100 protein-coding genes and 2 tRNA genes (2 of these 102 cut by a window edge) are annotated in these 115,343 nt (G+C 40.1%); 39 read left to right on the top strand and 63 right to left on the bottom strand.

Features of this window, described 5'->3' with window-relative positions; genetic code table 11:
- From H5158_RS01095 to sdhC, 5 genes are all read right to left on the bottom strand, one after another.
- On the bottom strand, nucleotides 1–2,486 hold the 5' portion of the coding sequence (locus H5158_RS01095; RefSeq protein WP_182739261.1) for a 2-oxoglutarate dehydrogenase E1 component. It extends 334 nt beyond the left edge of the window; the window shows 2,486 of its 2,820 coding nt (coding positions 1–2,486); its start codon is at nucleotides 2,484–2,486; its stop codon lies off the left edge, out of view.
- Nucleotides 2,487–2,572: 86 nt separating this feature from the next.
- Entirely contained in the window at nucleotides 2,573–3,289 is a 717-nt protein-coding gene (locus H5158_RS01090) for a succinate dehydrogenase iron-sulfur subunit (RefSeq protein ID WP_064666153.1), read from the bottom strand.
- A gap of 10 nt (nucleotides 3,290–3,299) precedes the next feature.
- Nucleotides 3,300–5,072 (bottom strand): succinate dehydrogenase flavoprotein subunit, encoded by a 1,773-nt coding sequence (gene sdhA / locus H5158_RS01085; RefSeq protein ID WP_182717863.1) that lies wholly within the window; start codon nucleotides 5,070–5,072, stop codon nucleotides 3,300–3,302.
- Nucleotides 5,073–5,420, bottom strand: a complete 348-nt coding sequence (gene sdhD / locus H5158_RS01080) for a succinate dehydrogenase, hydrophobic membrane anchor protein (protein WP_169017830.1) — start codon at nucleotides 5,418–5,420, stop codon at nucleotides 5,073–5,075.
- Entirely contained in the window at nucleotides 5,411–5,788 is a 378-nt protein-coding gene (sdhC, locus tag H5158_RS01075) for a succinate dehydrogenase, cytochrome b556 subunit (RefSeq protein WP_084448108.1), read from the bottom strand. The genes sdhD and sdhC overlap by 10 nt, the downstream gene beginning before the upstream one ends.
- Nucleotides 5,789–6,199: 411 nt before the next feature.
- Between sdhC and H5158_RS01070 the strand changes: the two genes are divergently transcribed.
- The 3 genes from H5158_RS01070 (at nucleotide 6,200) to H5158_RS01060 (ending at nucleotide 9,258) form a co-directional block, all read left to right on the top strand.
- Nucleotides 6,200–7,486: a citrate synthase gene (locus H5158_RS01070; protein ID WP_182739260.1), complete on the top strand. Its 1,287-nt coding sequence runs from the start codon at nucleotides 6,200–6,202 to the stop codon at nucleotides 7,484–7,486.
- 130 nt (nucleotides 7,487–7,616) lie between these two features.
- A complete protein-coding gene (locus H5158_RS01065; RefSeq protein WP_182739259.1) occupies nucleotides 7,617–8,831 on the top strand; it encodes an aminotransferase class V-fold PLP-dependent enzyme in 1,215 nt (404 codons plus the stop codon).
- A 13-nt stretch (nucleotides 8,832–8,844) separates the two neighbouring features.
- Nucleotides 8,845–9,258, top strand: a complete 414-nt coding sequence (locus H5158_RS01060) for a SufE family protein (protein ID WP_145233851.1) — start codon at nucleotides 8,845–8,847, stop codon at nucleotides 9,256–9,258.
- On the opposite strand, the gene tcdA is transcribed toward H5158_RS01060, so the two are convergent.
- The 7 genes from tcdA to H5158_RS01025 are packed head-to-tail and all read right to left on the bottom strand — an operon-like array spanning nucleotide 9,255 to nucleotide 16,481.
- Nucleotides 9,255–10,055 carry a tRNA cyclic N6-threonylcarbamoyladenosine(37) synthase TcdA gene (gene tcdA / locus H5158_RS01055; protein WP_182730946.1) on the bottom strand — a complete coding sequence of 267 codons (801 nt, stop codon included), beginning with the start codon at nucleotides 10,053–10,055 and terminating at the stop codon, nucleotides 9,255–9,257. The genes H5158_RS01060 and tcdA overlap by 4 nt on opposite strands.
- Nucleotides 10,056–10,730 carry a TIGR01621 family pseudouridine synthase gene (locus H5158_RS01050; protein ID WP_257325926.1) on the bottom strand — a complete coding sequence of 225 codons (675 nt, stop codon included), beginning with the start codon at nucleotides 10,728–10,730 and terminating at the stop codon, nucleotides 10,056–10,058. It abuts the gene before it with no gap.
- 3 nt (nucleotides 10,731–10,733) lie between these two features.
- Complete coding sequence (gene kdsB, locus H5158_RS01045; protein ID WP_149981069.1) at nucleotides 10,734–11,492, bottom strand: 3-deoxy-manno-octulosonate cytidylyltransferase; 759 nt, start codon at nucleotides 11,490–11,492, stop codon at nucleotides 10,734–10,736.
- On the bottom strand, nucleotides 11,480–11,677 hold the full coding sequence (locus H5158_RS01040) for a Trm112 family protein (protein ID WP_145233843.1): 198 nt from the start codon (nucleotides 11,675–11,677) through the stop codon (nucleotides 11,480–11,482). The genes kdsB and H5158_RS01040 overlap by 13 nt, the downstream gene beginning before the upstream one ends.
- Nucleotides 11,667–12,647: a tetraacyldisaccharide 4'-kinase gene (gene lpxK, locus H5158_RS01035; protein WP_182739258.1), complete on the bottom strand. Its 981-nt coding sequence runs from the start codon at nucleotides 12,645–12,647 to the stop codon at nucleotides 11,667–11,669. The genes H5158_RS01040 and lpxK overlap by 11 nt, the downstream gene beginning before the upstream one ends.
- Nucleotides 12,644–14,389, bottom strand: coding sequence for a lipid A export permease/ATP-binding protein MsbA (gene msbA / locus H5158_RS01030; RefSeq protein WP_182739257.1), 1,746 nt, complete (start codon nucleotides 14,387–14,389; stop codon nucleotides 12,644–12,646). The genes lpxK and msbA overlap by 4 nt, the downstream gene beginning before the upstream one ends.
- A gap of 58 nt (nucleotides 14,390–14,447) precedes the next feature.
- Nucleotides 14,448–16,481 carry a DNA internalization-related competence protein ComEC/Rec2 gene (locus tag H5158_RS01025; protein WP_259398754.1) on the bottom strand — a complete coding sequence of 678 codons (2,034 nt, stop codon included), beginning with the start codon at nucleotides 16,479–16,481 and terminating at the stop codon, nucleotides 14,448–14,450.
- A 225-nt stretch (nucleotides 16,482–16,706) separates the two neighbouring features.
- On the opposite strand from H5158_RS01025, the gene H5158_RS01020 reads away from it, so the two are divergent.
- On the top strand, nucleotides 16,707–17,216 hold the full coding sequence (locus H5158_RS01020; protein WP_149981065.1) for a DUF2062 domain-containing protein: 510 nt from the start codon (nucleotides 16,707–16,709) through the stop codon (nucleotides 17,214–17,216).
- Between the two features lie 111 nt (nucleotides 17,217–17,327).
- On the opposite strand, the gene H5158_RS01015 is transcribed toward H5158_RS01020, so the two are convergent.
- From H5158_RS01015 to H5158_RS00915, 21 genes are all read right to left on the bottom strand, one after another.
- The gene (locus H5158_RS01015; RefSeq protein WP_182717872.1) at nucleotides 17,328–19,061 is read right to left on the bottom strand and encodes a DUF3466 family protein; all 1,734 of its coding nucleotides are present in this window, start codon (nucleotides 19,059–19,061) and stop codon (nucleotides 17,328–17,330) included.
- Nucleotides 19,062–19,072: 11 nt separating this feature from the next.
- On the bottom strand, nucleotides 19,073–20,992 hold the full coding sequence (locus H5158_RS01010) for an ABC transporter ATP-binding protein (protein WP_182717873.1): 1,920 nt from the start codon (nucleotides 20,990–20,992) through the stop codon (nucleotides 19,073–19,075).
- A gap of 15 nt (nucleotides 20,993–21,007) precedes the next feature.
- Nucleotides 21,008–21,244 (bottom strand): glutaredoxin family protein, encoded by a 237-nt coding sequence (locus tag H5158_RS01005; RefSeq protein ID WP_149981062.1) that lies wholly within the window; start codon nucleotides 21,242–21,244, stop codon nucleotides 21,008–21,010.
- The gene (gene rlmKL / locus H5158_RS01000; protein ID WP_145233826.1) at nucleotides 21,237–23,354 is read right to left on the bottom strand and encodes a bifunctional 23S rRNA (guanine(2069)-N(7))-methyltransferase RlmK/23S rRNA (guanine(2445)-N(2))-methyltransferase RlmL; all 2,118 of its coding nucleotides are present in this window, start codon (nucleotides 23,352–23,354) and stop codon (nucleotides 21,237–21,239) included. Before rlmKL ends, H5158_RS01005 begins: the two co-directional genes overlap by 8 nt.
- Nucleotides 23,355–23,444: 90 nt before the next feature.
- Entirely contained in the window at nucleotides 23,445–23,975 is a 531-nt protein-coding gene (locus H5158_RS00995; RefSeq protein WP_145233823.1) for a cell division protein ZapC domain-containing protein, read from the bottom strand.
- A 120-nt stretch (nucleotides 23,976–24,095) separates the two neighbouring features.
- Nucleotides 24,096–25,106, bottom strand: a complete 1,011-nt coding sequence (gene pyrD / locus H5158_RS00990) for a quinone-dependent dihydroorotate dehydrogenase (RefSeq protein ID WP_182739255.1) — start codon at nucleotides 25,104–25,106, stop codon at nucleotides 24,096–24,098.
- Between the two features lie 114 nt (nucleotides 25,107–25,220).
- A complete protein-coding gene (locus tag H5158_RS00985; protein ID WP_182739254.1) occupies nucleotides 25,221–30,062 on the bottom strand; it encodes an NAD-glutamate dehydrogenase in 4,842 nt (1,613 codons plus the stop codon).
- A 210-nt stretch (nucleotides 30,063–30,272) separates the two neighbouring features.
- Nucleotides 30,273–32,597, bottom strand: a complete 2,325-nt coding sequence (locus tag H5158_RS00980; RefSeq protein ID WP_182739253.1) for an RND family transporter — start codon at nucleotides 32,595–32,597, stop codon at nucleotides 30,273–30,275.
- Nucleotides 32,597–33,598 (bottom strand): YCF48-related protein, encoded by a 1,002-nt coding sequence (locus H5158_RS00975; RefSeq protein WP_182739252.1) that lies wholly within the window; start codon nucleotides 33,596–33,598, stop codon nucleotides 32,597–32,599. The genes H5158_RS00980 and H5158_RS00975 overlap by 1 nt, the downstream gene beginning before the upstream one ends.
- Before the next feature lie 153 nt (nucleotides 33,599–33,751).
- Nucleotides 33,752–35,116 carry a DUF1329 domain-containing protein gene (locus H5158_RS00970; RefSeq protein ID WP_182739277.1) on the bottom strand — a complete coding sequence of 455 codons (1,365 nt, stop codon included), beginning with the start codon at nucleotides 35,114–35,116 and terminating at the stop codon, nucleotides 33,752–33,754.
- Nucleotides 35,117–35,126: 10 nt separating this feature from the next.
- Nucleotides 35,127–37,223 carry a DUF1302 domain-containing protein gene (locus H5158_RS00965; protein ID WP_182739251.1) on the bottom strand — a complete coding sequence of 699 codons (2,097 nt, stop codon included), beginning with the start codon at nucleotides 37,221–37,223 and terminating at the stop codon, nucleotides 35,127–35,129.
- 246 nt (nucleotides 37,224–37,469) lie between these two features.
- Nucleotides 37,470–37,691, bottom strand: coding sequence for a DUF2835 domain-containing protein (locus H5158_RS00960; RefSeq protein ID WP_149981056.1), 222 nt, complete (start codon nucleotides 37,689–37,691; stop codon nucleotides 37,470–37,472).
- Between the two features lie 3 nt (nucleotides 37,692–37,694).
- Entirely contained in the window at nucleotides 37,695–40,289 is a 2,595-nt protein-coding gene (gene pepN, locus H5158_RS00955) for an aminopeptidase N (protein WP_182739250.1), read from the bottom strand.
- A gap of 49 nt (nucleotides 40,290–40,338) precedes the next feature.
- Complete coding sequence (nhaC, locus tag H5158_RS00950; protein WP_182717879.1) at nucleotides 40,339–41,817, bottom strand: Na+/H+ antiporter NhaC; 1,479 nt, start codon at nucleotides 41,815–41,817, stop codon at nucleotides 40,339–40,341.
- A gap of 162 nt (nucleotides 41,818–41,979) precedes the next feature.
- Nucleotides 41,980–44,019: a carboxy terminal-processing peptidase gene (gene prc, locus H5158_RS00945; RefSeq protein WP_149981053.1), complete on the bottom strand. Its 2,040-nt coding sequence runs from the start codon at nucleotides 44,017–44,019 to the stop codon at nucleotides 41,980–41,982.
- 26 nt (nucleotides 44,020–44,045) lie between these two features.
- Nucleotides 44,046–44,696, bottom strand: coding sequence for an RNA chaperone ProQ (gene proQ, locus H5158_RS00940; protein ID WP_149981052.1), 651 nt, complete (start codon nucleotides 44,694–44,696; stop codon nucleotides 44,046–44,048).
- A 15-nt stretch (nucleotides 44,697–44,711) separates the two neighbouring features.
- Nucleotides 44,712–44,990 (bottom strand): hypothetical protein, encoded by a 279-nt coding sequence (locus H5158_RS00935; protein WP_064666123.1) that lies wholly within the window; start codon nucleotides 44,988–44,990, stop codon nucleotides 44,712–44,714.
- The gene (locus H5158_RS00930) at nucleotides 44,987–45,448 is read right to left on the bottom strand and encodes a GAF domain-containing protein (protein ID WP_149981051.1); all 462 of its coding nucleotides are present in this window, start codon (nucleotides 45,446–45,448) and stop codon (nucleotides 44,987–44,989) included. Before H5158_RS00930 ends, H5158_RS00935 begins: the two co-directional genes overlap by 4 nt.
- A 125-nt stretch (nucleotides 45,449–45,573) precedes the next feature.
- Entirely contained in the window at nucleotides 45,574–45,969 is a 396-nt protein-coding gene (locus tag H5158_RS00925) for a hypothetical protein (RefSeq protein ID WP_145233799.1), read from the bottom strand.
- Nucleotides 45,970–46,112: 143 nt separating this feature from the next.
- Nucleotides 46,113–46,203: transfer RNA gene (locus H5158_RS00920), tRNA-Ser, on the bottom strand.
- A 52-nt stretch (nucleotides 46,204–46,255) separates the two neighbouring features.
- A tRNA-Ser gene (locus tag H5158_RS00915) sits at nucleotides 46,256–46,346 on the bottom strand.
- Nucleotides 46,347–46,598: 252 nt separating this feature from the next.
- Here H5158_RS00915 and H5158_RS00910 point away from each other — a divergent pair.
- Genes H5158_RS00910 through H5158_RS00885 form a run of 6 tightly spaced genes read left to right on the top strand, consistent with a single transcriptional unit; the run spans nucleotide 46,599 to nucleotide 49,302 of the window.
- On the top strand, nucleotides 46,599–47,264 hold the full coding sequence (locus H5158_RS00910; protein WP_145233793.1) for a Bax inhibitor-1/YccA family protein: 666 nt from the start codon (nucleotides 46,599–46,601) through the stop codon (nucleotides 47,262–47,264).
- A 55-nt stretch (nucleotides 47,265–47,319) separates the two neighbouring features.
- A complete protein-coding gene (tusD, locus tag H5158_RS00905) occupies nucleotides 47,320–47,673 on the top strand; it encodes a sulfurtransferase complex subunit TusD (protein ID WP_149981050.1) in 354 nt (117 codons plus the stop codon).
- On the top strand, nucleotides 47,670–48,026 hold the full coding sequence (gene tusC / locus H5158_RS00900) for a sulfurtransferase complex subunit TusC (protein ID WP_145233789.1): 357 nt from the start codon (nucleotides 47,670–47,672) through the stop codon (nucleotides 48,024–48,026). Before tusD ends, tusC begins: the two co-directional genes overlap by 4 nt.
- The gene (locus H5158_RS00895) at nucleotides 48,023–48,289 is read left to right on the top strand and encodes a DsrH/TusB family sulfur metabolism protein (protein ID WP_149981049.1); all 267 of its coding nucleotides are present in this window, start codon (nucleotides 48,023–48,025) and stop codon (nucleotides 48,287–48,289) included. Before tusC ends, H5158_RS00895 begins: the two co-directional genes overlap by 4 nt.
- 3 nt (nucleotides 48,290–48,292) lie before the next feature.
- On the top strand, nucleotides 48,293–48,622 hold the full coding sequence (locus H5158_RS00890; RefSeq protein WP_145233784.1) for a TusE/DsrC/DsvC family sulfur relay protein: 330 nt from the start codon (nucleotides 48,293–48,295) through the stop codon (nucleotides 48,620–48,622).
- A 2-nt stretch (nucleotides 48,623–48,624) separates the two neighbouring features.
- The gene (locus tag H5158_RS00885; protein WP_182717880.1) at nucleotides 48,625–49,302 is read left to right on the top strand and encodes a pseudouridine synthase; all 678 of its coding nucleotides are present in this window, start codon (nucleotides 48,625–48,627) and stop codon (nucleotides 49,300–49,302) included.
- Nucleotides 49,303–49,360: 58 nt separating this feature from the next.
- Here the strand turns inward: H5158_RS00885 and H5158_RS00880 are convergent, their stop codons facing one another.
- Together H5158_RS00880 and H5158_RS00875 are read right to left on the bottom strand one after the other, a co-directional pair.
- A complete protein-coding gene (locus H5158_RS00880; protein WP_182739249.1) occupies nucleotides 49,361–49,870 on the bottom strand; it encodes a diguanylate cyclase in 510 nt (169 codons plus the stop codon).
- A 53-nt stretch (nucleotides 49,871–49,923) separates the two neighbouring features.
- Complete coding sequence (locus H5158_RS00875; RefSeq protein WP_182739248.1) at nucleotides 49,924–50,643, bottom strand: PAS domain-containing protein; 720 nt, start codon at nucleotides 50,641–50,643, stop codon at nucleotides 49,924–49,926.
- Between the two features lie 477 nt (nucleotides 50,644–51,120).
- Here H5158_RS00875 and H5158_RS00870 point away from each other — a divergent pair, with 477 nt between their 5' ends.
- The 3 genes from H5158_RS00870 to H5158_RS00860 all read left to right on the top strand — a co-directional run bounded on the left by H5158_RS00870 (nucleotide 51,121) and on the right by H5158_RS00860 (nucleotide 53,304).
- Nucleotides 51,121–51,696 carry a hypothetical protein gene (locus tag H5158_RS00870; protein ID WP_182717882.1) on the top strand — a complete coding sequence of 192 codons (576 nt, stop codon included), beginning with the start codon at nucleotides 51,121–51,123 and terminating at the stop codon, nucleotides 51,694–51,696.
- 92 nt (nucleotides 51,697–51,788) lie between these two features.
- Nucleotides 51,789–52,703 carry a M14 family metallocarboxypeptidase gene (locus tag H5158_RS00865; protein ID WP_182739247.1) on the top strand — a complete coding sequence of 305 codons (915 nt, stop codon included), beginning with the start codon at nucleotides 51,789–51,791 and terminating at the stop codon, nucleotides 52,701–52,703.
- A gap of 175 nt (nucleotides 52,704–52,878) precedes the next feature.
- Complete coding sequence (locus tag H5158_RS00860; protein ID WP_182739246.1) at nucleotides 52,879–53,304, top strand: hypothetical protein; 426 nt, start codon at nucleotides 52,879–52,881, stop codon at nucleotides 53,302–53,304.
- 1 nt (nucleotide 53,305) lies between these two features.
- Here the strand turns inward: H5158_RS00860 and ccoG are convergent, their stop codons facing one another.
- Both ccoG and H5158_RS00850 read right to left on the bottom strand, forming a co-directional pair.
- Nucleotides 53,306–54,688: a cytochrome c oxidase accessory protein CcoG gene (ccoG, locus tag H5158_RS00855; protein WP_182739245.1), complete on the bottom strand. Its 1,383-nt coding sequence runs from the start codon at nucleotides 54,686–54,688 to the stop codon at nucleotides 53,306–53,308.
- A gap of 141 nt (nucleotides 54,689–54,829) precedes the next feature.
- Complete coding sequence (locus H5158_RS00850) at nucleotides 54,830–56,248, bottom strand: sigma-54-dependent Fis family transcriptional regulator (RefSeq protein ID WP_149981042.1); 1,419 nt, start codon at nucleotides 56,246–56,248, stop codon at nucleotides 54,830–54,832.
- 389 nt (nucleotides 56,249–56,637) lie between these two features.
- Here H5158_RS00850 and H5158_RS00845 point away from each other — a divergent pair, with 389 nt between their 5' ends.
- Both H5158_RS00845 and H5158_RS00840 read left to right on the top strand, forming a co-directional pair.
- Nucleotides 56,638–57,576: an ABC transporter ATP-binding protein gene (locus H5158_RS00845; RefSeq protein ID WP_149981041.1), complete on the top strand. Its 939-nt coding sequence runs from the start codon at nucleotides 56,638–56,640 to the stop codon at nucleotides 57,574–57,576.
- Nucleotides 57,573–58,772, top strand: coding sequence for an ABC transporter permease (locus tag H5158_RS00840; protein WP_182739244.1), 1,200 nt, complete (start codon nucleotides 57,573–57,575; stop codon nucleotides 58,770–58,772). Before H5158_RS00845 ends, H5158_RS00840 begins: the two co-directional genes overlap by 4 nt.
- Before the next feature lie 38 nt (nucleotides 58,773–58,810).
- Here H5158_RS00840 and H5158_RS00835 read toward each other — a convergent pair whose 3' ends face one another.
- Nucleotides 58,811–59,359, bottom strand: coding sequence for a TIGR00645 family protein (locus H5158_RS00835; RefSeq protein ID WP_145233766.1), 549 nt, complete (start codon nucleotides 59,357–59,359; stop codon nucleotides 58,811–58,813).
- 227 nt (nucleotides 59,360–59,586) lie between these two features.
- On the opposite strand from H5158_RS00835, the gene H5158_RS00830 reads away from it, so the two are divergent.
- Nucleotides 59,587–59,829: a hypothetical protein gene (locus H5158_RS00830; protein ID WP_149981038.1), complete on the top strand. Its 243-nt coding sequence runs from the start codon at nucleotides 59,587–59,589 to the stop codon at nucleotides 59,827–59,829.
- A 99-nt stretch (nucleotides 59,830–59,928) separates the two neighbouring features.
- Here H5158_RS00830 and topA read toward each other — a convergent pair whose 3' ends face one another.
- Nucleotides 59,929–62,649: a type I DNA topoisomerase gene (gene topA, locus H5158_RS00825; protein WP_182739243.1), complete on the bottom strand. Its 2,721-nt coding sequence runs from the start codon at nucleotides 62,647–62,649 to the stop codon at nucleotides 59,929–59,931.
- A gap of 250 nt (nucleotides 62,650–62,899) precedes the next feature.
- On the bottom strand, nucleotides 62,900–66,574 hold the full coding sequence (locus tag H5158_RS00820; RefSeq protein ID WP_182739242.1) for an Ig-like domain-containing protein: 3,675 nt from the start codon (nucleotides 66,572–66,574) through the stop codon (nucleotides 62,900–62,902).
- Between the two features lie 204 nt (nucleotides 66,575–66,778).
- On the opposite strand from H5158_RS00820, the gene H5158_RS00815 reads away from it, so the two are divergent.
- On the top strand, nucleotides 66,779–68,110 hold the full coding sequence (locus H5158_RS00815) for a dicarboxylate/amino acid:cation symporter (RefSeq protein ID WP_182739241.1): 1,332 nt from the start codon (nucleotides 66,779–66,781) through the stop codon (nucleotides 68,108–68,110).
- A gap of 69 nt (nucleotides 68,111–68,179) precedes the next feature.
- Here H5158_RS00815 and sohB read toward each other — a convergent pair whose 3' ends face one another.
- Both sohB and H5158_RS00805 read right to left on the bottom strand, forming a co-directional pair.
- Nucleotides 68,180–69,196: a protease SohB gene (sohB, locus tag H5158_RS00810; protein WP_182739240.1), complete on the bottom strand. Its 1,017-nt coding sequence runs from the start codon at nucleotides 69,194–69,196 to the stop codon at nucleotides 68,180–68,182.
- Nucleotides 69,197–69,292: 96 nt separating this feature from the next.
- Nucleotides 69,293–71,698: a VolA/Pla-1 family phospholipase gene (locus tag H5158_RS00805; protein ID WP_182739239.1), complete on the bottom strand. Its 2,406-nt coding sequence runs from the start codon at nucleotides 71,696–71,698 to the stop codon at nucleotides 69,293–69,295.
- Nucleotides 71,699–71,948: 250 nt separating this feature from the next.
- Here H5158_RS00805 and H5158_RS00800 point away from each other — a divergent pair, with 250 nt between their 5' ends.
- Nucleotides 71,949–72,695, top strand: coding sequence for a YciK family oxidoreductase (locus H5158_RS00800; protein ID WP_182734863.1), 747 nt, complete (start codon nucleotides 71,949–71,951; stop codon nucleotides 72,693–72,695).
- A 220-nt stretch (nucleotides 72,696–72,915) separates the two neighbouring features.
- Here the strand turns inward: H5158_RS00800 and rluB are convergent, their stop codons facing one another.
- The 3 genes from rluB to H5158_RS00785 all read right to left on the bottom strand — a co-directional run bounded on the left by rluB (nucleotide 72,916) and on the right by H5158_RS00785 (nucleotide 74,973).
- A complete protein-coding gene (gene rluB, locus H5158_RS00795; RefSeq protein ID WP_145233749.1) occupies nucleotides 72,916–73,785 on the bottom strand; it encodes a 23S rRNA pseudouridine(2605) synthase RluB in 870 nt (289 codons plus the stop codon).
- Nucleotides 73,782–74,372, bottom strand: a complete 591-nt coding sequence (gene scpB, locus H5158_RS00790) for an SMC-Scp complex subunit ScpB (RefSeq protein WP_149981032.1) — start codon at nucleotides 74,370–74,372, stop codon at nucleotides 73,782–73,784. Before scpB ends, rluB begins: the two co-directional genes overlap by 4 nt.
- Nucleotides 74,373–74,541: 169 nt before the next feature.
- Complete coding sequence (locus tag H5158_RS00785) at nucleotides 74,542–74,973, bottom strand: exonuclease III (protein WP_145233745.1); 432 nt, start codon at nucleotides 74,971–74,973, stop codon at nucleotides 74,542–74,544.
- 247 nt (nucleotides 74,974–75,220) lie between these two features.
- On the opposite strand from H5158_RS00785, the gene xthA reads away from it, so the two are divergent.
- Genes xthA through rlmA form a run of 3 tightly spaced genes read left to right on the top strand, consistent with a single transcriptional unit; the run spans nucleotide 75,221 to nucleotide 77,513 of the window.
- Nucleotides 75,221–76,027, top strand: a complete 807-nt coding sequence (xthA, locus tag H5158_RS00780; protein ID WP_182734793.1) for an exodeoxyribonuclease III — start codon at nucleotides 75,221–75,223, stop codon at nucleotides 76,025–76,027.
- 29 nt (nucleotides 76,028–76,056) lie between these two features.
- On the top strand, nucleotides 76,057–76,704 hold the full coding sequence (locus tag H5158_RS00775; RefSeq protein ID WP_182717920.1) for an energy-coupling factor ABC transporter permease: 648 nt from the start codon (nucleotides 76,057–76,059) through the stop codon (nucleotides 76,702–76,704).
- Complete coding sequence (gene rlmA, locus H5158_RS00770; RefSeq protein ID WP_182739238.1) at nucleotides 76,701–77,513, top strand: 23S rRNA (guanine(745)-N(1))-methyltransferase; 813 nt, start codon at nucleotides 76,701–76,703, stop codon at nucleotides 77,511–77,513. The genes H5158_RS00775 and rlmA overlap by 4 nt, the downstream gene beginning before the upstream one ends.
- Here rlmA and yfbV read toward each other — a convergent pair.
- A complete protein-coding gene (yfbV, locus tag H5158_RS00765; RefSeq protein WP_145234096.1) occupies nucleotides 77,494–77,940 on the bottom strand; it encodes a terminus macrodomain insulation protein YfbV in 447 nt (148 codons plus the stop codon). The genes rlmA and yfbV overlap by 20 nt on opposite strands.
- A 318-nt stretch (nucleotides 77,941–78,258) precedes the next feature.
- On the opposite strand from yfbV, the gene H5158_RS00760 reads away from it, so the two are divergent.
- The 7 genes from H5158_RS00760 (at nucleotide 78,259) to H5158_RS00730 (ending at nucleotide 84,918) form a co-directional block, all read left to right on the top strand.
- Nucleotides 78,259–79,470: an acetate kinase gene (locus H5158_RS00760; protein ID WP_182739237.1), complete on the top strand. Its 1,212-nt coding sequence runs from the start codon at nucleotides 78,259–78,261 to the stop codon at nucleotides 79,468–79,470.
- 2 nt (nucleotides 79,471–79,472) lie between these two features.
- On the top strand, nucleotides 79,473–81,623 hold the full coding sequence (gene pta / locus H5158_RS00755) for a phosphate acetyltransferase (protein WP_182717895.1): 2,151 nt from the start codon (nucleotides 79,473–79,475) through the stop codon (nucleotides 81,621–81,623).
- A 224-nt stretch (nucleotides 81,624–81,847) separates the two neighbouring features.
- On the top strand, nucleotides 81,848–82,246 hold the full coding sequence (locus tag H5158_RS00750; RefSeq protein ID WP_145233734.1) for an ACT domain-containing protein: 399 nt from the start codon (nucleotides 81,848–81,850) through the stop codon (nucleotides 82,244–82,246).
- The gene (locus H5158_RS00745; RefSeq protein ID WP_145233732.1) at nucleotides 82,246–82,740 is read left to right on the top strand and encodes a PTS glucose transporter subunit IIA; all 495 of its coding nucleotides are present in this window, start codon (nucleotides 82,246–82,248) and stop codon (nucleotides 82,738–82,740) included. Before H5158_RS00750 ends, H5158_RS00745 begins: the two co-directional genes overlap by 1 nt.
- A 5-nt stretch (nucleotides 82,741–82,745) precedes the next feature.
- The gene (locus tag H5158_RS00740; RefSeq protein ID WP_182739236.1) at nucleotides 82,746–83,093 is read left to right on the top strand and encodes an ArsC family reductase; all 348 of its coding nucleotides are present in this window, start codon (nucleotides 82,746–82,748) and stop codon (nucleotides 83,091–83,093) included.
- Nucleotides 83,090–84,220 carry a succinyl-diaminopimelate desuccinylase gene (gene dapE / locus H5158_RS00735; protein WP_145233727.1) on the top strand — a complete coding sequence of 377 codons (1,131 nt, stop codon included), beginning with the start codon at nucleotides 83,090–83,092 and terminating at the stop codon, nucleotides 84,218–84,220. Before H5158_RS00740 ends, dapE begins: the two co-directional genes overlap by 4 nt.
- The gene (locus H5158_RS00730) at nucleotides 84,217–84,918 is read left to right on the top strand and encodes a M15 family metallopeptidase (RefSeq protein ID WP_182717898.1); all 702 of its coding nucleotides are present in this window, start codon (nucleotides 84,217–84,219) and stop codon (nucleotides 84,916–84,918) included. Before dapE ends, H5158_RS00730 begins: the two co-directional genes overlap by 4 nt.
- Here the strand turns inward: H5158_RS00730 and H5158_RS00725 are convergent.
- The gene (locus H5158_RS00725; protein ID WP_182739235.1) at nucleotides 84,899–85,780 is read right to left on the bottom strand and encodes a DMT family transporter; all 882 of its coding nucleotides are present in this window, start codon (nucleotides 85,778–85,780) and stop codon (nucleotides 84,899–84,901) included. The genes H5158_RS00730 and H5158_RS00725 overlap by 20 nt on opposite strands.
- Nucleotides 85,781–86,121: 341 nt before the next feature.
- Here H5158_RS00725 and H5158_RS00720 point away from each other — a divergent pair, with 341 nt between their 5' ends.
- The 4 genes from H5158_RS00720 to H5158_RS00705 are packed head-to-tail and all read left to right on the top strand — an operon-like array spanning nucleotide 86,122 to nucleotide 89,055.
- Nucleotides 86,122–87,486 (top strand): tetratricopeptide repeat protein, encoded by a 1,365-nt coding sequence (locus tag H5158_RS00720; protein WP_182739234.1) that lies wholly within the window; start codon nucleotides 86,122–86,124, stop codon nucleotides 87,484–87,486.
- Between the two features lie 8 nt (nucleotides 87,487–87,494).
- A complete protein-coding gene (locus H5158_RS00715) occupies nucleotides 87,495–87,920 on the top strand; it encodes a YcfL family protein (RefSeq protein ID WP_145233718.1) in 426 nt (141 codons plus the stop codon).
- Nucleotides 87,921–87,931: 11 nt separating this feature from the next.
- Entirely contained in the window at nucleotides 87,932–88,567 is a 636-nt protein-coding gene (gene lpoB, locus H5158_RS00710) for a penicillin-binding protein activator LpoB (protein ID WP_145233716.1), read from the top strand.
- 20 nt (nucleotides 88,568–88,587) lie between these two features.
- Complete coding sequence (locus tag H5158_RS00705) at nucleotides 88,588–89,055, top strand: glycine zipper 2TM domain-containing protein (RefSeq protein WP_149981188.1); 468 nt, start codon at nucleotides 88,588–88,590, stop codon at nucleotides 89,053–89,055.
- A gap of 62 nt (nucleotides 89,056–89,117) precedes the next feature.
- Here H5158_RS00705 and H5158_RS00700 read toward each other — a convergent pair whose 3' ends face one another.
- Entirely contained in the window at nucleotides 89,118–90,335 is a 1,218-nt protein-coding gene (locus H5158_RS00700; protein ID WP_145233714.1) for a pyridoxal phosphate-dependent aminotransferase, read from the bottom strand.
- Nucleotides 90,336–90,441: 106 nt separating this feature from the next.
- Nucleotides 90,442–90,786: an Hpt domain-containing protein gene (locus H5158_RS00695; RefSeq protein ID WP_145233710.1), complete on the bottom strand. Its 345-nt coding sequence runs from the start codon at nucleotides 90,784–90,786 to the stop codon at nucleotides 90,442–90,444.
- 150 nt (nucleotides 90,787–90,936) lie between these two features.
- Here H5158_RS00695 and H5158_RS00690 point away from each other — a divergent pair, with 150 nt between their 5' ends.
- A complete protein-coding gene (locus H5158_RS00690) occupies nucleotides 90,937–91,542 on the top strand; it encodes a tRNA-uridine aminocarboxypropyltransferase (RefSeq protein ID WP_182739233.1) in 606 nt (201 codons plus the stop codon).
- On the top strand, nucleotides 91,539–92,318 hold the full coding sequence (locus tag H5158_RS00685) for a CLCA_X family protein (RefSeq protein WP_182739232.1): 780 nt from the start codon (nucleotides 91,539–91,541) through the stop codon (nucleotides 92,316–92,318). Before H5158_RS00690 ends, H5158_RS00685 begins: the two co-directional genes overlap by 4 nt.
- Here the strand turns inward: H5158_RS00685 and H5158_RS23645 are convergent.
- The 3 genes from H5158_RS23645 to apbC all read right to left on the bottom strand — a co-directional run bounded on the left by H5158_RS23645 (nucleotide 92,269) and on the right by apbC (nucleotide 96,676).
- Nucleotides 92,269–94,788: a bifunctional diguanylate cyclase/phosphodiesterase gene (locus H5158_RS23645; RefSeq protein WP_182739231.1), complete on the bottom strand. Its 2,520-nt coding sequence runs from the start codon at nucleotides 94,786–94,788 to the stop codon at nucleotides 92,269–92,271. The genes H5158_RS00685 and H5158_RS23645 overlap by 50 nt on opposite strands.
- A gap of 217 nt (nucleotides 94,789–95,005) precedes the next feature.
- Nucleotides 95,006–95,593, bottom strand: coding sequence for a dCTP deaminase (dcd, locus tag H5158_RS00675; protein ID WP_145233702.1), 588 nt, complete (start codon nucleotides 95,591–95,593; stop codon nucleotides 95,006–95,008).
- A 3-nt stretch (nucleotides 95,594–95,596) separates the two neighbouring features.
- Nucleotides 95,597–96,676, bottom strand: coding sequence for an iron-sulfur cluster carrier protein ApbC (apbC, locus tag H5158_RS00670; RefSeq protein WP_182717906.1), 1,080 nt, complete (start codon nucleotides 96,674–96,676; stop codon nucleotides 95,597–95,599).
- Nucleotides 96,677–96,852: 176 nt separating this feature from the next.
- Between apbC and metG the strand changes: the two genes are divergently transcribed.
- On the top strand, nucleotides 96,853–98,877 hold the full coding sequence (metG, locus tag H5158_RS00665; protein ID WP_149981018.1) for a methionine--tRNA ligase: 2,025 nt from the start codon (nucleotides 96,853–96,855) through the stop codon (nucleotides 98,875–98,877).
- A gap of 133 nt (nucleotides 98,878–99,010) precedes the next feature.
- Here the strand turns inward: metG and H5158_RS00660 are convergent, their stop codons facing one another.
- The 3 genes from H5158_RS00660 to lepB all read right to left on the bottom strand — a co-directional run bounded on the left by H5158_RS00660 (nucleotide 99,011) and on the right by lepB (nucleotide 100,942).
- The gene (locus H5158_RS00660; protein WP_182739230.1) at nucleotides 99,011–99,400 is read right to left on the bottom strand and encodes a hypothetical protein; all 390 of its coding nucleotides are present in this window, start codon (nucleotides 99,398–99,400) and stop codon (nucleotides 99,011–99,013) included.
- Nucleotides 99,401–99,515: 115 nt separating this feature from the next.
- Nucleotides 99,516–99,944 (bottom strand): hypothetical protein, encoded by a 429-nt coding sequence (locus H5158_RS00655; RefSeq protein ID WP_182717908.1) that lies wholly within the window; start codon nucleotides 99,942–99,944, stop codon nucleotides 99,516–99,518.
- Nucleotides 99,945–100,291: 347 nt separating this feature from the next.
- The gene (gene lepB / locus H5158_RS00650; RefSeq protein WP_182739229.1) at nucleotides 100,292–100,942 is read right to left on the bottom strand and encodes a signal peptidase I; all 651 of its coding nucleotides are present in this window, start codon (nucleotides 100,940–100,942) and stop codon (nucleotides 100,292–100,294) included.
- 163 nt (nucleotides 100,943–101,105) lie between these two features.
- On the opposite strand from lepB, the gene H5158_RS00645 reads away from it, so the two are divergent.
- On the top strand, nucleotides 101,106–101,831 hold the full coding sequence (locus H5158_RS00645; protein WP_257325865.1) for a flagellar brake protein: 726 nt from the start codon (nucleotides 101,106–101,108) through the stop codon (nucleotides 101,829–101,831).
- Nucleotides 101,832–101,885: 54 nt separating this feature from the next.
- On the opposite strand, the gene H5158_RS00640 is transcribed toward H5158_RS00645, so the two are convergent.
- From H5158_RS00640 to aceK, 4 genes are all read right to left on the bottom strand, one after another.
- The gene (locus tag H5158_RS00640; protein WP_149981015.1) at nucleotides 101,886–102,140 is read right to left on the bottom strand and encodes a DUF2999 family protein; all 255 of its coding nucleotides are present in this window, start codon (nucleotides 102,138–102,140) and stop codon (nucleotides 101,886–101,888) included.
- A gap of 62 nt (nucleotides 102,141–102,202) precedes the next feature.
- Entirely contained in the window at nucleotides 102,203–103,165 is a 963-nt protein-coding gene (locus H5158_RS00635; protein ID WP_182717911.1) for a zinc-binding dehydrogenase, read from the bottom strand.
- A gap of 21 nt (nucleotides 103,166–103,186) precedes the next feature.
- Nucleotides 103,187–103,579 (bottom strand): hypothetical protein, encoded by a 393-nt coding sequence (locus H5158_RS00630; RefSeq protein WP_182717912.1) that lies wholly within the window; start codon nucleotides 103,577–103,579, stop codon nucleotides 103,187–103,189.
- A gap of 82 nt (nucleotides 103,580–103,661) precedes the next feature.
- On the bottom strand, nucleotides 103,662–105,449 hold the full coding sequence (gene aceK / locus H5158_RS00625) for a bifunctional isocitrate dehydrogenase kinase/phosphatase (protein ID WP_149981013.1): 1,788 nt from the start codon (nucleotides 105,447–105,449) through the stop codon (nucleotides 103,662–103,664).
- Between the two features lie 104 nt (nucleotides 105,450–105,553).
- Here aceK and H5158_RS00620 point away from each other — a divergent pair, with 104 nt between their 5' ends.
- Together H5158_RS00620 and H5158_RS00615 are read left to right on the top strand one after the other, a co-directional pair.
- Nucleotides 105,554–106,501, top strand: a complete 948-nt coding sequence (locus H5158_RS00620; RefSeq protein WP_145233680.1) for a LysR family transcriptional regulator — start codon at nucleotides 105,554–105,556, stop codon at nucleotides 106,499–106,501.
- A gap of 149 nt (nucleotides 106,502–106,650) precedes the next feature.
- Nucleotides 106,651–107,100: a hypothetical protein gene (locus tag H5158_RS00615; protein WP_149981184.1), complete on the top strand. Its 450-nt coding sequence runs from the start codon at nucleotides 106,651–106,653 to the stop codon at nucleotides 107,098–107,100.
- Nucleotide 107,101: 1 nt separating this feature from the next.
- Here H5158_RS00615 and icd read toward each other — a convergent pair whose 3' ends face one another.
- Nucleotides 107,102–108,361 carry an NADP-dependent isocitrate dehydrogenase gene (gene icd, locus H5158_RS00610; RefSeq protein WP_182739228.1) on the bottom strand — a complete coding sequence of 420 codons (1,260 nt, stop codon included), beginning with the start codon at nucleotides 108,359–108,361 and terminating at the stop codon, nucleotides 107,102–107,104.
- A 167-nt stretch (nucleotides 108,362–108,528) separates the two neighbouring features.
- Between icd and H5158_RS00605 the strand changes: the two genes are divergently transcribed.
- A complete protein-coding gene (locus tag H5158_RS00605; protein WP_149981011.1) occupies nucleotides 108,529–109,341 on the top strand; it encodes a hypothetical protein in 813 nt (270 codons plus the stop codon).
- Here the strand turns inward: H5158_RS00605 and H5158_RS00600 are convergent.
- From H5158_RS00600 to H5158_RS00590, 3 genes are all read right to left on the bottom strand, one after another.
- On the bottom strand, nucleotides 109,330–112,032 hold the full coding sequence (locus H5158_RS00600; protein WP_182739227.1) for a 7TM diverse intracellular signaling domain-containing protein: 2,703 nt from the start codon (nucleotides 112,030–112,032) through the stop codon (nucleotides 109,330–109,332). The two genes, H5158_RS00605 and H5158_RS00600, sit on opposite strands and share 12 nt — an antisense overlap.
- A gap of 30 nt (nucleotides 112,033–112,062) precedes the next feature.
- The gene (locus H5158_RS00595) at nucleotides 112,063–114,333 is read right to left on the bottom strand and encodes a TonB-dependent receptor (protein WP_145233672.1); all 2,271 of its coding nucleotides are present in this window, start codon (nucleotides 114,331–114,333) and stop codon (nucleotides 112,063–112,065) included.
- Nucleotides 114,334–114,439: 106 nt separating this feature from the next.
- A protein-coding gene (locus H5158_RS00590) for an NAD(P)-binding protein (RefSeq protein WP_182739226.1) crosses the window boundary here: on the bottom strand, nucleotides 114,440–115,343 show its end. It continues 1,343 nt past the right edge of the window; 904 of the gene's 2,247 nt are visible here — the last part of the coding sequence; its start codon lies off the right edge, out of view — the gene reads right to left on this strand; its stop codon occupies nucleotides 114,440–114,442.

The following is a 115,343-nucleotide window of genomic DNA, read 5'->3' as shown; positions in this document are numbered from 1 at the left end:
TAGTAAACTTTACCACTACAAAATACTACGCGTTCTACTTTCTTAGCATCAATATCATCGATTTCATCGATCATATTATGGAATACACCTTCTGCAAGCTCTTCAAGCGACGACGTTGCAAGTGGATGACGTAACAATGATTTAGGTGTCATAACAATCAGTGGGCGACGCAGTGGTCTTACTGATTGACGACGTAACATTGCATATACTTGTGCCGGTGTTGATGGCACACATACTTGCATGTTGTGATCAGCACATAGCTGTAAGAAACGCTCTAAACGTGCTGAACTGTGCTCAGGACCTTGCCCTTCATAACCATGTGGCAATAAAATGGTCAGTCCACATAAGCGGCCCCATTTTTGCTCACCTGAACTTAAGAATTGGTCAAATACAACTTGGGCGCCGTTAGCAAAATCACCAAACTGTGCTTCCCACAATACTAGTGATGTTGGCTCTGCTGTCGCATAACCATATTCAAACGCCACAACCGCTTCTTCTGAAAGCACAGAGTCAAATACTTGGAAAGTACCTTGATCTTCACTTAAGTGCTGTAAAGGCGTGTAAGTGGCCCCATCAGTTTGACTATGTACAACTGCATGGCGGTGGAAGAAAGTACCACGCCCTGAATCTTGGCCTGTTAAACGAATATCAGTGCCTTCAGTTGCGATTGTTGCATAAGCAAGTGTTTCTGCCATACCCCAATCAAGTGGTTTCTCACCGTTAGCCATTAATTTGCGATCATCGTAAATCTTTTTAACGCGAGACTGGGCTTTATATTGCTCAGGGTAACTTGCTATTTTGTTACCCAGTTCTTTTAATTTTTCAACTGGAACGCTGGCATCGTAATCAACACTCCATTCATGGCCAACATACTTAGCCCAATCAGATGAGTGTGATGTTTCTGGTTGAATTTCTTCAACAACACAATTGCCTTCGTCTAAACCATTACGGTAGTCATCAGCCAGTGCTTTAATTTCATCTTCAGTAAACGAGCCTTCAGCCATTAACTGATCTGCGTAGATCAAACGTGGCACAGGGTGTTTTTTGATTTTTTGGTACATGATCGGTTGAGTCGCATTCGGCTCATCCGCTTCATTATGGCCGTGACGACGATAACAAACTAGATCAATAACCACATCACGTTTAAATTGATTTCTGAAATCAAGTGCTATTTGCGTAACAAATGCAACCGCTTCAGGGTCATCTGAATTAACGTGGAAAATAGGCGATTGCACCATTTTTGCGATGTCTGTACAGTAATCTGTTGAACGTACATCGTATTGTTTGCTTGTAGTAAAACCAACTTGGTTGTTCACTACAATGCGAATACTACCACCACAACTAAACGCATTTGTTTGCGATAAGTTAAAGGTTTCTTGAACAACACCTTGGCCTGCAACTGCCGAATCACCATGAATGGTGATAGGTAGTGCTTTAATACCTGAACTGTCACCCAAACGGTCTAAACGTGCACGAACCGAGCCCATAACTACTGGGTTTACGATTTCAAGATGCGATGGGTTAAAGGCAAGAGCCATATGAACTTTGCCACCTTTAGTAGCAAAATCCGAAGAGTAACCCATGTGGTATTTAACATCACCTGAGCTTAATGTTTCTTTATGCTTGCCAGCAAACTCATCAAATAGTTCTGATGGATTTTTACCAAGTACATTGACAAGAACATTTAAGCGACCACGGTGAGCCATACCAATTACCGCTTCTTGTTGGCCACTTTCGCCAGCACGGTGAATAAGCTCTTTCAGCATCGGTACTAACGCATCACCACCTTCAAGTGAGAAACGTTTAGCACCGGGGAACTTAGCCCCTAAATATTTTTCAAGACCATCCGCTGCGGTTAATCCTTTTAGGATACGCAACTTTTCATCTTTACTGAATGTTGGACGTGATTGCACTGACTCTAAACGTTGCTGTAACCAACGCTTTTCTTCAGTTGATGTGATGTGCATATACTCAGCGCCAACAGAACCACAGTATGTGGTCATTAGAGCTTGATATAACTCACCTAAAGGCATGGTATCGCGGCCTACGGCAAACGATCCCACGTTAAATTCACGGTCAAAATCAGCTTTAGATAATTCATGATATTCAAGCTCTAAGTCTCGAACACGTTCACGTTGCCAAATGCCCAATGGATCTAAGTTGGCATTTTGGTGACCACGGAAACGGAAAGCATTTATAAGCTGGAGAACTTTGACTTGTTTAGGGTCACTGCTTCCACCTTCTGCTACCACTACTTCTCTATGCTTGTTTTTCGCAAGCGCCGCAAACTGTGCCCGAACTTCTGAATGCTTAACTTCAACATCCACACCATCAACTTTTGGTAATTGTTCGAACACTTCTCGCCATTCTTCTGGCACAGAAGTCGCATTGTCTAAATACGCTTCATAAAGCTCTTCTATATAAGCAACGTTTCCGCCGTTTAAATGTGAAGATTCTAGCCATGCCTTCATCACACCTTCGTGCATTTATAAGCCCTTTTCTTTAGCGCAGAAATTAATTGTTATAACAAGATGGCTAATTTACATTAGCCATCTTACATTTATCAATATTATTAAACCGAACGGTTTATTAACATTGATTTGATTTGTCCGATTGCCTTAGTTGGATTAAGACCTTTAGGACAAACGCTAACACAGTTCATGATACTGTGACAACGGAACACGCTGAATGCATCGTCTAAGTCAGCTAAACGCTCTTCTGTTGCTGTATCTCGGCTATCTGCCAAGAAACGGTAAGCATGAAGAAGACCAGCTGGACCGATGAACTTGTCTGGATTCCACCAAAACGAAGGACACGATGTTGAACAACATGCACATAGAATACACTCATACAAGCCATCTAACTTGTCACGTTCTTCAATTGATTGAAGACGCTCACCTGCAGCAGGTGTATCGTTAATTAGATAAGGCTTTACTTTTTCGTATTGAGTGTAGAACTGACTCATGTCAATAACAAGGTCACGTACCACTGGTAAACCTGGTAATGGACGAATTACGATTTTACCTTTGCCACCTTTTTGTAGCGTTGATAAAGGAGTAATACATGCTAAACCATTTTTACCATTCATGTTAACACCGTCAGAGCCACACACACCTTCACGGCATGAACGACGAAATGATAACGTTGGATCTTGCTCTTTTAATAATAAAAGTGCATCCAATACCATCATGTCGTGGCCTTCTTCCGTTTGCAAAGTATATTCTTGCATACGGGGGGCGTTATCAACATCTGGATTATAACGATAAACAGAAAATTGTACTTGTGCCATCGTCTCGCTCCTAGTAGGTACGTGCTTTAGGTGGAAATGCTTCGCGCAGTTTCGGCGCATAGTTTACATCACGCTTGCTCATTTCATCCGTTACCGGATTGAATACTGAGTGACATAACCAGTTTTCGTCATCACGATCTGGGAAGTCAAAGCGAGAGTGTGCACCACGGCTTTCTGTACGGAAGTTTGCAGCAACTGCTGTTGAGTATGCTGTTTCCATCATGTTATCTAACTCTAGACATTCGATACGTGCAGTGTTGAAGTCTGATGATTTATCATCAAGACGCGCATGCTGCAGACGTTCACGAATTTCTTTAAGCTCTTTTAGACCGGCTGCCATTGACTCACCTTCACGGAATACCGAGAAGTTAAGTTGCATACACTGCTGTAGGTCTTTCTTGATTTGTACTGGATCTTCGCCTTGACCAACTGTTGAGTTCTCCCAACGATTGAAACGAGCGAGTGCAGCGTCTAAATCTGATTCTGAGGCATCTTTTGATACTTCAACGTCATTTAGGTAAGTGCCAAGGAAGTTACCTGCAGCACGCCCAAATACAACTAAATCAAGTAATGAGTTACCACCTAGGCGGTTTGCACCGTGTACAGATACACAGGCAATTTCACCAACAGCAAATAAACCTTCAACTACTTTTTCGTTGCCGTTAGCATCGATTTGTAGCGCTTGACCATTTACATTGGTTGGCACACCACCCATCATATAGTGACAAGTAGGGATTACTGGAATTGGCTCTTTTGCAGGGTCAACGTGAGCAAATGTTTTAGCAAGATCACATACACCTGGAAGACGTAGGTTAAGCGTTTCTTCACCTAAGTGATCAAGTTTAAGCTTAATGTGTGGACCCCAAGGACCATCACAACCACGACCTTCACGAATTTCTGTCATCATTGAACGGGCAACAACATCGCGTGACGCTAAGTCTTTCGCATTCGGTGCATAACGTTCCATGAAGCGTTCGCCATCTTTATTTAAAAGATAACCACCTTCACCACGACAACCTTCCGTTACTAGCGTACCCGCACCAGCAATACCGGTTGGGTGAAACTGCCACATTTCCATGTCTTGCATAGAAATGCCAGCACGTGTCGCCATACCAACACCGTCACCAGTGTTAATGTGAGCATTAGTAGTTGAAGCGAAGATACGACCCGCACCACCTGTTGCTAGTACCACAGCTTTTGATTTGAAATAAACAACTTCGCCTGTTTCAATATCAATAGCAGTACAACCAACTACATTACCATCATCGTTTTTAACTAAATCTAATGCATACCACTCAGAGAATACATTGGTTTTGTTTTTAACGTTTTGTTGATAAAGAAGGTGCAATAACGCATGACCTGTACGGTCAGCCGCAGCCGCGGTACGTGCTGCTTGCTCGCCACCAAAGTTTTTCGATTGACCACCGAAAGGACGTTGGTAAACACGGCCATTTTCAAAACGAGAAAACGGTAGACCCATGTTTTCTAATTCAGTAATTGCTTCTGGGCCAGTTTTACACATATATTCGATAGCGTCTTGGTCACCGATGAAATCGGAACCTTTAACGGTATCGTACATGTGCCATTCCCAGTTATCTTCATGTGAGTTACCCAGCGCAACCGTAATACCACCTTGTGCAGACACAGTGTGTGAACGCGTTGGGAAAACTTTAGAGATAAGTGCACAGGTTTTACCTGATTCAGTGATTGCAAGTGCCGCGCGCATACCCGCACCACCTGCGCCAATCACGACGGCATCAAATTCACGAACAGAATATTTCACTTAAACACCCCATAGAACGATTAGACCAATTGCTACGTATGCAGCGGCCATTAGGTTCAAAACAAAACCTAAAACAGCACGCAATTTTGCGCATTTAACGTAGTCAGTCAGTACTTGCCAAAGGCCAATACGGGTATGAACCATAATGCAAACAAGGGTAATTAGTGTGAACCCTTTCATTGCTAGGTTTGAAAACAGGCCTTGCCATGCTTCGAAAGTGACTTCTGGTGTACATAAGAAGTAGCCAATAATAAAAATCGCATACGCGGTAATTACTAGTGCCGTGGTACGTAACGAGACATAATCTTGTATGCCGTCACGTTTTAGAGTTGCTTGATTTAAAACCATATCCACACCCCTGCTAATACAGAAGCCACAACGCCAAGTGCCATTGCAATTTTAGCGCTAAGGTTACCTGATTCAAGTTCTTCCCAATGTCCCATATCCATAATGATATGACGGATACCACCAATAAGGTGATACGCCAATACAGAAATGGTGCCCCAAGCTATAAATTTGGCAATGAATCCGCTAAACAGACCCTTGACGAATTCAAAACCTTCAGCTGAAGAAAGAGACTCTGACCAAGCCCAAATGACAAACGTTAAAGCAAAAAATAATGCAACACCGGTGACGCGGTGAAAAATTGATGCTTTAGCCGCTGCCGGCATAGATATAGTTGTTAGATCTAGATTTACAGGTCTTTGCTTTTTCACAGTTACTTGCCCATCTTGCCCACTAGGAGCTCATCTACTTGTTTTTCTTAACCCACCAAAAAACGATTTTTCTGATGGAACTATCTAAGTAAAGCGTTTTGTTACGACTAAAATTCACATTTTTGCAAAGATTAGCTGTAAAAATAACGTTTACCTACAGACAATACGGTATAAAACCTTCGATAGTATATATAGCCAGAGGTCTTTTTACAATTCTTGTTTAGTTATAGCTATTTGCGAATTAGCCAATGGTATAATATTTAATCCCGTGAGAATATTTATTATACATTTGTGCATAATGTTTATAAAAATTGACTTTAACCCCCTCTTTCACGTTAAAATGAAAAGAATGTGCTTAAACAGATTCAGAACATAACAATCAGAGTTGTTATCTTAATAGGAGATAAATAGATGGCGGATAAGAAAGCCACAGTCCATATTGATGGTCTAGATCCAATCGAACTTCCAATTTACCAAGGTACTGCTGGTCAGGATGTAATCGATGTACGTACGTTAGGTGCTCATGGTCATTTCACATATGATCCAGGTTTCATGTCGACTGGTTCTTGCGAATCTTCAATTACATATATCGACGGTGGCAAAGGGATATTACTTCACCGTGGTTACCCAATTGAACAACTAGCCGAAGACTCAGATTATGTTGAGTTGTGTTATTTACTGCTAAATGGTGAGTTACCAACTAAAGAGCAATATGCTGATTTTGCATCACAAATTACACATAGCACGATGCTTGATGAGAAAATTGCAAACTTCTTCCAAGGTTTCCGTTTTGATGCCCATCCAATGGCTATGCTATGTGGTGTAGTTGGTGCATTATCATCTTTTTATCATGAAGATCTTGATATTACTGATGCAATACAACGTAAAACAAGTGCAGTAAAATTAATTGCTAAGCTACCAACTATCGCAGCGATGGCTTACAAATATAACGTAGGTCAACCATTCGTTTATCCACGTAATGATTTAAGCTATGCAGAAAACTTCTTACATATGATGTTTTCTGTACCAGCTGAAGAATATAAAGTTAATCCAGTGACTGCTAAAGCAATGGATAAAATCTTTATGCTTCACGCTGATCACGAGCAAAATGCATCAACGTCTACAGTACGCTTAGCTGGCTCTTCTGGTGCTAACCCATATGCATGTATTGCAGCGGGTATCGCATCACTATGGGGCCCTGCACATGGCGGTGCTAACGAAGCATGTTTAAACATGTTAGAAGAAATTGGCTCTGTTGATCGCATCGACGAATACGTTGCTAAAGCAAAAGATAAGTCGGACCCATTCCGTCTTATGGGCTTTGGACACCGTGTTTACAAAAACTTCGACCCGCGTGCAACTGTAATGCGTCAAACCTGTCACGAAGTACTTGCTGAGCTTAATATTCAAGATCCATTGCTGGATATTGCAATGAAACTTGAGCAAATTGCCTTAGAAGACCCATACTTTGTTGAGAAGAAACTTTACCCTAACGTAGACTTCTACTCAGGTATTATCTTAAAAGCAATTGGTATCCCAACAAGCATGTTCACTGTGATCTTCGCAATGGCACGTACTGTTGGTTGGATCACACACTGGGACGAGATGTTATCGCAACCTGGTCATAAGATCAGCCGTCCACGTCAGCTATATACTGGTCACACACACCGTGATTACGTAGCGACAGACAAGCGTTAATTTTAGTTAATGCTAAAAAGGGCCGCATTTGCGGCCTTTTTTGTATCTAGTCCTTGAGAAATATCACAAAGCCATTACAATTCCGATTCAGTTTTTAATTCGGCTTTGCTGTGCTTGGTGTTGAAAAGTTATGTTTAATATAGAAAAAATTCGCGCAGACTTTCCTGCCCTAAAACAACTCATCAACGGGCAACCGCTGGTCTATCTTGATTCGGCTGCAACCACACAAAAACCACTGTCAGTTATCAGCGCGACTGAGCAATTTTACGCACGCAATAATGCTAATGTTCATCGTGGCCGCCATACCTTAAGCGAACAAGCAACCCATGCCTATGAACAAGCAAGACAGACCGTTGCCAATTATTTTAATATCGATGCAAATGAATTAGTTTGGACCAAAGGAGCTACTGAGGCAATAAACTTAGTGGCGAATGGCTTAACTGAGCAGCTTGATAATGATTCAACCATCATCATTTCAGCCTTAGAGCATCACGCTAATATTGTGCCATGGCAACAGTTAGCAAAGCGCACGGGAGCAAAGCTACTGGCACTTCCGTTACAAAAAAATGGCTGCTTTGATGTTCAAGCATGTGTTGAATTCATCAGTCAGCATAAGCCATCTGTACTTGCTATCACTCACGCGTCTAATGCGCTTGGTAATATCACAGATCTTGACCCAATATTACATGCCGCAAAACGCCATGATGCAATTACCTTAGTGGATGGTGCGCAAGCTGCGCTGCATTTACAGCCAAATTTACCTCAACTTGGTTGTGATTTTTATGTTTTTTCGGCTCATAAAATGCTCGGCCCAACCGGATTAGGTGGATTATATGGTCGCTATGATCGATTAAATAGTTTAGCTGTGTATCAAACTGGTGGCGAAATGATTGAAACTGTAACATTAGCAAAAACAATATTTCGTCAGGCACCAGCAAAGTTTGAAGCAGGTACACCAAACATTGCTGCAGTGATCGCTTTTGCAACTGCAATCGATTATCTAACCAGTTTAAATAAGACTAATGTATATACTCATGAACAAGTAATTTTTAATTATGCGGCAGAAAAACTGCAAGCCATCGCAGGAATTACCGTTTATAGCAACATTGAGAACAATATTGGTACCCTTTGTTTCAATTATAAAGACGAACACCCTTTCGATATAGCAACACTTTTAGATGGTTATGGTATAGCAGTTCGCAGCGGTCATCATTGTGCGCAGCCATTAATGCAACATTTAGGTATTAATGGCAGTGTTCGAGCCAGCTTTGCATTTTATAATAACCATAGCGATGTTGATTTATTTATCGCTGCTTTGCAAAATTGCTTAGAGTTATTAGACTAATTATGGATAAGACATGATTAAAACGTTTAAAGAAATTGCTTCATCGCTTGAGAGCTCGCCATCATGGCAACAAAAATACCGTGAAATAATGCTACTAGGTAAACAATTACCAGCTATGCCGGCTGTTTTAAAAACCAGCGATGCCCTTGTACCTGGCTGTGAGAGTAAAGTTTGGCTGTATTTGGATTTTGATCTTGAAGAAAATTGCCTAGTTATTATTGGTGACTCAGATACCCGCATAGTAAAAGGATTATTAGCGATCATTCTGTCGCTTTATAATGGCTTAACCCCTGAACAAGCTATTAACACTGACGCATTTGCACAGTTTAATCATTTAGGGCTTATCCAGCACCTTAGTCCTTCCAGAGGCAACGGTATTAAAGCCATGGTTGAGCGTATTCAAACCATGGCAGAACAGAAAAACTAATTTTTCACGGTACGTGCGCAGCGATCTAAATATTTACGTATTGATTTTGCTGCGACAAAAAAACCAAAACTTCCGGTTACCATAGTCGCTGAACCAAAACCGTTGTTACAATCCATATTCATCGAGCCATCAGCCCCCTGTTTAGCATGACAAACGCTGCCATCAGTACTTGGATATACCAATTGCTCAGTTGAATAAACACAATCGATGTTGAATTTTCGCTTTGGATTGCTACTAAAGTTGTACTGCTTGCGCAAAATATATCGGACTTTTGCCAGTAATGGATCATGGGTGGTCTTTGCTACATCACCAAAAGTGATTTGACTCGGATCAGTTTGACCGCCAGCACCACCGGTGGTGATCACCGGTATTTTGTTACGTTTACAATGCGCTATTAATGCCGCTTTTTCTTTTACTGCATCAATGCAATCTATGACATAGTCAAAACCACTTATATGCTCACGAATATTATCTAAAGTAATAAAATCATCGACAACACTGACCTCACACAGTGGATTGATCAATTCACAGCGGGCCTTCATTGCGACAACCTTTGCTTCACCCACCGTGCCTGTTAATGCATGTATTTGCCGATTCACGTTGGTTGCACAAATATCATCAAGATCAATTAAGGTTATTTTACCAACTCCAGTACGTGCTAGAGCCTCTGCCGCCCACGAGCCCACGCCACCAATACCAATAACACAAAAGTGGGCTTGTTGTAGCCATTCAAATTCAGTGTTGCCATATAATCTTTTGATACCACCAAAACGGATATCGGTTACTTTTTCACTCATTTACCAATCCAGTTGCCATGGTGTCTGCCAAGGCTGAAAATTTTCATGTTCAATTAATGTTGTAAACTCATCATCGTAATGCGGTAACAAACTAAATTGCTGTAGTTTACCTTGCCACACAAAACTTAGTGCAAAAGCATGTAAATAGGTGCGCTCAGCAGCAGTACCACCGTATATTACATCACCTAAAATCGGCGCAGAAAGGCTTTTTAGCGCGACCCGTAGTTGGTGCGTTTTACCCGAGTAAGGCTTTAAAATAAATGCCCTTCTATTGGCTTTAAAATTAATAGAATAAAAGCGAGTTATGGCTGGGTTTTCTTTACTTGTTAGTAGCTTATAGGTACTACGGCGTGATTTAGCCATATCCCCTTTGATCCAACCTTGCTTTTTCTTCGGTTTGCAATCACTTATCGCCAAATAAAACTTATTAACTTGATGAGCAGTAAATAAAACTGTCAGCTTTGCAGCCGCTTCACTACTGCGTGCTAAAATTATTAGCCCCGATGTCACTTTATCAAGGCGGTGCACAGCATATAACTTTTCTGCGAGTTGTTGCTCAGCCAGTACTACAAAACCTGGGCCTTCTTCACTATGGAAATTAAGCCCGGCAGGTTTTTCTATAATATAAAAATCAAGGTGCTTTGCTATAACCTTGAGTAATGTGAACGTGTTCACCACTTAATGACTTTGCAGTATAGCGACTACACGCGCTAAATCATCAGGCGTATCAACCCCTGCTTGCGGTGTTATTTTTGCCTGTTCTATTTTTATTTTATAGCCATGATATAAAACACGTAATTGCTCAAGAGATTCAAGTTGCTCTAATGGGGATGGCGTCAGTGAGATGTATTGTTTAATAAAACCAGCGCGGTATGCATAAATACCCACATGACGTTGAAAATCTTGTATGTCTAATCCGTTATTTTCACCTGTGTACATATGACTTCGATCATAGGGAATGCTGGCACGAGAAAAGTACAGTGCGTTTTTATTTACATCGCTGACGACTTTAACTGCGTTGGGATTAAAGATCTCATCGACACTATCAATGGCAGCACTCAAGGTCGCCATTGGCGCACTTGAATTAGCAAGTAAAGCAGCAACTTGCGAGACATTTTCAGCGGCTAATAAAGGCTCATCACCTTGTACATTCACTACAATAATATCGTTATTGAGAGATAATAAATCAACAACTTCTGCTAGCCGTTCAGTGCCTGACTGATGATCATCTCGAGTCATTAATACATCATTAGTAAAACCTTTGACAACATCAAAAACCTGTTGGTGATCGGTGGCTATCACGACCTTACTTGCCCCTGACGCCATCGCCTTTTCATAAACATGTTGGATCATCGGTTTGCCACAAATATCAGCAAGTGGTTTACCTGGTAGACGACTCGATGCAAAGCGTGCAGGAATAACGACTACGAATTCCACTTTTCAATCTCTTCTAAGCTCAATTCACGCGCTTCATTTTCTAGTAATACAGGAATATCATCTCGAATAGGGTAAGCAAGTTTTGCAGCTGTGCTGATCAATTCACTGTTTTCTTTGTCTAAACGTAATTTGCCTTTACACACTGGGCAAGCAATTATTTCAAGTAATTTTGTATCAAAGGCCATCTAGGATCCCTTTTTCTCTCAGTAATAAGTTAAGTTTAGAAACCACCGCAGGGGATGGCTCTGCGTCAACGGGTAAAAAATACCACGTTGGTTTTGCAAATGAATGACATTTTACCGCATCTTTCTCCGTCATAAACACTATATCATCATTAAATTTTATGAAATCTTGTGCTGTATAACCATAATGATCTCGAAAATGATGGCAACTTAGCAATGTAATGCCTTGTTGACGTAAGCTATTTTCAAAACGTTGTGGATTACCAATGGCGCTCACTGCGTGACCGGTCAAAAGCGGGACTTGAGTGGCTATATTAGTGGCAACATTTACTAAATCAGCACTTTTTAGCTGATAATTAAACGTGGCATCCCCCCCATTTTCAATAACTAAGTCAACTGATTTTAAACGTTTTTGTGTTTCTCTCAGTGGCCCCGCAGGCATTAACAAGCCATTGCCAAAACGCCGTTCACTATCAACAATACAGCACTCTATTGTTCTGGCCATTTTATAATGTTGCATACCATCATCGGAAATAATCACATCAAGCTGATATTGCGCAATTAATTGTTTTATATTCGCTTGTCGATCTGGGCCTACAACTACAGGGCAGTCAAGCCTGCGTTGAATAAGTACGGGCTCATCACCTGCCTGAGTCGTGTCGGTATGCTCAGTCACAGTAAGTGGATAGCTATCACTATTACCGCCATAGCCGCGACTAATAATGCCAACCCTTAAGCCACGCTGCTGTAGGTAATTCGCAAGCCAGATCACAAAGGGGGTTTTCCCATTACCACCAACGCTAATATTACCTACCACGATAACTGGCACAGGGCTTTGGTATGCCTTCAATAAACCTAGCTTATACGCTAATTTACGCAGATCACTTATAAACCAAAATAATACACTCAGTGGTAAAAGTAATATGGTAATAAAGCTTATTTCTCGATACCAACTCTGTTCTATTTTACTCACCCGTGATCACCAAATTGCATCTTGCAAAGCGCTGCATACGTGCCATCATTAGCCAGTAAGCTGGTGTGATCACCACTTTCTATCACTTGACCATTATCAATAACATAGATTCGGTCGCTTTGTTCGATTGTTGATAATCGGTGGGCAATCACAATAGAGGTTTTATTTTTCATTAATGCTTCTAAAGCTTGCTGGATCAGTTTTTCAGACTCAGTATCCAATGCAGAGGTTGCTTCATCTAAAATCAAGATTGGTGCATCTTTTAATATCGCCCGCGCAATTGCAATTCGTTGGCGCTGCCCGCCTGATAACATTACACCATTCTCACCGACCATGGTATTTAGACCATCGGGTAAATCTTTAACAAATTCCCACACATGTGCTTGTTTTGCTACATTCAATACCTCGTCATCGCTAAGTGAACGTGCAATCCCATAACTGATGTTATTAGCAATAGTGTCATTAAATAACACTACTTGCTGGGATACTAAAGCAAATTGGCGACGTAAATCAGTTAACTTATAATCCGCCAATGGCACACCATCGAGTAAAATCTCACTGGGCGGTTGTAAGTCATAATAACGCGGTAATAAGTTTGAAATGGTTGATTTACCAGAACCAGAACGCCCAACTAACGCAATACTCTCGCCTGCTTTTATAGTGAGCGATAAGTTTTTTAATACAGCTTCTGCTTTCGTTGGGTAATTGAAGGTGACATTTTTAACTTCAATCATACCTTTTACTTTATCTACACTAACTGTACCGATGTCTTTTTCGGCCTCTTCATCAAGCACTAAAAAAATACTTTGCGCTGCAGATATGCCACGCTGTAAATCACTATTTACATTAGCTAATTGCTTTAAAGGGCGTAATAACATCATCATCGATGAAATAAGCACCACAAAATCCCCAGAGCTCACTGTATCAATCATTGATGGCATAGAAACCACCCATAGAATAACGGCCATTGCACTGGCAGCCAAAATTTGAATCACAGATACACTAAGCGCTTTAGTGGCATCCATTTTGATACGCTGCTGACGGTTATGGTTATTAATTTTTGCAAACTGGGTTATTTCTTGCGCTTGACCGCCAAAGCCATGAATAACTTTGTGACCACTGAGCATTTGCTCTGAGCTACGGGTAACTTGTCCCATTGCTGATTGAATATTTTTAGAGATATGGCGAAAACGTTTTGATACAACAGAGACAATAACGGCCACCAAGGGAATTATAACCAAAAAGATTAACGACAGCTTCCAACTGGTATAAAACATCACAGCTAGCAAAAACACCACAAACGCGCCTTCCCTGACCACAATGAGCATCGCTTTGGTGATCGCTTGCTGTACTTGCTCGGTATCGAACGTTATTTTTGAAATCAAATCACCCGTTGAATTTTGATCATGAAATGCAACAGGTAAATGTAAAATATGCTCAAATAATTGCTGACGTAACGAACGGACAACTTGTGAACCCACATAACTTAAACAATAAGACGAGATATAATTAAAAACACCTCGGCCAAATACTAACGCGATGACAACAAATGGCGCGTATTTTAATACTTCAGCGTTGCGTTGATTTAAGCCCTGATCTATAAATGGCTTCATTAGTTGGATAAATAAAGCATCCATCGCTGAGTAACCAATCATGCCAATAACAGCAAAAATGGCAACGCTTTTATAATCCCCCACATACGTCAATAAACGCTTATAAATTTGTGATGTAGTCTGGTCCATAATACTCTCTTATTCATAATCTGTGGCTATTGTAGCCTCCAGTTGCACAAAACTAAACTCAATCTTTTAGAAACCAATAACTTTCATCTTCACGAGCTAGGTTTACTGTGTAGTGATGTGGATAAAATTCAATTTTAACCTGCCCTTTATTCGCTGTTGTATATTGTAAAGCATGCTGTGTAGCATAACGTGCTATAACTTCTGTACGTGGAAATTGCCACTGTCCTTTATATGCCGTTGAATGAATAACAATCTCAGGAGCAACCGCAGCAATAAATGCATCACTCGATGAGGTATTACTGCCATGGTGAGGACTCAGTAATACCGTACTTTTAAGCACCCCTTGCTGCTGGATTAGTTGCGCTTCTCTTGTTGCTGAAATATCACCTGGAAGCAAAACACTGAACCTGCCATCGCTAATGCGCACGACACAAGAGTTATCATTATCAGTTATTAAATGCTGTGCTGGCTCGCTCACGGTAATGGTTAAGTCATAAAAACTATATTCGCCCGCTCTGCAAACTTGCTCTGGCCCATTTGGTTGTAGCAATTTAAAAGTATGCTGATAACCTTGCTCTAACCAATGGATAAGCCCTCCAGCATGGTCTTTATCCATGTGGCTGATGAGCGCAACTTCCGCCTCAATGCCGTTTCTTTTTAAATAAGGTATTAAGGTGCTGTTGACCCGCGTAAATGTATTAAAATAAATTGGGCCAAGATCATAGATAAAACCTTTACCTCGATTACTGACTAACACCATGGTGCCATGACCGACATCGAATACATTTAGCTGCCAGCGCGGTTTGGTCAGTAAATAATGATCGAGTACAACCAGTAATAATGGTATGCATGCCAATAAACGCCAGGGCAAAAAACACACAATTATTGCTGTAATGTAGCTACTAATAAGCCATTGCTGGCTAAAATTTGTGGTATCAAACCAACGAAAATCAACCGGGATCAACAATAAGAGTTGATAAATATGTTGTAATAATGAATCAAACACGCTAATCAACCCGCTAATATCAAAAAACACACTAATAGCAGAAAACATTACTAAGCAAGGCATGATAATTAAACCAAGTAATGGGATAGCCACTAAATTAATAACTAAGCCAATTACACTGACCCCATTAAAATAATAAAGTGATAATGGTAGTAAACCAATAAACAATGCAAACTGTAGAATAATAAGTGTTTTTATGATGGCTAAAAAGCCAGAGCTGGTTACGGTTATAACACTAAAAACCCAAAAGATAATTGCCACCGCAGTGAATGAAAAATAAAGCCCCGGATTAAGTAAACTAAATGGATCAATAAGTAATACACATACCAATGCAAACAAGATAAATCGCCAGCGTAGTGCCTGCTTAGCAAAGTAATAAATAACTAAATAACACCCTAGCATGATCAGCGCACGCGTTGCAGAGACGATAAAACCACTTAAGTACACATAACTAAAAGCAAGCACAAATCCACCTAAACTATAAATAAGTGACAAATTGATCTGCTGTGTAGTTGGTTTAACCACAAAAATAAAAAGGCTTGTTAAATAGCGAGTTATAAAAAAACCGATACTAAACATCAAGCCAATGTGTAATCCCGAAATAGCCAATAAATGGCTAATACCAAATTGCTGTAATTCTTGCTTTTGTGAAAAACTCATAGCACTGCGGTCGCCAGTCATTAGCGGATAAAACAGCCAATTTAGCGAGTTATGCTGGTAGGTATGTTTGATAAAATTACGGTATTTTTCAATTAGCTCAAATTCATGGTTGTTCGATATTTCGATAATACTACCAACTTGCTTGCCTTTAAAAAATAGTCGCTCACTAAATGCGTAACGCTCTTTATCAAACACATCATAATTTTTTTGGCTGCGATATTTTTCTAATTCAAGCCACGTTGTAACGTGATCACCTACTTTGAGTCTCTGGTCGTTTTTTAAAGTGAGCAATGCAAAAGGAGGCTTAATATTTGATAGAGGCTGATTATCTATCTCATTGAGCTGAACTTTTAAATAATAGTTATCACGCTGAGAAATAACTTCAACAATCGTAATATTACTTAGATGTGGTTTATTTTCATCCAAAGCCAAGCTGGAAATTGCATAAAAGCTGGAAAAATGTCCCCATACACACAAAATTCCACAAATAAAACCTAACAATACACGGTAAAACGGCTTAAAATAGGCACTCGCAATTAACAGAGATAACGCGAAAACTGTAAATACAAGGGTCTGATAATAATAAACGGTTATAATACAACCAACGACAAACCCAACGCTTAACCAAACAGATGTAAATGGTTGCTTTAAATGGCTAAAAAAACGATCCAACGGTTTTTACCCGATCACAATAAAGTTAAACATCATAAATATTTAAAAATTTTTGGTCGTTTACTCCACGATGCTAATCTATGGCATTTAAATCGTCGCTCAGCTCGTGGGGCATTTTCAGTCGGTTTATTCTTCGCTTTCATCCCTGTTCCTTTTCAGATGGTGCTTGCTGCTGCGTTGGCTATTCCATTACGAGTAAATCTACCTATTTCTGTCGCCGTAGTATGGATCACTAACCCGCTAACCATGCCACCTATTTTTTATTGTTCGTATTTAATTGGTACGTTAGTGTTAGGGCAGCCGGAGCAACATTTTGCATTTGAACCAAGTTGGCAGTGGTTTATGGAAAGCTTAACCACCATTGGTCCTGCTTTTTTAGTTGGCTCGCTTATTTCTGCCTGTGTTGCCTCAATAATAGGCTATTTCGGTGTTGATTTACTATGGCGACGCTCAGTGCGAAAAGCATGGTTAAATCGTCATAAAAAATAACTGTTTCAATTTAAAGTATAGACAAAAAAAACCCTGCTTAGCAAAGCAGGGTTTTTTATTTTAATACTAAGTGACCGTTAATGCTGGATCACCTAGCAATAATTTCAATACTTATCGCAATATACGACGCAGACCAACTAACGGTAGTAACAATAACGTATACCAAGGGGAACTAGACGATTGACGTTCATAAGTTTCCGTTTCAGGAGCTGAACAACTATCAATAGTCCCGTTAATAGGAGATAACTTCACTGGCACTGCAATACTTTCGTATTCTATTTCACCATTGATATCTCGTACAACACCGCCTAATGAATCAGTTTTTTCGACCGTTTTAGTAGCAACACCAAAAATTTCGTTTTTATTGTTAATCACTTTAGCTTCTGCAACAACATAACCGTAACGTGTTTCACCATCTGCTTCGTAGCAAGGCAGTAAATCATTTATGTTTGTAATCGCATCTTCACCAATCTTGTACAGGAAACCTTCGCGGCGACGCGCACCAACATTAAATAGGTCAGTTTCACCTTCACCAACAATATAACCATTGTCATTAATATCATTGGCAACTGAGCTGGAGCTATTAAAGAAATCCGTTGGGAATACAGTACTATTACTGGCAACATCATGATAAAAGAATTTTTGACGATCTGAGCCATCAATTCTCTTTATTCCATAACCAACAATCGTATTATTATTATTAATTGCTACTGCCTTACCACCTGTCCAATCATCTTCTTGATTGAGCATTTCAACAACGTTTCCGTCTTTGTAATAAACAGGCAACGATCTAATTGTTGACGATCTGTTATTATCACGAATGTCAGAGTAACCGGCAACAATACCATTACTATTAACAGCAAGTGCATTACTTATAAATGCAAACCCATCATCATCTTCTGGTGTAAGACCCAAACCAAGCGGTTCAGTTTTAGTAATGTTTAAATTTGTATCAAGTGTCCACTTAACTGCACGGGTATCGAACAATCGTGATGATGTGCTTCTATACAAATTCTCAATACAAACACTGACAGGTTCATCTTCACCATCACAATTATCATCAATATTTTCTTGTCTATCAACTGGGATCCCTGTTGATACTTGCCCAACGACAATATAACCGGTGTTTGTTTTAACGATATCGTTGGCTGAACTTAAGCCACCAAATTCCGCATACTCAGGCACTAACGGCACATTTAAACCCGATGGCGATACAACAATGCCCCGAGAAATAAAATCACGCACGAATCGTGTTTCTTCTTCACTTTCACCCTCAGGAAGAAAGCTAGTTTTCTCATAAGGTGCACTGCCCCAACCCGCAGTAACACCGTCTTCTGCTACTGCATTATAATTATTGCTAACGGAGCGTGTAAGGCCATCATAATCAACTGATGCAACATCAAAAAGAACTTGTTCTTGCGCTTCACCATTTAAAACATTGTAACCGATGATATTAGCCAATTTTTGATATTCTGAGTTGTTAGCTTGTGCTGATAAAAATGAAAGCATAAAACTGTGTGCATCTGGGTTAGTCGCCGCTGCATTATTATTTTCAATATCATCTAGAGTAAAGGTAATTTGCTTATCAATTAACTCGAAATTATTTTCTTGCTGATCGTATGCCCTTTCGATTAGGCTATCAGTAAAATCTATATAGCTAACATCAATAGGTAAATTGTAAATACCGTTAGCAACGCCGATTATATTGCCACTTTCGCTGACATCTTTAACGTAGTTATGCTTTGCTTCGTCTAAAGAACTCAGCTCTGTTAACTGATACGTGGCACTGAGTGCCGATGTACTCATCGTAGCTAAAATACTAGCCGCGAGTAATTTATATTTCATTTTAGTCCTTACTACTGATTCTTTAAATCTTCAAGTTCTTCCCAGCGCTCCAGAGCGGCTTCAAGGTCAGACTCAAGTTGTGCTAAATGGTTCAATTCTTTGGTTGTCGCACTGGCATCTTGTTTAAAGAAATCAGCGTCATTAACCACAACTTGCTGTGCTTCTAATGCTTGTTCAAGTTGTTCCAGCTTACTGGGTAATTGTTCTAATTCAAGTTTTAATTTGTAAGAGAGTTTATTACTTTTGTTATCTGCTTTAGCCACAGGAGCTGGTGCAACGACTGCTTCTTTTTTAGCAGGTGTAGTTAGCTGTTTTTTTTGTTCCTGTGCTAAATAATTAGCATAGGCTTCATAATCACTGTAACCACCGACAATATCTGTAATTACCCCATTACCTTCAAATGCCCAAACACTGGTACAGGTATTATCAATAAACTCACGGTCATGGCTTACAATTAACACAGTTCCCTGATACTGATTAATAATATCCTCTAACAGCTCAAGGGTTTCTATATCTAAATCATTGGTTGGCTCATCAAGCACAAGAATATTTGATGGTTTTAAAAATAGTTTAGCTAATAATAAGCGATTTTTTTCACCGCCAGAGAGTGCTTTAACTGGTGTACGAGCACGCGCAGGTGGGAATAAAAAGTCTTGTAAATAACCGAGTACATGACGTGAGCGTCCGCCCATCATTACTTCTTGCTTACCTTCGGCAACGTTATCTTGTACGGTGGCTTCTTCATCAAGCTTTTGGCGGTATTGATCAAAGTAAGCAAACTCTAAGTTCACCCCTTGCTTAACAATCCCTGCATCAGCTTCAATATCACCAAATAGCAGTTTTAATAAAGTCGTCTTACCAATACCGTTAGGGCCAACTAAGCCAATACGATCGCCACGCATTACTAATGTAGAGAAGTCATTGGCGATAACTTTATCTTTATTAAATGCATGATTTAGATGTTTAGCTTCAAATACTAATTTACCTGAACGGTCTGCAGTTTCAATATTGAAGTCAGTTTTACCCACTTGATCAACACGCTGTTTGCGTTCATTACGTAGCTGTTTGAGCTCGCGGACACGCCCTTCATTACGCGTTCGACGTGCTTTTACACCTTGGCGGATCCACGTTTCTTCTTCTGCTAAGCGTTTGTCAAATAATGCGTTTTGCGTTTCTTCTACTTTTAAATCATGGGCTTTTTGCTCTAAATAAGTAGCATAATCGCCAGGGTATGAAATTAACTTACCACGATCTAAATCAAGAATACGCGTAGCAACTGCACGAATAAAAGCACGGTCATGAGAAATAAAGACAATACCGCCTTTAAACTCTTTTAAGAATTGTTCAAGCCACATCACACTTTCCATATCTAAATGGTTAGTAGGCTCATCAAGTAATAATAAATCCGGCTCACTGACAAGTGCCCGTGCAAGAGCAACTTTGCGTAACCAGCCACCAGAAAGTGATTCAAGTTTGGCTTCTGGTGCTAATTCTAACTGTGTTAATACAAGTTGAATTCTACTATCAAAACGCCAACCATCTGCGGCTTCGAGTTGATTTGATAAACGTTCAAGTTTATTAAGTAGTTTATCTGTGCAGTCAGTTTGTAACTCAGTGCTGACGTGATGAAAGTCAATTAATAAATTTGCAATCTCAGGCATACCTTGAGCAACATAATCAAACACCGAGCCACTAGCCCCTTTTGGTGGATCTTGCTCTAGACGCGATATTTTAATACTACCTAACTGATTTATTTCACCATCATCTAAAATAACTTGGCCATCAAGGACTTTTAGTAACGTTGATTTACCCGCACCATTACGACCAACCACACACACACGCTCACCAGTTTCGATGACGGCATCAGCGTTGTCTAACAGTGGATGCGTACCATACGCGAGTTGAGCTTTAGAAATTCTAATTAAATCCATACTATCTGTTTACTCTTATTCTGTTTGCGTAAAAAACTGACGCACATCTTGCGCAGTGAAAGGCCAAAATAATTGCGGGCCTTGATCGCTTTTTAAAACGGGTATACTGGTCTGATATTCTGTAATTAATTCTTCATCACTCATAATATCAACAAGCTGTAACAGATCATCACCTAACAACGGCGTGATCAAGCTCTGCGCTTGCTCACATAAATGACAGCCATCGGTATGATACAAAATCCACTTAGCCATGGGTTATCAACCAGCTATTATGTATTTTTTTATTGCGTTTGAAGTCAGGAGAAATCGTCTGCTCTGAAATATTAACAGCTTTTAAGCCTAAGCCAATCAAGCCAACTTCATCCATGGTGAAGCCACGCATATTATTCGAGAAAATCAACGTGCCAGATGGACTGAGGATTTTTTTGACCCATGTCAGTAATTTAATATGATCATTTTGTACATCAAAAGCATCTTTCATGCGTTTTGAATTTGAAAACGTTGGCGGATCTAAAAAGATCAAATCGTATTGGCTTGTGGCATGCTCAAGCCACTTCAAACAATCAGCCTGTTCAAAACGATAACGGGTATTACTGATATTGTTCAGGTCAAAGTTATCTTGGCCCCATTTTAAATAAGTTTTCGATAGATCAACCGTGGTTATCGCTTTAGCGCCACCCAGAGCTGCATGTACAGAGGCTGTCCCTGTGTAGGCAAATAAATTCAAGAAGCGTTTATCTTTGGCATTTTCTTGGATATAACGACGAGCAAGACGGTGGTCTAAAAACAAGCCAGTATCTAAGTAATCAAATAAATTGACTTTAAACTTCGCGCCAAACTCCTCAACTACTTGAGTACGATTTTGCTTAGCCATTGGTGTGTATTGCTCTTCACCTTTTTGCTTTTTACGTACTTTTACAGCAATATTTCCAGGTGCGATATTGAGCTGCTGTGAGGTTAACGAAATCACGTCTTGTAAACGTTTGTGCGCTGTTACATCGTCAATTTCTTTCGGCGCAGCGTACTCAAATATTACCGCTGAATCACCATAAATATCAACAGCTACATTGTATTCAGGGATGTCAGCATCGTAGACACGATAGGCCTGCACATCATTTTGTTTGAGCCAATTTTTCAAGCCTTGCTTATTCTTTTTAACCCGATTAGCAAACGACATTGAACCTTCAAAGTTCAATGCAGGCTTATCTTCAGTTGTTTGGCTGACTTGTTTGTCATCAAGTTGATATAAATTAAGTACCACATCAAGTGGACCATTTTTAAATTTATAACGCTTGAGTTTCACCAGCTTTAATAATTTAAATAAACTCTCATCCATGCCTAGTAGAGCAAGTTTCCAGTTATTAAAATGTTTTTTAAAGCCTGTACCTAAAGCACTGTGTAAACTTACCAACTCAGCCATCGAACCAATACGTTCACCATACGGTAAATTTGAAATAACCACACCTGGTAATTTCGCCACTGAAGTAAGCTTAGTTGCATCGCTTTGTTTAAACTTGATCACATCGCCTAGATCAGCTCTACGAGCATTATCTACTGCTTTGCTTAGTACATTAGCGTCATTGTCATGGCCAATAAGCCATAGTTTAGGATCTGTAATTTGTGCTGTAAGCTGCTCTTTTAACTCTTTGTATTTAGCAATACGGAAACTTGGTAAGCGCTCAAATGCAAATCCCTCACGGAATAAACCCGGCGCTTCATTACGCGCCATGCCAGCAGCTTCAATCAAAATAGTGCCAGCACCACAGCAGGGATCAAATAGCGGCTGTTGAACATTATCAAGCCAACCACTGCGTTTGATCAGTGCTGCCGCTAAATGCTCTTTAATAGGTGCCTTACCTTGACCTTCTCGGTAACCACGTTCAGATAAACGCGGCCCTGAATAATCGATATACATGGCCACACCTTGACGCGATAAACGCGCAACAACGCGTACATTGGCATCTTGTTTATCAACATTTGGCCGCTGTTCAAATAAATCATTAAAATAATCAACAATCGCATCTTTGATCACTAAACCTGAGAACTGGGTATTTTTAAGTGAGTCGTTGGTACCATTAAAGTCGACTGCAAAAGTTTGCGTTGGACCAAACCATTCCTGCCAAGGCTGTGAGCGAGCAAAATTGTAAAGGCTTTCTTTATTATTAACGCCCTCCTTCTCTTCGATCAACATCAGCACTCGTGTCGCGAAGCGGCTCATTAAACAGACCTTTTGTGCTAATGTAGTGTCGGCGTCAAAACGCACAGAACCGACTGTTTGTTTGGTCACCGTAGCGCCAATGTCAGTAAGTTCATCAACCAATAAATTTTCGATTCCGATAGAAGTAAGTGCGATAAAATGCAAAGTAATAACCCTTAATAGCTAATTGCGCGGGATTATAACATAGGTTGGGCGACAAACACGCGATAAACAAAGGAACTACAAAAAATATGCTTAGGCTGTTTTACTGTTTTGTGCGTGGTTATAAATTGGATGGACACGATTGTTAAGTATACGAATAGCTTCAAATTGATTAAGGCTTAAGTTTTCATCAAGCTTAAAATGCTCAGATAGACAAATGCATAAAGAGGCTTCTTTACAGTGGTCAACAATCAAAAACTCACCACTTTGTTCGCTAGTTTGCAATTTTATAACGGCTTCTATACTGGGCTCATTGCCTTTGTAGGGTTCGAAAAACCAACTTTTTGCCAGCATTGGCTTTAAATAAAATTTAGCTGCTGTCGCATTGAGCGCAATTTGACATAGCTGCGCGCCATTCCAAAGATTAAATCCAGCAAGATATTGGTAAACCTGCTGATAAAAGGCGGCATCTTCTAAACTAAAGTTAGGTTGGGTTAAAATAGCATCGGTGAGTTGACGTAGTTTATAAGGCGTGCACAGCTGCATATCTTGATCTAAATCGATCAATAAACGATTTCTTACTGGACAAGCAATCCATTTCCACTGCTTTGATGCTTGTAACATGCGTTCCCTACGCCCCTACTAATTAATCTTATGAATATTGTAGTATAGCGGCTTTTGACCAATTAATATATATTTCTTTAGAACATTTATTGAACGATCAAAAGCTTAAATAACGGATCCTTATAAGCCTTGCAGGATCGTTTTTACCAATTGCGGTCCTTTATATATAAATCCAGTGTATACCTGTACAAGATCCGCTCCTGCTGATAATTTTTCTTTCGCACTGGCTGCATCATCAATTCCGCCCACTCCAATGATCGGCAACTTACCTGCGGTTAAACGTTTTAATTCTTGCACTACATGAGTGGAGCGCTCACGTACTGGCCGACCCGACAGGCCTCCGGCTTCATCAGCATATTGTTGTCCATGCACCGCAGCGCGCTCTAAGGTAGTGTTCGTCGCTATTACACCATCGATGTTGTTATTTAATAATGATTCACTAACTTGAGCTATTTGCACAGCATCAAGATCTGGGGCAATTTTTACTAGCATCGGCACTTGTTTATTATGTTTGGCGAGCAAATCAAGCTGCTCATTTTTAAGGCTTTGCAATAGATCATCCAGTGCAGCACCATATTGCAGATCGCGAAGTCCAGGCGTATTTGGTGATGAGATATTGACAGTAATATATGAGGCATGTTCAAACACTTTGCGCATACAGTGGATGTAATCGTCTTTACCTTGTTCATTTGGGGTATCTTTATTCTTACCAATATTGATACCTAGAATGCCGTCGTATTTAGCAGCCTTAACGTTATTAATTAGGTTATCAACACCTTTATTATTAAAGCCCATACGATTGATAATTGCATTTGACTCCGGCAGACGGAAAATACGCGGCTTGTCATTACCGACTTGTGGACGAGGTGTCACAGTACCTACCTCAATAAAGCCAAAACCCATCTTTGCAAACGCATCAATGCATTCTGCATTTTTATCAAGGCCAGCTGCTAATCCTACTGGGTTTTTAAACTGTAAACCTAAAAATTCGACTGGACGATCTGCCACTGATTGCGACCATGCAGCACTGAACGGGGTATTGTTAAAACGGCGCAAGTTATGAAGTGCAAATTCATGGGCCCATTCCGCATCACGGGTGAACATAAAACGGCGAGCAAGATCGTAAAACATGAAATAATCCTCTTAATAAAAAAATACCCCAGACTAGGCTGGGGTATTGTATAACAATTTTAACGATTAACTCATTATTTTCATGTGGGAAAATAATCAGTCAGTATCAATTGCTTATTTTGCAGATGTATCACAGTTATGACTAAGTAGCATAAGTTCACGTAATGCAACTGAGAACTTAGCAAAATCATGACTTTGTGAAGTCTTAAATTCAGCTAACATTTGCTTCCAGCGTTGTAGTAACAAATCTTGGCTGTCCATCCACTGATCAATTTGACCGTCAACATCTTTGTTATCACCAGCAAAGTTATTTAAAACAACTTCAGATAGTGTACGTTGTTGCCAATCAAGTTCTTCACGGTATGAAGCGCGGGCCAATGCTTGCCAATGATTCGCCACTGGCTGATGAGTAATTTGGTCAAGGAACCAATGCAGTCCCATCCGTGCACCTAGTTTGAAGTAGGTATTAGATACCATATCAATACTACGCCCTGAATTTGCAGCAACTTCTGCTAAGTCCATTACTGAGAACAAGCTAGAGAGCGATACAATACGTGTTGCAAGCTCAGCTGGCACTGCACTTTCAATAAGCTTGTCTGCGGCCGCAGATAAACGTTCACTTTCTTTTTCAACCATGTAGGTAGTTAAGTTTGCACTTAAATCAGCGAAGGTCGGTGCAAAGAAGGCAATTGTTTGCTCAATATTTTGCGCTTTATTGCGATGACGTAAGAACCAACGCGTTGCACGGCGTACTGTACGACGTAATTGATACAACATTTCAGTTTGCACTGCGGCTGGGATCTTGTTATCAAGATCAACAATTGCAGACCACGTATCACGCATTTGGAATACTTCACTGGCAACAGAGTAACATAACGCAATTTCAGCTTCGTTTGCGCCAGTTTCTTCATGCATACGTACCATGAAGTTCAGACCCATATCGTTAACGATATTATTAGCTAATTTAGTAGCAATAATCTCTTTACGCAGTGGGTGATTATCCATCGCAGTATTGAACTTTTCACGTAGTGGTAAAGGGAAAGACTTCACTAATAGCTGACGATAATATGGATTTTCTGTGATGTCGTCAGTCACGAGTGACTCTTTAAGTACCATTTTAGCGTAAGACACAAGCACCGATAACTCTGGGCGAGTTAAATCTTTACCCGCTGCAGCGCGTTCTGCCAACTCTTCATCGCTTGGAATAAATTCAATTGCACGATTTAACTTGCCATCTTTTTCAAGGGCATGAATAAAGCGTACTTTTTCTTTAAGCGTTGATGAGCCTTTTGATTGCGTAATTGACAGTGTATGCGTTTGACGATAACAGTCTTTCAGTACCAGTTGTGCAACTTCATCGGTCATTGAATACAGTAGTTCATCACGTTGTTTACGCGTTAAATCACCGGCAGTAACTAAACCATTAAGTAAAATTTTGATATTTACTTCGTTATCAGAACACGCAACTCCACCTACGTTATCAATGAAGTCAGTATTAACGCGACCGCCTTTAGCAGCAAATTCAATACGTCCTAATTGGGTTGCACCTAAGTTGCCACCCTCACCGAGTACTTTTGCACCAAGCTCACTACCATTGATACGTAGGGCGTCATTTGCACGGTCGCCTACATCTGCATCGCTTTCTTTACTGCTCTTAATGTAAGTACCAATGCCGCCATTCCATAATAGATCGAATTCCATCATTAAGAATGCTTTGATCAGCTCGTTTGGTGTCATGCTGGCTTTTTTAGTGCCCAACATTTTTTTCATTTCTGGCGTTAAAGTGATTGATTTAGCCGCACGTGAGAACACCCCGCCGCCCGCTGAAATCAAGTCTTTGTTGTAGTCTTCCCACGATGAACGAGGTAAGTTAAATAGGCGCTCGCGCTCTGGGTAAGACGTCGCTGAATCTGGGTTTGGATCAACAAAGATATGCATGTGGTTAAATGCCACTTGTAAACGGATATGCTTGGATAACAACATACCATTACCAAATACATCCCCAGCCATATCACCAATTGCAACTACCGTAAAATCAGTTGTTTGTGTATCAATGTCCATTTCGCGGAAATGACGTTTAACCGATTCCCATGCACCTTTGGCTGTAATACCCATTTTCTTATGGTCATAACCTACTGAACCACCTGATGCGAATGCATCACCTAGCCAGAAGTTATATTCATTGGCAATGCCATTGGCAATATCAGAGAAAGTGGCTGTACCTTTATCAGCTGCTACAACCAAATATGCATCATCTTCATCATGACGAGTTACATCAACCGGCGGCACAATTTCACCTTGGATAATGTTATCTGTGATATCTAATAAACCACGAATGAAGATTTTGTAACACTCTTGGCCTTCTTTGAAGAATGCGTCACGATCCGTTGGCAGTTGTTTACAAACAAAGCCGCCTTTTGAGCCTACAGGTACAATAACTGTATTCTTTACTTGTTGTGCTTTAACTAGACCAAGTACTTCAGTTCGGAAATCTTCACGACGATCTGACCAACGCAGGCCACCACGCGCAACTTTACCACCACGTAAATGCACACCTTCTACACGTGGAGAATAAACAAATATTTCAAATGCCGGTAATGGCAATGGCATATCTGGAATTAAGCTTGGATTTACTTTGAACGACACATAAGACTTAAACTGACCTATGCCATCTTTTTGGAAGTAGTTAGTACGCAGCGTAGCAATGATCATATCGACGTATAAACGAATAATACGGTCATCATCTAAGTTGGCAACGTTTTCAAGTTCTACATAAATTTGTGCAATTAGCTTATCAAGCGTTTTAACACTAGCAGGGCTTTTAACAGAGAACTTTTTAGCAAATAAATTAACAATTTGCGAACCAATGTGCGGGTAATTAGCTAATGTGCTCTCGATGTAGGTTTGCGAGAAAGTAACCCCAACTTGGCGCATGTATTTTGCATAAGCGCGTAATATTGACGCTTCGCGACCAGTTAAGCCACCCATTAACACTAAACGGTTAAAGCCGTCATTTTCTAAACGGTTACTCCACACACTAGTAAGTGCGGCACGAAAACGTGCTGATACTTTATCGAAATCTGCAATGCCTTTGCTATCAAGTAGCATTGAGAAATCCATGATCCAGTTGATACGGCCATCGCTGGTTTTAACTGAATAAGGCGTTTCACCAATGACGCGCAAGCCAAAGTTTTCAAGCATTGGCATAACGTCTGATAAATGGATTGGCTCATCTTTGTGGAATAAGCTCAAACGTACAATGTTGCTGTTCGCTTCTTCTTGCGGACGGTAAAACAACATTTCAAGCTTGTTATCGTCATTCAATAGTTCAAGCTTTTCAATATCAACAACAGCGGCACTTGGCAGTACTTCATCTTTGTATGAACGAGCAAACGCATTACAATATTTGCGGTTTAATTCGTTACCACGTGCTTCACCAGCAGACTCTAACAGTGCTGATTGTAATTTATCTTCCCAAGTACGAGCGGCTTCTACTAAATTATTTTCGATGTCTTTCACGTTATATTCTATATTGTTGTCAGTCACACGCACGGTATAATGAGTACGCGCCAGTGTAGACTCAGAGAAGAAGGTAGTAAATTCGACTTTATCGTCTGAATTAAATGCATTGCCTAAAATATCTTGTGTTTCACGACGCAGTGCTGTGTTATAACGCTCACGCGGAACATAGACCATGCAAGAGAAAAAACGACCATAGGCATCTTTACGCACAAATAAGCGACACATATCGCGCTCTTGTACTTGTAAAACACCCATTGCAACTTCAAGTAACTCGCTTTCACGGGCCTGAACAAGTTCATCACGCGGATAGGTTTCAAGAATATTTAATACCGCTTTATAAGCATGAGTGCCTTTGGCAAAATCACACATTTCCATGATGCGATTTATTTTACTTTTTAAAACTGGCACATCAGCGGCGCTGTTGTTATAAAAACTTGATGAAAACAACCCGATGAAACGGTCTTCGCCAATCACATTCCCCTCATCATCAAAACGTTTAATCCCTACATAATCTATGTATGCTGGGCGATGTACGCGTGATAACGAATTGGTTTTTGTAAGGATCAACAGGTTATTGCTACGGGCTTCTTGACGGGCAACTTCTGGTAATTCAGATAACAGGCGAGAATGCTCTTCGGTTGAATTCTTCATCAAACCTAAGCTGCCCTCGATTTTACCTTTGAGCTGGTAATCGCCTTGTACTGGCGACAAATCGTATTGGCGATAGCCCATTAATGTAAAATTATCTTTTACTAACCAATCTAAGAATTCAACAGTCTCTGCAACTTCACTTGCATTGTTGTTATGGTTACGTTTTGGTAATTCTTTACTGACCGCAATTAACTTTTTGCGGATCGGTTGCCAATCTTCTACCGCAGTAGACACATCGTTCAACACTGACTCAAGCTCTTTTTTGAACGAGTCAATCACTGAAGAATCTGTTTGGCGATCAATTTCGATAAAAAACACTGTTTTTGTAGAGCTAGACTCTTGTTCGGCTTTTAAATTTGATAAAGCCGAAATTTTAGCGTTTTTATCGCGTTGAATCTTAAGTGGGCTGTGTAATAGCAAGTGAGATGCGATATTTTCGCGGGTCATCGCCATACGAACAGAATCAACTAAAAATGGCATATCTTTAGCGATAATTTCGACGATTGTGTGTGATGACTGCCAGCCATCTTTTGCTACTTCAGGATTGAAAACGCGGATCACCGCATCATCAGAGGTATTTTTTTCTAGCGAGTTCCATAGGCTAAGTGCAGCGCCATATAAGTCACTATCATTGCGATGTGCCAAATCTTCTTTAGACATATTGCTGTACAAGGATTTGGCGAATTTCTCAACGAGTAACACATTATCAGCGTGAACTTTTTTCTGGATCAGCTTACAGACATTATCTAAGATAACCGAGGCTTGCCCTTCATTTCGTGTCATTACATGTTCCTTAAATCTATACCACCTACTTAGATGGAAAATTTGTACAGCAATTTATTGTGTGGAGTCAGGCAAATTCTAACCCTTTTAAAATTAATAAACAGCCCTTTCGGTGAAAACATTTTAAGCATTTCAGCTATTTGGTCATCTATTCACAAATTATAGATATAAATGGCCTTTACAGGCCATTTAGGAGCAAAATTATTCACATTATTTTTTCTGGTCAGTCCAGATTAAACTACCAATTGCTGGTAAAAGTAATACTGCGCCAAGCATATTGACTAAAAACATGAAGGTTAACAATATTCCCATGTCCACTTGGAACTTAAGATCAGAGAAAATCCAGGTGCTCACACCAATAGCTAACGTGATACCGGTAAATAACACCGCACTACCACGCTCAACGAGTGCATTACGATACGCCACTGGTAAGGCAACACCTTGCTTTAATTGCCCCATCATCGATGACAAAATATAAATCCCATAATCCACCCCAATACCTACACCTAGTGCAATCACTGGCAACGTTGAAACAGTCAGACCGATTTCAAGTTGTACCATTAAAGCTTGCGCAAGAGTCGATACAATATACAAGGGTAACACTACCGCTATGGTCGCTTTTACACTCTTAAAGCTAATCAAGCATAAAATAATAACTGCACCATAAACGTATAACATCATAGGTAATTGTGCAGCAGCAACTGATTCATTCGTCGCAGCCATGACGCCAACAGGCCCTGAGGCCAGCTTAAACTGCAGCATATCGGTTTGTTCTTCAATGGCAAATTGCTTAACACTGGCAATGATATGTTCAATGGTCTGTGCTTTATGATCATCTAAAAAGATAATCACAGGCATAACTGAACAATCACCATTAAGTAAACCGGTACTGGTTTCGACTCGTGAGGTAGATTGCACCAAACTTGCCGTATTACGAGGCAAACTTTGCCATTTTAAATTACCTTCGTTATACCCAGCATTAACCGACTGCGCTACTGAGCTTAGAGATACTGCTGATTGAACACCTACTAAGTTTTCAACTTTATATTGAAAACGACTAATGCGATCCATTACGTCGTGCTCTGTACATGCTGCAGGGTAAGCTTCGACAATCACTTTTAGAATATCGGATGAAATCGTATATTTGTCCGATATTAAAAAGGTATCTTGGTTATAACGGGCATCTTGATGCAATGACGGTGCACCTGCATGTAAATCGCCGATATGCATTTTCCCTGCTTGCCAATAACCTACAGCAAACAATACTAAGGTGCAGCCAATAATGATTTTCGCGCATTTTGGATCAGTGGCTTTGACTAACAGATCACGAATTGAATCAAGTAAGTTTGGTTTTTCGCTGTTGCCTGATTGAATATGAACTGTGTTTTCAAAGCGCATATACGATGCCCATACTGGCAATAAAATCAAATTAGTAAAAATAATAACAGCCACACCTAAACTTGCTGTGATAGCCAGTTCACGAATTATACCTATATCTATGGTTAGTAACGTCAAAAAGCCGACCGTGTCTGACAGCAATGCAATACCTCCGGGTATTAACAGCGATCTAAAACTAGCCTGACAGCAAAGACGCGTATTACTGCTTCCTTCGGCGACTTTTTTACCTATTGCATTGATCATCTGTACGCCATGACTTACGCCGATTGCGAACACTAAGAATGGTACTAGAATCGACATTGGATCTAGACCAAAGCCTAAGCTCGACAATATCCCTAACTGCCAAACCACGGCAATAATTGAACAGGCTATAGGTAAAATAGTGAGCTTGATGCTGCCGCAAAATAACCACACCATGATGAAAGTAAACGCGATAGCAATAGCAAAAAATAACACAACCCCTTTCGCACCTTCGGCAATATCACCGGCCATTTTGGCAAAACCAATAATGTGGATACTTACTTTATCAGTGCTCAATGGCTCTCGAATTTCGCTTTCTAGCTTTTGTGCAAACGCTAACGTATCTAATTTTTCTTGCGTTTGCGGATCAGTTTCCATCAACTGCGCGGTCACCATCGCACACGAATAGTCAGAGGCAATCATCCTACCTACGACTTTCGCTTTTTCGATATTCTCTTTAACAACCGCTAAACCTCGTTGATCAGCAGTAAAATTGGCGGGAATAATTGGCCCACCCGCAAAGCCGTCTTCAACAACTTCGACAAAACGTGCACTGGGTGAAAAAATTGAATTCACTAACGGACGATTCACCCCAGGAATAAAATATAACTGATCATGAACGGCTTTTAATTGGGTGAAAAACTCAGGATTAAAAATATCACCGCTATCATCACACACTGAGATCAAAATACTATTTGCGCCACCAAATTGCTTTTCATGCTTTAAATACACTTTCATATAATCATGATTAAGCGGAATATTTTTATTAAATGAAGCATCAAGTTGGATTTGTGTGGCTTTAAAACCTAAAAAACATGTTATTAAAATAAAACTTATCACCATCATTAATCGATGACGAAAAACTGCTTTCTCTAAAAAATTGACGATTGTGTGCATTATGGAGCCATCCCCTTCACTTTAATGCCATTTTCTGATGCCATAACCAATTGATTTTCAAAAATAACGGCATCAAGAATTGCTTTACCATCCGCTAACTGCTCAATAGTAAGTTGATTATTTTTATAGTGGAAAATCACACCGCTGTTGGCAAGTAACAACCATTGATTATCACCGCTAGCGATAATACTATTGATTGTGGCGGTTTTATTATTACTTATTGGTTGCCATTGCTCACCTATCTGACGGCTAAAAATATTGCCTCTTAAACCTGCAACTATTTCTTGCCCTTGTTCATCGCTGGCATAAGCAAAAAAAGAACCTCGGTAGATTTCTTCATCGCGTTGCCATGTTTTTCCGTTGTCTGTACTGTGCGCTAACAAACCCATTTCGCCCACTAACATTAGTTTATCTTTTGTTGTGACAATACGATTAAAGTGCGGCAATATTGATGCAGTTTCGGCTTCATAGCCTTGTGGATCGGATTCTTTTAAATCATTTAAGTAATCTCTATCATCTGCAAATAATAAAGAATCCAGAAAACGCTTTTGCCAATGTTTGCCACCATCACTGGTTTCATAAAACATACCATAGGCACCCACAGCAAAGCCGTGAAGTTCACTGGTAAATAAAATATCTAAGCAAGGTTTATCTAATTGCGTATTCACTTGTTGCAACTGCCAGTTTGCACCACCATCATTGGTATGAACAATAGTCGCATCATGCCCGCAAGCCCAACCGAGTTCACTGCCACTGAAGGCAACCGCCGTTAATAACACTTGCGTTGGAACGCTCGCTTGTTGCCAATTTTTTGCATTACTGCTGGTAATAATAGTGCCATGTTTTCCGACAGCGACCAGTTGCTTTCCTGTGTATTCAATATCAGTCAACAGGGTTTTATCTGCTTTAGTTGCGACAATTGCAGCAAGTGGTTCAGCTGCAATAGAAAGAGTTGAAAGGCTCGCCACAGCGGCAAGACCTGCATAAAGCATGTACTTCATAAATTAAAATCGCCTTGAAAAGAATGTGTTTGTCGGTATATAACGTGCAGTCGGGGGACTCGGTTAGTGTCATGACCCAGTGCGTGTCAGAGTGACAAACGCGATTTGAAATAATAAAAAAGCACCTAGATATTTCCAGGTGCTTAGAGTGTATTAACGACCTTCGCGGCGCAGTGCACTTGAGGTAAATTCATTATCATTAAACGATTGTGAGAAATCATACATTTTCTCTTGGTTATCTAAACCAATCGCTAGATAACGGCGCGAATTCAAATCGTAGTAAACGTCTAACGTACTCCAGTTAGTGAGCGCATCGTAATAGTTAATTGTATGAGCCATCGCTACACGGTACATTTGGTCACGGTTATCATAGATATCCGTCACTTGAACTTGCCAGCTATCTTCATCAATATAAAATACCCGCTTCTTATAAATATGACGAGTGTCGCCTTTCAGATCTGCTTCTACAACCCAAACACGGTGTTTTTCATAACGTACATGTTCCGGGTTGATGTGACCGGCCATCAGAATGTCGTCATACTGTAGCTTATCACTGTGTAACTTATAACTATTGTATGGTACATAAAGCTCTTGCTTACCTTTGAGCGTCCACGTGTAGCGGTTTGGCGAACCGTTAAACATATCGAAATCATCAGTTGTACGCAAGCTATCAGCTGCTGTTCCTGGTGCATCATAAGCAACATTAGGGGCGCGGCGTACCCGACGCTGGCCAGAATTGTAAGTCCACGCTTGTCGCGGAGTTAAAATTTGGTCCATGGTTTCATGAACTAATAGCGCCGTGCCAGCTAAACGCGCAGGCTCGGTGACTTTTTGTTTAAATTTAAACAAAATATTAGATTCTTGTAACTCTGCTGGTGTTGCTTTTGGATCTGAGTACTTAACTAACAGTTGCTCATCAAAGCCAACTAAATTATATGAACCTGAGGCTATAGGAGCTGCTTGACCGCCAAAACGCTCAATTGACAGACCACGGTAGCGTAATAAATGGTTCCAAATTGCCTCTAAGCCAGTTTTTGGAATAGGAAAAGGAATACCAATTGCTGTATTTTTTATCCCATTACCTTCTTCTATCAACTCTGCAGTTGGTGCGTATTTTTTTGTCGCATCATAGACAAACTGTGGGTTTGAAGCACTGCGATGAGTAGTATAGATATTCATTTTAAACGTATCTGGATACGCTTCAAAAAGAGCTACTTGACCAGGACTTAAATTTGCTTTGTATTTATCAACATTCGATTTATCTATGGTGAAAAGTACTTTGTCGTCAGCGTACGGATCTGGATGATGCATTCCCGGCGTATAACCTGCCGGTGCTTTAGTAATACCACCTGTCCACGCAGGAATCGAACCATCAGCATTACCTGCTTTTTCTGCACCTAAAGGAGTTAGATCTGCACCTAAACGTGCTACTTCTTCACTGGTCATTTTGGCAACGACCGCTTTTGTAGAAAACAAACTACATAGCGTTAGTGCAATGAGGGTAGGTTTTTTTATCATCATGATACCCCTAAATTGAATATTTAATATTGAAAGAAACAAAATCACGGTCTGAGAAAGTATTTATATCACCGCCACCCCAGAAAGAGTTGTAGCTAAAGTCAAATGACCATGCATTTTGATAATTAAAGTTCGCTGTAACACCAAGTGACTTACGATCTTCTATAAATAAGAACATCGGATCGGGTGTGTTACCATTTACATCGTGCGAAAATACAATACGAGGTGAAAAGTTAACTCCTTTGAAGAAGTTATAGTAATCGCCTTTGGCAATTAAGCGATATCCCCACGATGATGCTGATGCAAACTCTTTTTGCTCTGGCCCATTTGATAAAGCCATATGAAGTGTTGAGTAATCATCGGTACCTGGTCCAGTCATAATACCGCTTCGACCAGTGCCTGATACATTTAAACGCATTTCATCATATTCAGGCATATTATTAATGTGCACACCACCAATTTCACCCACAACAGCCCAACTATCAGCCCAAAGTGATGGGCCAAATAAATGTGTTGCTGTAAACTGCAATTGGCTAGTATTACGCTCAATATAACCTTTTGCTAATTCGCCAGGTCCTACAACGCTAATCGCGTCACCTGGACTCATTTGTGAAATACCTGCAAACTCAGGACGAAGCCCCGCTACCGCTAACTGCTCAGGCATAGCAGCATAAAGCAATTCTACGTCATCGATTTGTAATGGTTCGTCTTCACGGAAAGTGAACTCACCAGCAAACGCTGTTTCACCAATTGATGTATTAAAGCTTAACCCATACAGTTTAATATCTTCTGGATACTCATTGGTTGCTTTAGCAAATGCTTTTAAATCAGAGACATTGTCAGAAGTGATTTTAGTCGTTGCTAACATGGCTAAATCTTGAGCCATAGAGGCTTGTGTAAAGTTAGATACGCGACCAGAGATAAGCGGGCGACGACTATGGTAGTTCACATGATAAAGTGCAACCTCAGTGTCATTAAACTCTGGTAAAAACATACCTAAACGTAAACCATATTGGCCACCATCATCAGGCTCAGTTTTACCATCTCCCCCTTTGCCTTTAAGCGCGACTTTAGTAGGGTACGCTAGATAAGTTTGTGCTAATAACGCTTTACCTTCAGGGCTTGCAGGATCGATCCCTTTAGCGGCAGCAGCTTGACCAAAGGTGGTCATCAAGTTATTTAAGCTATCAGTTAAAAATGCTAAATCGATATCAGGGTTAGAGGTAAAACCAAGCTGTACATTTTGCTGATAACCATTTTCTGCGGCAAAGTCATTGGTTGAAAAATACGTACCAGCTGCAGGTAAGCGTGTTTCATGCCATTGGTACTGATAAAAGCCTTCCAAAGTCACATTTTCAGTGATCCCTAAAGACGCCCATAACATACCAACCGGAATAAAAGCTTCTTTTAACTCGGCACCAGGCGCTTTTAATCGGTCAATATCGACCGGATTTACGTTAATACCGTGAGAAATTAATGTGCTTTCACCCCAGTTTATAACTTGTTGTCCAAGGCGAATAGAAAGTGGATTATTACCCTCATTCAAATCAAAGTTGGCCCACACATAAGCATCGAGTAGACGAATATCCGCGCAGCTTTGTTTTTTGGTGTCTTTATCATCACAAGGATCAACTCCTTGCCCTGAAGTTGGATTAACATAGGCGCGATCGCTATCCATTAATTCAAAATCATAAAAATACATAAAACGGGTGAAAAGGCCGTAGTTATCTTTGTTGATAGATAAATCGTGTGTCCCTTTCAATAGCTTTGAAAAAGACTCACCACTATCAAAGTTCAAATCCCCAGCGTCACCGTTATTAGAGTAAGAGCCAGGTTGGGCCCAGACGTCTTGCGCTGAATAAATAGGATTTAAAACGGAGTTATAGCCTGTCCAATCAAAAGACGGGTTATTACTTTTCCCTATCAAGTTAAAGTTTCGGTCTTCAACACGAATGCTTTGCCCATAAGAGAAAGTCGAGTCGAAGGTTATATCAAACCCTCCAGCCTCAAATGTTGCAGCCTGTGTTGGTGCTGCTGATAACCCTAAAGTAGCAGCTGCGATGCCTAGTACTAGTTTATTTTTAACAAAAAGCGATCTTCTTATCATTGTGTGTTCCCCCTGTCGCGGGTAATTTTGTGATCAAGTTATTGTTTTTAGTGTAGTCGTAACGATAGAAGCGAAATAAGGAAATTACAAATAGAACGCGTTCAATCGGTCATAATTTTTCTGTTTAGTTGACGTTCACCTAATGGTAAGACGTCCTACCAGATAATTTATACACGTAAATTAACAATAGGACAAATCGAATTAACAAAAAAATAATATTATAAGTGATTATTTTAAAATATTGTTTTAGGCAACACGTTCCAAACGTAAAAATTTATGCTCTGGGGTAAGCAAAAGTCGAAAGCGCCCTCTTACTCCTAAAGAAGAAATAAAAGGACGCAAATGGCTGGCCGCAAAACGTACTTTTTTGCCACCATCTTCAATTACTTGAACTGATGTATACTTACCTTCATAGTAATCCATGCACTGTTTGTAAGTTAAGTTCAGTAAAAAATAATATTCGACCATAATTTATTGTAGTGCTTTATCAACTTTTTCATACAAGTCATCACTTAAATTATCAAGCAAAGCAAGACGTTGCAACTGAGCTTTGATAGCAACCGAACGTACTTCATCGTATCTGCGCCATGACATAAATGGCGTTAACATACGTGATGCATTTTGGGGGTTGATTGCATTAAGCTTAACTAATAAGTCACCGAGCAATTGATAACCTGTACCATCTTCACGGTGAAACTGTGCGGTATTAAAATGGCTAAAACTGCCTACTAACGCCCTGACGCGGTTTGGGTTTGAAAAATCAAAACAAGGGTGATCATATAATTTTTTGATATTAATAATGGCGTCATCGCCACCTTGCATTGCTTGCAATGCAAACCACTTATCCATTACTAGTACATCATGGCGCCACTGACTGTCAAATTGGTTTAACAACTCTTTTGCTAAGGGATTGTCAGCTTTTACCACTGCACTGAGCGCGGCGAGTACATTGGTCATATTGTGTGAATTAGCAGTACTAACAAGGAGTTGATTAATATCAAGCTCATTAATTTTTGCCAAATAATGTAAGCACATACCTTTTAATGCACGTATAGCGACAGCTGTTGCACTTACAGAGCCGTCATCAATTAAACTTTGATAACAGTCTAAGAGCTCACTACGCAATTGCTGAGCAATTTGTAACTCAAACTGATTTGTCACTGCAACCAATTGATCCACAGGGATCACATTAAACTCAGCTGCGAGGGTATCAAAACTAGGCAGCTTTAATAATTCCGCAATTAAAGCTAAATCTCCCTCCTGCTCAACTAATAAACTACGTAATGCAGTAATAATTGCTGGATCCAATTGATTATTTTCAGGTGTTGTCATGGCCCCTTTAACTGCCCCAATGAATAATTGTTGTTGAGCATCCCAACGCGAAAAGTCACTGCGCGCAAAGCGCATAATGTGTAATAATTCAGTGGCTGTATTTTGTTGCTCAACAATACACGGCGCAGAGAAATCCTCTAGTAGCACCGCTACAGGCTTCGCGGTTAAACCATCAAAGCTAAACGTTTGCTGCGCTGTTGTGACATCTAAGACATGATCAAGTGGCTGTCCTTCAAACTGTAAAGGGACAGACTCGCCCTGTTGATCAAGTAGCTCGATAGCAAATGGGATATGTAATGGCGCATTTTCTGGCTGATTAAGCGGTGCCAGCTGCTCTATATGCAGTGAAAAAGTACCATTGAGCTTATCAAACTCTTGTTTTACGATTAGCCGTGGTGTGCCAGCTTGGCTATACCAACGTTTAAACTGAGTTAAATCGATACCTGAGGCATCACTCATAGCCGCAACAAAATCATCACAGGTGACGGCTTGCCCATCATGACGCTGAAAATAAAGTGCCATGCCCTGCTGGAACTTTTCTTCTCCCAATAACGTGTGCATCATGCGAATAACTTCAGCGCCTTTGTCATACACAGTTACTGTATAGAAGTTATTCATCTCAATCACTTGTTCAGGACGGATCGGATGTGCCATAGGACCGGCATCTTCACTGAATTGATGAGTACGCATTACTTTAACCGCATCAATACGATTCAGTGCCCGCGAGCCTAAATCACTGCTAAACTCTTGATCACGAAAAACTGTTAAGCCTTCTTTTAACGACAGTTGAAACCAATCACGACAAGTCACTCGGTTTCCTGTCCAATTATGAAAATACTCATGGCCAACGATTGACTCTATGGTGTGATAATCTTTATCAGTGGCGGTTTCTTGATTCGCCAACACACATTTAGAGTTGAAAATATTAAGACCTTTATTTTCCATCGCGCCCATATTGAAAAAATCCACAGCAACGATCATGTAAATATCTAAATCATACTCAAGATTAAAACGCTGCTCATCCCACCGCATTGATTTTTTAAGTGATGCCATCGCATGAGGGGTTTTCGGTAAATTCCCTTTATCAACAAACAAGGCTAAATCTATTGTACGACCACTTTGCGTAACAAAGGTATCTTCAAGTACATCAAAGTCCCCTGCAACAAGTGCGAACAAGTAACTTGGCTTTTTGAATGGGTCTTGCCATTTTGCAAAGTGACGGCCATTGTCTAATTTACCTTCCGCTAATTTATTACCATTTGATAATAAATGAGTAAACTGCTCGTCAGCAATAATCGTCACGTCAAAGCTTGCAAGTACGTCTGGGCGGTCAAGATAATAGGTTATTTTTCTAAAACCTTGCGCTTCACATTGTGTACAATACGCACCGCCAGATAGATATAAACCTTCTAAAGATGTGTTAGTTTTTGGCGCTATTTCATTAACGATTGTAAGCTGACATTGCGCTGGTAAATTATGGATCACAAGCTGCTCATCACGTAGGTCATAATCTGTATATGCGTTGTTATCTACAGTAATTGAGATCAGCGTCAAATCAATGCCATCAAGCACTAAATCTGCCACACCAGCTATTTTTTTCGTGATCGTCATTACACTCGTAACACGGGTGTTTAAAGGCAATAAATCGAAGGTCAAATCAATGTGATCAATTAAAAATGGTGGAGCTTGGTAATCTTTAAGATACTGTGCTTGAGGTTTTTTTAATGCAGTCATGTGAAACTCCAAAGTGGCTCCTCTTAACAGAGGAGCATATAATTTATGGCTATTGTTTTGGCTTAATACGTAAAATTTTAATGCCTAGGTAAGCATAAATAACAGCTAGTAATGGATTAATAAGATTAAAAAATGCATATAGCGCATAATCAAATGGGTTGATCAGTAATACACTTTGCATATATGCACCACAGGTATTCCAGGGGATCAGAGGACTGGTTATCGTCCCGCCATCTTCTAATGTTCTTGATAAATTAACAGGTTTCAAACCACGCTTTGCATATTCTTCTTTAAACATCCGACCAGGGACCACAATAGCGATATACTGATCTGCAGCAATTACATTGGTACCAATACAGGTCGCAATAGTAGCAGTAATTAAAGAGCCAGTGCTTTTGGCAATTTTAAGAATACTTTTTACAAAAATATCTAATAAACCTGTTTTTTCCATAATGGCGCCAAACATCAATGCCGTCATGATCAGCCACGTTGTGGTTAACATGCCAGACATCCCACCACCACTGAGTAATGAATCCATTTTTTCATCGCCTGTCAGGATACTAAAGCCATCAAAAAATGTACTCCAAACCAATTTAAAATAACCGACAATTTGCCCCTGAGAGCCATCAATTTGTGTTGCAATTAGGTCTGATTGAAAAATCATTGCCCATACTGCACCAAGTACCGCACCGATTGAAATTGCCGGAAATGCAGGCATTTTTTTAATTGCTAACACCAGTAAAACAATCAGTGGCACCAGCATCTCTAAACCTATATTAAAGTTTTGTTGTAGAATAGCGGTTATTTCATCAATACGCCCAGCCTCACTTGACGCTGTGGCATTAAAGCCCATAAAAATAAAGATGATTAGTGCAATCACAAAACTTGGTACAGTCGTCCATAGCATATGATGAATATGCTCGAATAAATCAGCTCCCACAACCGCAGGAGCTAAATTTGTTGTTTCAGACAGTGGACTGAGTTTATCGCCAAAGTAAGCCCCAGATATTACGGCACCGGCCGTCACTGTCTGCTCTAATCCAAGGCCAGTAGCAACACCGAGTAGCGCTACACCTATTGTCGCCGCCGTGGTCCAAGAGCTACCAATACTCATTGCTACAATGCCACAAATTAAACAGCTTGCTGCGTAAAACCAACTAGGATTAATTACCTGTAAACCATAATAAATAAGCGTCGGTACAGTGCCTGACAGCAGCCAAGTGCCGATCAGCGCGCCAACCATTAACAAAATTAATATAGCGCCCAAAGATAGAGTGATCCCCTCTATCATCGCTTGTTCAAGTTTTTTCCAAGTATAGCCATTTTTAAGGCCAATAAGTGCAGCTGTAAATGTAGCAAACAGTAGCGCAATTTGATTCGGCCCTGATGACGAACTATCGCCAAATAAATAGACCGCAGCACCTAATAAACAAATCAGTACAGAAATTGGGATCAAGGCATCGAAAAAGCTGGCCTGTAGGATGGGTTTTTCTTTTTGTGAATTCAAAATTAAGACTCCTACGCGCATTTTTATGCGCGTTTAATTATTATTTTTTAGCACAGACGCGACGCTTAGCCTAACTAAGTTACTTACTTTTGTCAGCGTTTAATCAGTAATTATAGCAATATCAAGAGTTTTAGGCAGCAAAAAAGGCGCCAAAGCGCCTTTTTTATTAACCTGTAAAACAAGTTATTTCTTAGCTACACGACCAAACTTGATATAATCTTGGGTAATTAATGCAGCTTCTTCTAAGAATGGATCTAAGTCGTCTAAGACATCAGGCGCATCATCCAAGCTCTCGATTGGTTTTTCACCTAAACGAGTAAGCCTTTCATTGGTACGAGCTAATGCACGCGCTTCACCATCGTCTTTTTCTTTAATACGCTGCGCTTCTACAAGAGAAATAGTTTTCCGGTCTTTCTCTTCTTTATAACGCGTAATATCTTGAAAAACATAGTTAAACTCTGGTTCTGATTTAATGCGTTCAGCATGCGCTTTGCTTAAGTAAGCAATGGCTGGGTGTAAGTCATCAACCGAGTTATATTTGGCGCGTACGATACTGTCCCACGGTAATGCATTATCCTCTTGGCTTTCGCCCCATTCCGCTGGATCAATTGCTGATGGGAATGAAATATCTGGGATCACACCTTTATGCTGTGTGCTACCACCATTGATACGATAGAACTTTGCAATCGTATATTGCACACTGCCAAGTGGATTATCGTATAAATCGTAAGCACGGCCTAAGCCCTTATGCTGTTGCACAGTGCCTTTACCAAACGTTTGCTCACCAATTATTACTGCTCGACCATAGTCTTGCATCGCTGCAGCAAAAATCTCAGAGGCAGATGCGCTGTACCGATCAACAAGTACTGTTAGGGGGCCGTCGTAAAACGTAACACCATCGCGGTCTTTTTGCTCTTCAATGCGATTATTTAGAGTATGAATTTGTACCACTGGACCTTGGTCAAAAAACAAACCAGATAGTTGTGTTGCTTCATATAATGAACCACCACCATTTTGGCGTAGGTCAATTATAATGCCATCTACTTTGGCTTCTTTTAATTTCGCCAATTCTACTTTAACGTCTTTAGACAAGTTGTTATAGAAACCAGGGATCTCAATAACACCTATTTTGCTGGTTAAATCAGAATATTTTGCTTTGAATACTTCTGATTTTGCCGCTCTATCTTCGAGGCGAATTTTATCGCGAATAATTTCAACTACTTTAGGCGCGCCATGATCATCAGCACCTTTTAAGTATTGTAACCGCACCTTAGTGCCTTTTGGTCCTTTGATTAAATCAACTACGTCATCTAAACGCCAGCCAATGACATCAACAAATTCTTCTTTGTCTTGAGCAACGCCGATAATACGGTCGTCAGCTTTAATTTGCTCCGATTTATCAGCAGGTCCGCCTGGAACTAAGCTGCGAATAACCGTGTAGTCTTCGTCGTAGCTAAGTACTGCACCAATACCTTCTAGTTCAAGATCCATGTCCATTTTGAACTGTTCAGCTCTGCGTGGCGATAAATAGGAGGTATGTGCTTCAATACTTCGCGCAAAAGAGTTCATTACGATCTGAAATACATCTTCACTATTGGTTTGCACTAAACGTTTTTGTGCATTGTGATAACGCTTAGTTAATAATTCTTTTATACCAGGCCAATCTTTGCCGGTCATTTTTAATCGTAGTGCATCATATTTTACACGTTCACGCCAAAGCTCATCTAACTCAGCTTGCGTTTTTGCCCAATCAGCATCTTCACGATCAAAGTAATATTCATCAGCCTTATCAAAGGTCATTGGTGTTTCAAGTAACTTTAAAGAATACTCATAACGCTCAAACCGACGCTGCATGCTTAGGTTGAAAATATCAAAGGTAAAATCAAGTTTACCGGTCGTTAATGCATTATCAAATTGGTTGCGGTATTGCTCAAATGAGGCAATATCCGCAGCCAAAAAGACGCTTTTATTAAAATCAAGGGATTCGATATAACGGTCAAACACTTTACTTGAAAGTGCGTCATCAAAACGAATTGGTTTATAATGTGCACGAGTAAATAAGTTTGTCACCCGTTTGCTAGCCGTACTATGCTGACTCTCTTGCGTAAGTACTGGCAAGTCTTTTGCTGTAACTACATCATTAACATCAGCAATATCTGATGCAAATAATAAACCTGAATACAGGGCGGCAACTAACGGAATGAGCTTAAACTTCTGACTCATACACAACTCCTTAATTTATATGCAGCTTAAATAATGTACAGGCTGTCTGCTTTAGTTTTAACTTGCATGCCAGTTACCAACTCTACATGAACGTCTTCTTTGTTCACTTCAGTGATTACTGCATTAACAAGGGCTTGGCCAAGTTTAACTTTAACTTTGTTATTAACCTTGACCTCACTTGCTGGTAAAGGTTCAATTTTACCTGAACGTTTAACCGGCGCAGCTTTTGCTGGTGTGGCATTAACTTTAGCGTTTTTATCGCCTGGTTTAGCGAATTGGCCTGGTTTCTTTTTGTAAGATTTTGTGTCTGAATCATTACGTGGACGTTGTGACTTTTTACGTTTAGCCATTTTCGCACGACTTTCTTCAAGTGCTTTTTGAGCATGATCAATGTGCTCTTGTTCCACTTTAGCATCTTGATTTCCATCAAGATCAATACGAAATTCAGACTTAGTCACGGCTTCTAAATAACGCCAGTTAGACGTATATTTTCTCAGTGCTTGACGTACTTGCGTCTTACTAACTTTTTCAGAACCTTCAATTCGCTCAGCGATATCTTTAAAGATACCTACTTTCAGCGGCTTGATGCCGTCTTTTTGTTTAAAACATTGCGGAAATTCTTGATATAAAAATTCCAACACTTCATTAATATCTTTTAGCTTGTTTGTGGTTTCCATTTTAGAACCTATTTTTCACATCTTTTCATCAAGGGACGAATCGACGTAGTGTGTTACCCAGTCGACCAGCTCTTCAAAGTCGGCTTCAATTACAGCCATATCACCTCGAAGGTGTTCCCAAATACCATTTATAATTTCATCAATTAATTCACATTCAGTATCATCAGGAAGACGATCCCATGCAATGTGGATTAAATCGTTGAGCGTTTCCGCTACATGCTCTTCATCCCCTTCCCAATCACCTACATCAGTGATGGCAAACAGATAATCCTGTACATTTACTAAGTCTTTCATGCAATAGTTGCCTCAAAGCACGCGATCAGTGCTTCTAAACCTTGCTTATCATCAGCATCAAACCTAGCAATACTTGGGCTGTCGATATCTAATACAGCAAATACCTCACCATTTTTGTGGATAGGTATTACTATTTCAGAGTTTGACGCCGCATCACAGGCAATGTGGCCTGCAAATGCATGTACATCTTCAACAAGTTGAGTTTGCGCAGTTGCAGCGGCAGTTCCACAGACCCCCTTTCCGACAGGAATTCGGATACATGCAGGATTACCTTGAAACGGACCAAGTACTAATTCAGTTGGTGAATCCATCAAATAAAAACCAGCCCAATTTACATCATCGAGTGACGTAAATAACAGCGCGCTAATATTCGCCATATTGGCAATAATGTTAGGTTCACCAGTAATTAGCGATTCAGTTTGTTTAACTAATGACTGGTAAAATTCTTGCTTTTGCATACCAAACTACTTCTTATCAAACATACAGTAGCTAAAGGTACTCTTTGTCGCCAATAATTGAAACCTTTTCAGGGCAAAAAAAAGCAATTTGCCCTAATTTTCAGCAAGCTTGGTTAATAATTCTGCTATTGAGGAGGCTGTTGTTTTATCGCACCTAACCTTAATCCATATAAAAACAGTCCCGCCGCTAAAGCTGACATCGCGGTATTAATTAAAAAGACCATACCACCTGTTGCACTGAGTAAGTAACTAAAAATTGCACCACCGAGTAAACCTAATGTCAGTACTCCCGAATAATTAACTTTCGCGTACTTGTACATCAATAAATATCCGGGTACTACAAAAGCAGCCATGGTTAAACCGACAATATGCGCGTTAGCTATCGCACTCATAAGTAACTGGAAAAAGGTAGTCAGCGGATCGGTATTGAGCGTTAATGCATAATAAACTCCTAACACACTGCCAATGATCACAGGTGAAAGTAATGATAACCCAACACTTTTTGCAAGCCGATGTTTCATAATGCGTCCTTAAAATCATACCTGAATAAATACTAAGAATGCATGATGTTTTACAACATCGAAATAGAGACTATGGTCGTAATTAAATAACTACATAAAACTTAGGCACAAAAAAGCCCGCTAATTTAGCGGGCTATTTTATATGGTGGAGAGATAGGGATTTGAACCCTAGAGGGGCTATAAACCCCTGCCGGTTTTCAAGACCGGTGCATTCGACCACTCTGCCATCTCTCCGAAACATTTATAAATCACGAATAAGAGTGTACTCGCAATTATTTTAATTAGGTGGTGGAGAGATAGGGATTTGAACCCTAGAGGGGCTATAAACCCCTGCCGGTTTTCAAGACCGGTGCATTCGACCACTCTGCCATCTCTCCGCACGGCCTGCATAATAGAGAAGGCAGTGCTCTTTGTGAAGCTTTTTTTTCAAAAAAGTGTTCAAGTGCTTAAAAAATCATTGATTTGTTTATTCTTAACTCACCACTGGGTAAAAATCACACTAAATTGAACTTTTCTTTTTAATTATCGGTCTATTGAACTACAAAGGTTTGCCCAAATATAGAAGTCTTGGTAATCTAACTTCAGTTTAATTATCGGAACTTACAATAGGTTTCTAAAGGAGCTCTAAAATGGCATTTAATCATTCGTACAATACCGCTAGACCGGTTATGTCGACCATTGAAACAAACAAGGTACTTAAAAACACCTATTTCTTATTGGCCATGACATTAGCATTTAGTGCTGTGACGGCTGGTATCTCAATGGCATTACAACTACCTTATTTTATGGGGTTAGTTTTTACTCTTATTTCATTTGGCCTTTTATTTGTTGTAAATAAAAAAGCCGAAAGCGCGTCAGGCGTTGCATGGGTATTCGCTTTTACGGGTTTAATGGGTGCGGGACTTGGTCCGTTACTTAACCATTATGCAGCGATGCCAAATGGCCCAATGCTTATCATGCAAGCGTTAGGTTCAACTGCACTGATTTTCTTTGGTTTGTCTGCGTATGCACTAAATACTAAAAAAGACTTCTCTTTTATGGGCGGTTTTTTAACGGTAGGCCTTATTGTTGTGATTGTGGCCAGCATTGTTAATATCTTCATCGGCAGCTCGCTAATGTTTATGGTATTAAATGCAGCGGTTGTATTGATCATGTCTGGCTTAATCTTGTTTGATACAAGCCGCATCATCAACGGTGGCGAAACAAACTATATTCGCGCTACAGTCTCTTTATATTTAAGTGTATATAACTTGTTTACTTCATTGCTTGCACTGCTTGGCGCAAATAATGACTAATTAAATAGTTCTGTTAAAATAGCCCCTCTTTAGGGGCTTTTTTATTGGAATAGTTTTGGCACGATTTGTACTTTCTCTGCACAGCGCACCATCGGATCATGATACCACGCAACGTTTGGTTAAATTTGCACAAGCATGTTTAACACAAGGGCATAACATTGATGCCATTTTTTTGTATCAAAACGGCGTTTTTCATGCCAGCGAGCAACTAGATTTGGCAGCTGATGAATTAGCGATTAATGCTTTATGGCAACAATTACATGAGCAAGGGATTCATCTTATGTTGTGTGTTACTGCTGCCGAAAAGCGTGGCCTTGATATAAATAATACCGGTGTTTTTGCAGTCGCAGGGTTAGCTGAGTTTGCAATGCTTGCCAGTGATGCGGATAAATGGGTGCAATTTAAATGATCAATGTATTAGTTTTAAGCCACCATAGTCCTTTCGATGATTTACATATTCGTGATGCATTAGATATGACATTAATATTCGCTGCTGTTGAGCAAAATATTAGTTGGTTATTTAGCGGCCCTGCGGTACTAGCCCTAAAAAAACATCAACAACCTGAGCATATAGGTTTAAAGAACTACTTTAAGACCATCAGAACGCTAGAAATTTACGATGTTGAAAACATTTATGTATGTGAAAAGTCTCTGCTCGAGTATGGCCTTGATAAACATAACTTGTTAGTAGAAGTAAAAGCGCTTAATTATCAGCAGCAAACTCAACTTATAGCCCAGCAACAACACATAGTGAACTTATGAGCACTTTACACATATTTTCCAAGCCACTTGGCTATTACAACACGGATCAATTAGTTAACCTGATCCAGTCAGCAGACAAAGTATTATTATTAAGTGACGCATGCTTTGCGATTGCCCAATTTAGACAGCTTGCAACGCACTTATTAATACTTGCTGATGACGCCAAGGTACGAGATATCACAATCAATCAGCCCGATCACTCGCTTAGTTATGACGACTTTGTCGCACTAACATTAGCAACATCTCACTCTATTACGTGGTAATACATGCTTGAATTTAATAATCAAATTATCGACACGGATAAACAAGGTTACTTACTTGATCACTCGTTATGGAGTGAACAATTAGCCTGCGTTATTGCCGAGCAAGAAAACATTGAATTAACCTCCCAACACTGGGAAGTGATTCATTTTGTGCGTAATTTTTATTTGGAGTACAACACCAGCCCAGCAATAAGAATGTTAGTTAAAGCAATGGCAAAAGCACTGGGTGAAGATAAAGGCAATAGTATTTATCTGTATACTCTTTTTCCTAAAGGCCCAGCTAAGCAAGCAACTAAAATTGCTGGCTTACCAAAACCCGCACGGTGCATCTAGCAATGACAATAGCTAAACCAAATAATACAGCAAAACGCCGAAATAGCGGCCGTAGCTATAATCGCGGTGCAATTACAACCAAAAAAGTGAATAACTCAATAAAGCGCGAGATAAAACCAGCCATTGCCGCCAGTGAGCGAAAAATTGTCTTATTTAATAAACCATTTGATGTGCTGTGCCAGTTTACTGATGAAGCAAACAGACAAACCTTAGCTGACTTTATTACCATTAAAGATGTATATGCTGCAGGACGATTAGATAGAGACAGTGAGGGCCTGCTATTGCTCACTAATTGTGGGAAATTACAAAACACTTTAACAGCGCCAAACAAAAAAACCAGTAAAACTTACTGGGCACAAGTTGAAGGTGAACCAACTGATGCAGCAATTAAACAACTGTGCCAAGGCGTCGAGCTCAAAGACGGATTAACATTACCAGCCGTTGTTAAACGCATAGATGAGCCAACTTTATGGCCACGTAATCCTCCCGTTAGAGAGCGAAAAAACATTCCAACCAGTTGGCTCAGTATTACCCTTACCGAAGGACGTAATCGCCAAGTAAGAAGAATGACAGCACATATTGGCCACCCTACTTTACGTTTAATCCGCTATCGTATTGGTGACTATACGTTAAAAGGAATTGATAATGGCCATTTTAAAATAATCGCAGATGAACTATAGCTGTGCTTGAGCGCAGCTATTTCAAATATGCCTAGTAGCGCTCAGCTGATTTTTTGTATCAATCTTCACTAACAACGATACAATTACGCCCTTGTCTTTTTGCTTGGTACAAAGCTTTATCTGCCGCATCAGCAAAATAGATATAATCGCCAGTTTGGGGATTATGCAAAGTTTTAATGCCCATGCTTAGTGTTATATAGCCAATATCTGTATATTCATGCTTAATAGCTAATTGATTAACTGCTTGCTGGATTTGTAATGCACTATGTAAAGCCTTTTTCGGATCAGCCTCTGGCAGTAACACCACAAATTCCTCACCGCCAAAACGGGCAACAAAGTCCTTTTCGTGATTCATCGTGGCCACTGCAATACATTGTGCAATTTGATACAAGCATTCATCGCCTTTAATATGACCGTAGTTATCGTTGTATTGCTTAAAATAATCAATATCGATTAAGATCATTGATAACGGCTTTATTTTTTTATTCATTAATTCAAGTTCATTGGCCAACTTCTCATCAAAACAACGTCGATTGGCAATTTGTGTTAATGAGTCTAAAAATGCCATGTCTCGAAGTGTATCTTCAGCAGCTAAATGCTGTGTTACATCCTTAAATATAGCTAAAAATTCGTGCCTAAAATATCTTCCGAAATTTCCATCATTATATGGGAGCCATCTTTACAAGTAACACAATAAACTTGTGGTTCAATATCAGTATCATTTTCTAACGCAAAGCTAAGAGCTTGTTGCCACGTTTGTCGCACCCACATCAGATAATGTGGATCTGGGTAAGCATTAAGCCACCAATCATTAAGTGTTGGAATATCCTCAATAGTGTAACCGAACACATCTACAAAACGTTGGTTTATACGGATTATATTCTCGGTGAGCATACATACATTACACAACGGTATTGGCACTTGCGTAAATAAATTAACGTACTCACTCAAATCATGCTGGCGGGTTAGTGGTTTATTATCTTGCGTTGAGTAATCACTATTTTGCACGATAACAGCATTATTTTGACTCGTTTTTACGCGCATCGATAGCGCGAAATGCCATTCTTGCCACCAGGTTGCTAACTGTGAAACGAGAAAATACTCAGACTCACTTGAAGTTTTCAAATTCACGGCAACACTTTTAAGTAGGCAATCTACTTTACTATATTCAATTACTCCCAATTGTTGATAATTTAAAAGAATATTTTCAAAAAGCCTATACGCATCAACTCTTAAAATACTGCGCGTGTCATCAACCATCGCTGTTAATTGTGATTTAGAATTACCAGCATATTGTGCAATGAAGTTAATTATTGATTGTTGATAGAAAATATAGTCCATATACATTGCCCATTAATTACGTGTGCATAAAAACATGCACTTGGAAGTACACCAGAATAATTTAAAGGAATGTAAGCAGATGCAAATATTCGGCGTGAGAAAATTCGTAAAGAGTAGTTGATTAATGTAAACAATATAAAAGTGAAATCGCAATTTAAAAATACCCTTAATAACTTTATCAGGTCCAGTAATTTACGTTATTTTAGCAATAAAACTTAGCCACTGTTTATTAAACAAACAAAAAACTATCATGTAAGAATAAATAGGGGTAGATTTATCATCTGACAGTGTATAAAAGTGCTAGCTCTTATATATTTTAACAATCCAAAAAGACGACTTTGTGGCGCACAATATGCTTATTTTGTTAAATAACTCAAGTATGTTATTACACTGCCGTTATACATTATTGTATGAATAAACTCTCGACTTAAAATACGGTATTAACTACATTATCGCCCGCATGGGATTAGATGCTAAATGGATATGACCAATGAAGAACTAAATTTTATATCAGATCTTTTCCAAGTGACGGTTCCTTCAAAATTGAGGGACAATCATACACTGACATTACAAAGCTCTATCCCTGCCAATATTGCTGAATTACTAAATAATACAAAATTAACACTACTGGCTGAAGTTGGCGATTATCAATTATGGTTTCCACTTGAAATAAGAATTGATAAAACAGGCGTTGTAACCCCTGTATTAAGCGCACCAGAGGTCATCGACACACAAGGAATAAAGCGCTGTTGGCGTGGCGGGAACCTCAATATTCAGAGCCAAGACTTTGAAGTTGAATCAATCTCAAGTACTGGACTTTTTCTAAAATCAACGACTCAAAAAGCTCCTTTAGCGATTGAGCAACAGATAAAATTAACCCTTCCAAACAAAAAAAATATTACTATCGACATCAAACCGGTACGCTTTAGTAAGCGAGGCATGGCTGCCAAGATCACTCATATTCATCAAGGGAAAGAACATCTAAGGGCTTATTTATTTGAAGCCCATAAGCGCCAAAATGCCAATTTATATGAGTCCTCAAACAGCTTATAAATATAATTCACAGTTGTGTATTAGTCGCAGCTAGTTGCAGTGAGGTTAGTACAGCGATAAGCTAAACCTTTATTGTAATAAATGAAGGTTCTATGAGCGAAAATAACTATCCAATAGGTACTCAAGGCACGCCTTGGAATGATAAAGATAAACAGTGCTGGTTTAACCTACAAACGATTAAACGTAGCTATCAATCTGAAGTTGTAACTTTAATCAACGAACTGGATAATGATTTCGAGGTTGAGCAATATGGTGCGCTCAGTTTTGATCCTACTCGCTACCCTCTTTTTATTATTAAATCAAAACAGTGGGCATCGAATAAACCGAGCATATTGATCACCGGTGGCGTACATGGCTATGAAACAAGCGGTGTTCATGGCGCATTACATTTTATGAAAACGCTAGGTATGAAATACGCTAAAGAGTTTAACTTACTGGTTGCTCCTTGTATTAGCCCGTGGGGATATGAAACCATTAATCGCTGGAACCCAGCAGCCATAGATCCAAACCGTTCGTTTTATTCATCAAGCCCAGCACCAGAGTCAGCAGCACTAATAAATTATATTAAAGCACAAAATATACCTTTATTAGCGCATATTGATCTGCATGAAACAACTGACACTGACAACAGTGAGTTTCGCCCTGCACTTGCGGCTCGTGATGGCAAAGTGAACACTAATTGGAATATTCCTGATGGTTTTTATCTTGTCGCTGATAGCAATAAACCTGAACCGCAATTCCAAAAAGCGATTATTGACACTGTTGCTAATGTGACTCAAATTGCCCCCAGTGATGAAAACAATCAACTCATTGGAGTGCCATTAGAACAACATGGTGTGATCAATTATGCAGCACGAGAACTCGGTTTATGCATGGGCTTTACAGATGCACAGTATGTCACCACAACAGAAGTGTACCCAGATAGTCCGACGGCAACAGATGAGCTATGTATTACAGCACAGGTGGCTGCAATTAAAGGTGCATTAGATCACCTGCTTACAAAATAATTATTGCGAGGGTCTATTGGTAATTATATTTAGGCCCTATTCTGACATTTTTAATCTGGTTATATATTATTCACTGATTAATTAATGCAAATTTATAAAAAATTAAAAAATACCTAGACTCCGCGTTTTAATTGTATAAAATTCGCGCTCTTAAATTTTCTTACAAGGAAGCACGTTGAAATTTAGCAATAAACATGGACAGGTTAGTTTACACCGCGAGCAAAATATAATCATTGCTAATTTTTGCGGGAATCTTAACGCCAGTTTAGTAACCTCATTTAGCAATGGCTTATTTGAGCAGGTTAGTCAGCTTGCCAATAAACCATGGGGATATATCAGTGATTCTCAAAATTTGTTGGCTGCAACTCCTCAGGCAGAGCAACAACTTACAGTGTTGGCCTCTGCCATGGTTCGTAATGGATGTATTGCTAGCGCTTATATTTTTGATTCAGCTATCGTAATCAATCAAATGCAACGCATTATTCAAAATGCAGGCCTTAGCGTGGATGTTCGCCATCGTCTGTTTAAATGTTTAGTGCAAGCTAAAACCTTTGTTCACCAAACAATGAACGATAATGCAGCTCAATTTCACTCTGCATAACTTAGTTACGATAAAACACACTGCTTATTGATGTATTAATACTGCTATCTTCTTCGGCTGTGATCACAAAATCAAGTTCATTGAGCTTACTTGGTAAATCATAGCCATCGGCAACCACAGTGACCGGGATGCGCTTCATTTGACCAGGCTCGACAGCTGTAAGTTGAGGGCTCTGTAACTTAGCCACATCAAGACCGGTAATCGCTACTCGGTAATGCAGTAACTGTTGTGTTTTATTAATTATTGTCAAGGTGTAAGGGTTTTCAACTAAGCCCTCATAATTTACTCGATATAATGCATTACGATCACGCAGTACTGACACTTCGATTGGCGTGCGTTGAACTAACCACGCTAACATACTGACCATTAATAAAACCGTGAGTGCGCCATAACCAACCAGTTTCAACCGGTATGGATTAGTTTGCTCGCCAGCCATCTGTTTTTCGCTTGCGTACTTGATCAAGCCTTTTTGATAGCCAAACTTATCCATTGTATCGTCACATGCATCGATACATAAACCACAGTTAATACATTCATATTGTAAGCCGTTACGAATATCAATCCCTGCCGGGCACACTTCCACACATAAATTGCAATCTACGCAATCACCTAAATCTAACGCTTTAGGATCGGCCTTACGTTTACGTGGACCACGACTTTCCCCACGCGCACTATCGTAAGTGACAAGTAATGTATCTTTATCAAACATTACAGCCTGAAACCGTGAGTATGGACAAGCAATAGTGCACATTTTTTCTCTTAAGAAACCGGCATTTCCATAAGTACAAAAGGCAAACAAAAATACCCAAAAACTAGTGATGCCCGACCATTGCAGAGTAAACATATCCCCATACAAGCTTTTAGCCGGAATAAAGTAAGCCATAAATGACGTTGCTGTAAACAATGATATGATTAACCAAGCGCTATGCTTGATTGTTTTTTTCTGCCATTTTGATAACGTCCACGCGGATTTATCTAACTTTATACGTTGATTACGTGTTCCCTCTATACGTTGCTCCACCCATGAAAACATCAGCATCCAAATTGTTTGTGGGCATGTATATCCACACCATACCCGGCCAAGCCAATTGGTAACAAAAAACAACGCAAAAGCACCTAACATAAATAACAACGCCAAGATCATAAAATCTTGGGGCAGTAAGGTCAGCCCAAAAATAGCAAACTTTTGACTCGCAACATCTAGCAATACCGCTTGCTGGCCTTTGTATGGGATCCAAGGAATAAGAATGAATGTAAGCATGAGTAACCAACCAAGGTTACGGCGAATACGCTGGAAAAATCCTTTTTGCTCACGGATATAAATAGGCCCTTCATGCTTATAGGGCTTGATGATCATATCTTCTTCTTTAATATCAAATTTCATAATAACTACTTACTGTGACGGTTAGGCCCGTAAGTTTGCAAGTTTCAGACCAAACAGAAATTAAATTAAGCAGTTGAATATTAATGAATTTTTATTTAATAAACTCGCTAAAATCGCGACATTTAGCGAGTGCCGTGATATTTAACGATTTTTACGGATCATCAACTTGCGCATTTTTGATCGTAACGTACTCTCCGGCATGCCTAATTTAACTGCCGCGCCTTGACTGCCAGAAATTTGCCAATTTGATAGTTCTAATACTGCGATGATATGCTGTCTCTGCGCTTCGTCAAGGCTCAGATCCGTGTTTAGGTTAGCGCTAGCATTGGCATCAAGTGGTTGCGATAACTGCAATACAGACTGCTTTGATAAAATAGCCTCTCGCTCTAGTACATTCTGTAATTCACGAATATTACCCGGCCAATCATAAGCTTGTAGCTGTGTTATGGCTTTTTCACTGAGTCCTTTGAGCTGTTTACCAAGACGTTTATTTAATTGCGCAATTAAATTACTACACAAATATGGAATATCTTCTTTACGCGCTTTCAGTGGTGGAACTGTGATTGGAAATACATTTAGTCGATAATATAAATCTATTCTAAAGCATCCTGACTGCACCATGGCCCATAGGTCACGATTAGTCGCAGCAATTACACGAATATTAACTTTACGTGTTTGGCTACTGCCAACACGTTCAAATTCATGCTCTTGCAATACCCGTAACAACTTACTTTGCGCTTCAAGAGCAAGCTCTCCAATTTCGTCTAAAAAAATGGTGCCATTATTAGCCAACTCAAAACGTCCTTTACGATGCTCCTTAGCCCCCGTAAAAGCCCCCTTTTCATGACCAAATAACTCAGATTCAAGTAAGCTTGGCGTAAATGCGGCGCAATTGACCTTAATAAAGGATTGCCCACTGCGCCCACTTAAGCGATGTAAGTTACGAGCGACTAATTCTTTTCCTGTGCCGTTCTCACCTAAAATCAACACAGTGCTATCGGTCGGGCTAACAAGTTTTATTTGCTCAAGCATGGTTTGAAATACGTGGCTTTTGCCTACCAAACCAGACTCTTGCCAATCTTCATTAAGTTCTGCTATCAAATAGCTATTTTGCTCTTTTAATTGCTCACTTAAGTGATTCACTTGCGCTAAAGCATCACGCAGTGCGTGCTCTGTCTGGTGTTGTTTTGATACATCGCGAAATATCGCGACAGCGCCGATCAACTGATTATTTTTATAAACGGGTGTAGATGTATATTCTACCGCAAAACAGCTGCCGTCTTTACGCCAAAATACCTCATCTTTAACATGCCGATGCTTGCCGTCAAACATAGTGCAATAAATCTGGCATTCATCTGCTGGATATGGCCGCCCGTCAGCATGACTATGATGATGGTACTGATGAATTTTTTTACCCAGCAACTCATCTGCATGCCATCCAGTCATGCGTTCAGCAGCGGGGTTTACAAATACCGCATTACCACTTAAATCAAAGCCATATATTCCCTCACCAACAGCGTTGAGTAATAAAGTTGGATCGTCTAAAAACTGTTTTATCATTGCTTACACCGAATTCGCGAAATATCGCGTTCATTATGCCTATAATGGCGAAGATTTGCACCCTAAGTGACTAAATCATACCGCTCATTAAAGCGAAACTATCCGTCGTTTTGCTTCATCATGAACCGCATCTAAAGTAACTGTAAGACTACAGCACTCATTATTAATCAATTGAAAATAATATTAATAAATACCCAACTATCATCAAGGAAAAGTTAATCAACTTGTAATTTTACTATATTAGCTTTGCAAATATGTATTAACTGCAGTGTCTGCACACTTCTTATTTAATTATTGCATAATCTTTGCTTACAATTTCATCTCTGGTAGTAGTTACATTCTTGGTTGTAACCGATTAAACTCAAAAAAAACAATATTGTAGGGATCACATGTCGTTAATTATTAACAACCTTGAAAAACACTATAAAACGGTTACTGCGGTTAATAAGCTGTCATTTGATGTGCAACCAGGAGAGATTTTTGCTTTACTTGGCCCCAATGGTGCGGGGAAATCATCATTAGTAAAAATGATCGTTGGTTTTTCCTCTCCAGATAGTGGCTCTATTCAACTCAATGATGCAGGACAAGCGTATTCATCTATTCCGGCACATTTACTGGGCTATCTACCAGAAGACCGAGGCCTCTATCCAGAAAAAACAATAAAACAAAATCTACAATTTTTTGCAGCATTACACGGCGTAAAAGATAGCGAATTTACGCAGCGCTGTGACTATTGGTTAGCTAAATTTAATTTAACCGCACGCTTGAATGACCCCTTAAAATCACTTTCTAAAGGGAACCAACAAAAAATCCAATTGATCACTGCAATTTTACATAAGCCCAAATGGGTAATTTTAGATGAGCCATTTTCTGGCTTAGATCCTATTAATCAGGAATTAGTTGTTGAATTTTTAGCGCAATTAAAACAGCAAGGCATGACCGTTATTTTAAGTGCACATCAGATGGCGATGGTAGAAAAACTTGCTGATCGGGTATTGCTATTAAATCAAGGTGAAAGTGTTTTATACGGCAAACTCAGTAATATACTTCAAAGCGCGCAAAATAATAGTATTCAAGTCGTATTCAACGATCCAATTAATCAAACTTACTTTGAGCAACTATGTGAACATTATTGTGTTGAGCAAATAAAAGCACAGCAACTAACTATCACCCTAAAGCAACACCAATCACTTAACCAGTTACTTCCTCAGTTAATCAGCATCGGGGAAATATGTGAACTCAAAAATAAAGCTCAGTCACTGCATGCAATTTATTTACACGCAGTAGCTGAGCATAACGCTAAACTGGATCAAGGAACGACGCTATGAATAAATCATCGCTTACACAGCAACAGCTCTGGATTGTTGCAAAATGGGAGTTCTTGCATTTTTTTAAATTAAAACAAGAAATTATTTCGAAGTTGATCATGCTCGCTATTGCTGGAGTTATTTATTTTTTTGCCACTGCAAACAGTCAACTTGAACAAGGTTATCATTTAGCAACCAACCTCGAGTTTAGCGTCAAAACAGAGCCTACATCGACACAATTTAAGTTTACCAAACATGATGATTTAACTGCCATCATTGCAAATTTAGCTGAGGATACTGGCTATGATGGCGTACTTAAGTTTGACCAAGCGACTCACTCATATACGTTAATAACGGCTGTAAAATCAGCATGGCAAACAACATTGCAATCGCTCCTTAGAGCGCAATTGCAACAAGCTCAATTTGATAGCTTAGGCTTAAGCGAGCAACAACGACTAGGATTGACGAAAAATATTTCAATTGAACATAGGGTACTTGACGAGCTTTTGAAAAATCAAGCTGATCGTAGTCAAACATACACAGCATTTGGGGTACTGATATTATTATTTGTTGCGATGTTTGGGATCTTTGGCCAACTCTTTGTCAGTATTACCGGTGAAAAGCAAAACCGCGTAACGGAGCAATTGCTAGCCACCATGACACCACAAACATGGATAGATGGTAAGCTACTTGGGCAAATATTACTTGCAGTAAAAACCATGATTGGCACCTTGCTATCGATTATTTTATCGATGCTATTTTTTACTGTTATCATTAAACAACAAGCCCTCAATTTAGACTTTATTAATTGGTCATTACTGCCTTGGTTGTTAGCCTATGCGATTGTAGGTCTTGGCATCTGCGCTGCATTTATGGCTGCGATCGCAGCGGGTATTGATGATCCTAATCACAGTAGTAAAAGTGCCTTAATGATGCTGCCATTGGCACCTATTGTGATTGCATTTTTTGTTATCGATGCACCAAACAGTGTTTTAACAATCGTGCTTAGTTACTTGCCGATCACGGCATTTGCGGTTATGCCGGTGCGTATGTCATTAGTTGAAATACCAATTTGGCAAGCACTCTTATCCCTGCTTCTCAGTATTGGCTGTTTTTATTACTTACGTGTATTTGCCGCTCGTATTTTTAAAATGGGTATGAATATGTACGCAAAAGAACCGAGTTTAAAGGCTATGTGGTTGAGTATCTTTAAATAACAAAACATATAGGCAGATAGCGTTGCGTTATCTGCTATTTAATGATTGTGAGTTTTGCTATTTATAAAATCAGTGAGAGCAAATAGCACACCTGATATCACAAAAGTAACATGAATTATTACTTTCCACATCAATTCATCACTTGAGTGACTAGTAGAGCTTATAAACACCTTTAACAGTTCGACTGCAGAAATGGCAACAATTGCGCTGATCAATTTCATTTTAAGACCAGAAAAACCTACTTTACCCATCCATGCAGGGCGATCTTCATGATTACCAATATTTAATTTAGAAACAAAATTTTCATAGCCACTAAAAATAATTATTAATAATAATCCTGCCAGTAATGCGGTATCAACCAAGGTCAAAATACCCACCAGTAGTTGCTCATTAGTAGCGCTAAATGTATTTATCGCCATTTGATACAGGTATTTAAAAAACTTCAAAAGTAACAGTACAATTGCAACGAGTAAGCCTATAAAAAAGGGAGCTAGTAGCCAGCGGGCTCGAAAAATAAAGCTTTCAACAAACTGTTCTAGTTTAGATGCAACACGAGGTGTGGTGTCAGGTAGTTGGCTTTGAGACATAATTATTCCTAAATTGATAGCTGGCGTAAGATAGCATTGATTAACATAAGTTTCTCATTATTTTACCGTCTCTTATTACATTATATTTGTCTTTACGATAAAAATATTTCGTTATCTTTTATTGTCATTTCGTTTAAGAATCACTTACCAACAGCATGTTGCTTGATTGGATCACTGTTGTTTTTGAATATAAAACAGCAGTCACTACATTTTTTAGGAATACACGAATGAAAAAAGCATTGCTAGCGCTTATCGTAGCGCCATTATTTGCAGTTTATGCAACTTTTGCTGTTGCTGACGATGCTGTTGAAGCTTCCGCCGAAACAATTAAAGAATACACTGAGATGTGTTTAAACTGGGCTAAAGACGACGACATCAGCAATGAAGAGCTTAAACCATACGTACTAAAGTGCGTAAATGATGAACTTGAATCAGAAGGCTATAAAAAAGTCACTGACGTAAAAATCTAACGTCAAAAATGCCTCTAAAGGCATAATTTTTGATATAAAAAAACCGGAATTGACACAAGAGTGTGCATTCCGGTTTTTTTGTTTTCAGAGCTTAGTATTCTACTCAGCGTCCTTTTTTGTTTTTGCAGCGGCTTTTTTAGGTGCGGCTTTCTTGACTGTTGCCTTTTTAGCGGCTGGTTTTTTCTTAGGTGCGGCTTTCTTCTTTGCCTCTTCAACCCACTTTCCTGCATTGAAATGTGCAGTCCAGCCTGTTGCTTTACCGTCAACCTCAGTCATTACATATTGTTCTTTATTCTTACGGCTATAACGAACAATTGCTAAGTTACCATCAGGATCTTTTACTGGTGCATCAGCTAGATAATAAAACTTAGGTGAAATACGATCTCTAAAACGCTGTAACTCTTCCACTTTAGGGGCACGAGTTTCACGTGATTTAGGGAAGGTATTCGCTGCTAAGAAAATACCTGCAGCGCCGTCACGTAGCACAAAGTATGCATCAGATTTTTCACACTCTAACTCTGGTAACTGAACAGGGTCTTCTTTTGGTGGCGCTGCTTCGCCGTTACGCAGTAATTTACGGGTGTTTTTACACTCATCATTACTACAGCCAAAGTATTTACCAAAGCGCCCTGATTTAAGCTGCATATCTGATGAGCATTTATCACATTCAATGATAGGGCCATCATAGCCTTTAATTTTAAACGTGCCCTGCTCAACGACATAACCCTTACAAGCAGGGTTATTACCACAAACATGTAATTTACGAGTTTCATCTATCAGGTATGAATCCATTGCCGTTTCACAAATTGGGCAACGCTTCATTTGCATCAATGTTTCGGTTTCGACATCTTCAACGTCAGCGGCAACCGCTTCATCACCTGACACTAAGTTCATAGTGGTAGTACAACGTTCTTTTGGCGGTAAATTATAGCCTGTACAGCCTAAGAAAACGCCAGTAGAAGCTGTTCGAATACCCATTTTTCTGCCACATGTTGGACAGTCAATATCAGTTTCGACCATTTCATTTTTACGCATCCCACCTTCATCTTCTTCACCACTGGCTAAAGTCAGTTGTGTAGAAAAATCAGCGTAAAACTTGTCAAGTACCTGTGTCCAGACACGCTCACCTTCAGCGATATCATCTAACCGGCCTTCCATTTTTGCAGTAAAGTCAAAGTTCATCAGATCAGTAAAGTTCTCAACTAAACGATCGGTGACAATTTCACCCATTTTTTCTGCAAAGAAACGACGGTTTTCAACACGGACATATCCACGATCTTGTATCGTTGAAATAATTGATGCATAGGTAGATGGACGACCAATACCACGTTTTTCAAGTTCTTTTACTAAACTCGCTTCACTAAAGCGTGCTGGCGGCTTAGTAAAATGCTGTTTTGGATCAAGTTCAACAAGGCTTAATATCTCGCCTTCTTTAATAGCTGGTAGTGATTGATCTTCTTCGTTCTTTTTTCGAACTGCTGGTTGTACTTTAGTCCAACCATCAAAACGTAACACCCGTCCTTTGGCTCTTAATTGGAAATCGGCGGCAGTAACAGTTAATGTTGTTAAGTCATATTCAGCAGGGACCATTTGACACGCAACAAATTGACGCCAAATTAATTCATAAAGCTTTTTAGCATCCGGGTCTACGCCATCTAGGTGACCAGATAATACAGTAACACTTGAAGGACGGATCGCCTCATGCGCCTCTTGTGCATTGCCTTTTGAACTATAACTAATAGCTTCTTTTGGTAAATACTTATCACCAAACTGCTGCGAAACATACTCGCGACACATTGCAACTGCATCTTTCGACAAGTTGGTTGAGTCAGTTCGCATATAGGTGATATAACCTGCTTCATACAAACGTTGCGCTAACATCATGGTCTTTTTAACGCCATAGCCTAAACGCGTACTCGCAGCTTGTTGCATTGTTGAAGTAATTAGTGGCGCACTAGGACGACTTTTACTTGGCTTTTCCTCAACACTAACAACTTTATATTCAGCTTGCTCTAAAGATGCAGTAGCTGCCATAGCTTGCGCTTCATTGACTGGCTTAAAGGCTTTATCACCTTGTTTGAACACCTCTAAACGAAGTGCCGACTCGGTATTTTTCACATCGGCATGAATATCCCAGAACTCTTCAGGAATAAACGCTTTAATTTCACGCTCGCGCTCAACTAACAAACGTACTGCGACAGACTGTACTCGTCCAGCGGATAAACCACGGGCAACTTTTTGCCACAATAATGGCGATACCATAAAGCCTACAACACGATCTAAAAAGCGACGAGTCTGCTGGGCATAGACCATGTCGGTATTTAGCTCACCAGGGGCCTCAAAGGCGGCCTGAATGGCATTTTTAGTTATCTCATTGAATACGACACGCTTATACTTTTCTGGCTCTCCACCGATAATTTCTTGCAGGTGCCAAGCAATCGCTTCTCCTTCCCTATCCAAATCCGTTGCGAGATAGATTTGGTCAGCGTTTTCAGCGAGCTTTTGTAATTCTTGAACAACTTTTTCTTTACCTGGTAATACTTCGTAATGTGGCTCCCAGCCTTTATCTGGATCAATCCCCATTCGAGCTACTAAATTTGTATAATCACGCTGTTTTTTGTACGCGGCCTTTTCTTCTGGTGCCATTTTACGTACTTCTGCAGGTGTTTTTACAGCAGCCGTTTTGGTTTTGCCTGAACCGGAGGTAGGAAGATCTCGTACATGCCCAATAGAGGACTTGACGATAAAATCGTTTCCTAAATATTTATTAATTGTTTTAGCCTTAGCAGGAGACTCTACAATTACTAGCGATTTGCCCATAGTTGCCTATTTCTAACCAAGTATTTTAAATGTGTTTTGCCCATTTACGGGCGCGAATATTTATAGGTATATCTACAAACACCAATTGTTACAAGCTTTTAATACAAACTTTTCTGCTTTTAATGAATAATTAAACAATTATTGTCGTTAATTTAGACAAAACGGTGTTTTAAGGTATTTGCAGTGGAATATATAGAATAGCAACAAAAATGCCAACCTTATGGTTGGCATTTTTTAAAACTAAACAATCTTAAGGTACTTTTGGATCATCTCTAACTGATACAGATAAAGATGAAACTAATCCTGATGGTGCTGTTGTTTTAATTTCTAAAAAGCCACTTGTGATATCATTGCGATTATCTGCAGGCTCACGACCAAGCGCAAATGATAAGCTAACCGGAACCCGACTCGTTGTATTCGGGAAGGCATAATTTTCTGGCTCGCCACTGAGTACACCATTATCCGTTAATATCGTTACTCCTGTACCTACAGGCAATGGATTATTAAATATATCAGCAATAAACACGGTCAAATTAATACTCTCTTGGCCGGTAGCTGACGTTAAATCCACTTCAGTTATTTGACACATTTTTTGGCTAGTTAAATCATTTTGTACCTTACGTACTAAGTTACTATTTATGTCACTATTAACATGTACTTCTGTAGCAGTTACGCCTTGTACATCAGTACATTCGTCGGCATATGTTACCAATCTAAAGTGAGCGTTATCACTCGACATTACGATCTCTTGATTTTGAAATACATTTATCATTTCTCGTGTACATATACCTGCTGCATCATCTTCTGGGCGACACAATAAGCCATTGTATAAACCATTTTGTTGAGTCCACTGGGCATTGCCATCAAAATCTATAAATTCCTCAAATTCATCCCCTGCAGAATTAGCCGCAGAGCACAGTTCAGCTGCGGTTTCACAATTTTTTCCACCAAATGTTCCATCTTCATTATTATCAATAAAGGCTTCTGGCTTATCAAAAAGATCATCAAAGAAGTCTTCTTCATCAAAATAACCATTGCCATTTAAATCAGAAAATGTTTCTTCACCTATAGCATAAGCGAGTACCGTTGCTCTCCCGCCTAAAGGTAAGTCAAACGCTGTATTATCATTATTTTTAATACCAAGCGGACATGGTAGTCCACTATCGCATTTATCTGCGATAGTATTTCCGTAAAAGCTGCGAGTAATTCCGCCCTCAACTATAAACTCAGCAAACGGCCGTGGGTTGCTACTACGCCACTTAACTGAACATCCCCCGTTAGATGTAGTACAACTGGGCTCAATAACCCCACCTTCGGTAATAAAACTAACCGCAGTTCCATCGGGCACTGGATTGTTAAAATGGTCAGCTAAGCGAACATTAACATCGACTTCAGTGCCATCAACATTTAAACCATGCACATTAAATTGCGAACGAGATAGTGAAAAACTATTTTGGTCAGCAATACCAGTGCTGACCACTAAAACATCAGATGGTGCTGTTACAATTACATTCTCACCATCAACGTTTTGCTCACTGGAAGCTATCACTTTGACTGGCGTTGGCACTACTCCTGATTGCACAACAGTTTGTACTACACCATCAGCATCAGTGAAACCTGATAACTGACCTAACTTCAATCCACCGACTTCCGTTGCTAACTTAAAGTTTACAGTTCGAGCTGGGAGTACATTGCCATTTTCGTCAATTAACCTAAAGCGAACAACAGAGGTTTCTTTTCTGTTTGCGCCGCCGGTACCTTTAAGCGCAATAACTGGTTCAGATACATCTAAAAACTCTAAAGAGCCAACATTTGCAGCAGAGACGTTCACTACCGTAGAAGCAGAAACAGTATTACCACCAGTAATAACTGTTGCTGTTATTAAGTCAGCGCCAACACAACCTTGTGCTCTATATGTTGAACGCGCAACACCACCGATACTAGTCACACTGGCATCTATAACAGCTAGGCCTGCATCAACACAACCTGATGTAAACTCAACAGATAATGGAGAAACGAAGGTTTCTCCATTTTTGCTCAGGTTTACTGAGATTAAAGCGGTTGAACCTGCTGATAAAACTTCTGATTCTGCCAAAGAACTATTGATACTAACATCAACATCTACTGCTGATATTTGAAATGCTTTTTTTATAGAGCTTTGAAGAACAGTAACTGTTATCTCGCCTGCACCTACATCCCTTCCAGGCACAAGGTCCAATAGTGCGATACCATTCTCATTTGATATAGCAGTACCAGTGCTTGGTGAAATAGCGCCAATAGTCGTCGTTGCAGTTACAAGAGTTTGTGCTAATGGCGTTGTTGATCCTTGCTTTGTTAATTCAATAAACACGATTGCTGCATCTTCGCCCGATATGCTCGTTGTTTCCTCGCATAAGTTAGGGTCTCGCGTCGTTCTAAAATCAGATTGGCAATTAATCAAAATTTTAAAAGCGATATCAGCATTATTTTGATTTGGGTCTATCGCATCCCCCCGAGTATAAAAGCCAATGGAAGACTCTACAGCTTCATATTGGGCTGTTATAAGCCCCGCCCCTTCAATAGTTCCTGTCGTGATATTGAGCGTAGCGACACCATCTTGATTTGTAAGTGCAGTGCCCGAGCTTGGCAGTAAACTACCAAGCGTCGAGGTAAAACTCACCACTCTATTGACTACGGGGTCACCATTTGAGTCTGTAACTCTTGCTTTGATAATACCGCTCTGCTGTGCATTAATTTCATTCGTGTCAGATAAGTTTACAGATGAAGTAAGGCTTAAATTGACATTAAAGTCTTCTGACACGCCTTGAACTGGAGCATCACCCGCAGCAGTATAAGTATAAGCATTCGAATTAATAACTTGCTGCGACTCAGAAAGATAACTAGCAGAAATGTTACCTGCTCCCGCTTCAGAACCTGTAAGTAAATCAAGTTTAGCAATACCTTCGCTGTTGGTCATAGCGGTACCATTTGAAGGGTTTAGAATACCAAAACCTGACACATTAAATTGTATTAGCTTAAAGGCCGCCGGCTGTTGATTTAATAGCAATTTAGCTTGAGCTACTGATGGTTCTGAAAAAGTAACGTTTCGTGTTGCGGTGTTATCTGATGAAAGTAAAGTAACAACCAAATCTGCTGAGGCACTTGCGTCTATGAGGGTCTCAAAGCTAAATGGTTGTGAAGTTATTGTTTCCCCATTATGAGTATACGTTGCTGTTGCTTCTCCAGCTCCGATGACATCACCAGCGGATAATTCAACCGTTGCTATACCAAGGTTGTTAGTTAAAGCCGTTCCAGAAGAAGGCGTTATTTCACCTATATTGTCAGCTAGATTAAAAGTGATTCTAACATTCGATAAAGGCTCTCCTTGTTGCTTTAATGTTGCTTGTAAATCCAGACTATTCAAAGTAGTAACTGTATTAGTAGGCTCTGCAGTTAATTGAGATAGTCCTTTCAAACTAAGTGTAAATGCACCTTGGTTACTTTCTCCTTGCCCACCCGTAGATGTAAAAGCAAAACTGCTATTAACATTGATGTCATTGCCGGTGTAAGTCGCCGTTATCTCACCAGCGCCTGCTTGTAGTCCAGCTGAAAGCTCAACAGTGGCTATCCCTTCGCTATTGGTAAGTGCAGAATTTAAATTTACAGCACCTATATTATCAGCCAAGGTAAAAGTGATTCTTTGCCCACTTGCCGGCTCATTATTTTTTAATAGAGTTATCTTTATATCTATCGGATCAGCTTCGGTTACTGCATTAATAGTTTCATCGCTTGCTTTTACGTAACCCTGAACAGATAAGGTATAAATGGGATCAGCAGTAGTACCATCATCAATTGTTCCACCGTCCTTTTCAAGTGTTCCACCGCCACCACACGCGGTGATAAAAAAACTCAACAGTATGACACTGAGCCATCGCATTAAAGGCATTGCCCTCTCCCTAGCGTTTGTAATTAATTATTTAAATATAAAATTTACCCAATATTAACCTATATCAAGCTTTAAAATCACAACTTTTATTACTTTTTTATGGTTTTTTTCAACAATATTTTTTTTCATATTTAGCGATTTTTTCTGTATAAAAATCTGCATGCTGGTAGGCTATGGCAAATTTATAAAAAATAGATTGTTACTATGTCAAAAATCCGTTCAATGAGTTTAACCACCCGTATCATGATAGGTATGTTTCTGGGGGTTGCTGTAGGCTTCATTTTCCAAGCAATATTAGCTGGCGAAGACGATTTTCTAATCCCACTTGGATTATTCTCTTTGCCAATTAAGAGCTTTTTTGTTGATGGTTTATTTCATATTGGTGGACAAATATTTATCGCCAGTTTGAAAATGTTAGTTGTACCGCTGGTATTTGTATCACTTGTTTGTGGTACATGTAGCTTAAGTGACCCGAAAAAATTAGGCCGTTTAGGCGGTAAATCAATCGCTCTTTATCTTATTACTACCGCAATTGCAATTACGGTTGCGATTACCTTGGCATTATTAGTTAATCCAGGGGAAGGGATTAACTTACCTTCTGAAGCGACTTATAGCGCAAAAGAAGCACCAACTCTTGCACAAGTAATCATTGGCATGTTCCCAACCAATCCAATTGATGCCATGGCAAGCGGCAATATGTTACAAGTAATTGTATTCGCATTGCTATTTGGTATTGCAATGGCTCTTGGCGGCAGTGCTGGTAAACGAGTAGCGGTTGTTTTTGAAGATTTAAACACCGTGATCTTAAAGTTAGTTACCTTATTAATGAATGTGGCTCCTTATGGGGTGTTCTGCTTAATGGCGAAGCTATTCACTACTATCGAGTTGAACTTGATAGTCAGCTTAGCTAAATATTTTGGTGTTGTGGTGGCTGCATTATTTTTCCATGCATTTATTAATTACAGTTTATTACTGAAATTTTTAACTGGATTAAACCCGATTATCTTTTTGAAAAAAATGAAGCATGCCTGTTTATTTGCATTTAGCACTTCAAGTTCAAGTGCAACAATGCCTATTACACTTGAAACAGCCACTAAAAAATTAGGGGCAAAAAATTCAGTTGCGTCATTTACAATTCCACTCGGTGCCACTATTAACATGGACGGTACAGCAATCATGCAAGGTGTGGCTACGGTATTTATTGCACAAGTCTTCAGTGTTGATCTAACAATTTCAGATTACTTAATGGTAATTTTAACCGCCACTTTAGCGTCTGTAGGCACCGCTGGTGTTCCTGGCGTAGGCTTGATCATGCTTGCCATGGTCCTGAATCAAGTTGGTTTACCTGTTGAGGGCATTGCCATCATTATTGGCGTTGATAGGTTACTTGATATGACTCGTACGGCGGTCAATGTCACAGGCGATTGTATGGTGACATGTGTGGTTGCTAAATCTGAAGGTGAACTAGATGAGGCAGTATTTAACGACCCAAATGCAGCCAAAGACTTAGAGGATTATCACAAATCAACTGACTAAAGTTGTCCGTGTATAAATGAAAAAACCCGCAAATTTGCGGGTTTTTTTATCATTTAATAACGGAAACCTTTATGGGTTTAGCCCTTTTAAACGAGACAATAATGATATACCGGTTTTGTTAACAGTGTTACTCAACCCGATAGCAAGCTTGTCGCTTAAGCTCTTTTTAACTTTATATTTAATTTTATATATTTGTCGCTCATCTTGATACTTAAGTAATGTGTCATCACTGGTTTCTATAGTATCGACTAGACCTTTTTCAAGCGCTTGAGTCGCAAACCAGTGCTCACCTGTTGCCACTAAGTTAATATCTAAACTTGGCCGTTGACTGCTAACAAACTGTTTGAATAAGCCATGGGTTTGCTCTATTTCTTCTTTAAACTTCTCCCGTGCTTTATCTGTATTTTCACCAAATAAAGTTAGGGTACGTTTAAACTCACCCGCAGTGATTTGTTCAAAATCAACATCGTTTTTCTTCAGAATTTTATTAAAATTTGGAATTTGTGCTATCACACCAATAGAGCCAACGATAGCAAACGGTGCGGCAACAATTTCATCAGCGACACAGGCCATCATGTAACCACCACTGGCAGCAACTTTATCAATCGCAACCGTAAGGTGAATACCTCTATTTTTAATGCGTTGTAGCTGGGAAGCAGCAAGTCCATAGCCATGAACCACCCCGCCACCACTTTCTAGCCTAACCAACACTTTGTCTTGCTTAGGATCGGCAATTGCAACAATTGCGGTAATTTCTTCACGTAAGCTATCGACTTCATGAGCATCCATACTACCATTAAAATCAAGTACATATAATCGTGGTTTCGAATGTTCATCAGTGCTTTTTTTAGCATCATTCTTTTGTTCTTTATGGTGTGCTTTTAATGCTTTTTTAGATAAGGTGCTTGCAATAAAATCATTTTTCAAATCATCTAACTGCTCAGAAATATCATCAATCTCAATCTCACCTTTTTTACTTTTAGGCTTTATCGCTGCAGCGACACTAATTAATATTACCGCAGCGGCGGCAATCACAAATGTCGCCGTTTTAGCTAGAAACAGCCCGTACTCATATAGAAATTCCAATCGTATTCTCCAAACAAAAATTTGACCTAATTTACCATTCAAACAAAAAAAAGCCACTTTTCAGTGGCTTTTCATTTATTTTAATACTCTAAAAAGTTAATCAGTGACAATCTCGGTATTTTGAATAGATAACGCACGACCTCGAGTTACTAAATAAGTTGCAATCTGTAATTGCATTTCACTTGTCACTGCAGCACTCGCTTGTGGCGATAATACCGAGCTGTGACCACCATCTGTAAACTTAACTAAATAACTGCTAGGCTCAGCATTTGGCCCTTGTGTAGTCGCCACAGTAGAAAGCACCATTAATCTAGCAAGTGTTAGCGACCCTGCAATTGGGTTATTGACGGTTGTTGGTGGAATAACTTGGTCAGGAAGATTACCTGCACCATCACCAACCACGACATTCATATAAACTGGTGTGCCAAGAGCATTCAAACTGGTCGCATAGTTTGTTGGATCTCCACTATCAAGGACCGTTTGTGCAGCAAATGCAAATTGTGTCATTACACCTTGGATCTTGGCCGTTTTAGCCGTTTCACCTGCAACACTTAATGAAGTTATATATTCAGGATAAGCACAACTTACATATGCTTGCTGGTTTTCGGCAAACACACCACAATTAGATACTGCATCAGTTTGTAAGTAAGTCGCAAATTCAGCTGATTCTGCCGTACCTGCGGCCAATAAAACAGAGCCTTGTACAAATGGCCCAAAAGACGCTGACTCTAATAAGAAACTGGCGATACCACCACCACCACTGGCAAGAGCAACAGTGTTCACTTTGAACAATCCATCAACTTGTTCATCGAGTGGCGTATTAGCTTGTGCTATAAAAGCGGGTGCTACTACAGCTCCTAATGAATGACCTATAAATGACACGTCTTGTGTATTCAATGACGTATCGTTAGTCAAGTTTAAGCCTAAACGCAGGCCTAGTAAGTCGGCCGCAGACTGTCTTAAATTGTCGCGCGCAACGAGTAATGATTGCAAGTTCATATACGCCAAAACAGAGCCAGTTGAGGCATTAAAATCATCTATACCATCATCATCCACGTCGATACCACGCTCACCATGAACCGGGTGATCAATGGCAACTGTTGCAAAGCCTTGAATGGCTAAACTAGCCGTTAATGCCAACATGTCTTCTTTTTTAGAAGTAATACCGTGCTGCATAATCACCACAGGCCAACCACCCGCAGGCATTTCAAGTGCAGACATACCAAGACTTTGTGTTCTGATAAAATTTATTACAGGCAAAATAGGTTTTGTTATCTGAACAGGTACTTCTTGCTGGCTTTGCACTTTAGGGATTGAGTTGTATTTAGTTAGATGTCTTGTTGTATCTAGTCCTAAATCACGTAATCGTCCATCACTTAATGCTGAGCAAGTGCCATCGCTGACACTAACTGGAGCTGTCGGAAAGTTTTCTCCTTCAGCTGCTTTATACCCTAATACTGCAACTGCGTTATCGCACATGCCTTGCCAGTATGTAGCAGCTAAATCTGAAATTTCTTTTCCTTCAGGCTGAGATAAATACATGGGTAATGTAACGCTGCCTTTTTGATATTGAACACCTGCAAATGCTGGCGAAAGTCCCGTAATACCTTGTGAAGCAAAGACTTGCTCAACCGTTAACATTGGTTGTTCAGGAATTTGAACCATTGGCGTTGGCAAGGCTGGATTTTGTAAGCTCGCTGCTAGCAATTTTTTAATAGTACCAAGCACTGGACCTACAGATTGAATGGTCATCGCTGCTGAATATATAATCTCATCTTTAGTGATCGTGCCGCCTGAAATAAGTACATTTTCATAGCTATTTACCACGCCCTGCAGCGCGAGTTGCGATTCAGTTACTAATGGGGCTTCCTGTTTTACTAATCCGTAGGTTGAAGATGGCTGGATTGAACGCCCTAATGAGTCTTTAAGCTCAGTCGTCAGCACATTAATATACGAGCTGCCAGCTTTAAACGGTTTTAATGGAATAATAGCAACCGCATTGCCACTTGCTTTAGTGATGAAATCAACGCCAAAGGTTAATTCACCTAATAATTTACATCCTGCTCCAGCGGGTACCGCTGCGCAATCTGCATCTGTTAAACTAGCGCCCATAACAACTTCAAAAATACGCACAGCTCCCGGCGCACCAGCCGAACTTTCATCAAGGCTCACATTCGCAGGAAAGGTAAGATCTACTTTATAGGGAACTTGGCTAGACCAGCCATCAAGTGCACCTAGTGCCAGTGACGGGTTAGCATAGGCGCTTCTTGGCACTGATGCACCATTAGCACTCAACTCACCGGGGATATTTATAGTGCCATCTTTTGTACCACTCATTAATAAATCATTTGGTACTGAAATAACCCCATTTGCGGGATCAAACTTCACTGTAGCTGATGGAATAACTGGTGGTGTATCATTTTTAACATCTTCTAACGTTTCACCGCCGCCGCAACCAGCTAGAGCAGCTGTAATTGCAAGTGAGAGTAGCATTTTTTTCATATTGTTTGCTCCGCACGTAATCTTTTTTTTATGTGTGTTGATAAATAAGTGTAGCTAATTTTGTTACTAATTCTTTTAAGTTTTCGCGTAATATTTAGTTAAAATAATGTAATTAGGTTATTAATAAGACATTAGACCAGTTAAAGTTAACGTAAAGTTTCAAATTTCGCCACCTTATTTTGCAATAAATTCGATAACTTGGTGTTTTGCTATGTTAAAATCAATCAAATTGATTTTTTGGACCTTTATTATGCAAACCTATAAAGCGGCTGATAATGCCCTACAAGACAAAGTGATCTTAGTAACTGGTGCAGGTGACGGCATTGGCCGAGTGGCTGCAATAACTTATGCCAAACATGGCGCAACGGTTATATTATTGGGTAAAACCACCAGCAAACTGGAAGCGGTATACGATGAAATCATTGCCGTTGGCGGGCCAAAACCTGCGATTGTACCGATGGATTTAAAAGGTGCAAGCAAACAAAACTTTCGTGATTTAGGCGCTACCATTGAACAGCAATTTGGTAAACTAGATGGCTTGCTCAATAATGCAGGAATAATTGGCTCACTGGGTCCACTTGAGCATTTTTGTTCATCAACGTTTGATAACATCATGAAAGTGAATGTTACCGCTCAAGCGATGATCACAAAATATATGTTTCCAGTTTTACGTAAATCTCCAAGTGCTTCAATTATTTTCACCTCTTCTGGGGTTGGTCGCCAAGGCCGTGAGTTTTGGGGCGCGTATGCCATTTCAAAATTTGCAGTTGAAGGAATGATGCAAACATGGGCATGTGAAGTTGGTAAAACGAATATCCGGATAAATTGTATTAATCCCGGCGCCACCCACACAGCTATGCGTGCCAGTGTCTATCCAGGCGAAGATCGCGATAAACTAGCCTGCCCTGAAGACTTAATGCCAACTTATTTATACTTAATGAGTGATGATTCAAAAGACGTCAATGGTCAATCATTAGACGCGCAAACAAAAAAATAATACCAGTCGTGTTAAGTTACTGACCATTTATAGCGACAGATAAATACAGTGATAACAAGGCAGGAATTTTGACATGTATTGCTCTACATAAAAAATCCCTAACGCAATTAGCACTTTATTTAGCCTGCTAGAATGGTTAAATATTTAAGTCGATTGGTATAAACCAAGTACTAAACATAAAAAGCCGCTAATTAGCGGCTTTTTTAATGCAAGGCAGATATTAACGGCGTTTAGTTTGTTTAACGCGATTATTATGTTTTTTGACTGCTTTACGAATTTGATTAATTTTAGCGCGTTTATCTTTGCGTTTTTCAGGCATAACAGATAATTTTGTTTGCGTTTCACGGCCAAGCTTAACTGTTTTACGTAAGTAATTTACAGTCTCTAAATCTAGCTCAGCCCAACCACCTTGTGGTAGACGTTTATCGAGCTCTAACTTACCATAACGAATACGAATAAGACGAGAAACCTCAACGTCTTGAGACTGCCATAAACGACGAACTTCACGGTTACGCCCTTCTGTCAGCGTTACATTATACCAGCGGTTAATACCTTCGCCGCCCAGTGGTTTAATAGTAAGAAATTTTGCCATACCATCTTCAAGCTCAACCCCTTTGGTTAAATTTTTGATAGTTTCTGCTGTTACTTCACCAAATACACGTGCTGAATATTCACGCTCTACTTCGTAACTTGGATGCATTAAGCGGTTAGCAAGCTCACCATCATTGGTGAACAACATTAAACCTGCGGTATTTATATCTAAACGACCAACAGCAATCCAACGTTCACCATCAACGCGCGGCAGGCGGTCAAATACTGTTCTACGTCCTTCAGGATCTTTACGTGTACATAACTCACCTTCAGGTTTGTTATACATAACAACGCGACAGATACGTTCAGCTTTTTCTTCAATTTTTACCGTATGGCCATCAACACGGATCTGGTCGGTTTCTTCAACACGATCACCCAGCTTTGCTACTTTACCATTAACACTGACACGATTTGCATCAATGTATTTTTCCATCTCACGTCGCGAACCTACGCCCGCTCTTGCTAAGACTTTTTGTAACTTTTCACCTTGTATACTCATTCGGATAGTTCTCTCACAGAAGGATCACTCAATAACTGGTCAATTTTACTTTGCTGCTGTTTTGGCAGTGGCGGTAAGTTATCTAAACCTGTTAACGAAAAATAATCTAAAAATTGTTTGGTTGTGGCATATAAAGCGGGCCTACCTGGCACCTCTTTATGACCAACAACATGTATCCACTCACGCTCGAGCAGACTTTTAATAATAGTTGAGCCTACGGTCACTCCACGTACTTGCTCTATCTCGCCCCGAGTTATCGGCTGACGATAAGCAATAAGCGAAAGAGTTTCTAATAGTGCACGGGAATATTTAGGCGCCCGTTCTTGCCAAAGGTTATTTAACCAAGGGGCTAAGCTGGCACACGCCTGAAATCTAAATCCACTACCGACTTCAACTAAGCGAATACCACGGGTTTGATAATGAATTTGGATCTGTTCAATCGCGAGGTTAATACGTGTCATAGACACACTTAACTCAGTTAATACGGTGTCTTTTAAATGCCGTTTACTGACTGGTTTTCCCGCAACAAAAATCGCCGCTTCAATGATCTCAACAAGCTGCTCATCACTGATTCGTTTCGTAGCCATTTTCGTAGCAGATTTTGTCACCATAGGCACCAAGACGTTGCGGTATATTCAGCGCGCTATTATGCCAGATCAATGCAAAGGTTGGAAAAGTTATTCTATAAAAATGTAAAATAGCAGCGATTAAAGCGCTGCTATTTTAGATAAACGAGCTAGTGCGTTACATTTTTAATCAAATTGTCGCACCTTGATATCGTTTCACAAACTCAGTAACCACTTCACCATTACAGATCAATGAGTTTAAGTTTGCTATTTTTTCTTTCACTGGAGCCAAACCTTGCTTCAAGGCAGTAATACATAGCTGTGTTTCTGCCTGTGAGTTTTTAGCAAACACTTCAATTACTTTTTCTTGGCGAACTTTATCATCCACTTTTTTTGCAATATCACGAATATCATCACCATTACACAAAATACTTTTTGAATAACGTGATAAATACACCCCGTGCTGGGCTGCAACTTTGCGTGCTGCAGTAAATCCTTCGTTAGCACTGATTGAGCATAATTTAGATTCAATTTTATGATCAGCATTATAATAATGTGCTGCACTGGCAGTCTCAGAGAAAGCAGTCGCTGCGACGAATAATGCTAATAATTGTAGTTTCATGATTTACCTTTAAGTGGAGTTATATTGTGAGCAATTTTTGCGCATTATATAGACCGAAGTTTACAAATCAACCGAATTATTTATTTAATTTTTTATTTAAAAAAGCGTTAACAATGTTTAATCAAAATTCATACTTTGTTCAACAATTGAGCGGCTTATTATTATAAATAAGCGCATGTACCATACGCTAATTGATGGTAGAATTTGCCATAATCTGCAAAAGATAACTCTAATTAAAGGTCAAGCCATGAAAGTAATTTCATTTAACATTAACGGGCTGAGAGCTCGTCTGCACCAATTACAAGCAATCATAGATAAACATCAGCCTGATATAATCGGCTTACAAGAAATAAAAGTACATGATGAAGCTTTCCCACTCGAAGATGTTCAAAATATGGGTTACCACGTTTATTTTCATGGTCAAAAAGCACATTATGGCGTAGCTATGTTATGCAAAACTGAACCTAAGTCTGTGGTTAAAGGATTCGCAACCGATACTGATGAATCACAAAAGCGCATGATCAGCGTCACTGTTAGCCAAGAAAATGGCCGTGATCTAACCGTAATGAATGGCTATTTTCCACAAGGCGATAACATTACTCATGAAACAAAATTTCCGTATAAGCGACAGTTCTACCGTGATCTAATGACTCACTTACAAAGCCACCACAGTAACGACGAGGATGTCATTGTCATGGGCGACATCAATATTTCTCCTACTGATCTTGATATTGGCATTGGTGAGGTTAATCGCAAGCGTTGGTTAAAAACTGGCAAATGTTCATTCCAGCCTGAAGAACGTCAATGGCTTGCAACCTTGCTAGATTGGGGCTTTACAGACACCTTCCGTGAACTTCACCCAGACACAAGCGAACAGTACTCTTGGTTTGATTATCGCTCTCGAGGCTTTGATGATAATCGTGGTCTACGCATTGACGTTATCCTAGCGACTCCAACTTTGGCTGCTCGTTGTATTGAAGCGGGAATTGACTATGAATTACGTGGTATTGAAAAGCCATCAGATCATGCGCCAATATGGTCAACCTTTAGTTAACGCTAATGGATAAGCTAACGACAATCCCGATAATAAGCATTGAACTTCAGGCAATTGCTTGGCTTGTTATCGGCAGTGTTTTTTGGTCGAGTGTCAATAAATCACACTACCAACATTTAATAACCACGCCAGCCCGTCAAACAGGCCTATTTGTCTGTGCGTTAGCATTTGCCTTATTGTGGCGAATTAAAGCCGGCATATTACCCGGTCTTGAACTGCATATTTTAGGTGTAACTGCCATAACGCTTATTTTAGGCTGGCGCTTTGCATTATTGAGCGCCACCCTAGCAAGTCTGCTATTAACGGCTTTCAACCAAATAAGCATTGCGCAATTACCTATCCACTTATTGTTAACCGCTTACTTACCCATTTTAGTCAGTTATGGGGTATTTATACTGTGTTATAACCTATTACCACGGCATTTTTTCATTTACATTTTTGTATGTACTTTTATTTGCGCCGCTTTCATCGCCTGCTTTAAGATTATCACCATTAGCTTATTTTATTATTTAACCGGCAATTACAATTGGTTTGAATTAAGTGAAAACTATCTCTATTTATGTGTCATTATTTGCTTTCCTGAAGCGATGTTAAACGGCATGGCCATTACCCTATTGATCACCTATCGCCCACATTGGGTAAAAACATTTTATGATAAGGATTACCTAGATCCATGAGTCTCGATTACCAATGCCCGCTCTGCCAACAATCGCTTGAGTTACATGCCAAAGTGCTAAAATGTATTAACAACCATAGCTTTGATACTGCAAAAGAAGGCTATGTGAATTTATTACCTGTGCAACAAAAGAACTCTAAGCAACCTGGCGATAATCTTGACATGGTACAAGCAAGGCGTGCTTTTTTAACCACTGGGCACTACCAGTTTTTACAACATGCCGTTGCACAGCGAGTTGCTCTGCAAGCACCACAACAGGTAATTGATTTAGGGTGCGGGGAAGGTTTTTATACTCATGCGATTGCCAATGCATGTACTGCACACGTTTATGGCGTCGATATATCAAAATCAGCGGTTAAATATGCTGCAAAGCGATACAGTAATTGTAATTTTAGCGTTGCATCAATCAGCCAAGCTCCATTTAATGATGGCTCAGCAGATGTATTAGTGAGTATTTTTGCCCCATTATTTGATGCTGAATTGGCTCGATTAGCAAAACCAGACGCTATATTGGTAGTTGCAAGCCCTGGCCCTTGGCATTTAAAAGAACTCAAGCACTATATTTACCGAGACGTCAATGCGCATACACCGATTGCTGCGCCTGTAGGGTTTGAGCTTATAGAGCAAACATTATTAGAACAACAGATAAGCTTGCCATTTAAAGATGTGAAGAACTTGATCACCATGACTCCCTTTGCTTGGAAGTTTCGTCCTGAACATTGGCAACAACTAGAACAACAAGGTGAGCAAGTCGTCACCCTGTCATTTTATGTTAGTCAATTTAAACGTGTTACAGATTCTCTCGGGTAAACGCGCGGTCCATTTTATCAAACATATCATTGAGTAAATGGGCCAACTCTGCATAACGTGGTTTATCTTTAGGGACATGCCCTTGGTAGCCATTGGCTACCATTTTTGTATGAAGCTCTTTATACCAATGCTCCATCGCAGGCTCAAGTACAGTATCTGCACGCTTGCCTAACCACAGCAATCCCTGTAGCGGTAGAGATAAAAAAAACAACGCGATAGCGACTGCTTGAGGTAAAAAACTGCTGCCTAAATAATTAATTTGCATAAATAAAGTGAGCATTGCCAAAATCGGCATTACTGTAATTGCCAGCTCGGTGGCTTTGATCACTCTAAACTCCGTGAATAGAGGCGCTAATTCTTTACGCATAGGCCATTTTTTTGCATATTCACGACCAGTTTGGACTTGTGACATCACACTTTTTTGCATCATGACTCCTAGGTGTCGCTGGTATATTTATTAATGTTACCGCAATGAGTGTATCATATTCACGGTAACATTCCTGTGTAAAATCCCTTCCACCTTTTTCGTCCAAAACGTGTTTTTGATCATGGTTTAAACTTACCTTAAAACAATTAATGAGTTAAAATAAGCGCACGTTAAGTCAACTAGACTTTAGTATAGTCATTACAGATATCCATAGCAATTTATCGACCAATGACTCTTTTACTTTAATCACTATGCTCGAGTACTTGGTTATATAACAACTAAGCTTAATGCGCAATTGTCAAAAAATGGGATCCTGTTATGTCTTCGCAATCATCACCTCAACATGTTCTTGTACTGAACTGTGGAAGTTCGAGTTTAAAATTCGCTATTTTAGATGCCACCACATCTGAAGAAATCATTTCAGGTCTTGCTGAACGCCTAGGCTCATCGTCGCCATCTGTGAAATACAAGTACCTTGGCAAAAAACAACTGATTGAACTTGCGCCTAATCAAGCTCACAGTGCAGCAATCGATACCTTAGTTAGCCTTATCAACGAACACCATTTAGCTGAAAACCTTATTGCAGTAGGTCATCGCGTGGTTCACGGCGGCGAGCACTTTACTAAATCGGTACTGATTGACGACGATGTAATTAAAGGAATCACTCAAGCCGCTACGCTTGCGCCATTACATGGGCACGCTAATTTATTAGGCATTGCTGCGGCGCAAGCATCATTCAAGGGACTACCGCAAGTAGCAGTGTTTGATACCGCGTTTCATCAAACCATGGGCAATGTTGCCTATTTATATGCCCTCCCTTATAAACTTTATACTGATTATGGTGTTAGACGTTACGGCTTTCATGGTACCAGCCATTATTATGTTTCAGGTCAAACAGCAGTCCTTTTAAACCAGCCTATTGAGCAAAGTAATTTTATCAGCGCTCACTTAGGTAATGGCTGCTCTGTGTGTGCTATTAAAAATGGCAAAAGTGTTGATACCAGCATGGGCTTAACTCCACTAGAAGGCTTAATGATGGGCACCCGCAGCGGAGATATTGATCCTGGTTTATTTAACTTTTTAACCACCCAACTTAACTACGATGCACAACAAATTGATGACTTATTAAACCAACAAAGTGGCTTACTGGGTATCAGTGAACTTTCTAATGACTGTCGTACAATAGAAGAAGCTGCTGTTGCCGGAAATGAAAAAGCCATTTTAGCATTGGAGATGTTTTGTTATCGTTTAGCAAAACAAATAGCCGCATTTATGGTGCCATTGCAACGCCTTGATGCGTTAATTTTTACCGGTGGTATTGGGGAAAACTCCGATATTATTCGTGATAAAGTAATAACACAGCTGAGCTATCTTGGCCTTGATTGCGACAGTGCAGCTAACCTTGCAGCCCGATTTGGCACACAAGGTGTTATCAGCAGTAATAATGCAAAAACAAAAGCAGTAGTAATGCCAACAAATGAAGAGTGGATCATTGCTCTTGATGCCGCCTCAATTGCACAGGAGTTATAATTATGGCACGTCGAATTATGCTAGTACCTATCTCTACTGGGGTTGGTTTAACATCGGTCTCAGTCGGGTTAGTGCGTGCATTAGAACAAAAAGCGGTCAAAGTTAATTTTTTCAAGCCCATAGCCCAGCCTCGCTCAGGTGAAACGGGCCCTGAAAAATCAACACAAATTGTCACCCAAGGTTCGCCTATTACACCACCTACTCCCTTTGCACTAAATTATGCAGAGCAAATGATCGGGGATGGTAAAGGTGATGATTTACTTGAAGAAATTGTTGAGCGCTTTGAAAATGCCATAGGCAACGATGTGGTCGCAATTATCGAAGGTATGGTCCCTACTCGCCGCCAACCTTATGCAGGTAGAGTAAACCGCGAAATAGCACAAACTCTCGGCGCTGACATTGTGTTTGTGCTCACTCCTGGTAATGACAGTAACGATCAAATTGAAGACCGCCTAGAAATTGCAGCCGGGTATTATGGCAGTGTTGACCATGCCCGCGTATTAGGCTGTATTTTTAATAAAGTAAATGCACCACTGGATGATGAAGGCAGAGCACGCGCCGATCTCGTGGAAGCACATAAACCCGACGAGCTTGACAATGAGCTCAATCGCTTAGCATCTTTACCTATTTTTAGAAAACATCCGTTTATGTTACTTGGCTCGATCCCATGGGATTTTGAGCTGGTTGCGCCGCGCGTTAAAGATTTATGTTCGTATTTAAAAGCTGACGTGATCAACGAAGGTGATATGGCTCATCGTCGTCTTCGCCGCGTAACATTTTGTGCCAGAACAGTGTCAAATATCTTAAATCATTTCACCCCAGGCGCACTGCTGGTGACCCCAGGCGATCGTTCAGATGTGTTAGTTGCGGCCTGTTTATCAGCCATGAATGGCACTAAATTAGGAGCTATCTTATTAACTGGTGGTTTTAAACCTGAGCCACGGATCATGACCTTGTGCGAACAAGCGATGGCCACCGGCCTGCCAATCCTCAGTACAGATGCTGACACCTGGCGTACTTCATTGCTACTGCATAACTTTAATATGGAAGTACCGTGCGATGACGTACAACGAATTGATAAAGTAAAGCATCATAATGCCAGCCATATTGATTCTGACTGGTTAGATACGCTTGCTAAAAGTGTCGGCAAAACTCGTAAAATGTCACCTCCAGCATTTCGTTATTTACTCACGGATAAAGCCCGCCAAGCGGCAAAAACTATAGTGTTACCTGAAGGCAATGAGCCTCGCACAATAAAAGCCGCCGCTATTTGCGGTCAACGTGGTATTGCGAAGACCATTCTATTGGGCGATCGAGAAGAAATTGAACGTATCGCTATACAACAAGGTGTTGAGCTAAACGAAAATGTAACCATTATCGAACCTCATGATGTGATCAACGACTATGTTGCGCCTATGGTTGAAATTCGTAAAAGCAAAGGCCTGACTGAAGTGGTTGCCCTTGAACAGCTCCAAGACAACGTTGTGCTTGGCACTATGATGTTAGAGCGTGGTCAAGTTGATGGTCTGGTTTCGGGTGCAGTAAATACAACTGCCAACACCATTCGTCCGCCGCTGCAATTAATAAAAACCGCACCAGGGTCATCATTAGTCTCGTCGGTGTTTTTTATGTTGCTGCCTGATCAAGTACTGGTATACGGAGATTGTGCTATTAATCCTGATCCAACCGCTGAGCAATTAGCCGATATTGCCATTCAATCCGCAGACTCAGCCGCCGCATTTGGTATTGAGCCACGAGTAGCGATGATAAGCTACAGCACCGGCACATCAGGCACTGGGGCTGATGTAGAAAAAGTCCGTCTGGCAACAAAGTTAGCGCAACAAAAGCGCCCTGATCTGATCATCGATGGTCCATTACAATATGATGCAGCGATTATGGAAAATGTCGCACTTAAAAAAGCACCAAATAGTCCAGTGGCTGGTAAAGCGACGGTGTTTATATTTCCAGACTTAAATACCGGGAATACCACTTATAAAGCGGTGCAACGAAGTGCTGATTTGATAAGTATCGGCCCAATGTTGCAAGGTATGCGCAAACCCGTCAATGACTTAAGCCGCGGTGCTTTGGTTGATGATATTGTCTATACCATTGCGCTTACTGCCATTCAAGCGGCACAAGCCGAAAATATTTAATACCATGGGTAAAGTGATTGCGTGGTGATCACTTTACCCTGAGCATTTCTTTAGCTAATAATAATTATAAATAAAATAAATAACTTAGCGTTGTTATACCTCCCTATTCCCAACCTTATCCACAGAAATTGTGGACAACATTGCTCTTTTATTTAAGTAAGATAATCTATACTATTGATCAGTATACACAGATGGGAAGTCTCACAATTAAAAAAGGGGTAGCAATGTCTAAGCAAACGTTACAACTGCATAGTACGGCCTTTACCATTCATAGCCTTGATGTTGATAGCGAGATCCCCGCTGCTTTATTCAAACAATCAATGTTTATTATCGCCAAAACCAACGATGAGTTATCTATTGTTTGCCCTAGCCAGTTCGCCATTGAAAGCCTTGATGCTGAGCACGATTGGCGCGCGTTAGAAGTGATCGGTCCACTTGGTTTTTCATTAACCGGAATAATGGCAAATATTTCTGGAGTTTTAGCCAGAGCAAATATCTCTATTTTTGCTATTTCAACCTACGACACCGATTACGTTTTAGTAAAACAACAGCGTATTAAAGATGCCATCAGCGCGTTAAAAAAAGATGGCTATCAGTTCCTCAATGAGCCCAAATTAACATAATGAAATACACGGATATTAGTTATTTACCACAACGTCAGTTAGCGGCTAACAGCATTGCAATTTGTAGCCCTTTTAGTGGTAAAGTTGCCCCATTAAGCGAGCACCCAGAACCCTTCTTTAGCTACGGCACACTTGGCCCAGGGATTATGGTTGCCCTGAGCAATCATAAAATATTAGCGCCCTTTGATGGTACATTAATGCAAGTAAAAAATGCCGGTACTGAATTTATTTTACAAGCCAACAATGGCTTAAAAGTACTTCTAAATTTATATTTAGACCAACAGCAACACATTAAACACACTCATATAGCCCAACTCAACGGCAGTAAAATAACCAAAGGGCAACGGCTCGCTTATTTTGATCTTAGAGATCTCAATAGCCCCTTACTTGCCAGCCTTATTTTACTTAACGGGCATCAACTTAAACCAATACATTATTCTTTATCTCAGGTTACAGCTGGGGTAGATACTCTTTTAACACTAACTAAGAAGTAATTAATATGACGACTCTTTACGGCATTAGTAACTGCGACACTATAAAAAAAGCCAAAAAATATTTAACCGATAACAACATTGACTTTAATTTTCATGATTACCGTAAAGACGGCATAAGCCTTGATATGATCACTGAGTTTGCAACGCACATCGACTGGCAAGATCTGGTCAATAAACGTGGCACAACCTATCGCCAATTATCAGATGAGCAAAAACAGAACCTTGATAAAGACACTGCCTTGACAATTTTGGTAGCACAACCGGCAATGATCAAGCGCCCAGTGCTTATTCACAACAACAGCTATCATTTAGGTTTTAAATCAGCGCAATACGATGAGATTTTTGCATCATGAATCATCCCGTCATCGAACTTGCGCAAGCCTTAATACAGCGTCGCTCAGTCACCCCCGAAGATGCAGATTGCCAAACTATAATGAATGAGCGATTGGCACAGCTTGGTTTTAATATTGAATCACTGTTTTTTACTGACACCCAAAATACATGGGCGCGAAAAGGCGACAGTTCACCGCACTTTTGCTTTGCAGGTCACACTGATGTAGTACCAACTGGACCAGAAAAGAACTGGCAGCACCCGCCTTTCTCTGGCTTTCTAGCCGATGGCATGTTGCATGGCCGTGGTGCGGCTGATATGAAAGGCTCTTTAGCTGCCATGGTGGTAGCAACCGAGCGATTTGTAACTAAACACCCCGATCATAAAGGCTCAATTTCTTTTTTAATTACCTCTGATGAAGAAGGCCCTTTTATCAACGGCACCACGCGAGTAATCGATACGCTGGAGGCCCGAGGTGAAAAAATAGATATGTGTTTGGTTGGCGAGCCTTCATCGCGTGATGTACTGGGTGATGTCGTTAAAAATGGCCGCCGAGGCTCACTGACTGGCTTTTTAACTGTTAAAGGCATACAAGGTCATGTGGCTTATCCGCAACTTGCTCTAAACCCGATTCATATTGCAGCGCCAATGCTTGCCCAGTTGAGTCAAACGGTATGGGACAACGGCAATGAATTTTTTCCTGCTACTAGTTTTCAGATTTCAAATATTAATGGCGGTACGGGAGCTGGCAATGTGATCCCAGGCGAGCTTGAAGTGCAATTTAATTTTCGCTTTAGTACCGAAGTAACTCATCAGCAACTCCAGCAACGAGTTAACGACATTCTGGCTGAATATGATTTTGCATACGAGCTGAGTTGGATTGTTAACGGTCAGCCATTTATCACCGAAGGCGGCCCGCTTATTGATGCGACGGTTGCAGCCATCAAATCAATAACTGGCTTAAATACCGCACTTGAAACCACTGGCGGTACTTCAGATGGACGTTTTATAGCACAAACCGGCGCTAAGGTTATTGAACTTGGACCACGTAACGACACCATTCATAAAGTGAATGAGTGCGTTAATTGTGATGATCTCATTGCACTTGCTGATATTTACGAGCAAATTCTAGAGCAACTTTTAACATGATCCCTGCTAAGCTCACATCGCAACAGTTGGCTGAGTGTGCCTGTGGTAAAGACGAGCTACTGCTTGTTGATTATCAAGCTCATAAACTGCATAAAGACATTATTGATGACTTTATGCAGTTGCAAAATGCAGCTCGCGATGCAGGCTTTGCACTGACTATTGCATCAAGCTTTCGTAACTTTGAACGTCAAGCATTGATTTGGAATGCTAAATTTAATGGTCATCGACCTGTGCTCAATAAGCAGCAACAGCCAGTTGATTTAGCCTCCATGACAGACATTGAAAAATGCCATGCCATTATGCTTTATTCAGCCCTACCGGGAAGCAGTCGCCATCACTTTGGTACTGATCTGGATATTTTTGACAAAGCCAGTGTTTCTGATGACTATCAGCTGCAGTTAGAGCCGCACGAATACCAAGACAATGGCCCTTTTGCAGCGCTGACCAAGTGGCTTGATAGTCATATAGAAAAGTATGGCTTTTATCGCCCTTATCAACATGATTTAGGCGGCGTTGCGCCTGAACCTTGGCATATTAGCCACATAGTGCAATCTGACATTTTACTACAACATCAGAGTTTAACCGTATTAGCTGATACTATAAATAACAGTCAGCTTGCCGGCAAAGCTGCTATTTTGGCGAATTTGCCGCAACTGTATCAGCGTTACGTGCTCAATGTCAGCCCTGCGGTTGTTTAGCCAGTAAAAAAACCAGCACAGCGCCAAGAATAACTGCGCTGGCAATAACAAACTGAATGCTTAGTTCTTCCGCTAAAAATAACATCCCTGCCAGTGCAGCTATCACTGGCACACAAAGCTGAACCACTGCGGCTTGACTGCTTTTTAATAAGGGTACGGCAACATACCAAACACTATAGCCAATACCCGACGCAAGAGCACCAGATGCACATGCAAGCACGATCCCCTGCCAACTGATCCCCGATAAATAACCAAAACCCACGATCAACAATATCGGTAATGCAAATAAACTACGCACAAAATTAAACGTTGTGGTTTTCAGTGGGGATAGGCACACTTTTCCGCGAATACTGTATATCCCCCACGCAATACCGCTAATAGTCATTAATAATGCAGGGCTCATTGACGGCATCGTTGCCGATGGCAGCATTAAATACACAAAACCAAGGACAGCGATAATAAATGCACACCACTGTACAGTTGTGAGTCGCTCCTTGTTGAAAATCCCCCAGCCAATCATAGTCAATTGAACAGCAGAAAATAAAATCAACGCGCCAGTTCCAGTGTCCAATTCTACATAGGCAATTGAAAAACATAACGCATAAACCAGTAAGCTAACACTGCTGCGCCAACTACCACGTTCATGCTCTGCATTATTAAGATTGTTATCTTCCCTAGCTAAAGACTCTGTTGGTACTGCTTGTATAAGGAAAATAAATCCTAAACACAATGCGCCACTGAATAGCCGCAAAGCTGTGAAATTCCATGGATCAATGTAATTTTGTGCTAATGCCATACGACATAAAAGAGAATTAGCTGCAAATGCCACTAGGGCGAGTACCGTAAACAATGTTGCTTTCAAAGTGATCCTTAGTTTTAATCTTGCTAAGCATTAAACCCTATGAGGTGAGTTATTCTATCGTTTAGTAGTCGGCAACCACTCGAGCCATTAATTTAATCAACATAATAAGAAAATCAGCTACCTGTTTGCCTGAAGTATCTATTTATACAGGATTGCCATAATAGCGCAAAGCTTACCTATTGTTTTGATCATTCGAATGTATCGTGCAACAACTCAGTGACCAATGATCGCGTAACTATTTCTTATAAACACGGTGATTACTACGCTTTTTTACATTGTTTAACATCTCCTCTGGATTAGATTATGCTAATCTGTATTAACGCTTATAAAAGGAGTGCCATGTGCAACGCAGTGTTATTTTTGGCTTTTGTGTCATGCTAAGTGGATGCAGCACCATTGGGTTTAGTGATCTGTTTTCAGATTACGCTACCCAAATGAAGCCTGTACGCCAAGCTATTAAGACCAACAATATCGACCAAGCCCAACAGCTTTTGCCGACTAATGGGCAGTCACATAGTAACTACTTGCTCAATCAATTAGAGCAGGCCCGTTTAAGCAATTTAAATAATCAAAATGAGGCTGCAAAACCACAGTACGAAGCGGTATATCAGCAAATGGAAATAAAACGCCAAGCAGCAAAAATACAAGTAAGCGCAGGGCTTGAACAAAGTAACGCCCTTTTAACCAATGATTCAGTCATTAGCTATACGCCAGCGGCTTATGAAATGAGTATGCTGCACAGTTACCAAGCACTTAATTATATATATCAACATAATATCGAAGGCGCATTAGTCGAAGTTCGCCGTGCAAATAAAGTACAAACAGATGCGTTAACGGCTAATCAAGACGACATAGATGCTAGCGTGAAAGCAGCACAAAAACATTACCCAAGTATGGATGAGGTGATCAAAAACGTAAAAAATGGCTATCAAAATGCGTTTACATTTTATCTGTCAGGTTTGCTCTATCAAAGTAATAAACAATACGATGATGCATATATAGATTATAAAAAGGCACTAGAGATCAACCCTGAAAACACCTATTTGCAGCAGGTTGTGCTGCAATTAGCAAAACAGCAAGGGTTTGATCAAGATTTTTCCGAGTATAAAAAACGCTTTGCTGAATTACCAAAACAAGTCGCCAACAGCGGTGACGTTGTGGTCTTGATCGAACAAGGTTTAGTGCCAGAAAAAGATGAATTTGTGTTGCGTCTGCCTATTTATACATCCGGTGGTGATGCCCGTTTTTATAGCTTAGCGATGCCCGTTTATAAAGATAGAGCTTATATACCAGCGGTTAGTGATATTAGTATCGGAACACAGATTTTACCTTTGAGTCCATTGGTAAGAATAGAAGCGTTAGCGGCTAAAACACTTGAAGAGCAAACACCGGCAAGAGTATCGAGGCAAATACTGCGGTTAGTCGCTAAAGAAAAAGTACGGGCAGAGCTGGCTAGAAGTGGCGGCGATGTGGGTAATATACTCGCTAATCTATACAACCTAGCCTCTGAGCAAGCAGATACCCGCAGTTGGTTAACTTTACCTAATCAAATAAGTGTTGCGCGCACCCAGTTAACAGCAGGAGACCATGTTTTAAAACTTGCCAATCAGAAAGACATAAACTTTACGGTTAGTAAGCAAGGGTTAACCTTGATTTATCTAACCTCTATTAACAACTATTTTAATTCCCATGTAGTGCAACTTTAGGAGCTATCATGAAATATTTAGTGCCATTATTAACGGTCTGTCTACTTGCTGCCTGTACCAGTAGACCGACTACATCAGGTATAAGTGTTGAACAAGCTTCAGCGCAATACCAACAACAGCTAAAAGTCGATAATCCTGCACTAGGTAAAAAGCTGGCCATTAGTGATGTAAAGACTCGCCAAACGAATCAATTAACTGATGTTGTTGTCACACTTTCGAGTCAGTATAAAAAATCACAATATTTACAGTATCAATTTACCTGGTATGACGGCGATGGTTTTGTGATCAAAGGCAATCATTCTCCTTGGCAATCATTGACTTTATTTGGTTTTGCTAACGTGCAACTGCCTGGCCTTGCACCTACATCTGATGCGGTTACATTTTCATTAGCGGTACGCGAAGTATCGACACAAGCACAAGAATTTAAAGATTAAAGGACACCATTATGAATACAGTAAACACAACTAAAAAACCAACGCTTAAAACACTCTCGGGTTTTGCGTTGTTAGGTTTGAGTGCGCTTGCCCTCAGTGGCTGTGCCAATAAAGCCGTAGTCAGCTACGGAGACGCACAAGCTGTAGAAACAACTGATATTAACTTCGGTTCAACTGACTTACAAAAAGTCGCCAGTCAAATGACGGATTCACTGTTGGCATCACCTGTGGTCGGCACATTAACAGCTAATACTCGACCAATCGTATTTGTTGAACGTATAAAAAACAAAACCAGTGAACACATTGATACTGAATCAATTACCGATTCAATTTCAACACAATTATTGCGCAGTGGTAAATTTCGTTTTGTTGATATGGGTCGCGTAGAAGCCGCTCGAGAACAATTGAACTTTCAAAATGATGATGCCCTAGTAGACCCAACTAAAGCGATTGCATTTGGCCAACAAGTTGGCGCGCAGTATATGCTTTATGGCAACCTGTCGAGCATCGTAAAATCGAATGCTGATAAAGCCGACGTATACTATAAATTCACAATGCGCTTAATGGATTTAAAAAGTGGCTTAGTAGAATGGGCGGACGAAACAGAAATTCGTAAAACCCGCGAAAAATCAACCTTTGGCTGGTAATTCAGCTGAGGAGGTAAATGATGAATAAACTCATACTTGGGCTGTGTACAGCCCTGCTCATCAGTAATCCAAGCTTTGCCGCATACGAACGCAATAAAGCCGTTCCTGTCCAGCAAGTACTATTTGGCAGTGTTCAATCTGTACGTAATATTACCGAGCAAGAACTTGTTCAAGACAAAAATAGTGGCTGGAAAACCTTTGGCGGTGCATTACTTGGTGGCGTTATTGGTAACCAATTTGGCGGCGGCAGTGGTCGCACCGCAGCGACTATTCTAGGCTCGGTCATCGGTGGCAGTGTGGCGAACAACAGGCAACAAAGCAGCCATTATAATCAATACCATTTAGTCGAGTTAATGATCAAAGTTGAAAACGGTGAACAATTTATGGTGGTACAAGACAAAGACAATCAAATGATATTTAGAACTGGCGACAGCGTGCGCTTAGTGTATTTATCAGATAATACAGTCCGCGTTGATAAAGCCTATTAAGCTATTACATTAAACTAAAAAGCGAGCAGTATTAGTGCTCGCTTTTTAGTATTTATACTACGTTAGCTTTGTCTGTAATCGCTAAAAAAGCGTTGCATCTTACTCATAGCAGTCGTTAAATCATCTTTGTTAGGTAAAAATACCAATCTGAAATGATCTGGATTTGGCCAGTTAAATGCTCTTCCGTGAACCAGTAAGATCTTTTCTGCTTTGAGTAAATCTAAAATCATTTTTTCATCATTTTTGATATTAAAACGCTCAGTATCTACTTTGGCAAATGCGTACAATGCTCCTTTTGGTTTTGCACACGAAATACCTTCTATCGCATTTAAACCACGCCATGCAATATCACGTTGTTCGTATAAACGCCCACCGGGATTTATTAAATCATCAATCGACTGTACGCCACCTAATGCTTGCTGGATCGCATATTGTGCCGGCACATTGGCACATAAACGCATAGAGGCTAAAATATCTAAACCTTTACGTAAATCATCCATCAATGCAGTACGGCCACTTAATACCATCCAGCCCATACGCAAACCCGCTGCGCGATAGGTTTTTGCTAAGCCATTAAAAGTAATTATCGGCACATCATCACACAGTGCACCAATGGAGCTGTGCGTGATCCCATCGTATAAAATCTTCTCATAGATTTCATCACTCAATAACAATAATTTATGTTCACGTGCAATATCAATTAACTGCTGTAAAAGTGCGTCGTCGTATACTGCACCCGTCGGATTATTAGGGTTGATCAGCACTAATGCTTTAGTTTTTGACGTGATTTTACTGCGAATATCAGCAATATCAGGGAACCAATCTTGCTCTTCATCACATAGGTAATGGACTGGATTACCACCCGCAAGTTTGACTGAAGCGGTCCACAATGGATAATCAGGTGCTGGGATCAACACCTCATCATCATTATTCAGCAAAGCTTGGGTCGTCATTTGAATTAATTCACTGACCCCATTACCAATATAAATATTATCGACGTCTAGGTTATATAAACCACGTTGTTGGTAGTGCTGATAAATAGCCACACGGGCTGAGTAGAGGCCTTTGGAGTCACAATAACCTTGGGCTGAATACAAGTTACGAATAATATCGCGGTGCATATCTTCAGGCATATCAAACCCAAATGCCGCAGGATTACCAATATTCAATTTTAAAACTTTTTGGCCTTCATCTTCCATTTTGCGAGCCTGAACTAACACCGGCCCACGAATGTCATAACAAACGCCTTGTAATTTATGACTCTTTTTAATTTCTGACATTTTTACCTCTACTAGTGGAACAGCTAGATTAACCTAGTAGAGGGGCTAAATACCAGTGGATTTAATACCTCAAAACTGAAATAAATTCACGTCTGGGTATAGCTAACTAACGGCTTTGTAACCAATCAGTTAACTTAGCGGCTGATCCGGCAACTTGGTTGTCAAGCTGCTGAGCTGCCGCAAGCGCCTGAGAAACATCATTATTATTTAAGCTTTGTTCAATTTCTCTGGCCACCTGAGATAGACTGCTGGCACCAAACTGCGCGGCATTTGATTTTAAACTATGAGCATGGCGACTTGCGACTTGGATATCACTATGTATTGTAGCCAATACTTCAGAGCCTAATCGTTCAAATTCAGCACAACAAAAAGTCAGCGTATCGCTAAATTGCTCGCCTAATAACGATTCCATACTTTCCAATGCGCTTTCATCAATGACTATTGTATTCATTATTCATCCTTTTGTATTTAGCAACACTAAACCAGTAACTTATACTATTTTTATACTTTATCGTTCTATAGAAAAAAAACCAACTAATTGTCTCATTAAGCGTATAATTAGCGGGTTTTTCAACTTATTGCTACTAAACAAGATTCTTTTATGTCCCGTTCTTTGTGTGTTAATTGTAAATTTAGTCTACAAACGTGTCTTTGTGAAGATTTGTCGGTACTGGAAAATAAACTCAAAGTTATAATTTTGCAGCATCCTAGCGAAGTAAAGATCACTAAAAACACCGCCCGTTTACTCACATTGTGCCTAACGCAATACGACATCATGGTAGGAGAAACGCAGGCTGATTTTGCACAACTAAACACACTACCCGTTGCCACAACTGCATTACTCTACCCTGATGATAATGCCATCTTACTGGATGATGAAAGTACCGCAGCACCACAATTTAAAAGCCGGTTAAGTCATCTAATTGTAATCGATGGCACCTGGAAAAAAGCATTTAAGATCATGCAACTTACCCCAGCCCTTGCGGCTTTTAAAAAGGTCAGCTTTACGACGATCCCACAAAACCGATATCGTATTCGCAAAGCTCCCCGTGCAGATAGCCTCTCCACATTAGAAGCGGTTGCACATAGTTTAGCCTTGATTGAACATATTAACCCTGAGCCTTTATATCAGGCACTGGAAGCGCTCAACAGCAAACAAACCCAGTTTATGCCTGAGCATGTTAAAGCGCGTTATCAAGCCAAATGAGTGCCAGCAATCGCTTAAAGCGCGGGTTTTACCGCCAAGGACCGGATTACCGATTTGATGACCAAGTTGACTTTAGTGATATCCGCGATACATTTGGTTTTCGTACTATGGTGGTGGGTAAATGGGTCACCAAAGAAGAACGCTTTATTAGTGCTAATTTAATTTACGACGCACTAGCCGATTTAGCGCAAATACTGCAAGTGCCGCCAAAGACCATTGGTCTGAGGGGGAAACTCAATTTTGCTTTTGGCCATGGCGGGCAACAACACGTCCAAGCACATTATAATAGCCGTACTCGTACCCTTGCGCTGGCAAAAAATGCAGGCGGTGGCGCGCTGGCGCATGAATGGTTTCATGCGTTTGATCATCACATAACTAAACACATATTTCCCCAGCATTCGCCACAGCATTTTGCCTCTAAACTTTGGCTGGAGCACACGATTGAGCAAAGTCACCCACTAAACTTAGCATTAAATAAGTTTTACCAAGGGGTATTTCTAGAACCAACCGGTCAACACGCTAATCAGTATGTATTAGATTGTATAGAATTTGATAAACGCCATCAGCAGTTTTATATGAGTATGCCTGAAGAGTTAGCTGCACGTAGTTTTGAAGCATGTATTGCTTGTAATGAGCAGATCGTTAATCACTTTTTAGTCTCTGGGCTCAATAACTCAGCGCTAATTTACCCTAAGCGCGATAGCTTAAAAATTTGTAATAACGCGCTCAATGATTATTTTTCCCAATTAGGTCAACTACTTTTTCAAGATCATTGACAAATACGGTGGTGGTTTCAAGATTTTCTTCAAGCCACTGCATGTAATCGTCAAACGGTAATGGCCGTGAAAAAAAGTATCCCTGACCAACTTCACAGCCATAGCTTTGTAATTTAGCCATACTTTGGCTATCTTCTATCCCTTCAGCCACTACGTATGAACCCAGTGATTTGGCAATATCACAGGTAGCACGACAAATTGTTTGATCATTTTTAGAGTATTCAATATTCATTACAAATTGCTTATCTATTTTTATTTCATCAAAGCCCATTTTGCTCAAATACGCGAGTGACGAATACCCCGTGCCAAAGTCATCAATTGCTATTTTAACGCCAATTAAACAGTAATCATTCAGGGCATTTTTTATATCAACCCCCTCAAAGAGTGTTGCCGATTCCGTTAGTTCTAACATTACATTAGCCGGGTTGAGTTGATGCTCATTCAACAACGTTATAAATAACACGGGTAAATCTTTACGCAGCAAATCTTTAGCCGAAATATTGATAGATACAATATGCTCAGGCAATAATACAATCATTTTCTTTTGATATTGCAGTGCTTGCGTAATAACCCATTCGGTTAAATCTGAAATTATCCCTGATGATTCAGCAATAGGGATAAATAAATCAGGGGGAACATTACCCAACTGTGGATGCTCCCAACGTAATAAAGCTTCCGCGCCGTGCACTTTACCGGTGTTTAGATATATCTGCGGTTGAAAAAATAAACTAAGCTGATCGCATTCAATGGCTTCTTTTAAAGCTGATGCAATCGCAATGCGCCGTTGCGATAACGTCACATTCTCTATATTAAACATATGCCAGCGTTCACCATGAAGTGGTTTAACCGCCAATGCTTGCAGCCCTCGCTGGACTAGTTGTAATGAGGTACTGGCATGTAAGGGATAATTTGCTACACCAATTTCAACTTTATCAATTAAGTGAATGCGTTGATGAGTGAGACCCTCAGCAAAAACGCTATTGATCACACATACAAACTGCTCTACTTGGCTTAATTCTAACTTGCCGACTATTACAACCCCATAGGTGCTGTCATCTAACCTGGCAATACAACGGCTATGCTGAAGATTAGCTTCAACACACAGCACATTCATTGACGCTAATTGCTGGGCTAATTTGCCCATGGTTAATTTTATCTGCTCATTTACATGCTCATAGCCAAAATTTGCCCGAGCATTAATCAGTACAGCAGGCCTAAATAACAGTAAAGAATGCTCTGTTGATAATTTCACCTGACTATCAAGACGCTCTATTAGTAACTGTTTATTAGGTAATTTTGTATCGTCGTCGTGAGTGAGGCTGTAGCTATATTGCATAACACACTTACGCTCGTGAATGAGTAACACCATCACAAAAGTAATTACATTTAGCACCAGTAACATATCATTAAGTTGCTGTATCTGTGCACCTGCCACCAGCGTTGCTTGCCAACATAAAGTTTGTAAAACCACTGCAAACCAGACCAGTACAAACTTAAATTGCATCGCTTTTTTGGTATTACTAAGCCAATAAAAAAATAAATAACTCAGCACCACCAACATAGAACCCAAACACACGGTCACTACAGCAAACTGCACTGATTGCTTCATAAAACAGCTAAATAGTGCTGCAACACAAAATAAGCTTATATAAACTGTTAACTTATCTTGTCGAGCGTTTAAAAGATTTTGCGACTGTAAATAATGAATAAAGTAAAAGTTGACCACCCCTAAGGCTATAACTTGAAATGAAAACTGTAACTTTGTGTACCATAAAGACGCAAATTCAATATTAAAGTAATTCAACACCCCTTTTGCTATTAAAAACTCACTTAATACACACACTAGGTAAGCAAGTAAATAAAGCGATTTTGCTTGATGAGATAAACCGTATACAGTGCCAACAACGGCAAGACACAGCAGTAATAGCCCGGTAATTAAAAAGAAATTTCGCAGTTTCTTGTTTATCAAATTGGCAAATTCATTACCAGTTGCAAGGCCAATGCTCAGCCTGTCATCTTCACTATGGCGAGCGTAAATTACAGCCCAACGAGCCTCATCTTTAGGTAACAGTGCGTGTGGCAGTACTTTATCAACATAACGGTATGCATCATTTTTTACTTCAACTAACGGGTTGAAACTCTCATCAAGAATATAAAAATTAAGCTGCGCTAAATGGGAATTGTCTGCATAAATCACCTCAACTTTTGATTGCGACCGTTTATTTAAATCAACAATAAACCAATAACCTTGCTCTGCCTTGATACGAACATGTGATAAATCTGTTTTTGAATCGGTAGTTACAACTTGTTCTAGTAAAGGTTTGGTAGTTTGAAAGGGCGTATTTGCTGGCACTAACCAGCCACTGGCAGGCACTTCATCAGCCATCACAGACGCTGTAGCAGTAATGCTTAACAGTATTAAAAAAATCTTTATACAATATGCTCGCGCTAATATGCTTGCCTGATCCACTGTCACTCCATGTGCATTGAACAAATAGTAAATTATAAAAAGATAATTAAAGTATGGAGGTATTAAATGAAATAGCCAGTAAATAACCTGAACCGTGGATAATATATCAATAAAATGCTTAAGCAGTTTTTATGGTAGTAAAATCGAGTGAGTGTATTTCCAAGCAATAAAAAAGGCCTATCAAGTGATAAGCCTTTATTTTAAAACTATATTTTAATTAGTTACTATCATCACTAATACGACTTGCAACTGCGCTGGTTTGATCTTTATATTTGGCATCTTTGCGTGTATTGTACGGATTTTCAGCAGGACCTGACATGGTCTCAAAGCTCATAGCGCCGATTTTCATCATGGGCCGCAATGCCAACGGCAATTTACCGGAGTTATAAAACTCTAACACGATATTACCAGACCAACCGGGATCAATCCGATGGGCAGTCACATGCACCATTAAACCTAGACGTGCCAAAGATGAACGGCCGTCAAGCCAGCCAACGATATCTGCCGGCAACGTGACTTTTTCATAGGTCATCGCAAGGGCTAATTCACCTGGGTGTAAAAAGAATGCATCGCCCTCTTTTAACACGATTTCATCGCTCATTATTGATTCCATTGCTTTATTAAGCTGATCTTTCGGACCACTTAAATCAACATAAGCTGCTGTATGATCTTGAAATACACGAAACTTATTACCTAAACGTAAATCTGCCGTTACCCCAGAAATCATTTCATCGGTCGGACTTGGCTCAATAATAATACGCTGTTGGGCAATATATTCTTTAATATGGGTATCTGATAATCTCATTAGTTAATCATCCGTAATCACAATTTCGACTGAATTATGATGGGGTTGTTGATAGTAAAGCATACTGGCAATCAGCCGCGCAGCGTCAGCATAAGTTTCACTCACCGCAGCCTGATTATCCATGGCGATTAATTTGCCTTGCTCTGAGTATTCGCGAATATCAATCGCCAAAGGAATTTGCGACAACACTGGCACACCATGACGCTGAGCTAATTTTATTGCGCCATCCTTTCCAAATACATGGTTTGGTTCGCCGCAGTGTGAGCACAAAAAATGACTCATATTTTCAATCAAGCCCAATACTGGCACATTCACTTTATTAAACATGGCAATGCCTTTTTGCGCATCAGCAAGTGCTAAATCTTGCGGAGTCGTCACAATCACCGTGCCACTGGCAGGTACTTTCTGACTCATAGTAAGTTGAATATCCCCAGTTCCTGGTGGCATATCTACAATCAGGTAATCAAGCTCACCCCATGCAGTTTCATTTAACAGTTGCGTTAATGCGCCCGACGCCATCGGTCCGCGCCAAACTGTGGCATCATCACTAGGCACTAAAAAGCCAATTGATTGTGCTTTGATGCCATTAGCGTCAAATGGTAGCAATTGCTTGTCATTTTTAGCCGTGGGTGTTGCTCCTTCAAGGCCTAGCAACATTGGAATAGACGGGCCATAAATATCCGCATCTAAAATCCCCACTTTCGCGCCTTCAGCTTTGAGTGCGCCCGCTAAATTTACCGCGGTGGTTGATTTACCCACACCACCTTTGCCTGATGCAATCAACACAATATGTTTTATCGCTTTGAACTTACATGCTTCAGTCAGCTCAATGCTTGCGTTAATTGTCACTGCTTGATTAAGTTGTTGGCTTACAAACGCTGCTACCTTTGGCATTTCAGATAACGCAGCAAATGGCAGCGTTAAATGAAGCAATATTGATTTATCATTTTTTGATTCAATGCTTTTAATGAATTTTTCATCAATGCCGACAGCAAAAGCGGCACTGCGATACCCTGCTAAGGCAGTAAGAATCGGTTGTTTTTGCACCGATTTAGAGGAGAATAGTTTCGACAATCCAAACATAACAATAAAATAGTGTTTCTTTGATGAAAATTGCCTCGGAATTATGTAACATTCAGGGCATTAACACCAGTCAATTAATGAAAATCGGCCAACCACGAAGGTGTTTCCTTTAGGTTTGCTGATAATATTATGATTTTCATCCGTTCCTTAACAGGAACCGTCAATTCGGAATGATTATGGCACAGCGAAAGATCCTCATTACCAGTGCATTACCTTATGCCAACGGCCCAACACATTTAGGCCATTTATTGGAATATATTCAGACTGATATCTGGTCACGTTTTCAAAAACTACAAGGCCACGAAGCTTATTATGTTTGCGCCGACGATGCCCATGGCACGCCAATTATGCTCAATGCACAAAAGCAAGGGATCACGCCGGAAGAAATGGTAAAAAATGTCAGCATTGAACGTCAACGTGACTTTGCAGACTTCAATATTAAATTTGATAACTACCACAGCACCCACAGCCAAGAAAACAAAGAATTCAGCGAGCTTATTTATAATCGCTTAAACGATGCCGGTCATATCAAAAAGCATACTATTTCACAGTTATTTGACCCTGAAAAAGGCATTTTCTTACCCGATCGCTTTGTAACTGGTACGTGCCCAACTTGTAAGTCTGAAGACCAAAATGGCGACAGCTGTGACGCATGTGGCGCAACATATAGCCCAACAGAGCTTATCAACCCGCGCTCTGTGATGTCAGGTGCTGAGCCAGTACTTAAAGACTCTGAGCATTACTTTTTTGACCTGCCAGCATTTGAAGGCATGTTAAAAGAGTGGCTTCACTCCGGCACTATTCAGCAAGAAATGGCTAACAAACTAGACGAATGGTTTGCCGATGGCCTGCAACAGTGGGATATCAGCCGCGATGCGCCCTACTTTGGCTTTGAAATCCCTGGTGCGCCTGGTAAATATTTTTATGTCTGGCTTGATGCGCCAATTGGTTACATGGCCAGCTTTAAAAACTTATGCGACAAACAAGGCATCGACTTTGATGCATTTTGGCAAGAAGGCTCTGACGCTGAGCTTTACCACTTTATCGGTAAAGATATTATCTACTTTCACAGCTTATTTTGGCCAGCAATGCTTGAAGGCGCAAAATTCAGAAAGCCAACCAATGTATTCGCGCATGGTTTTGTAACGGTTAATGGCGCTAAAATGTCTAAATCGAAAGGCACGTTTATTAAAGCGCGTACATATTTAGACAACCTCGACCCTGAGTTTTTACGTTATTACTACGCTGCTAAACTTAACAGCGGCATCACCGATCTTGACTTAAACTTAGAAGACTTTGCACTACGTGTAAATTCAGACTTAGTTGGTAAAGTGGTTAACATTGCCAGCCGTTGCGCCGGTTTTATTACTAAAAAGTTTGACGGTAAATTAAGTGACACTGTCATGGAGCCGCAATTATTAGCTGAATTCCAAGCAGCTACCGATACCGTTGCTCAGCACTATGAAAACCGTGATTATAGCCGTGCTATTCGTGAAATAATGGCGCTTGCTGATAAAGCAAACCAATTTATTGATACCTCAGCACCATGGGTATTAATCAAAGACGAAACGAAACAAGAACAAGCTCACCAAGTGTGTTCGCTTGGGCTTAACTTATTCCGCGTGCTAATGACTTACTTAAAACCAGTATTACCGGGTATGGCGGCAAACGTAGAAGACTTCTTAAATGATGATCTATCTTGGCAAGGCGCGCAAACTGCGCTTGTTAGCCACCCGATCAATAAATTTAAACCGTTAATGCAACGTGTAGAAATGGATAAAGTAAATAAAATGGTCGAAGAATCAAAAGAAAGCTTACTCGCTGCAAAAGACAAAATCGATCCAAACAGCCCTTTGGCAAAAGAGCCTATTGCAGCTGAAATCGAATTTGACGATTTTGCCAAAGTAGATTTACGTGTAGCTAAAATAGCCAAAGCAGAGCACGTTGAAGGCGCTGATAAGCTACTTAAACTAACGCTCGACTTAGGCGGCGAAACACGCCAAGTATTTGCTGGTATTAAATCAGCTTATGCGCCAGAAGATATTGAAGGCAAACTAACGGTTATGGTTGCCAACCTGAAGCCACGTAAGATGCGCTTTGGCATGTCAGAAGGCATGGTACTAGCAGCAGGCCCTGGCGGTAAAGAAATCTATATTTTAAACCCAGACGACGGCTCAGAGCCAGGTATGCGTGTAATGTAATTCGACTTTAACTAGTTAACACTAAAAAGCCGTTGTTTTAAACAACGGCTTTTTTAATTGCCACAACAAATTGTTTTTCCAGCACATAAAATTGTAGGTGCTGAAGTTAGCGACCTGCGGCTACCCGGTTAACTTAAAGTTTGGATGACCATAGCCAAATCATATAATTGGTAAAAGAAAAAATTATAAGTGGCATACCGAAAAACATTAGACCAAAATAAGGCCCTGTTAGTGCTGATATTAAGTAGTAACCTACACCTTTAAAAGGCTCACCTGAAATTAACTCAAATATACTTCTTAAAAAGCTCGATAAATACAGAGCTAGAAAGCCCATGCCCAAACCTAAAAGCTGTACTTGGTACTTTTTGGTTTGTCTGTGAGTTATTGGAGCAAAGTAATAGCCAACTATAAACCCTGAAAGTGCGCAAAAGCTACCGACGAGATCTGTGCCCAGCCAAATGAATAGTGGCCAACTGGCGAAAGATAAGATGACTGCATATTTCAGCCTTTCAGAAACTCTCAATATGGGCACCATGTTTAGTTAAGTTAACACGCGCATAAATTGCGGAAAATGCTTGGCTATAATTAGCGAAGAATGAGCGCCAGCCAAGCGTTTGAAGTCATTTCTGATGCGTTTATTATACCTTCTTTATCGGTAATTCACTTATTTTATAGACTCGAAAAGGTCCCATACAAAAAGTGATTAAGCCATCATTTTTCTTCGGAGCTCGGTAATTCACAGTAATATAAGCCTCATTTATCGTATCAGTCTTAATTGTAAAGGTTGATACTTTATAATCAGCTAGCTCATGATTGCTTTCAAAAGCATGTGGTTCAGAAATAATTGTAGGAACATACAAGGTTACCCTATCAATTTCACCTAGAGAGATTACAGCTCTTACAGCCTCAGCAACACCATAATTAACAGGGTAATAAACCGTTATTTCTGATAAATCAGCGAAATTATCTTGAGTTATAAACGCCGCTACTTTCTTTATTTCGCTTTTTTTATCACAAGAAAAAGTTGATATTGAAGTAAATAAAAATAACAAAACTAAAAGTTTCACTGAGCTTCCTTGAAGGTATAACAATTTTATCTACGACATTTATCTTTTTACAAACAGAAAAATATCCATATATTATAATGCATTTATCTTAGCTATCAAACAGATACCTGTAAACAACTAGTTAACTTCACCTCATTTTTTACAAATGCAGCAATATACAAAAATGCTAGAGATCAGTAATATCTGACAAAATCATAAACACTATTTTTATATACAGTTTATTGTTAGGTGAGAGTCAACAACGCTAAATTTAATCGCTAAGCTATTTTAAGTTTTAGCGCTGTTATTTTTTGCACTACTATCTTTTATCAGTGCTATCCTTTACCAGACTATAACAGCGCTTACTATTACTGTAATTCTTTTAGAAGCCTGTTTTTACGTGGTAAATAATAGTCATCGTAATCCAGTGAAACTATCACCCGCTTTGCCCTTCCGAGCAATTCAGCTCTTGGTACTAAGCCTATTACTCGTGAATCAGCACTGTTATCACGGTTATCCCCCATTGCTAAATACATATCTGTAGGGATGATAAGTGGATCAAAATTTTGCATATAAGAGCGCTGCTTAGCGAGTTTTACGGTATGTTTTATGCCATGCAAATTCTCTATTTCCACTCGGTTTATGGCGGTTTCAGCTACAGTTTCGTAATTAAGCTTTTCACCATTAATAACAAGTTGATTATTAACTAAAGCAACAGTGTCGCCCGGTACACCTATTACTCTTTTTATTAGGCGATTTTGTGCAGCAACAGAATCAAATACAATAATATCACCGGCCTGTGGCTCGGCTAGTTTAACCAGCGAAATTTTAGTAAAAGGCACTCGTAGGTCATACGCCATTTTATCTGTCAATATACGGTCGCCCTCAACAATGGTTGGCTGCATTGAACCTGTGGGTACTTCGTACCAGTCAGCCACTGCACTTCTAAGAACACACATCAGCGAGATAAATACGATTAACGAGCGGTTATTTTTCCATATTTTATAAAGGTATTTCACAGTTTTGTTCCATAAGTTAGTATGTTATTTAATAGACAAAGCAGATATTTATCAGTTCAATCAACTTTGTAACAAGGCGTGTATTACTTTTATTAATTAAGGCTTATAAACTAATACCAGTCGTTTTTCGTAGTGATTTTTTAGTTCTTTTGATGGATACTATTTGGAAACAAATAATAATAACTACGTATATATGGAAATTACACAAGACAGACCAGCGCAAGCTAGCAAAGCTAAGTTTTGCTTAGACTTACTGCCAGGTAAATTAATCGACATTCAGTTCACCAACCCATTAAGTGTCAGATTTAAACTCTCTTTAGTTGGCTATGAAGCTGGTAAGTATTTAATTTTAAAGTACCCTGTCCAAGCAAAAAAAAGCCAATATGCTGATGTGTTAAAAGAAGGCAATGGCGCAATTGTACGCTATATAGTCGAAGGTGAACGTGGGGAGTGCGTCGCTTTTTCGACCACTATATTAGCTATTTCTTTTCGACCAGAAAAATTACTTTACCTTGCTTACCCTAAGAATATTGAGAGTAGGCAACTGCGTGAAGTCAGCCGTTTACAAACCCATATACCAGCAAAGATTAGCATTAATAAATCGCATACTTATGACAGTGAAAATCTATTGCAAGGTTTGATCATCGATATTTCACCGACTGGTTGTCGCTTTACTGTGCATGTTAATTCAGGGTTTTTAGCGCTTAAAAAACGCCCCGTGTTTGTGCATGTTCTATCGCCTATCGACAACAGTGCCGTGGTGATCAGTGCGCATGTGCGCAACAATCAAATGCAGGGAGATCGTTTAAGTGTGGGCATCGAGTTTGCCGCACATGAACAACAAAAAATGCAAAACTTATTGGCCGCTTACACGATAGACATTGCTTAATAATTGCATGCTTAACAAATGAGAGTAACTAAATGTACTCTCATTGATAGCTCGTTATTGGTTTTTCAACTGCTGCTTAGCTTTTTCAAGCTCACCTTCACCAATACCAAGTGAATCAGCGGCTTCTTTGATTAAATGAGGCTGAGTCATTACCAAGCCCATTAGTGCTTGTAACTTCTCTGGTGGAATACCGAGTTGCTGCACAAGTGCCATTGCCATCATTGGGTTTTGAGTAAATGCTTGAAAAAGTTCGTGTACTTTTTCATCGCTAACATTGTGCTCTTTTAATGTTGCTATAATTGGGTTCATGTTTTTGCCTTAAATCGCTTTATAGTTGCCCATAGTTATATGGGCAAATATTGGTTTTTAAACTACTGAACTAATAATACAACTTTTCCGGCATTTTCGTTTCGTTCAAGAATCGCGTGTGCCTCACCAGCGTCTTGCCAAGGCAACGTTTTATAAATATTAAAATCAAACTGTTGATTTGCTATATCGTCATAAAATTTTGCTACAAACTCATCGCGTAGTTGGCGTTTAAACGCTTGACTGCGATTGCGCAGTGTTGAGCCATGAAACGAAATACGCTTTTGTAACAAGAGTGCAAAATCTACTTCTGCGAAGCGACCATCTAAAAATGCCAGCATAATTATTTGGCAATCCATTGCAGCGATTGCTGCATTTTTACTTAAATAGCGCCCAGATACCGGATCAACAATCACGTTCGCCGTTAAACCATGGTTTTGCATGTAAGCAACAAAATCGTCGGTTTTGTAGTTGATTACATGATCGGCACCAAGCGCTTTGGCATGTTCGCACTTTTCATCGCTACCTGCGGTAATAACAACCGTTGCCCCAATACGTTTAGCCATTTGTATAGCTGCCCCACCCACGCCACTTGCGCCTGCATGGATCAGTGCTGTTTGCCCTGCTTGTAACTTACCAAGTTGAAATAACGCACCAAACGCGGTTAAATATACTTCGCTGATCGCTGCACCTTGCGCCATAGTTAAATCACTTGGTAAAGCCATTAATTGTGCGGCATCGACCGCCACATATTCGCTATATGCACCGCCTGCACACAAAGTAAATACCGCTTTATTAAGCCAGCTTTGATCAACCTCGGTGCCAAGCTCAATCACAGTGCCTGCGCATTCAAGCCCTAGAATGGGGCTGTCGCCCTGTGGCGCTGGATACTTACCTTGACGTTGCATACAATCAGCGCGGTTCACGCCGATAGCAGCAACTTTAATTAACACTTCATTAGTTTTTAATTGCGGTTTAGCGGTGTCGCTTAATGTTAAATGCTGATCTTGATGAGAAATAAATTGCATTGCAGCTCCTGAATTGATGAGTTAATCGATTTTACGCCACACTTCGGCTTCAACTAACTTACCATTTTCTGTTAAAGAATGATGCCACAAATCTCCTTCAATTTTGTAATCAAAAGCCATGGTTTTGCCAAGCAACGATTCAATGTTACCGTAAACAAAAGTCTCTACAAATTGTTGGTTTTTTAAGGTGTACTGCCCGCCACCTGCATAATGAAACTGGCCATTTTTTTGGGTGATGTAATTAAAATGAGTGGCGGTTATTAGTTTAACTGAGGTCAACTCTGGTGCTTTGGCAGTCACATAACCTTGTTCAACTGCATATTTCCCTTCCACAAACTCCCAACTACCTAATAGCGGGTTAGCTAAAACCAGCGGTGAGGTGATGAGTAAACTTGCTAATAATAGAGATTTCATGATTTTCCTTGGATTTTGTTTTATGAAACTTTACCTTTTTACACGCCCAAAATTAATCAGACTTATGGGTAATAACCCCCGGCTAAAATCGCCAACTTTGTTTGTATGGATACACATCAGCCAATTGCCCAGCATTGATATCAGCTTGGCACTGCAGCCAAAAATCAGGACTAAATAAGTCTTGATGTTGCTGGCAAAAATGACTAAATGCTTGCTGATCAGCACTAAAAAACACTTTAAACTGACTCGGGAATACATCATTTTCGGCAACATCAAAGTAGCTTTCGCTGCTTAGTTCATCAAAACTATTTTCACTGCTCGGTAAGTCTCTAAAGTTACAATCCGTTAATGGGCAAATTTCATCATAATCATAAAATACCACGCGCCCCCAACGGGTCACACCAAAGTTTTTCATCAACATATCACCGGGGAAAATATTAGCCCCGGCTAACTCTTTAATCGCCTTGCCGTAATCAAGCATTACATTATTCAGTTGTTTATCGTCACATTGATTGATGTATAAATTAAGTGGTGTCATTTTGCGCTCAACGTATACATGCTTAAGCACTAAGGCTTTATTTGCAATAGCCATACTTGAGCCGATACTCGCTCGCATATGGGTAAGCAATTCATCGCTAAAACGATTTAAATCAAATGCTAAATAGCGAAATTCATGAGTGTCGACTAAACGGCCGACTCTATCCGCTTGTTTTACAAAGTCGTATTTTGCCATCACCTGTGCTTTGGTTGATGTTTTAGGCGCGCTAAATTTATCTTTTATTACCTTATAAACATAATCTGAGCCAGCAGTGGTAAATACTAGCATCACCATGCCTGGCGTGCCGGGGGCAATAATGTACTTATCATCTATTGGACTATTGTTGGTGGTGTCGACCTTATAGCGATAAAACTCTGTTTTGGCATGTTTAATAAAGCCAATGGCATTGAATAATTCAAATCGTTGCTTATGTGGCATTAGCACTGATAAGTAATCTACGTAGCGCGCGGGTTGGTCGGTATCAACCATAAAGTAGGTGCGAGCAAAGCCGAATAATAAACTCAGTTGATCTGCACCCATCATCACCGCATCAAGCTTTAAACCGCTTTGGGTATGTAAAATAGCGACAGCAAAGGGCATGTTATCGCCATTTTTAGCGATACAACGACCTATTAAGTAGCAGGCTTTATTTCTAAAAAACAGTGAATTAGCGTATTCAATATAGCCATCGTTTAAATTCATCAGCTCATACACTTGACGACATTGCTGCTGCGCACCTAACGCCAAAGTACGCTGCAAAATATCAACATCATGAGCTAAATCTGTAAATCCAACCCGAAAAGCTTGTCGATAAATAAGTTGCTCCACCGCCTGGCTAAAGCCATTTTGCAATGAAATACGACTTACTAAATTATCAAATGGCCGAGATTTAGCGCGGTATTTGGCTTTTAAAACAAATAAGTGCACGGTGCGAATTTTTTTATCATCCCAAATCGAGCCAAAAGTTGAATTAAAAAATGTATGCGCAATCGGTTGGTTTTCATGATCTTGCACCATTTGGCCATAAATATGCTTTGCCTGCTGCCACAGTCGCGGATCGTTGAGCTCTTTAAATGCAATGACTCGCACCGCTTCACTAACATTTTTAACTTGCCTTTCATATACTTGTAAACGCTCACGCATTGCCGATTGTACATTTTGCCATTGCCGTTGCTCAAAACGACTTTGTGCACCTAAGGTAATATTTAAAAACTCAGCAAACATCGCTTCAAAGCCTGCGAATACGGCACGCGCTAATTTGGTCGCAATGACTTGCTCAATTGCGTTGCTAGTTTGAGTCGATAACGTATTTGCTGTTTTTAGCTCTAGCATATTTCTATCACTTATGATGACTATGTCTATTTAGTGGTTTACACACCTTAGCAAGCACGCTTTAATTTAGATAATTAATACAGCGAATGAATAAGATTGATCAAATGAATATAAGAAATGTCGATCTCAACTTGCTTGTGTACTTAAATGTACTGATAGATGAGCGAAATGTCTCGAAAGCGGCAAATAAATTAGCATTAACCCAACCTGCAATGAGTAATGCACTAAAACGTTTACGTGATTTATTTGACGATCCGCTCCTAGTTCGTGCCGCAGGCTCTATGACTCCTACTGCAAAAGCGCTGAGTTTAAAACCTGAAATAGAAGCGCTGTTAAAAATGGCTGAGGCAATAACCCAACCCAGTGATATGTTTGATCCAACCACTGGCGAACTCACCTTTAGAATTATGGCGAATGATTATTTAGAATCAACGCTAGTCGCGCCTTTTATTACCCAGCAACTCAATAAACATCCAGGACTTAATTTTGATGTGCTTAGCCCCAGCGATGTTAGCCTGCAAGATATGGAAAAGGGCAGCATTGACTTAGCCATCAATCGCTTCAACGGCCTACCACGGTCTTTTCATCAGGCCAGTGTCTGGCGAGATAACTATTGCTGTTTAATGCATCCAGCTAACCCATACTTAAAACAGCCTGATCTAGAGCAATACTTAGCGTCAGAGCATATTTGGGTAAATCGTGCAGGCTGGGGGGCTGAAGCTGCCGTCACGAATAAATCAGGTAGCCAAAAGCTGGGATGGGTAGACGAAGCTCTTTGGCAGCTTGAACAAACCCGTCATATTCGGGTGTTTACTCGTCATTACATGGTGGCAAGTTTACTATGCCAATCGCCACAACTGATCGCCACACTACCAAGACGACAAGCAATGCTGCTAACTAAACATACCGAGTTAGTGATTAGTCCTGTGCCGTTTCAAATTGTCCCAATTGAAGTAAAAATGCTGTGGAGCCCATTACTGCATCATGCCAGCCCACACCAATGGTTACGCCGCGAACTGCAAGCGTTCGCTAATACGATTGCTGATCGCTAGAAAGCTCTAATTAAAATGGAGCTCTCTCGTTATTATTGATTAAATCAATATCAGTTATTGAAAACAACAATTTCATAAATAGTGTGCTTAGGGCTACAGTGAAGTCATACCAAATGAGTTAACCACTAACACTGAGAGACAACATTATGATGCAAACTACAGCAAGCTTCACCCAACAAGACGGATTATTTATCGACGGCCATTTACATGCGTTCATCGAACAACAACTTTGTAAGCAAACCACCCTTGAGTGTAATGATGTTTACCAAGCATTGGCGACTCTGGTTGATGAATTTGGCTGTCAATGTCGTAAAAACAAACATTTTGACAATGACAGTTTAGATGTACAAACGTTATTGCATGCGTATCAAGTTGAGCATAATCACCCGCATTGTCATGTTGATGCACAAACAACAACTGCGGTATTAGATGAATATTGCTGTCAGGTGCCAGCTATTATTGTTGTTGCTTTAATGGATACATTAAGCGGTACACCAAGCGATGAACACAATGCAAAAGCAATTTATCAACGTGCTGCAACACTGACTAATCGCCCTTGCATGTATCGTGCAAAGCTCTACAACGCCAATGCAGCGTAGTTCATGAAACTTTTAAACGCTCGATTATCCTTTGTGTAAAATCACTGCAACTGAGGATGGTCGAGTTTTGCTGCTCTGCCTGTAAATCAAAGGTCACTTCACCGGCTATAAATGTCTGTTGCAAAGCCAGCTCTATACTGTTGGCCGCTTCGTGCCAATTCATAAACTGTAGCATCATCACCGCACTTAAAATACTACTGGTAGGATTTGCACTATTTTGTCCAGCAATACGCTCAAACGTACCATGAGTTGGTTCAAAAAAAGCCACTTCATTATTTAAATTTGCTGCGGGCATAATACCAATACCACCCACTTGTGCAGTCAACATATCTGCTAGATAATCGCCATTTTGGTTGGTTGTTACCACTACATCAAATTGCTCAGGATTCATTAACGCTTGCTGGAGCATGTTATCTGCAATCACTTCTTTAATAACTAACGGTGCCAAGCCCTCACGCGGTATTTCTAGCCAACGGCCATTACTGTGTGGTATTGCTGAGAACTCAGTTTGCGCTACGGCAAACCCCCAACGCTTAAACGCACCATCAGTAAATTTAAGTACATTGCCTTTATGCACAACCGTTACCGAGTCACTATTTTGTTCAAGCGCATACGCTATTGCATAGCGCACTAGCCGCTCTGACCCTTCTTTAGAAATATTTTTAATGCCAATACCACATTGTTGATCAAAGCGCAGACGGGTTACGCCCATTTCTTGGCATAAAAAATCCAGCATTTTTTCGGCTTCGACACTGCCAGCTTGCCATTCAATTCCAGAGTACACATCTTCAGAGCTATCGCGGATCACAACAATATTGGTATTTTCAGGTTTTTTTAACGGTGACGGTAATGCGCAATAGCCTTTAATCGGCCGCATATTTACAAATAAATCCATTTCATGACGAAGAGCAACATTGAGTGAACGAAAACCTCCGCCAATCGGCGTGGTTAAAGGCCCTTTAATCGCTATTTTAAATTGCCGAACCGCATGAATCGTCTCTTGCGGAAACCAATCCCCATCATATAGCTGCGCAGCTTTTTCACCGTTAAAGACTTCCATCCAGTGAATTTTTCGCACTCCTTGATAACATAACTGCACAGCATGGTTCACAATGTCACGCATACAAGGGGAGATATCCTGCCCTACTCCATCACCATCAATATAAGCAATGATCGGCTGCGACGGAATATGCCACACGCCTTTATTATCAATGCTAATTTGTTCACCCTGAGGTGGGATTTCAATGTGTTGATAACCCATAACCTGCCATATTTTTATTATAAAATATCATATAAACATTAAACCATGGTTGGCAGTGAGTGTCGTGGTTTTAGCATCTATACTTATCATTCAACAATAAAATAGTGAACGGATTTTATCCTTTACTCGGTCTTTTGTGAGCAATTAAAAACCATTAAGTACCAGATATGAAACTGTTTAATCGAATTTTATTCGTTACTTGTTTAGCGAGTACATCTGTTTTCGCAGCCCAGCTTGATCCTCAAGGATTAACCGAGCTGTCAAAAAGCAAGCAGCAGATAATACTGCAATGGCTGAATTTTAGTCTTGAGCAAACTCAGGCAACTTTAGGCCCACTGCCATACTCTAATTTACCCATTTATTTACACCCTCGGTATATTGCATTTGAACCCGTGCCTTGGGGAAGTGTGCGCCGTGGTGATCCAGATGGCATAGAGTTACATTTTGATCGCTTTGCCAGTTTTACACAATTACGCGATGACTGGACCCTCTACCATGAAATGGCACACCTTTACTTACCGTTACTACCCTATTCGGGCTTCTGGTTAAGTGAAGGATTTGCAACCTATATGCAAAATATAATAATGCGTGATAGTAAAGTGATCACTAGGAAGCAATTTATACAACGACTATCTGCAGGGCTTGAACGCGGACGTCAGCAAACTCGAACAAAGCAACAGCCATTAAGTGAACTTGCCGACGATATGTGGCAACAAGGTGCACAACAAAGAGTTTATTGGAGTGGTAGCGCATTTTTTATTGAAGCAGAGCTGGCTTTACAGCAACAAGGACAAAGCTTGACACAATTAATAAAACGCTATCGCGAGTGTTGTTATAGCTCAAAAACAACAGCAAAAAAACTGATCACAACATTTGATCAGCTTTCACGCAGCGCCATTTTTTCAACCTTATATGCCCGTTATACACAGCGTACTGATTTTCCGGACATTACCCGTGAGCAGCTTATTTTACTGAGGTGAGTGACATAAAATATCATCAATTTCATCAAACACTTGATAAACTAAATGGCTATCTAACATCACGCTATCGGCTTTAAGGGCTTTGTCTAACTTGATTGCATGTTGGTACAATGTTTCGCACTCAAACATTCCAGCAGTTCCTTTTAGCATATGAACACTTTGTGCAAACCCTGTCATATCGCCATCTGTATATTGCTTGGTTATTGTTTCTCGCTGCTTTTTAAGCCCTTCTATGTACACCTGTTTAAGCACCTCAAATTCATGCTCTGGCAATTTTACATCTTCAAGCATTTCGATATCTAAATAACTAGCAATTTTATGACTAAATTCACTGCGGTCAATTGGTTTGCCTATATGATCAATAAACCCTTGTTTTAGATAGCGATCAACTTCATGCTTCATAGTATTTGCTGTAAGGGCAACAATGGGTGTCGTTAATCCTGTTGCCTGCATAATATGAATCGCTTGTTCACCATCCATTACTGGCATTTGAATATCTAATAAAATCAAATCAAATTGATGATCTAGCGTAGCTTGCACTGCATCTTTGCCATTTTCTACCGCAGTAACCGTTAACCCCATTCGCTCTAAAATACGTTTGATCAGTTCACGGTTTTCAGGATGATCTTCCGCTACCAGCACTTCACCCACGAGATTTCGCTGATCTTGACTTGGCAGCTCTTTTTCTTTGCTTATAGAGATCTCATCAAAACTATTGATCCAACGCACTCGTTCAGGCATATATAGCGCGATATTGAGGCTAAACTCACTGCCACTGCCAACATGGGAATGAGCGGTGATATTACCATCTAACTTTTCGGCTAAACTTTTTGAAATATTTAAACCGAGTCCTGTACCGCCATATTTACGTGAGATCGATGAGTCAGCCTGATAAAACGGCGTGAACAAGTCTTGTTGCTCAGCCTCTGTCATCCCAATGCCGGTGTCTTTAACTTTAATGATAAGCTGCTCTTTAGTGCAACTCACCACTAATTGAATATGCCCTACCGTGGTAAATTTTAATGCATTAGCTGTTAAGTTTAACAATATTTGTCGTAATCGGGTTGGATCAGAAATAATCCAATCAGGCAGTGGGAATTGGTAATCAACTTTAAATTTAAGACCTTTATCACGAATTTGTTTGCCTAATAGCGATTCTATATGCGCAATGGTTGCAAATAAGTCAGTCTCGACTAAATCAATTTCAAGGCGATTGGCCTCTATTTTTGACATATCAAGTATGTCGTTTATGAGTCCTAAAACATGGCGGCTGTTTTGTAAAATAACCCGAATACCATGATTTCGTTCGTGAGGCTTAATATCGCCTAAAATAATACCATCTGCGTAGCCTATAATAGAGGTCATTGGCGTACGTATTTCATGACTCATATTTGCTAAAAAACGGCTCTTAGCTTCACTGGCATCAGTGAGTTCTGACGCCAATTGTTGTAACTCCTGCGTACGCAATTGCACTTTTTGCTCGAGGTTTTTAGTAAGCTCAACATTCTCATCATGTAAAATACTAAATTTATTTGCCACTGCAAACGCGAGTAACATCGCATCTAAGGCGGTGCCAATCAAACCTAATAGGTACAAATCGATTGCAATCGGCGTCAGTACACCTAAATTAGTTAAATTTCCCACCATATTAGGAATTGCCATCGCTAGGTAAGCAAAGACAAAGTATCGCGCGGGTTTAAAACCACTCATCCAACTGCGAACCCCTATGTACATGCCTAAGCATAAGGTGCACCCCGTTACTATTGTTGCCCAAATAAACCCAAAACCTGGCCACATAGCAGCGAAAGGCAAACCTGCGGTTGCCACCACAGCTAATATAATTGATGCTTTGGCTAATTGTGGAAAACTGTCTTTTAGCTTAAGCAAATTATTGAAAAATAATATGTTAGTTAATGGTATTAAAACAAACCCTAGCCAATGAAAATGGGCATTATAAAAACCAAATAGTTGATCTGGAATATGGAAAAACTGGCTCCAGGCAAATACCCAGCATGCTGTAAATAAGGCGTAATAAAGGTGGGTTACATCCCGTGCGCCAAAATATATTAATAAGTTATACAAACCCAGCGCAATGCCTACTCCAAAGCACAACATCATCACCATATTTTCGATGGTGACCTGGGTAAAGAAGTCTGCATAGGGTTTTAATACCAGTTTAGGAGGAGTGTAAAAGTAGTCACTTTCATACTTGGTGATCAAAAAGTAACGCTTGCCTGGTGTAAGGGCTATTTTATTGCCGTAATGAAAAGCAAATTCGTTTTTTTCAATCCCCCCTGTTACGTAACGCGCGGCCTCAGATGTGGGATCGGCCATATCATATACACGTGTTTCAATACGCGATACTAAGGTGTTGTAAGGGAACAACACTAATTCAGCTAGCTGAGTCTGATTTTCAAGTTCGACAACTAACCAATAACTTCCGCCATAATATGTGGTACTTGTTTGTGGTTTTTTATTGTCAAGCCACGTCGCAACCTGAGTGCTGTTATCAGGAAACCCTTCATAACTTGCCGCTAATAAGGTACCAACTTGAAACAAATTTATATCTTGTTGTTGCTCTGTATAAACAAACACATCCGCTGACTGTGTTGCTCGCACTTCGCAGACATATATTGTTAGCAAGCCTAAAAAGACTACATAGCAAAAACCTTGTATTGCTTTTAACAGCATACAATACGCCTCAGTTTAATGACAAAAAGATTAGAACTGATAACTGATATCCAAACCATAGCGGCGACCTTCCCCTTTAAAATCTTCCAACATGCCAAGGAAAGAGCTCAAATCAAACTTCAAATTACTGTACTCACTGGCAAATAAATTTTTCCCCCACAGTACAAAACCTAGGTTATCTAATTGATAACGAATATTACCATTGACTAAACTGTAACCATCTTGCATAGCATACGGATTTTGGTTTTGATCAAAATAATAGTCTGATTGATAATCCACTAGTAATTGTGTTGTTAAGGGATTACCAGCAAGCTCTAAACGATATTCTACGCCTGCACTCACATTCCACTTTGATGTAAATGGCAGCCGATTATGAGTCAAACTGTTACCCAAAGGATCAACAAATTCTTCAAATTCCGCATGGGGAATGTAACCCATCGCAAAACGCATTGAAAGTGCTTTAGTCGCTTGATAATCGAGTTCAGCTTCAAGGCCATAGATCACTGAATCACCAACGTTTTCTAATAATTGCACGGGTGGCTTTTGTGGTGAGTCTGATGGTTGGTTCATAAACACTTGCTGATCATTGTAATCATAATAAAAAGCAGCCCAATTAAACCGCACACCTTGCTCAGGCCACCATGATTTAGTACCAATTTCATGCGCATTGAGACGCTCTTTGCCATAGTCAGCTAATTCGGCTTGCTCTGGGGAAGATAAAAACCCGCCATTATAACCCCCACTTTTAATCCCATTTGCAAAACGGTAATAGCCATGGGTTGTATCGTTAATAAGGTAGTTCACAGCAAACTGGCCAGAAAAACCATTATCGGATTGCTCGCCTTGCACATGATAAAATGGCACTAAAACCCCTGCTAAATCACTCGGATCAACTACCATATTTAATTGTGCCACTGAGTCATAATCAAGTGACTCATAGGAATAACGTAGTCCAACACTTAGCAACCAATCTGAATTAAGTTGATAGTCTAACTGGCTGAAAGCGGCAATATTTTGCGTGTCAATTTGGTTATCATAGAAGAAGGTTGCGGTTAAGTCGGTGGCTAATATACCGCGATAATCTCTTAAAATATCGTTAATATTATCTTGTTTGATTGATTCATCTGCGTAATATAAACCACTGGTTAAAGTATGTTTGTTCCATTGCGTTTGCAAGCGTAACTCTTGGCTAAATAAGTGAGTATCTAAACCTAGATTTCCTTCGCATAATCGCGCTGGTGAGCCATCACAATTAAATGCATGATCGCGCTCTAATTGGTTATAACTACTAATCGAAATAATTTCGTTAAACTCATTTAATTGCCAATTAATATGTGCACTAAACCCTTTACCATCCGTTTTATGCGGAGAATCGTTATTAACTTTAACCGTGTAAAAGTCATCACTGGCATCATTGAAGCCAAAGTTATCATAGCAATTTGTCGAACCAGCTTCGCTAGGACTACATAACTGACCTGTTAATGGATCCGCCACTACACCGATATTACCGACAGGCTGCACAATACCCTGCCAATCTTCGAGGTGCGCTTGTAACAATACCTGTACAGTATCAAACTCACTTAATAGTGATAGCCGTGCATTGGTTTGTTGCATTCCAGCGGTAGGTGATTGTGCAAAAGTATTGGTGGTTGAATAGTCATAGTCTTGATGATTTAAAGCAACACGAAACGCGCTGTTATCACTTAATTGATTGTTATACATAGCATCAATACTAAACGCGTTATTATTTGCTATACCCGCTGTTAAATACCCCGACTCGTTAAATTCAGGGCGTTTAGTGCGAATTAAAATTGCTCCGCCAGTTGAATTGCGGCCAAATAAAGTCCCCTGCGGACCACGCAAAATATCCACTTGCTCAATATCAAAGAAGTTAACGATCTGATTACTTGCAGATCCTACGGCAATGTCGTCTACATAAATAGCCACAGGCGAGGTGTTCGCCGTATTGTAGTCAACTAAACCAACCCCCCGGATATTTACCGCCGGTGGCGTACCTTCAGCCGCATTTTGGCTGATTTTTAAATTAGGCGCGAATACCGATAACTCTGTTGAATCTTTATAATGTTGATTTTTAAGGCTATCACCTTTGACCTGACTAATGGCAATACTAACATCTTCAATTGCCTGCGCGCGTTTTTGGGCGAACACCTCAATGACTTCGAGGCTTTGGCTAGAGCCACTCGAATCGTCATTTTTTGCCTGTGCAGCCACAGCAAAAACGAGGCTCGACGAGCACAGCAGCAATATATGATTTGAAAAAGGATAACGTTGGCTTTTCATTAGATGGTGAACCTTAATACCGACAATGTAAAGATATTGTAATTATTTACGATTATAGACTAATTTATTGATTAAAGTCGCCAAGTTATCCATTAATTAGCTAGTTTTACTGCGCTTCAAAGGCATTTTCACCACTGATCTGCTGCGGATACCCACACAGTGCTCGTGCTGTTTGCATTCCAGCCATAACCGCAGCTTCAACACAACCTGCATTAACACCTGTTTTGATCCAATCGCCGGTAATAAATAAATTACTAAATTGCGTGCCATCAGTTGCTAAACGATATTGACTGGAACCTGAAACCGACAGCACATAACGCTCACTTGGATCAACATTCACTCGCCAGTACTGTTGATCTAAGCGCGCTGATTCTGGCACGTCATGCTGTGTATATAAAATGGACCAATCAAAGTCATTATCGTTATAAGCTAACGGCCATAATGGCTGCATATTAGTTGTTAATAGTTGTGTTAAGTTAGTTTTTACTTGTGCTTTTGCCCGTGCAGGGAAACCATGATCACTCTGTGGTGGATACTCTTGACAAGGAAATGCACTACAAAAATAGGCAATATTCTGCGGACTATTGCTTGCAGGCCACTGCTCTTTATCAATTAAGTTTTGCATTGCAGCCCAAGTATCAAACGGTTCGCTAAAACCACTCAAAATAGGCCCTTCTTCACTTGGCGGCATATACTGCCAACCTAACTGTTGATCTGTTTTATTTAACCAAATCTGACTGGCTTGTGTAGCTACCGAAAGAACATTTTTAGCCTGAGCAGCAAAGTTGTCGTCTATTGCTAATAATTGTGGGCAAACATGCTCTAATGAAGCAACTGAGACCCCAAGGATCAGCCGGTCAAAATCATCTTTAAACTGCAGTGTTTTAGTTGGTAGTTGTGCGCCAAAATGTGCTTGGTAACAGCTGGGCCAATCACTCCAAAATGATTCTAAATTAATATTATTCTGCTTTAGTAACAGGGCCTGCTCGTGGTTTATCTGCTGATAAAGA

This window comes from Pseudoalteromonas sp. SR45-6, assembly GCF_014163545.1.
GTDB classification, from domain to species: Bacteria; Pseudomonadota; Gammaproteobacteria; order Enterobacterales; family Alteromonadaceae; genus Pseudoalteromonas; species Pseudoalteromonas rhizosphaerae.
This window is presented reverse-complemented; position numbering and strand designations above follow the sequence as displayed.

Coding starts and splice junctions, on each gene's coding strand:
- H5158_RS00730 (WP_182717898.1), top strand. CDS start 84,217: ATGATCCCTGCTAAGCTCACATCGCAACAGTTGGCTGAGTGTGCCTGT.
- tusC (WP_145233789.1), top strand. CDS start 47,670: ATGATCAATGTATTAGTTTTAAGCCACCATAGTCCTTTCGATGATTTA.
- H5158_RS00910 (WP_145233793.1), top strand. CDS start 46,599: ATGGCATTTAATCATTCGTACAATACCGCTAGACCGGTTATGTCGACC.
- H5158_RS01010 (WP_182717873.1), bottom strand. CDS start 20,992: ATGGATTTAATTAGAATTTCTAAAGCTCAACTCGCGTATGGTACGCAT.
- sdhD (WP_169017830.1), bottom strand. CDS start 5,420: ATGGTTTTAAATCAAGCAACTCTAAAACGTGACGGCATACAAGATTAT.
- aceK (WP_149981013.1), bottom strand. CDS start 105,449: ATGCTAGAGCTAAAAACAGCAAATACGTTATCGACTCAAACTAGCAAC.
- H5158_RS00985 (WP_182739254.1), bottom strand. CDS start 30,062: ATGACACGAAATGAAGGGCAAGCCTCGGTTATCTTAGATAATGTCTGT.
- H5158_RS00800 (WP_182734863.1), top strand. CDS start 71,949: ATGCAAACCTATAAAGCGGCTGATAATGCCCTACAAGACAAAGTGATC.
- H5158_RS00700 (WP_145233714.1), bottom strand. CDS start 90,335: ATGTCAGAAATTAAAAAGAGTCATAAATTACAAGGCGTTTGTTATGAC.
- H5158_RS00595 (WP_145233672.1), bottom strand. CDS start 114,333: ATGAAAAGCCAACGTTATCCTTTTTCAAATCATATATTGCTGCTGTGC.
- H5158_RS00600 (WP_182739227.1), bottom strand. CDS start 112,032: ATGCTGTTAAAAGCAATACAAGGTTTTTGCTATGTAGTCTTTTTAGGC.
- H5158_RS01020 (WP_149981065.1), top strand. CDS start 16,707: ATGGCTAAAAAAACGATCCAACGGTTTTTACCCGATCACAATAAAGTT.
- H5158_RS00840 (WP_182739244.1), top strand. CDS start 57,573: ATGAATAAATCATCGCTTACACAGCAACAGCTCTGGATTGTTGCAAAA.
- H5158_RS00975 (WP_182739252.1), bottom strand. CDS start 33,598: ATGAAGTACATGCTTTATGCAGGTCTTGCCGCTGTGGCGAGCCTTTCA.
- H5158_RS00895 (WP_149981049.1), top strand. CDS start 48,023: ATGAGCACTTTACACATATTTTCCAAGCCACTTGGCTATTACAACACG.
- H5158_RS00805 (WP_182739239.1), bottom strand. CDS start 71,698: ATGAAAAAAATGCTACTCTCACTTGCAATTACAGCTGCTCTAGCTGGT.
- H5158_RS01005 (WP_149981062.1), bottom strand. CDS start 21,244: ATGGCTAAGTGGATTTTGTATCATACCGATGGCTGTCATTTATGTGAG.
- proQ (WP_149981052.1), bottom strand. CDS start 44,696: ATGGAAACCACAAACAAGCTAAAAGATATTAATGAAGTGTTGGAATTT.
- H5158_RS00890 (WP_145233784.1), top strand. CDS start 48,293: ATGCTTGAATTTAATAATCAAATTATCGACACGGATAAACAAGGTTAC.
- H5158_RS00965 (WP_182739251.1), bottom strand. CDS start 37,223: ATGATAAGAAGATCGCTTTTTGTTAAAAATAAACTAGTACTAGGCATC.
- H5158_RS01060 (WP_145233851.1), top strand. CDS start 8,845: ATGATTAAAACGTTTAAAGAAATTGCTTCATCGCTTGAGAGCTCGCCA.
- H5158_RS00750 (WP_145233734.1), top strand. CDS start 81,848: ATGTCTAAGCAAACGTTACAACTGCATAGTACGGCCTTTACCATTCAT.
- nhaC (WP_182717879.1), bottom strand. CDS start 41,817: ATGCGCGTAGGAGTCTTAATTTTGAATTCACAAAAAGAAAAACCCATC.
- pyrD (WP_182739255.1), bottom strand. CDS start 25,106: ATGTTTTACGATCTTGCTCGCCGTTTTATGTTCACCCGTGATGCGGAA.
- H5158_RS00815 (WP_182739241.1), top strand. CDS start 66,779: ATGTCAAAAATCCGTTCAATGAGTTTAACCACCCGTATCATGATAGGT.
- H5158_RS01040 (WP_145233843.1), bottom strand. CDS start 11,677: ATGGCCTTTGATACAAAATTACTTGAAATAATTGCTTGCCCAGTGTGT.
- H5158_RS00865 (WP_182739247.1), top strand. CDS start 51,789: ATGAGCGAAAATAACTATCCAATAGGTACTCAAGGCACGCCTTGGAAT.
- H5158_RS00830 (WP_149981038.1), top strand. CDS start 59,587: ATGAAAAAAGCATTGCTAGCGCTTATCGTAGCGCCATTATTTGCAGTT.
- H5158_RS00925 (WP_145233799.1), bottom strand. CDS start 45,969: ATGAAACATCGGCTTGCAAAAAGTGTTGGGTTATCATTACTTTCACCT.
- H5158_RS00870 (WP_182717882.1), top strand. CDS start 51,121: ATGGATATGACCAATGAAGAACTAAATTTTATATCAGATCTTTTCCAA.
- rlmA (WP_182739238.1), top strand. CDS start 76,701: ATGAGTCTCGATTACCAATGCCCGCTCTGCCAACAATCGCTTGAGTTA.
- H5158_RS00970 (WP_182739277.1), bottom strand. CDS start 35,116: ATGATAAAAAAACCTACCCTCATTGCACTAACGCTATGTAGTTTGTTT.
- H5158_RS00930 (WP_149981051.1), bottom strand. CDS start 45,448: ATGCAAAAGCAAGAATTTTACCAGTCATTAGTTAAACAAACTGAATCG.
- pta (WP_182717895.1), top strand. CDS start 79,473: ATGGCACGTCGAATTATGCTAGTACCTATCTCTACTGGGGTTGGTTTA.
- scpB (WP_149981032.1), bottom strand. CDS start 74,372: ATGGCTACGAAACGAATCAGTGATGAGCAGCTTGTTGAGATCATTGAA.
- H5158_RS00960 (WP_149981056.1), bottom strand. CDS start 37,691: ATGGTCGAATATTATTTTTTACTGAACTTAACTTACAAACAGTGCATG.
- icd (WP_182739228.1), bottom strand. CDS start 108,361: ATGGGTTATCAACACATTGAAATCCCACCTCAGGGTGAACAAATTAGC.
- H5158_RS01065 (WP_182739259.1), top strand. CDS start 7,617: ATGTTTAATATAGAAAAAATTCGCGCAGACTTTCCTGCCCTAAAACAA.
- H5158_RS00875 (WP_182739248.1), bottom strand. CDS start 50,643: ATGGACTATATTTTCTATCAACAATCAATAATTAACTTCATTGCACAA.
- dcd (WP_145233702.1), bottom strand. CDS start 95,593: ATGAGATTATCAGATACCCATATTAAAGAATATATTGCCCAACAGCGT.
- pepN (WP_182739250.1), bottom strand. CDS start 40,289: ATGACTGCATTAAAAAAACCTCAAGCACAGTATCTTAAAGATTACCAA.
- ccoG (WP_182739245.1), bottom strand. CDS start 54,688: ATGAAATTTGATATTAAAGAAGAAGATATGATCATCAAGCCCTATAAG.
- H5158_RS00615 (WP_149981184.1), top strand. CDS start 106,651: ATGCAAACTACAGCAAGCTTCACCCAACAAGACGGATTATTTATCGAC.
- H5158_RS01070 (WP_182739260.1), top strand. CDS start 6,200: ATGGCGGATAAGAAAGCCACAGTCCATATTGATGGTCTAGATCCAATC.
- H5158_RS00635 (WP_182717911.1), bottom strand. CDS start 103,165: ATGCAATTTATTTCTCATCAAGATCAGCATTTAACATTAAGCGACACC.
- H5158_RS00640 (WP_149981015.1), bottom strand. CDS start 102,140: ATGAACCCAATTATAGCAACATTAAAAGAGCACAATGTTAGCGATGAA.
- H5158_RS00850 (WP_149981042.1), bottom strand. CDS start 56,248: ATGATAAAACAGTTTTTAGACGATCCAACTTTATTACTCAACGCTGTT.
- H5158_RS00605 (WP_149981011.1), top strand. CDS start 108,529: ATGAAACTGTTTAATCGAATTTTATTCGTTACTTGTTTAGCGAGTACA.
- H5158_RS00935 (WP_064666123.1), bottom strand. CDS start 44,990: ATGAAAGACTTAGTAAATGTACAGGATTATCTGTTTGCCATCACTGAT.
- topA (WP_182739243.1), bottom strand. CDS start 62,649: ATGGGCAAATCGCTAGTAATTGTAGAGTCTCCTGCTAAGGCTAAAACA.
- H5158_RS00745 (WP_145233732.1), top strand. CDS start 82,246: ATGAAATACACGGATATTAGTTATTTACCACAACGTCAGTTAGCGGCT.
- H5158_RS00630 (WP_182717912.1), bottom strand. CDS start 103,579: ATGAAATCTCTATTATTAGCAAGTTTACTCATCACCTCACCGCTGGTT.
- dapE (WP_145233727.1), top strand. CDS start 83,090: ATGAATCATCCCGTCATCGAACTTGCGCAAGCCTTAATACAGCGTCGC.
- apbC (WP_182717906.1), bottom strand. CDS start 96,676: ATGTTTGGATTGTCGAAACTATTCTCCTCTAAATCGGTGCAAAAACAA.
- xthA (WP_182734793.1), top strand. CDS start 75,221: ATGAAAGTAATTTCATTTAACATTAACGGGCTGAGAGCTCGTCTGCAC.
- H5158_RS00820 (WP_182739242.1), bottom strand. CDS start 66,574: ATGCCTTTAATGCGATGGCTCAGTGTCATACTGTTGAGTTTTTTTATC.
- H5158_RS01090 (WP_064666153.1), bottom strand. CDS start 3,289: ATGGCACAAGTACAATTTTCTGTTTATCGTTATAATCCAGATGTTGAT.
- H5158_RS01015 (WP_182717872.1), bottom strand. CDS start 19,061: ATGAAATATAAATTACTCGCGGCTAGTATTTTAGCTACGATGAGTACA.
- H5158_RS00785 (WP_145233745.1), bottom strand. CDS start 74,973: ATGAAACTACAATTATTAGCATTATTCGTCGCAGCGACTGCTTTCTCT.
- H5158_RS00715 (WP_145233718.1), top strand. CDS start 87,495: ATGAAATATTTAGTGCCATTATTAACGGTCTGTCTACTTGCTGCCTGT.
- H5158_RS00740 (WP_182739236.1), top strand. CDS start 82,746: ATGACGACTCTTTACGGCATTAGTAACTGCGACACTATAAAAAAAGCC.
- H5158_RS00980 (WP_182739253.1), bottom strand. CDS start 32,597: ATGCACACAATCGTCAATTTTTTAGAGAAAGCAGTTTTTCGTCATCGA.
- tcdA (WP_182730946.1), bottom strand. CDS start 10,055: ATGAGTGAAAAAGTAACCGATATCCGTTTTGGTGGTATCAAAAGATTA.
- prc (WP_149981053.1), bottom strand. CDS start 44,019: ATGAGTCAGAAGTTTAAGCTCATTCCGTTAGTTGCCGCCCTGTATTCA.
- H5158_RS00690 (WP_182739233.1), top strand. CDS start 90,937: ATGTCCCGTTCTTTGTGTGTTAATTGTAAATTTAGTCTACAAACGTGT.
- H5158_RS00695 (WP_145233710.1), bottom strand. CDS start 90,786: ATGAATACAATAGTCATTGATGAAAGCGCATTGGAAAGTATGGAATCG.
- H5158_RS00995 (WP_145233823.1), bottom strand. CDS start 23,975: ATGTTACAAGCATCAAAGCAGTGGAAATGGATTGCTTGTCCAGTAAGA.
- lpoB (WP_145233716.1), top strand. CDS start 87,932: ATGAATACAGTAAACACAACTAAAAAACCAACGCTTAAAACACTCTCG.
- H5158_RS00705 (WP_149981188.1), top strand. CDS start 88,588: ATGAATAAACTCATACTTGGGCTGTGTACAGCCCTGCTCATCAGTAAT.
- H5158_RS00885 (WP_182717880.1), top strand. CDS start 48,625: ATGACAATAGCTAAACCAAATAATACAGCAAAACGCCGAAATAGCGGC.
- metG (WP_149981018.1), top strand. CDS start 96,853: ATGGCACAGCGAAAGATCCTCATTACCAGTGCATTACCTTATGCCAAC.
- yfbV (WP_145234096.1), bottom strand. CDS start 77,940: ATGCAAAAAAGTGTGATGTCACAAGTCCAAACTGGTCGTGAATATGCA.
- H5158_RS00760 (WP_182739237.1), top strand. CDS start 78,259: ATGTCTTCGCAATCATCACCTCAACATGTTCTTGTACTGAACTGTGGA.
- H5158_RS00685 (WP_182739232.1), top strand. CDS start 91,539: ATGAGTGCCAGCAATCGCTTAAAGCGCGGGTTTTACCGCCAAGGACCG.
- H5158_RS00620 (WP_145233680.1), top strand. CDS start 105,554: ATGAATATAAGAAATGTCGATCTCAACTTGCTTGTGTACTTAAATGTA.
- msbA (WP_182739257.1), bottom strand. CDS start 14,389: ATGGACCAGACTACATCACAAATTTATAAGCGTTTATTGACGTATGTG.
- H5158_RS00835 (WP_145233766.1), bottom strand. CDS start 59,359: ATGTCTCAAAGCCAACTACCTGACACCACACCTCGTGTTGCATCTAAA.
- H5158_RS00880 (WP_182739249.1), bottom strand. CDS start 49,870: ATGGCATTTTTAGACTCATTAACACAAATTGCCAATCGACGTTGTTTT.
- H5158_RS00845 (WP_149981041.1), top strand. CDS start 56,638: ATGTCGTTAATTATTAACAACCTTGAAAAACACTATAAAACGGTTACT.
- rluB (WP_145233749.1), bottom strand. CDS start 73,785: ATGAGTATACAAGGTGAAAAGTTACAAAAAGTCTTAGCAAGAGCGGGC.